This window comes from Streptomyces albidoflavus (assembly GCF_000719955.1).
Classification (GTDB): Bacteria; Actinomycetota; Actinomycetes; order Streptomycetales; family Streptomycetaceae; genus Streptomyces; species Streptomyces albidoflavus.
This window is the reverse complement of record NZ_JOII01000026.1, coordinates 1-107,654: the sequence shown is the minus strand read 5'-3', so window position 1 is coordinate 107,654 and position 107,654 is coordinate 1. Positions and strand designations below refer to the sequence as shown.

At 74.2% G+C, this 107,654-nt stretch carries 86 protein-coding genes, 1 tRNA gene and 3 pseudogenes; 38 read left to right on the top strand and 52 right to left on the bottom strand.

Annotation, left to right across the window (positions count from 1 at the left end; translation table 11 throughout):
* Nucleotides 1–183 precede the first annotated feature (183 nt).
* Complete coding sequence (locus IF45_RS32550; RefSeq protein WP_256671090.1) at nt 184–315, top strand: hypothetical protein; 132 nt, start codon at nt 184–186, stop codon at nt 313–315.
* Nucleotides 316–408: 93 nt separating this feature from the next.
* On the opposite strand, the gene IF45_RS0123370 is transcribed toward IF45_RS32550, so the two are convergent.
* Both IF45_RS0123370 and IF45_RS0123365 read right to left on the bottom strand, forming a co-directional pair.
* Entirely contained in the window at nt 409–1,299 is an 891-nt protein-coding gene (locus IF45_RS0123370) for a spermidine synthase (RefSeq protein WP_003948211.1), read from the bottom strand.
* 57 nt (nt 1,300–1,356) lie between these two features.
* Entirely contained in the window at nt 1,357–1,758 is a 402-nt protein-coding gene (locus IF45_RS0123365; protein WP_015507849.1) for a hypothetical protein, read from the bottom strand.
* A 255-nt stretch (nt 1,759–2,013) separates the two neighbouring features.
* Here IF45_RS0123365 and IF45_RS0123360 point away from each other — a divergent pair, with 255 nt between their 5' ends.
* Complete coding sequence (locus tag IF45_RS0123360; protein ID WP_003948213.1) at nt 2,014–3,426, top strand: NsdA family TPR-like regulatory protein; 1,413 nt, start codon at nt 2,014–2,016, stop codon at nt 3,424–3,426.
* A 6-nt stretch (nt 3,427–3,432) separates the two neighbouring features.
* On the opposite strand, the gene IF45_RS0123355 is transcribed toward IF45_RS0123360, so the two are convergent.
* Entirely contained in the window at nt 3,433–4,029 is a 597-nt protein-coding gene (locus IF45_RS0123355; protein ID WP_003948214.1) for a histidine phosphatase family protein, read from the bottom strand.
* Nucleotides 4,030–4,164: 135 nt separating this feature from the next.
* Between IF45_RS0123355 and IF45_RS0123350 the strand changes: the two genes are divergently transcribed.
* Complete coding sequence (locus IF45_RS0123350) at nt 4,165–4,749, top strand: Uma2 family endonuclease (protein WP_030309363.1); 585 nt, start codon at nt 4,165–4,167, stop codon at nt 4,747–4,749.
* 31 nt (nt 4,750–4,780) lie between these two features.
* Here IF45_RS0123350 and IF45_RS0123345 read toward each other — a convergent pair whose 3' ends face one another.
* Complete coding sequence (locus IF45_RS0123345; protein ID WP_030309361.1) at nt 4,781–5,242, bottom strand: NUDIX domain-containing protein; 462 nt, start codon at nt 5,240–5,242, stop codon at nt 4,781–4,783.
* Between the two features lie 228 nt (nt 5,243–5,470).
* On the opposite strand from IF45_RS0123345, the gene IF45_RS0123340 reads away from it, so the two are divergent.
* A complete protein-coding gene (locus IF45_RS0123340) occupies nt 5,471–6,694 on the top strand; it encodes an ATP-grasp domain-containing protein (RefSeq protein WP_030309359.1) in 1,224 nt (407 codons plus the stop codon).
* Nucleotides 6,695–7,151: 457 nt separating this feature from the next.
* On the opposite strand, the gene IF45_RS0123335 is transcribed toward IF45_RS0123340, so the two are convergent.
* The 3 genes from IF45_RS0123335 to IF45_RS33155 all read right to left on the bottom strand — a co-directional run bounded on the left by IF45_RS0123335 (nt 7,152) and on the right by IF45_RS33155 (nt 10,490).
* A complete protein-coding gene (locus tag IF45_RS0123335) occupies nt 7,152–9,026 on the bottom strand; it encodes a selenocysteine-specific translation elongation factor (RefSeq protein WP_030309358.1) in 1,875 nt (624 codons plus the stop codon).
* On the bottom strand, nt 9,023–10,336 hold the full coding sequence (selA, locus tag IF45_RS0123330) for an L-seryl-tRNA(Sec) selenium transferase (protein ID WP_030309357.1): 1,314 nt from the start codon (nt 10,334–10,336) through the stop codon (nt 9,023–9,025). Before selA ends, IF45_RS0123335 begins: the two co-directional genes overlap by 4 nt.
* 61 nt (nt 10,337–10,397) lie before the next feature.
* A tRNA-Sec gene (locus tag IF45_RS33155) sits at nt 10,398–10,490 on the bottom strand.
* Nucleotides 10,491–10,556: 66 nt separating this feature from the next.
* Here IF45_RS33155 and selD point away from each other — a divergent pair.
* The 6 genes from selD to IF45_RS0123295 all read left to right on the top strand — a co-directional run bounded on the left by selD (nt 10,557) and on the right by IF45_RS0123295 (nt 15,411).
* A complete protein-coding gene (gene selD, locus IF45_RS0123325) occupies nt 10,557–11,606 on the top strand; it encodes a selenide, water dikinase SelD (RefSeq protein ID WP_003948220.1) in 1,050 nt (349 codons plus the stop codon).
* Nucleotides 11,607–11,783: 177 nt separating this feature from the next.
* The gene (locus tag IF45_RS0123320) at nt 11,784–12,488 is read left to right on the top strand and encodes a hypothetical protein (RefSeq protein WP_018895005.1); all 705 of its coding nucleotides are present in this window, start codon (nt 11,784–11,786) and stop codon (nt 12,486–12,488) included.
* A gap of 7 nt (nt 12,489–12,495) precedes the next feature.
* Nucleotides 12,496–13,197, top strand: coding sequence for a MauE/DoxX family redox-associated membrane protein (locus IF45_RS0123315; protein WP_030309355.1), 702 nt, complete (start codon nt 12,496–12,498; stop codon nt 13,195–13,197).
* On the top strand, nt 13,194–13,691 hold the full coding sequence (locus IF45_RS0123310) for a hypothetical protein (RefSeq protein ID WP_226660305.1): 498 nt from the start codon (nt 13,194–13,196) through the stop codon (nt 13,689–13,691). The genes IF45_RS0123315 and IF45_RS0123310 overlap by 4 nt, the downstream gene beginning before the upstream one ends.
* Nucleotides 13,691–14,647 (top strand): peptidoglycan-binding domain-containing protein, encoded by a 957-nt coding sequence (locus IF45_RS0123305; protein ID WP_030309353.1) that lies wholly within the window; start codon nt 13,691–13,693, stop codon nt 14,645–14,647. The genes IF45_RS0123310 and IF45_RS0123305 overlap by 1 nt, the downstream gene beginning before the upstream one ends.
* Nucleotides 14,648–15,021: 374 nt before the next feature.
* The gene (locus tag IF45_RS0123295) at nt 15,022–15,411 is read left to right on the top strand and encodes a hypothetical protein (protein ID WP_242534350.1); all 390 of its coding nucleotides are present in this window, start codon (nt 15,022–15,024) and stop codon (nt 15,409–15,411) included.
* A 761-nt stretch (nt 15,412–16,172) separates the two neighbouring features.
* On the opposite strand, the gene ychF is transcribed toward IF45_RS0123295, so the two are convergent.
* On the bottom strand, nt 16,173–17,261 hold the full coding sequence (ychF, locus tag IF45_RS0123290) for a redox-regulated ATPase YchF (protein ID WP_003948227.1): 1,089 nt from the start codon (nt 17,259–17,261) through the stop codon (nt 16,173–16,175).
* Nucleotides 17,262–17,696: 435 nt separating this feature from the next.
* On the opposite strand from ychF, the gene IF45_RS0123285 reads away from it, so the two are divergent.
* The gene (locus IF45_RS0123285; protein WP_030309349.1) at nt 17,697–18,185 is read left to right on the top strand and encodes a DUF6542 domain-containing protein; all 489 of its coding nucleotides are present in this window, start codon (nt 17,697–17,699) and stop codon (nt 18,183–18,185) included.
* A 19-nt stretch (nt 18,186–18,204) separates the two neighbouring features.
* On the opposite strand, the gene ppgK is transcribed toward IF45_RS0123285, so the two are convergent.
* Together ppgK and IF45_RS0123275 are read right to left on the bottom strand one after the other, a co-directional pair.
* On the bottom strand, nt 18,205–19,014 hold the full coding sequence (gene ppgK, locus IF45_RS0123280; RefSeq protein ID WP_010638212.1) for a polyphosphate--glucose phosphotransferase: 810 nt from the start codon (nt 19,012–19,014) through the stop codon (nt 18,205–18,207).
* 79 nt (nt 19,015–19,093) lie between these two features.
* Nucleotides 19,094–20,092 (bottom strand): 4-hydroxy-3-methylbut-2-enyl diphosphate reductase, encoded by a 999-nt coding sequence (locus IF45_RS0123275; protein WP_030309346.1) that lies wholly within the window; start codon nt 20,090–20,092, stop codon nt 19,094–19,096.
* Nucleotides 20,093–20,224: 132 nt separating this feature from the next.
* Here IF45_RS0123275 and IF45_RS0123270 point away from each other — a divergent pair, with 132 nt between their 5' ends.
* The 4 genes from IF45_RS0123270 to IF45_RS0123255 all read left to right on the top strand — a co-directional run bounded on the left by IF45_RS0123270 (nt 20,225) and on the right by IF45_RS0123255 (nt 24,061).
* Nucleotides 20,225–21,616: an APC family permease gene (locus IF45_RS0123270; protein ID WP_008414138.1), complete on the top strand. Its 1,392-nt coding sequence runs from the start codon at nt 20,225–20,227 to the stop codon at nt 21,614–21,616.
* A 69-nt stretch (nt 21,617–21,685) separates the two neighbouring features.
* The gene (xseA, locus tag IF45_RS0123265) at nt 21,686–22,921 is read left to right on the top strand and encodes an exodeoxyribonuclease VII large subunit (protein ID WP_018895009.1); all 1,236 of its coding nucleotides are present in this window, start codon (nt 21,686–21,688) and stop codon (nt 22,919–22,921) included.
* 115 nt (nt 22,922–23,036) lie between these two features.
* On the top strand, nt 23,037–23,285 hold the full coding sequence (locus tag IF45_RS0123260) for an exodeoxyribonuclease VII small subunit (protein ID WP_010638216.1): 249 nt from the start codon (nt 23,037–23,039) through the stop codon (nt 23,283–23,285).
* A gap of 185 nt (nt 23,286–23,470) precedes the next feature.
* Nucleotides 23,471–24,061 carry a malonic semialdehyde reductase gene (locus IF45_RS0123255; protein ID WP_003948235.1) on the top strand — a complete coding sequence of 197 codons (591 nt, stop codon included), beginning with the start codon at nt 23,471–23,473 and terminating at the stop codon, nt 24,059–24,061.
* Between the two features lie 96 nt (nt 24,062–24,157).
* On the opposite strand, the gene IF45_RS0123250 is transcribed toward IF45_RS0123255, so the two are convergent.
* Nucleotides 24,158–24,709, bottom strand: a complete 552-nt coding sequence (locus tag IF45_RS0123250) for a DUF4245 domain-containing protein (protein WP_030309343.1) — start codon at nt 24,707–24,709, stop codon at nt 24,158–24,160.
* Nucleotides 24,710–24,917: 208 nt separating this feature from the next.
* On the opposite strand from IF45_RS0123250, the gene glpX reads away from it, so the two are divergent.
* Nucleotides 24,918–25,949, top strand: coding sequence for a class II fructose-bisphosphatase (gene glpX, locus IF45_RS0123245; protein ID WP_010638224.1), 1,032 nt, complete (start codon nt 24,918–24,920; stop codon nt 25,947–25,949).
* A 104-nt stretch (nt 25,950–26,053) separates the two neighbouring features.
* Here glpX and IF45_RS0123240 read toward each other — a convergent pair whose 3' ends face one another.
* From IF45_RS0123240 to IF45_RS0123230, 3 genes are all read right to left on the bottom strand, one after another.
* Nucleotides 26,054–26,413: a WhiB family transcriptional regulator gene (locus IF45_RS0123240; RefSeq protein WP_003948238.1), complete on the bottom strand. Its 360-nt coding sequence runs from the start codon at nt 26,411–26,413 to the stop codon at nt 26,054–26,056.
* Between the two features lie 144 nt (nt 26,414–26,557).
* On the bottom strand, nt 26,558–27,229 hold the full coding sequence (locus IF45_RS0123235) for a DUF1707 SHOCT-like domain-containing protein (protein WP_003948239.1): 672 nt from the start codon (nt 27,227–27,229) through the stop codon (nt 26,558–26,560).
* Nucleotides 27,230–27,322: 93 nt separating this feature from the next.
* Nucleotides 27,323–29,245 (bottom strand): serine/threonine-protein kinase, encoded by a 1,923-nt coding sequence (locus IF45_RS0123230; protein WP_030309341.1) that lies wholly within the window; start codon nt 29,243–29,245, stop codon nt 27,323–27,325.
* A 188-nt stretch (nt 29,246–29,433) separates the two neighbouring features.
* Here IF45_RS0123230 and IF45_RS0123225 point away from each other — a divergent pair, with 188 nt between their 5' ends.
* The 3 genes from IF45_RS0123225 to IF45_RS0123215 all read left to right on the top strand — a co-directional run bounded on the left by IF45_RS0123225 (nt 29,434) and on the right by IF45_RS0123215 (nt 35,072).
* Entirely contained in the window at nt 29,434–30,393 is a 960-nt protein-coding gene (locus IF45_RS0123225) for a helix-turn-helix domain-containing protein (protein WP_030309339.1), read from the top strand.
* A gap of 241 nt (nt 30,394–30,634) precedes the next feature.
* Nucleotides 30,635–33,274 (top strand): S8 family serine peptidase, encoded by a 2,640-nt coding sequence (locus tag IF45_RS0123220; RefSeq protein ID WP_030309337.1) that lies wholly within the window; start codon nt 30,635–30,637, stop codon nt 33,272–33,274.
* A gap of 130 nt (nt 33,275–33,404) precedes the next feature.
* Nucleotides 33,405–35,072, top strand: a complete 1,668-nt coding sequence (locus IF45_RS0123215; protein ID WP_008414126.1) for a fumarate hydratase — start codon at nt 33,405–33,407, stop codon at nt 35,070–35,072.
* 94 nt (nt 35,073–35,166) lie between these two features.
* On the opposite strand, the gene IF45_RS0123210 is transcribed toward IF45_RS0123215, so the two are convergent.
* Nucleotides 35,167–36,705 carry a ricin-type beta-trefoil lectin domain protein gene (locus IF45_RS0123210; RefSeq protein ID WP_008414124.1) on the bottom strand — a complete coding sequence of 513 codons (1,539 nt, stop codon included), beginning with the start codon at nt 36,703–36,705 and terminating at the stop codon, nt 35,167–35,169.
* Between the two features lie 233 nt (nt 36,706–36,938).
* Here IF45_RS0123210 and IF45_RS0123205 point away from each other — a divergent pair, with 233 nt between their 5' ends.
* The 5 genes and pseudogenes from IF45_RS0123205 (at nt 36,939) to IF45_RS0123185 (ending at nt 44,020) form a co-directional block, all read left to right on the top strand.
* Nucleotides 36,939–38,357 (top strand): class II fumarate hydratase, encoded by a 1,419-nt coding sequence (locus tag IF45_RS0123205; protein ID WP_008414122.1) that lies wholly within the window; start codon nt 36,939–36,941, stop codon nt 38,355–38,357.
* Nucleotides 38,358–38,603: 246 nt separating this feature from the next.
* Nucleotides 38,604–39,293 (top strand): cytidylyl-2-hydroxypropylphosphonate hydrolase, encoded by a 690-nt coding sequence (fomD, locus tag IF45_RS0123200; protein ID WP_003948245.1) that lies wholly within the window; start codon nt 38,604–38,606, stop codon nt 39,291–39,293.
* A gap of 196 nt (nt 39,294–39,489) precedes the next feature.
* Complete coding sequence (locus IF45_RS0123195) at nt 39,490–40,188, top strand: class I SAM-dependent DNA methyltransferase (protein WP_003948246.1); 699 nt, start codon at nt 39,490–39,492, stop codon at nt 40,186–40,188.
* Between the two features lie 35 nt (nt 40,189–40,223).
* Nucleotides 40,224–42,374: pseudogene (locus IF45_RS31560) on the top strand (SpoIIE family protein phosphatase).
* A gap of 182 nt (nt 42,375–42,556) precedes the next feature.
* On the top strand, nt 42,557–44,020 hold the full coding sequence (locus IF45_RS0123185) for a catalase (RefSeq protein WP_008409198.1): 1,464 nt from the start codon (nt 42,557–42,559) through the stop codon (nt 44,018–44,020).
* 76 nt (nt 44,021–44,096) lie between these two features.
* On the opposite strand, the gene IF45_RS0123180 is transcribed toward IF45_RS0123185, so the two are convergent.
* Nucleotides 44,097–46,301, bottom strand: a complete 2,205-nt coding sequence (locus tag IF45_RS0123180) for a transglycosylase domain-containing protein (protein WP_008409197.1) — start codon at nt 46,299–46,301, stop codon at nt 44,097–44,099.
* 328 nt (nt 46,302–46,629) lie between these two features.
* Here IF45_RS0123180 and IF45_RS0123175 point away from each other — a divergent pair, with 328 nt between their 5' ends.
* From IF45_RS0123175 to IF45_RS0123155, 5 genes are all read left to right on the top strand, one after another.
* Nucleotides 46,630–47,622: an SPFH domain-containing protein gene (locus tag IF45_RS0123175; RefSeq protein WP_008409196.1), complete on the top strand. Its 993-nt coding sequence runs from the start codon at nt 46,630–46,632 to the stop codon at nt 47,620–47,622.
* Complete coding sequence (locus IF45_RS0123170) at nt 47,619–47,882, top strand: type II toxin-antitoxin system antitoxin (protein ID WP_008409195.1); 264 nt, start codon at nt 47,619–47,621, stop codon at nt 47,880–47,882. Before IF45_RS0123175 ends, IF45_RS0123170 begins: the two co-directional genes overlap by 4 nt.
* Nucleotides 47,883–48,005: 123 nt before the next feature.
* Complete coding sequence (locus IF45_RS0123165) at nt 48,006–48,530, top strand: PadR family transcriptional regulator (protein ID WP_003948252.1); 525 nt, start codon at nt 48,006–48,008, stop codon at nt 48,528–48,530.
* Nucleotides 48,527–49,249, top strand: coding sequence for an ABC transporter ATP-binding protein (locus tag IF45_RS0123160; RefSeq protein ID WP_051720724.1), 723 nt, complete (start codon nt 48,527–48,529; stop codon nt 49,247–49,249). Before IF45_RS0123165 ends, IF45_RS0123160 begins: the two co-directional genes overlap by 4 nt.
* Nucleotides 49,246–51,666, top strand: coding sequence for an FtsX-like permease family protein (locus IF45_RS0123155; protein WP_030309334.1), 2,421 nt, complete (start codon nt 49,246–49,248; stop codon nt 51,664–51,666). Before IF45_RS0123160 ends, IF45_RS0123155 begins: the two co-directional genes overlap by 4 nt.
* Before the next feature lie 99 nt (nt 51,667–51,765).
* Here the strand turns inward: IF45_RS0123155 and IF45_RS0123150 are convergent, their stop codons facing one another.
* Both IF45_RS0123150 and IF45_RS0123145 read right to left on the bottom strand, forming a co-directional pair.
* Nucleotides 51,766–52,302 (bottom strand): alkyl hydroperoxide reductase, encoded by a 537-nt coding sequence (locus IF45_RS0123150; protein WP_003948255.1) that lies wholly within the window; start codon nt 52,300–52,302, stop codon nt 51,766–51,768.
* A gap of 9 nt (nt 52,303–52,311) precedes the next feature.
* A complete protein-coding gene (locus tag IF45_RS0123145; RefSeq protein WP_003948256.1) occupies nt 52,312–52,866 on the bottom strand; it encodes a peroxiredoxin in 555 nt (184 codons plus the stop codon).
* Between the two features lie 417 nt (nt 52,867–53,283).
* Here IF45_RS0123145 and IF45_RS0123140 point away from each other — a divergent pair, with 417 nt between their 5' ends.
* Nucleotides 53,284–54,249 (top strand): LysR substrate-binding domain-containing protein, encoded by a 966-nt coding sequence (locus tag IF45_RS0123140; RefSeq protein ID WP_003948257.1) that lies wholly within the window; start codon nt 53,284–53,286, stop codon nt 54,247–54,249.
* Between the two features lie 21 nt (nt 54,250–54,270).
* Here IF45_RS0123140 and IF45_RS0123135 read toward each other — a convergent pair whose 3' ends face one another.
* From IF45_RS0123135 to IF45_RS0123120, 4 genes are all read right to left on the bottom strand, one after another.
* Nucleotides 54,271–55,791 (bottom strand): AI-2E family transporter, encoded by a 1,521-nt coding sequence (locus tag IF45_RS0123135; protein ID WP_015507837.1) that lies wholly within the window; start codon nt 55,789–55,791, stop codon nt 54,271–54,273.
* Nucleotides 55,792–55,962: 171 nt separating this feature from the next.
* Nucleotides 55,963–56,673, bottom strand: a complete 711-nt coding sequence (locus IF45_RS0123130; protein WP_010638255.1) for an aggregation-promoting factor C-terminal-like domain-containing protein — start codon at nt 56,671–56,673, stop codon at nt 55,963–55,965.
* Between the two features lie 491 nt (nt 56,674–57,164).
* Nucleotides 57,165–58,487: an RNA 5'-3' helicase PhoH2 gene (gene phoH2, locus IF45_RS0123125; protein ID WP_003948260.1), complete on the bottom strand. Its 1,323-nt coding sequence runs from the start codon at nt 58,485–58,487 to the stop codon at nt 57,165–57,167.
* Nucleotides 58,488–58,847: 360 nt separating this feature from the next.
* Nucleotides 58,848–59,609, bottom strand: coding sequence for an isoprenyl transferase (locus IF45_RS0123120; RefSeq protein WP_003948261.1), 762 nt, complete (start codon nt 59,607–59,609; stop codon nt 58,848–58,850).
* Nucleotides 59,610–59,975: 366 nt separating this feature from the next.
* On the opposite strand from IF45_RS0123120, the gene mgrA reads away from it, so the two are divergent.
* Entirely contained in the window at nt 59,976–61,013 is a 1,038-nt protein-coding gene (gene mgrA / locus IF45_RS0123115) for an L-glyceraldehyde 3-phosphate reductase (RefSeq protein ID WP_030309332.1), read from the top strand.
* Between the two features lie 593 nt (nt 61,014–61,606).
* Here the strand turns inward: mgrA and IF45_RS33420 are convergent.
* From IF45_RS33420 to IF45_RS0123075, 8 genes and pseudogenes are all read right to left on the bottom strand, one after another.
* Nucleotides 61,607–61,873 (bottom strand): hypothetical protein, encoded by a 267-nt coding sequence (locus tag IF45_RS33420; RefSeq protein WP_030309331.1) that lies wholly within the window; start codon nt 61,871–61,873, stop codon nt 61,607–61,609.
* A pseudogene (locus IF45_RS34030) lies at nt 61,845–62,366 on the bottom strand (DUF5936 domain-containing protein); the annotation flags it as partial. The pseudogene IF45_RS34030 and the gene IF45_RS33420, both read right to left, overlap by 29 nt.
* A gap of 2 nt (nt 62,367–62,368) precedes the next feature.
* Nucleotides 62,369–63,304, bottom strand: coding sequence for a type II secretion system F family protein (locus tag IF45_RS0123100; protein WP_030309330.1), 936 nt, complete (start codon nt 63,302–63,304; stop codon nt 62,369–62,371).
* Nucleotides 63,301–64,650, bottom strand: coding sequence for a TadA family conjugal transfer-associated ATPase (locus tag IF45_RS0123095; protein ID WP_030309329.1), 1,350 nt, complete (start codon nt 64,648–64,650; stop codon nt 63,301–63,303). The genes IF45_RS0123100 and IF45_RS0123095 overlap by 4 nt, the downstream gene beginning before the upstream one ends.
* 70 nt (nt 64,651–64,720) lie before the next feature.
* Complete coding sequence (locus IF45_RS0123090) at nt 64,721–65,101, bottom strand: TadE family protein (RefSeq protein WP_030309325.1); 381 nt, start codon at nt 65,099–65,101, stop codon at nt 64,721–64,723.
* The gene (locus IF45_RS0123085) at nt 65,098–66,684 is read right to left on the bottom strand and encodes a CpaE/TadZ family protein (RefSeq protein WP_008409171.1); all 1,587 of its coding nucleotides are present in this window, start codon (nt 66,682–66,684) and stop codon (nt 65,098–65,100) included. Before IF45_RS0123085 ends, IF45_RS0123090 begins: the two co-directional genes overlap by 4 nt.
* Nucleotides 66,685–66,694: 10 nt before the next feature.
* Nucleotides 66,695–67,402: a Flp pilus assembly protein CpaB gene (gene cpaB, locus IF45_RS0123080; protein WP_008409170.1), complete on the bottom strand. Its 708-nt coding sequence runs from the start codon at nt 67,400–67,402 to the stop codon at nt 66,695–66,697.
* Nucleotides 67,399–68,574 carry a hypothetical protein gene (locus tag IF45_RS0123075; RefSeq protein WP_030309323.1) on the bottom strand — a complete coding sequence of 392 codons (1,176 nt, stop codon included), beginning with the start codon at nt 68,572–68,574 and terminating at the stop codon, nt 67,399–67,401. The genes cpaB and IF45_RS0123075 overlap by 4 nt, the downstream gene beginning before the upstream one ends.
* Before the next feature lie 606 nt (nt 68,575–69,180).
* Between IF45_RS0123075 and IF45_RS0123070 the strand changes: the two genes are divergently transcribed.
* Nucleotides 69,181–70,245 (top strand): chitinase, encoded by a 1,065-nt coding sequence (locus IF45_RS0123070; RefSeq protein WP_008409472.1) that lies wholly within the window; start codon nt 69,181–69,183, stop codon nt 70,243–70,245.
* A 79-nt stretch (nt 70,246–70,324) separates the two neighbouring features.
* Here IF45_RS0123070 and IF45_RS0123065 read toward each other — a convergent pair whose 3' ends face one another.
* From IF45_RS0123065 to IF45_RS0123030, 8 genes are all read right to left on the bottom strand, one after another.
* Nucleotides 70,325–70,573, bottom strand: coding sequence for a hypothetical protein (locus IF45_RS0123065; protein WP_008409470.1), 249 nt, complete (start codon nt 70,571–70,573; stop codon nt 70,325–70,327).
* A 30-nt stretch (nt 70,574–70,603) separates the two neighbouring features.
* Nucleotides 70,604–71,404 (bottom strand): class I SAM-dependent methyltransferase, encoded by an 801-nt coding sequence (locus tag IF45_RS0123060; protein WP_015507826.1) that lies wholly within the window; start codon nt 71,402–71,404, stop codon nt 70,604–70,606.
* A gap of 217 nt (nt 71,405–71,621) precedes the next feature.
* A complete protein-coding gene (locus IF45_RS0123055) occupies nt 71,622–72,935 on the bottom strand; it encodes an Nramp family divalent metal transporter (protein WP_003948285.1) in 1,314 nt (437 codons plus the stop codon).
* A gap of 176 nt (nt 72,936–73,111) precedes the next feature.
* Entirely contained in the window at nt 73,112–74,674 is a 1,563-nt protein-coding gene (locus IF45_RS0123050) for an AAA family ATPase (protein WP_030309320.1), read from the bottom strand.
* Between the two features lie 45 nt (nt 74,675–74,719).
* Complete coding sequence (locus tag IF45_RS0123045) at nt 74,720–75,352, bottom strand: hypothetical protein (RefSeq protein ID WP_030309318.1); 633 nt, start codon at nt 75,350–75,352, stop codon at nt 74,720–74,722.
* A complete protein-coding gene (locus IF45_RS0123040; RefSeq protein WP_030309316.1) occupies nt 75,349–75,597 on the bottom strand; it encodes a hypothetical protein in 249 nt (82 codons plus the stop codon). The genes IF45_RS0123045 and IF45_RS0123040 overlap by 4 nt, the downstream gene beginning before the upstream one ends.
* The gene (locus IF45_RS0123035) at nt 75,594–77,411 is read right to left on the bottom strand and encodes a hypothetical protein (protein WP_030309314.1); all 1,818 of its coding nucleotides are present in this window, start codon (nt 77,409–77,411) and stop codon (nt 75,594–75,596) included. The genes IF45_RS0123040 and IF45_RS0123035 overlap by 4 nt, the downstream gene beginning before the upstream one ends.
* 48 nt (nt 77,412–77,459) lie before the next feature.
* Entirely contained in the window at nt 77,460–77,942 is a 483-nt protein-coding gene (locus IF45_RS0123030; protein ID WP_008414847.1) for a hypothetical protein, read from the bottom strand.
* A gap of 216 nt (nt 77,943–78,158) precedes the next feature.
* On the opposite strand from IF45_RS0123030, the gene IF45_RS0123025 reads away from it, so the two are divergent.
* On the top strand, nt 78,159–80,096 hold the full coding sequence (locus IF45_RS0123025) for a caspase family protein (RefSeq protein WP_030309311.1): 1,938 nt from the start codon (nt 78,159–78,161) through the stop codon (nt 80,094–80,096).
* Between the two features lie 12 nt (nt 80,097–80,108).
* On the opposite strand, the gene IF45_RS0123020 is transcribed toward IF45_RS0123025, so the two are convergent.
* From IF45_RS0123020 to IF45_RS0123000, 5 genes are all read right to left on the bottom strand, one after another.
* Nucleotides 80,109–84,293, bottom strand: a complete 4,185-nt coding sequence (locus IF45_RS0123020) for a CHAT domain-containing protein (RefSeq protein WP_030309309.1) — start codon at nt 84,291–84,293, stop codon at nt 80,109–80,111.
* Nucleotides 84,294–84,331: 38 nt separating this feature from the next.
* Entirely contained in the window at nt 84,332–84,985 is a 654-nt protein-coding gene (locus IF45_RS0123015) for an RES family NAD+ phosphorylase (protein ID WP_030309307.1), read from the bottom strand.
* Between the two features lie 3 nt (nt 84,986–84,988).
* A complete protein-coding gene (locus tag IF45_RS0123010; RefSeq protein ID WP_030309305.1) occupies nt 84,989–85,618 on the bottom strand; it encodes a hypothetical protein in 630 nt (209 codons plus the stop codon).
* Nucleotides 85,615–86,784 carry a macro domain-containing protein gene (locus IF45_RS0123005; protein ID WP_030309303.1) on the bottom strand — a complete coding sequence of 390 codons (1,170 nt, stop codon included), beginning with the start codon at nt 86,782–86,784 and terminating at the stop codon, nt 85,615–85,617. Before IF45_RS0123005 ends, IF45_RS0123010 begins: the two co-directional genes overlap by 4 nt.
* 365 nt (nt 86,785–87,149) lie before the next feature.
* Nucleotides 87,150–87,920, bottom strand: a complete 771-nt coding sequence (locus tag IF45_RS0123000; protein WP_030309300.1) for a helix-turn-helix domain-containing protein — start codon at nt 87,918–87,920, stop codon at nt 87,150–87,152.
* 157 nt (nt 87,921–88,077) lie between these two features.
* On the opposite strand from IF45_RS0123000, the pseudogene IF45_RS0122995 reads away from it, so the two are divergent.
* A pseudogene (locus tag IF45_RS0122995) lies at nt 88,078–89,552 on the top strand (MFS transporter).
* Nucleotides 89,553–89,581: 29 nt separating this feature from the next.
* Here IF45_RS0122995 and IF45_RS0122990 read toward each other — a convergent pair.
* The 5 genes from IF45_RS0122990 to IF45_RS0122970 all read right to left on the bottom strand — a co-directional run bounded on the left by IF45_RS0122990 (nt 89,582) and on the right by IF45_RS0122970 (nt 97,153).
* Nucleotides 89,582–93,748, bottom strand: a complete 4,167-nt coding sequence (locus IF45_RS0122990) for a CHAT domain-containing protein (protein ID WP_030309294.1) — start codon at nt 93,746–93,748, stop codon at nt 89,582–89,584.
* A 62-nt stretch (nt 93,749–93,810) separates the two neighbouring features.
* A complete protein-coding gene (locus IF45_RS0122985; RefSeq protein WP_030309292.1) occupies nt 93,811–94,569 on the bottom strand; it encodes a hypothetical protein in 759 nt (252 codons plus the stop codon).
* 195 nt (nt 94,570–94,764) lie between these two features.
* Entirely contained in the window at nt 94,765–95,190 is a 426-nt protein-coding gene (locus tag IF45_RS0122980; protein WP_030309290.1) for a RidA family protein, read from the bottom strand.
* Entirely contained in the window at nt 95,187–95,975 is a 789-nt protein-coding gene (locus IF45_RS0122975; protein ID WP_003948301.1) for an IclR family transcriptional regulator, read from the bottom strand. Before IF45_RS0122975 ends, IF45_RS0122980 begins: the two co-directional genes overlap by 4 nt.
* Nucleotides 95,972–97,153 (bottom strand): sugar kinase, encoded by a 1,182-nt coding sequence (locus IF45_RS0122970; RefSeq protein WP_030309288.1) that lies wholly within the window; start codon nt 97,151–97,153, stop codon nt 95,972–95,974. Before IF45_RS0122970 ends, IF45_RS0122975 begins: the two co-directional genes overlap by 4 nt.
* Before the next feature lie 128 nt (nt 97,154–97,281).
* On the opposite strand from IF45_RS0122970, the gene IF45_RS0122965 reads away from it, so the two are divergent.
* Together IF45_RS0122965 and IF45_RS0122960 are read left to right on the top strand one after the other, a co-directional pair.
* Nucleotides 97,282–98,652 (top strand): alanine racemase, encoded by a 1,371-nt coding sequence (locus IF45_RS0122965; RefSeq protein WP_008416524.1) that lies wholly within the window; start codon nt 97,282–97,284, stop codon nt 98,650–98,652.
* 33 nt (nt 98,653–98,685) lie between these two features.
* Nucleotides 98,686–100,335, top strand: a complete 1,650-nt coding sequence (locus tag IF45_RS0122960; protein WP_030309286.1) for an N-acyl-D-amino-acid deacylase family protein — start codon at nt 98,686–98,688, stop codon at nt 100,333–100,335.
* 30 nt (nt 100,336–100,365) lie between these two features.
* Here the strand turns inward: IF45_RS0122960 and IF45_RS0122955 are convergent, their stop codons facing one another.
* The 3 genes from IF45_RS0122955 to IF45_RS0122945 form a co-directional block, all read right to left on the bottom strand.
* Entirely contained in the window at nt 100,366–101,169 is an 804-nt protein-coding gene (locus IF45_RS0122955; RefSeq protein WP_015507814.1) for a dioxygenase family protein, read from the bottom strand.
* A 66-nt stretch (nt 101,170–101,235) separates the two neighbouring features.
* Complete coding sequence (locus IF45_RS0122950) at nt 101,236–102,597, bottom strand: carbohydrate-binding protein (protein ID WP_030309284.1); 1,362 nt, start codon at nt 102,595–102,597, stop codon at nt 101,236–101,238.
* Nucleotides 102,598–102,707: 110 nt separating this feature from the next.
* Nucleotides 102,708–103,340 (bottom strand): DJ-1/PfpI family protein, encoded by a 633-nt coding sequence (locus tag IF45_RS0122945; RefSeq protein ID WP_018468315.1) that lies wholly within the window; start codon nt 103,338–103,340, stop codon nt 102,708–102,710.
* A 354-nt stretch (nt 103,341–103,694) separates the two neighbouring features.
* Here IF45_RS0122945 and IF45_RS0122940 point away from each other — a divergent pair, with 354 nt between their 5' ends.
* On the top strand, nt 103,695–104,906 hold the full coding sequence (locus IF45_RS0122940) for a pyridoxal phosphate-dependent aminotransferase (protein WP_003948307.1): 1,212 nt from the start codon (nt 103,695–103,697) through the stop codon (nt 104,904–104,906).
* A 179-nt stretch (nt 104,907–105,085) separates the two neighbouring features.
* Nucleotides 105,086–105,499, top strand: coding sequence for an SCO4983 family protein (locus tag IF45_RS0122935; RefSeq protein ID WP_003948308.1), 414 nt, complete (start codon nt 105,086–105,088; stop codon nt 105,497–105,499).
* 227 nt (nt 105,500–105,726) lie between these two features.
* On the opposite strand, the gene IF45_RS0122930 is transcribed toward IF45_RS0122935, so the two are convergent.
* On the bottom strand, nt 105,727–107,547 hold the full coding sequence (locus tag IF45_RS0122930) for a phosphoenolpyruvate carboxykinase (GTP) (RefSeq protein ID WP_030309280.1): 1,821 nt from the start codon (nt 107,545–107,547) through the stop codon (nt 105,727–105,729).
* Nucleotides 107,548–107,654: the final 107 nt, after the last annotated feature.

Here is a 107,654-nt window from a genome sequence, read left to right as displayed (position 1 = left end):
TAAGGAGTCGTCGGCAGCGTCAGATGTGTATAAGAGACAGCCACACCCCCCTCCCCCGAACCCCCACCGGCCGACCCGGACACCGGAGTCAAGGGCTACACCGTCGCGGGCGGCCAGGTCGTCCTCGACATCGGCCCCGACTCCGCCGACTTCGTCTCCGCCACCCCCACCCCCGGCTGGACCATGCAGGTCTGGACCCGCGAGGAAAGCGGCGGCGCCTGGATCCGCGTCACCTTCACCCAGGGCGACCGCAGCTCCTCAGTCTTCTGCTCCTGGAACGGCTACCCACCACGGGTGGACATCGACGAACGGTGAGAAGCTGAAGCCCGGCCGGCGCTTGAGGCCAAAATCAAGCCCGGCCGGCGTTTGAGGCCACCCCACCCCAGCCCCGCCGGCACCTGAGGCCCCTCAGTCGAACGCCCCCGCCGGCGGCGCCGGCGAAGCCTTGGCAACGGCGTCGGAGACCGCCCCCGCACCGCCGGTGAAGTCCCGCAACCCGCCCCCGTGCTCCACCCGCCCAGGGTGCGGATCCCCCGCCACCCTCCGGGTGAACTCCCCCACGGGCAAGGGCTGCCCAGCCGCGACGAGCACCGCGTTCCCGAACCGCTTCCCCCGCCACACCACCGGATCGGCGGCAACCGCCACCTCGGGAAAGACAGCGGCAGCGGTCGCCACCTGCCCCCGCAGATACGCCAACGGCGGCCCGTCGGCGAGGTTCCCCGCGTACCACCCCCCGGGAGCCAGCACCCTGCGCACCTCCGCCAGGAACTCCACACTGGTCAGGTGGGCAGGAGTCCGCGCCCCACTGAAGACGTCGGCCACGACAAGATCGGCCCACCCGTCGGCAACCCGCCCGAGCCCTTCTCGGGCATCCCCTTCCCGCACCTTGACCCGCGCCTGCGGATCGAGGGGCAGCACCCTGCGCACGAGCCGCACCAGGGCCGCGTCCTTCTCCACCACCTGCTGTGTGGACCGCGGCCGCGTCACCCCCACGTACCGCGCCAGCGTCAGCGCGCCCCCGCCGAGGTGCAGCACCCGCAAGGGCTGCCCGGCGGGCGCGACCAGGTCGATGACGTGCCCGAGCCGCCGCTGATAGGGAAAGGCCAGGTGGGAGGGGTCGGCCAGGTCGACGTGCGACTGCGGCGCCCCGTCGATCATGAGCGACCAGCCCTCGGCCCGCTCGGGGTCGGGCCGCAGCTCGGCGGTACCCCCGTCGACGGCCTCGACCACGGCCTCCCGCCCGCCGCGCCGCCGCCCCTCACCGCGCTCGCGCCCCTTGCCCGCCCTGCCTCGTGCCATGCCCCCATTCTGCGGGGGCGGGCGGCGGGCGGCGCGGGCGGGCCCGGCCGGCCGGGGTCAGCGGCGGCGGTCGGCGGCGGCGATGAGCCGGGCCGCCTCGTCCAGCGCGGCCCGGAGCCGCGCCGGGTCGGTGACGGGCCCGCCGTCGCCGGGCGGCAGCAGCCAGCCGGTCCCGGCGACGGCGGGGGCTCCGCCGGGCCGGCGCCCGGCGGTCGTACAGGCGCTGCCCGGGACGTCCCAGCGGTCGGCGGTGCCGGGCGGCACCAGGAAGCCGAGGGTGTCGCAGCGGCCGACGAGCAGGACGGGGCCGACGGCCGGTTCGGCGCCCCGGCGGAGGATGTCCACGGCCTCCAGCCCCTGCCGGGCGGGGACGGTGACCAGGTCACAGGGGCGGCGGTCGGCGGCCTGGACACCCGCCGCGGGCGTCCAGGGGTCTCGGGTGTCCGTTCCGGCGTCCAACAAGGAAATCCCTCCTCGCGGAGAGCAGCCACTGCGCTTCCCTCCGCGAGAACCAACGCGACGGAGCGTCAACGGCTACGGCACCCGTTGGCCGCAAAGGATGGCACTTCATGGCAGATCGCGGGAGAGATATCCCTTTTGTAGTCAAACCCTGTGTGCCGGACCGGTTACAGAAGGTACGTTGCTGCTCCGTCGGAACACGGTCCGCAGCCGGCGGTCACCGTTCCGGCGTGATCCGCAGGAGAGGGGTCGGCCATGACGTCGTCACCGGTGGCTTCCTCCGCGCACCCCCCGAGGCCCAACACGGTCTTCAGGGAACTGCGCGGACAGCTCTCACCGGCCGAGTTCGCCGCCGCGGTCCGCAAGGCGGGCCGTGAGATCGGCGAGCACGTGAGCTGCGACGCCCGGTACGTGGGCCGGGTCGAGGCAGGGGAGATCCGCTGCCCCAACTACGCCTACGAGCGGGTGTTCCGGCACATGTTCCCCGGCCGGGACCTCACCGCGCTCGGCTTCACCCCGCGCCAGGCCGTACGGGGCAGAGCCGCCTCGCGCGGCACGCACCCTCCTTCGGACACCCCGTACGAGTACCCGATCCCCCCGGATCCTCCGGATTCACCCCCGGGTTCCGGGAGACAGATGCGCGAGGAGAGCGACGTGCAACGGCGCGCGTTCATGACCGGTTCGACCGCCACGGTGGCGGCGGCCTCCCTGGGTGCGCTCGGCACCCTCACCGGCGACGAAGGCACCATTCCGCACCAACGCGTCGGCGAGGCCGAGGCCGGCGCCGTCGAGCAGGCGGTACGGCTGATCCGTACGCTGGACGACCGGCACGGCGCCGACGGCCTCTACCGCAGGGCCGCCCGCCAGCTCCGTACCGCCTACGCCCTGCTCGACGCGGGCACCACCCGCCAGTCCACCGCCGACCGGCTGCACGCCGGCGCCGGAGAGCTGGCCATCTCGGTGGGCTGGCTGGCCCACGACTCCGGCCGCCAGCAGGAGGCCCGCTCGCACTACGCCGAGGCCCTCGCCACCGCCCGGATGTCCGGCGACGCGGCCCTGGAGGCCCACGCCTTCTGCAACACCGCCTTCCTCGCCCGCGACACCGGCCGCTACCGCGAGGCCGTCCGCGCCGCCCAGGCCGCCCAGCGCGCCGCCTCCAGACTGGGCTCGCCCCGCCTGCTGGCGCTGCTGGCGCTGCGCGAGGCGGGCGGCTGGGCCGGGCTCGGCGACCGCGGCGGGTGCGAGGGGGCGGTGGCGCGGGCCGGGGAGCTGTTCGGCCGGGGCGCGGGCGAGGCCGACCCGGAGTGGATGTCCTTCTTCGGCGAGGCCGAGCTGGAGATGCTCCAGGCGCAGTGCTGGGGGGCGCTCGGCGACCACGCCCGCGCCGCCGGCCACGCCCGGCGCGCCGCCTCACAGGCGGCGGTCCGCACCCCGCACCTGACGCGCAACATCGCCCTGTACACCTCCGAGCTGGCCTCCGGCCTGGCCCGCGCCGGCCGCCCGGACGAGGCCGCCGACGCCGGCACCCGCGTCCTGGCCCTCCTCGACGAGGTCCAGTCCAGCCGGGTCCAGTCCCGCCTGTCGGCCACCGCCGAACTGCTCGCCCCGCACCGCCGCCACCGCCCGGTCGGCGCCTTCCTCGACCGCCACGAGGCCCTGGCGGTGTGAGGGCCCCTAGCCCGCGAGGTGCCCGGTGTCGTTCCAGGACTCCAGCGCCGGCTCGCCGTACGACCAGCCGAGCACCGAGAGCGAGGCGGGCGCGAGGCGGATGCGGGCGCCGAAGGCGATGGGCAGGCCGAGCCAGCGGGCGCCGAGGGCGCGCAGGATGTGGCCGTGGGCGAAGAGCAGCACGTCCCGGTCGGCGGACCTGGCCCAGGCGACCACCTCGTCGGCCCGGTCCGACACCTCCTGCGTGCTCTCGCCGCCGGGCGCCCCGTCCCGCCAGACCAGCCACCCCGGCTGCCGGGCGTGGATCTCGTCGGGGGTCAGCCCCTCGTACTCCCCGTACCGCCACTCGACCAGCGCGTCCCAGGGCGTGGCCCGCTCCCCGAACCCGGCCAGCTCGGCCGTCTCCCGCGCCCGTACCAGCGGACTGGTCCGCACCTCGACCTGCGGCAGCCCCGCGAACGGCTCAGCCGCCAGCCGCCCCCCGAGCAGCCCCGCGTCCGCCCGCCCCTCGTCGAGCAGCGGGAGGTCGGTCAGCCCCGTGTGCCGCCCCGACCGCGACCAGGCGGTCTGTCCGTGCCGTGCCAACAGAATGCGCGGTGCCATGCGGGGCCTTTCGCCGTACGTGTCGTGCTTCACCTCTCATCATCACACCGACCCCACCCGCCCCACCTCTCGCGGGGGTGGGCGCGGCAGGGGAAGAACCTCACCACGCTCTCACCGTGGGGCTACGGTGACACCATGGCCGCACTGCCCGACTGGATGCGCCCGCCCCGCGCGGAAGGCTGGTTCGCGGAGGACCTGGACCGCCTCCCCGAGGCACCCCGCCACACCGAGCTGATCGACGGAGCGCTCGTCTTCATTCTGTCCCCCCAGCGATCATGGCACGGCCGGATCGTCACAGCGCTCACCGTCGGCCTCATGAACCAGGCCCCCGAAGGCGTGGAGATCGAACGCGAAATGACCATCCGCCTCGACTCCCGCAACCGCCCTGAACCGGACCTCCTGGTCACCTCACTCCCCTTCGACGCGGACCGCACCTGGTACGCACCCACCGACGTCAGCCTGGTGGTCGAAGTGGTCTCCCCCGAATCAGCCCACCGCGACCGCACCGTGAAACTGCGCAAGTACGCCGAAGCCGGCATCCCCCATTACTGGCGCGTGGAGGACGAGAAAGGCAGCCCCGTCGTCCACGTCTACGAACTCGACGCTCCCACGGGCACCTACGCACCGGTCACCATCGCGCGGGACTCCCTCGAACGCCCGGTCCCGTTCCCCGTCTCACTCGACCTGGCGAAACTCACGCCGCCCTTGACCCGCCCCTGAGGGGGCGACGCCGACCACGGCCCGCCCGGGTTCACCGACCCTCCCACCCCCTGAGCGACCCCCCCCCCCCGTCGCCCCCCAGATACTCCCCCAGCGCGGCGGCCGACCCCGGTACGAACTCCTCGGGCAGCTCACCGACGGGGACCCAGCACACCCGGTCGTGCTTCCCCGGCTCCCGGTTCTCCGGCTCGCCGCTCCACCGCTCGGCGGCGAAGACGACCGTGAGGTACCCGTCGGGCGCCTCGACTCCCCACGCGCCGTGCACCAGGTGCGCGACCCACAAGTCCTCCGTCCGTACCGTCACCCCGGTCTCCTCGTACAGCTCCCGGGCGGCCGCCTCGGTCACCGGCTCCCCGGGGTCGCACTTGCCGATGGGCAGGTCCCACAGCCCGTGCCCGTACTTGGCGCCCGCCCCACGCCGGAGCAGCACGACCCGCCCGGCCTGGCGGTCGTACACGATGACGGCGGCGGCGAGCAGGGTCATCGGGGGCATCGGCGGGTCCTCCTCCGTGGTCGGGCGCGTCGGCCCGCACCCCGGCCACACGACCCTACCGAGCCGCCAACGGGCTGATCGCCAACGGCGGTTGACCATGAACCACGCCACCAACTAGCCTCACGGCCATCGCACGGGAAGTAGCCAATCGCTACGAAAAAAGCGACACGCGGAGCCCGGACCGCCAGGACGCGCGGCCCCGGGACACCGCCCCAACGAGGAGGCCGCGTGAGCGCCCAGGACCAGGGTGAACTGCTGCTCGTCGGCGTCGGTTTCATGGGACGCCCGTACGCGGCGGCCGCCCGGCGGCTGGGCCTGCGGGTCCGCGCCGTCGAGACACAGCACTGGACCGGCGCCATCGCGCACCTGGTCGACTCCGTCGAGCCGAGCCTCGGCCAGTACGGCTCGCTGGACGAGCTGTGGGCCGAGACCGTGCACGCGGCCGTGGTGAAGAGCCGCCCGACCGGCATCTTCGGCTTCACCGAGTCGCACGTCCTGGGAGCCGCCCTGGCCCAGGACCACTTCGGCCTGCCCGGCCCGTCCCTCCAGGCGGCGGTGATCTCCCGGAACAAGGCCCTCCAGCGCGGCCGCTTCGCCGCCCACGGCATCGGCCAGCCCGCCTACCGCCTCACCGACGACCTGGCCTCCACCGCCGAGTGGGCGGCCACCCACTTCCCCGTCGTCGTCAAGCCGCTGTCCTCGGCCGGCAGCGTCGGCGTCGAGCTGGTGGCCGACGCCGACGCCTTCGAAGCCGCCGCCCACCGCCGGGCCGCCGAGGGCCCCCTCCTGGTCGAAAAGGCCCTGGACGGACCGGAGTACAGCTGGGAGGCCCTGGTCCGGGACGGCGAGGTCTGGTTCGCCAACCTCACCGCCAAGGAGACCACCGGCCCGCCCCACTTCGTCGAGGTCACCCACCGCACCGCCCCGCCCCTGCCGGACCGGGACGCCCGCCTCGTCGCCGAACTCGGCCGCTCCGTCCTCACCGCCATCGGCATGCGCACCGGCATCGTCCACCTGGAATTCCGCCTCACCGACACGGGCCCCGCAGTCATGGAGGTCGCGGTCCGCACCCCCGGCGACTTCCTCATGGAGCTGTGCTCCCTGACGTACGACATCGACTGGTTCGAACTGGTCGTCCGCCTGGCCACGGGCATGGACCTCCCCCCGGCCCCCGAGTCCCCCACCCGCTACGCCGCCAGCCACTTCGTCATCTCCGACCCGGGCAAGGTCATCTCGACCGACGGCCTCCCCGAAGTCCTGGCCCACCCCGCCGTCGTGGACGCCGCCTTCAAAATCACCCCGGGCGACACCGTCGCCCCCACCTCCTCCTCCCTCCAGCGCACCGGCCACGCAATCATCGCGGCGGACACACCGGAGGAGCGGGAGGAGGCGCTGAAGTTTGTCCGGGAGACGCTGAGGGTGCGGACCGAGGCGGGGGTGGGCGAGGGCTGAGCCCTCCCCTGCGACACCCAGCGGTTCTTCGGCGGCCGCAGCTCTTCGACGGCCGCAGCTCGCCGGTCCTCTGCCCGCGTCCGGCCTGGCCGGGTACGCGACGGCCACTGAGCGCCTCCTCCAGCACCAGGCCGGCGCCCTTGATCGGTGAGGTGAGCTGAAGCAAGGCAAGCGGTCCGCCTCCCCCGGGAAGTTCAAGACGTCTCGCCGGCGGCGCGGCGCGGATCTGGGGAGCGTCCGGGTTCGATCCGCGCGAGGTGCGCCGCGGCTCGGCCGGGCCCGTGGTGCGCCGAGGAGCGCCACGAGTAACGGCGTGACCGGCAACGCCGCTCCGGTGGAGCCCAGGAGGCCAAGTCGATCAAGCCGTACGGGACATCCCTTTCCGCCGGCATGGACGCGATGGATTCGCCCCTGCGGCAGGGATCATCCACGCACCGCCCAAGCGGCTGACGAGCCGTCAGGCCAGTGGTCGGCTTCCGGCCGGCCGGAGGGTGCGGCGGCCGTCGGAGTGGCGGCGGGTGACCCCGGCGGCGTCCAGCGCCTCCAGGAGCGGCACGGCGACCCGGCGGCTGGTATCCAGGGCGCGGGCGCACTCGCCGACCATGAACGGCTGCGGCAGGGTGCCGAGTCGGGCTTCGGCGCGGGCCAGGGCGCCGACGGCGAGGTGGTGCGGCCCGACGCGTTCGAGGTGCCTACGGCGTACCAGCAGGGCCAACGACTCCGCGGTCAGCCCGAGTGCGTCCAGCTCGCGGCGGGTGGGCGCGCGGAACGGGGCCGCGTGGAGCGCCTTGAGCAGCCGGTCGAGGGCGGCGGACACCGGGGCGGGCAGCGCCTCGGCGTCCGGGGCGCGGTAGATCCGGCCCTGCCGGGTCACCAGGCCGTCCCCGGTGAGCGCGGCCAGCGGCAGCGCCTCGGGGAGGCCGAGCCGCTGCCGGGCCCGGGGGTGCGGCAGTCCGGGGTCTGCCGGGTGGGCGGCGGCATACCGGTCGACCTCCGCGGTGAGCGCGGCCCGCAGCCAGGCGGCGTGCGCCGCGTCCACCACGAAGGGTCCGGCGGCCAGGTTCTCTGAGCGGGCCTCGGGCCGAGCCTCGGGGTCGGCCGTGGCGAAGCCCATCGCGGCAAGGTCGGCGCGGAGTTCGCAGCCGGTGGCGCGGAGCCGGGTGGCGGGGTCGGCGGGGTCGGTGACGGCGACGAGCTGCCGGGCCCGGGCGGCCGCGGCGCCCCGGCGGCTCAGCGCGGGCGGGGCGACGTCCAGCACGGTGGCGCCCACCAGCAGCCGCGAGCCCGGGTCGCGGACCAGCAACCGGTCACCGACGTGCAGGTCGAGCGGTGCGCGCAGGGTCAGGCGGGCGCTGTCGGCGCCGAGCGGGCGCAGCCGGGCGCCGGTGGCGGCGGTGCCGCAGTGCACCAGCGGCTCGGCGGGCAGCCGCGCGGCGGGACCCGCGGGCGGGGCACCGGCCGAGAGAGGATCGGCGACCGGGGACGGCGGGTCGAGGCGGACATCCACCGCGGTCGTGCGCCACCAGCGCCCGGAGGTGACCAGGGCGTGGCCTCGGCGGGCCTCGTCGGCGGCGATCCGGCGGAGGTTGACGGCGACCCGGGCGGGGCCGCTCACCCGCTCGACGTCGCGTCCCAGGCTCTGGAGTCCGCGGACGGCGACCGGGGTGCCGGCCGGGGCCAGCTCCAGGGTGTCGTCCACCGCGAGGGTGCCCGCCGTGAGGGTGCCGGTGACCACGGTCCCGGCCCCGGCGACGGTGAACGCCCGGTCGAGCCAGAGCCGGACGGGCGCTTCGGGGTCCGGCGCCGGGTGCGCGGCGGCCAGGGCGTCCAGCCGGTGGAGGAGGACGTCGAGCCCCGCGCCGGTACGGGCGCTGACGGCCACAGCCGGGGCGTCGGCCAGAGCCGTCCCGGCGGTGTGTTCCCGCGCCAGGGCGAGCGCGGCGGCCGGGTCCGCGAGGTCGGCGCGGGTGATCACCAGCAACCCGGACCGGATGCCGAACGCCTCGACGGCGGCGAGGTGTTCACCGGTCTGGGCGCGCCATCCCTCATCGGCGGAGACCACGAGCAGCACGGCGGGCGCGGTGGCCAGCCCGGCGAAGGTGGTGGCCAGGTAGCGGTGGTGCCCCGGCACGTCCACGAAGGCGAGGCGGCGACCGCCCGGGGTGGTGGTCCACACGAAGCCGAGGTCGAGGGTGAGGCCGCGGCGGCGCTCCTCGGCGAGCCGGTCGGGGTCGGTGCCGGTGAGCGCTCGCAGCAGCGTGGACTTGCCGTGGTCCACGTGGCCCGCGGTGGCGACGACGAACGCGCCGGAGTCCGGGCCGGGCGCGGTCACGTCCGCGCGGGCGGGGCAGGGCGCGCCACCGCGCGGACGGCGTCCAGCAGGGCACCGTCGTCCGCCTCGGGCACGGTGCGCAGGTCCAGCAGCAGCCGGTCCCCGTGCACCCGGCCGACGAGGGCGGGCCGGCCCGCGCGCAGCGGGAGGGCGAGGGCGGCGGGGAGGGCGACGACGGCGCTCGGGAGCACCGCCTCAGGGGCGCCCCCGCCGCCGACCCGGGCCTGGCCGGGCTGCGCCTGGGCGTCGACGCCCTCGCCGCGCAGGGTGGCGGCCAGCGCGTCGGCGCGGGCGGCGAGGCGGTCGGGGCAGGCCGTGAGGGCCTGCTCGACCGGGGTGGCGGGGCCGCGCAGGGTGGCTTCCAGCGCGGCGAGGGTGAGCTTGTCCACCCGCAGCGCCCGGGCCAGCGGGTGGCGGGCAAGCCGTTCGACCAGCTCGCGGTGGCCGAGCAGCAGCCCCGCCTGGGGCCCGCCGAGCAGCTTGTCGGCGCTGGCGGTGACCAGGTCGGCGCCGTCGGCCAGCGAGGTCGCGGCGTCGGGTTCGCCGGGCAGCGCGGGGTGCGGACGCAGCAGCCCGGAGCCGATGTCGTGGACCACGGGCACGCCCAGGGTGGCGAGTTGGGCCACGGGCACGGCGGAGACGAAGCCGGTGGTGGTGAAGTTGGAGGGGTGGATCTTGAGCACGCAGCCGGTCTCCGGGCCGAGGGCGTCCCGGTAGTCCGCGAGGTGGGTCCGGTTGGTGGTGCCGACCTCGCGCAGCCGGGCGCCGGTGCTGCGCAGCACGTCGGGGAGGCGGAAGCCGTCCCCGATCTCCACCATCTCGCCGCGGCTGAGGACGATGTCCCGGCCCTGGGCGAGTACGGTGGCGGCCAGCACGAGGGCGGCGGCGTTGTTGTTGGTGAGGTGGACCGCTCCGGCCTCGGGGACGGCCTCGGCCAGGGCGGCCAGTGCGCCCCGGCCGCGGCGGGCCCGGCCTCCGGCGGCCAGGTCGAACTCGACGTCGGTGGGCCCGGCGGCGGCGAGCAGCGCCTCGCGGGCCGCCGTGGACAGCGGTGCCCGGCCCAGGTTGGTGTGGATCACGACGCCGGTGGCGTTGAGGACCGGCACCAGCGTGGTGGCGGCCGGCGGCAGCGCTCCCGCCGCGGCGTCGGCGGCGGACTCCGGCGCCAACTCCCCTCGGCGCACCCGCTCCTGGGCCTCGGTGACCGCCCGGCGGACCAGGCCGGGGCCCAGCCGCCGTGCGGCGGCGGCCAGCCGGGGGTCGGCGAGCAGCGTGTCGGTGCGCGGCACGCGCCGTCTGGGGTCGGTCATCGCTGCCCTCCCCCGCCCGGACGCGGGGGATCCCCGCGGAGGCGTACGTGTGAAATCCCGGCGGAGGCGTATGGGAATCGAACCCACCCGGCCGGGGTCCCCGACCGCATCGGTGTTGAAGACCGTGGGGGCCACCAGGCACCCGCCCGCCTCCGCCGCTGAGTCTATATCCGCGCTCCGGGGCTGGACCATCCCCGTCCGGCTGACTAGGTTCCGGCGAATGACCGAACCACGCCTGACCCGTTACGCCTCCGGCGGGGGCTGCGCCTGCAAGATTCCGCCGGGGGAACTCGACGCCCTGGTCGCCGCGTTGGCACCGGCCCCCACCGCCCCTCCCGGCACGCGTCCCGAACCGCGTCCCGGCACTCCCCTGCCGGTGGACCCGCCCGGGGAGCTGCTGGTCGGGCTGGACGGCGGCGGGGACGACGCCGCCGTGGTCCGGCTGGACGCCGAACGCGCGCTGGTCACCACGGCCGACTTCTTCACCCCGGTGGTGGACGATCCCTACGACTGGGGGCGGATCGCGGCGGCCAACGCGCTCTCCGACGTGTACGCGATGGGCGGCACCCCGTGGGCGGCGGTCAACCTGCTGGCGTGGCCCCGGGAGACGCTGCCGATGGAGCTGGCGGCCGAGGTGCTGCGCGGCGGCCGGGACGTGGCGCACGCGGCGGGCTGCCAGGTCTCCGGCGGGCACAGCGTCACCGCCCCGGAGCCCACGTACGGCATGTCGGTGGTCGGCCTCGTGCACCCGGACCGGATGCTGCGGCTGGACGCAGCCGTGCCCGGCACCCCGCTGACCCTCACCAAGCCGCTGGGCACCGGGGTGCTCAACGCCCGGCACAAGGCGACCGGCACCGTCTTCCCCGAGGCGGTGGCGGTGATGACCACGCTCAACCGGGACGCCTCGCTGGCGGCGGTCGCGGCCGGGGTGCGGGCCGGTACCGATGTGACGGGGTTCGGCCTGCTGGGGCACGCGTACAAGCTGGCCCGTGCCTCGGGGGTGACGGTCGCGATCGAGGCGGCCGCGGTGCCGCTGCTCGCGGACGCGAGGACGGCGGTGGCCGACGGCTTCGTCAGCGGCGGCTCCCGCCGGAACCTGGAGTGGGTGGCGCCCCATGTGGAGTTCGGCGCCCTGCCGGAGGCCGGGCGGCTGCTGCTGGCCGACGCGCAGACCTCGGGCGGGCTGCTGTTGGCCGGGGAGATCCCCGGGCATCCGGTGATCGGCGAGGTGCTGCCGCGCGGTACGGCGCCGGTGGTGGTCCGCGGCTGAGGCGGGGCCGAGGGGCGGGGGTGAGCGCGGCCGAGGCTCAGGCGGGTGGCGGGCGGGCGATCAACCGCCTTCAGTGAAAGCGCAGTTGCTGTTCTTGACGGTACATCGACAATGCGAGAAGGTGTGCGCTCGCTCACCCCCGCCGCACGGGGACATCGCAGACCCGGGAGGAGCACCGTGGCGCAATCCGCAGCTGTCGAGCACCGCGCGCTGGACGGCGTCGCCTACCACCTCGCCGGACCGCTCGACCTCACCGAACCGGCCACCTCGGTCGTCGAGGTGGCCGTGGACGGGCGGCTCCACGAGTTCACCGCCGGGCCGCCGGGCCTGGCGGACGCGGTCGCGGACTCGCTCGGCATCAGCGAGTTCGACTCCGAACTCTCCTTCCGCGGCGGCACCTTGCGCACCGCGACCACCAGCGAGTACGACGGGCAGGCCCAGCAGGTGGAGAACCCCACCCTGGTGGTCTGGCAGGGGCGGCGGTTCAGCCTGGTCACCCGGATCTACCGGGCCCGGCTCGCCGACGTCCTGGCGCTGCTGCGCCCGCTGGGGATCGCCGAGCACCAGGACGGCATCGTCCTGGCCCCCGACACGGCGGTGGGCGCTCGCTGGGCGCGGCCCGCCACCGTGATCAAGGAGGTGCCCGGCCTCGGTCTGGTCGAGATGTCCCGGCGCACCCGGGAGCACACCGCCCAACTGCCGCCCTGGGAGGGCGCGTCGGTGCGCTCCGGGGAGCTGTTCCGCGACAGCCTCTCCGACGGCAACCCGTTCTTCGTGCTCTCGGGCCCCGAATTGTGGGCCACCATCGTGCCGTTGGCCGGGACGACGGCCGAGCGGGTGCCCGCGCTGGTCGGCGGGCTCGAAGTGCGGACCGCGGGGTGAGCCGCGGGTGAGCACCCCCCTGGGCCTCCTGGGCAGCGCCGCCACCGCGGTCGTCCTCCTCGTCCTGCTCGCGGGCTGCGCCGCGCACCTGACCCGGCCGGCCGCGCTCCCCGGCGCGCTGCGCGCCCACGCCGTCCTGCCGGGGCGCGCGGTGGGGCCGGCCGCCCGGGTGGTCACGGTGGCCGAATGCCTGCTCGTCGCAGCCGGGACGGCGGCCCTGCTCGGCCGCCACCGGTCTGGGCTGACCGCGGTGCTGGCCGCGGCCGCCGCGCTCTTCGCCTGTTACGCGCTCTACACCCGGCACGCCCTGGCCACCGGCCGCGGCGGCCCTTGCGGCTGCTCCCGCGCCGAGGTGCCGCTGAGCGGCTGGGTCACCGGCCGGGCCTGGACGTTCGCCGCGCTGGCCCTGCTGGGCCTCCTGGTGTCCGCCGGGCCTGGGACGCCGCCGGAGGGCGCCGCCGAGACGGCCGTCGTCGCCCTCGTCGCGCTGACCTTCGCCACGCTGCTGTGGATGCTCCCGGCCGCGATGACCCAACCGGGCGCGGGGACACGGTCGTTGCCGTCCGGAACGCCACAGCCCCCGGAAGGTGGGAGGCGGTCCACCCCGCCGGCGCGGGCCCTCCGGCGGGTGCACCTGCCCGATCCGGTGGTCCCGCCCCGCCCGGGCACCGCCCCCGTCGCAGGAGGTCGTCAACCGTGGACTTCGTGACCAGTGCCCTGCTCCTGTCCTGGGTCGCCATCGCGCTGCTCGCGCTGGTGGTCTCCGGGCTGGTGCGCCAGGTGCACCAGCTCTCCCGGGGCGGGGTGGCCCGCGTCCCCCGCCACCCGGGGGTGACGCCCGGTTCCCCCGCGCCGCACGCCGGTGAACTCCTCGACGAGGGCCAGGAGACGCTGCTGCTCTTCCTCAGCGCCGAGTGCCGCACCTGCGCCGAGGTGCTGGACGAGGCCGACCGGCTGCTCGCGGACGACGCCACCCCCGCTCCACGGGCGGTGTACGCAGGCGCCGCGCCCGCCACCTCGACCGCGGTGCCGGTGGTCGACCACCGCCCCGACCTCTTCACCGCCTACGACGCCATCGCCACCCCGTTCGCCGTACTCGTCGGCGCGAGCGGCCACGTACGGCGTTCGGAGCCGCTCGGCTCCCCCGCCGCGCTCCGTGAACTGCTCGCCGACTCCCGTCCCAGCCAGCCGAGGAGCGTGTGATGACCACCCTCGACGACATCCCCATGCTGCGCCGTCCCGACGGCGCCGACCGGCCCGCCCGCCGGGTGCGCCCGGACGGGAAGCGCAGGGGGAAGGGACTGAGCCTGCCGCGGTTCGCCATGTCCCGCCGGACCGCCCTCCAGACCGCGACAGCCGTCGGCTTCGCCTCGCTGGGCGTCTTCTCGGCGGCCCGCGAGGCGTACGCGGACGGGTACGACATCTGGACCGGCGAGTGTCCCTCGTACGCCTCCGAGCACGACTGCTCCCCCGGCTGCGGCCCCAGCATCGTCCACGCCGCCTCCTGCGAAACCAGCGGCGAGCACGAGGGCTTCCACAAGAACGACGGCGTCACCTGGACCCTGCGGCCCAACCAGTGTTACTCCGGCACCTACGACGGCTGGCTGTGGCGCTTCACCGGCGCGTGCGGCGCCTGTGCCTGCGGCATCGAGCGCCGCTGCCACGACGGTTACATCAACTCCGGTTCGGGCTGGGTGCGTTCGATCTGCCGCTGGACCACCGACTGCGGCTGCGAGGGCACCGTCACCTGGCCCACCGTGCGCTCCGGCGCCCGGGGCCCCGACGTCCACGCGGCCCAGCACCTGGTCTCCCACCACGGCTTCGCCACCGACCCGGACGGGATCTTCGGACCGGCCACCCAGACGGCCGTCCAGGAGTTCCAGACCTCCGTGGGCCTGGAGGCGACCGGGGTCGTGAACGCGCAGACCTGGCCCCGGCTCGTCGTCACGGTCCGCAGCGGCGACAGCGGCGACCGGGGGGAGCCGGTGCGCGCGGCGCAGCGGCAGTTCGTCAAGCACGGCCACCCGATCACCGTGGACGGTGTCTTCGGGCCGCGTACCGACGAGGCGGCCCGCGCGGTCCAGCGCGCGGCCAAGCTCACCGTGGACGGCGTCGTCGGGCAGCAGACCTGGCGGGCGCTGCTCGGCGGGGCGGGGTGAGCGGTCTCCCGCCGGGAGCTGCCCGCTCCCCGTGGCGCGGCCGGCTGACGGACCCGGCGGTGCCGGTGCTCGCGCTGGTCTGCGGCACGGTCGCGGCCGCCTGGTACGCGCCCGTACTCACCTGGGCAATCATCGGCGGGCTCGCCGGTTACTCGCTCTCCGGCTCCGTTTGAACGCGTAACAGCGCGCACGCGCTTGCCTCGCCAGGTTGGCGGGCCATCCATCAACAGACCACCGTACTCGGGGTCTTCACGGCGGGACTGCTGCTCGGCGGCCTCCTGTCGGCCACCGCGCTGTGGCTTCTCTCGGGGCTCCTCACCCCGGTGCCCGAGGGCTGGCGACCAGCTGTCGCGATCACGGCCGCCCTGCTGGGGGTGGCGCGAGACGCGGGTCTGGTCACGCTGCGGCTGCCGCAGAACGCCCGGCAGGTGCCGCAGGACGTGCTCCAGCGCGACCTGGTGCGCGGCGCGCTCCAGTTCGGCTTCGAGCTGGGCACGGGGGTGCGCACCTACGTGTCGGCGAGCCTGCCCTACGTCGCCGCGCTCGCCGTCCTGCTGGCGAACGACGTGGGCACCGCGCTGCTGACCGGCCTCGGCTTCGCGCTGGGCCGCGCCGTCACGCCCGCGCTGCGGTACGCCTCCCGGGCGGGCGAGGATTGGGACGACCGCCTCCAGGACCGGCTGCCGCTGCTGGCGGTCGGGGGCGGCGCGGTGCTGGCGGCAGCACTCGTCGTACTCACGCTGCACGGCTTCCCGGCCTCCTGACGGAACCGGTCGGCGGAAGCGGCGAACCTGACCGGCCGTGAGAGCGGTGGACCGGTGGGCCGGGTCCGCCACGGAGACAGTGAGGTCAGGGGCGGTCCGCCGACGGGGAGCGCCGTGGCCGGGCGGGGCCGTTCTCTGAACCGTTCCGGACCGGGCTGACGGCGGCCAGGTGCCGGGCGTCCGGCGCCGGACCGGTACGGGCTCACGGTGACCTCCGACGGCGCCCACCCCCGGCTCGACCGCCGGAAGGCCCCGCCCACCCCCTGCCCGCCTGACGCCACGCGCGGCGGACGAGCCCGGTTGGCGGCCCCTCGGGACGGGGACCGGTGACGGGAGCGGAACTCCGGGCACCCGGAGGCCGGCCCGGTAGCCTCCTGGTGCGGTGCTCGATCGTGTCCACGCCGGCGGTCGCCGAGGCGGCGGTAGCGTCGCGCCGTGACCATGAGCGGCCACGAGCACGCCCGCCTCACCTGGCCCCGGAGGCCCCTCGCTTGATCCAGCGGGGGAACGGGCCACACGGGGGAAGCGCACGGCTTCGCGGCCGATCACCGCGCCCACGACCTGGCGAGGCAGACGGCCGTTCCGAGGCAAGCGCCGATCGCCCGCTTGCGCTGAGGCCGGCCCTTTCCAGGAAGGGACAGGAGTATGCCGCGCCCTCCACCGATCCAGCACGGTGAAAACGAAGGGGCCCGCCCCCGAAAGGCCGGACCTCTCCTGGCTTGCATGTTCACAGAATCACCAACGTGGTGCTGTGTCACCCGCTACACGTTGAAGCGGAACTCCACCACATCCCCGTCCCGCATCACATACTCCTTGCCCTCCATGCGGGCCTTCCCCGCGGAGCGGGCCTCCGCGACCGAGCCCGTTTCCACCAGGTCTTCGAAGGAGATGACCTCGGCCTTGATGAAGCCCTTCTGGAAGTCGGTGTGGATGACTCCGGCGGCTTCGGGGGCCGTGGCGTTCTTCTTGATGGTCCAGGCCCGGGTCTCCTTGGGGCCTGCCGTGAGGTAGGTCTGGAGGCCGAGGGTGTTGAAGCCGACGTGGGCCAGGGTGGCGAGGCCGGGTTCTTCCTGGCCCACGGACTGGAGGAGTTCGAGGGCCTCGTCGTCGTCGAGTTCGGCGAGGTCGGCTTCGAGCTTGGCGTTGAGGAAGATCGCCTCGGCGGGGGCGACCAGGGCGCGCTGCTCGGCCTTGAAGGCGTCGTCGGTCAGCTCGTCCTCGTCGACGTTGAAGACGTAGAGGAAGGGCTTGGTGGTGAGGAGGTGGAGGTCGTGGAGGGGCTCGGCCTTCTCGGTGCCCTGGACGATGCCGGCGGCGAAGAGGGTCTGGCCGGTCTCCAGGATCTCCTTGGCCTCCTCGATGGCCTTGACCTTCGGCTGGACGTCCTTCTTGATCCGGGACTCCTTCGCCAGGCGCGGGAGGACCTTCTCGATGGTCTGGAGGTCGGCGAGGATCAGCTCGGTGTTGATCGTCTCGATGTCGCTCTTGGGCGAGATCTTGCCGTCGACGTGGACGACGTTCTCGTCCTTGAAGGCGCGGATGACCTGGCAGATGGCGTCGGACTCGCGGATGTTCGCGAGGAACTTGTTGCCCAGGCCCTCGCCCTCGCTGGCGCCGCGCACGATGCCGGCGATGTCGACGAAGTCGACGGTGGCCGGGAGGATCTTGGCCGAGCCGAAGATCTCGGCGAGCTTGGCCAGGCGGGGGTCGGGGACTCCGACGACGCCGACGTTGGGCTCGATGGTGGCGAACGGGTAGTTGGCCGCCAGCACGTCGTTCTTGGTCAGGGCGTTGAACAGGGTCGACTTGCCGACATTCGGCAGGCCGACGATTCCGATCGTGAGCGACACGGTGGCGACTTCCCAGGGTGTGTGTGGAGTGGCGTGGTGCGGGGTGGCGTACGGCGTCCGGCGCCGGACCGGTGACCCAGTCTACGGCGGGCCGCCCGTGACCGGTCCGCCACCGGGGTGGCGGCCGGACGGGCGAAGGTGTACGCCGCAGGGGGTGACCTGTGCCCGCCAGGTGCGGGCAAGCTCGGCCGAAACGCGTGTTCCTGGTGGGGGCCGGGGCGGGGGGCCACCTACCTTGTCCCGGTGGAGCAACCCAGCACGTCCGCCCAGCAAGCCCGCCGCCCCGCGCCCCTGCCCGCGCAGGGCTCCCCGGCCGACGCCCGCCCGCCCGCGGCTCCGGGCCCCCGCCGGGGGCAGGACGCGGCGCGGGCCGTACGGCTACGTCCCGGCCGGCCCGGCCGGCCCGCCGCGCGCCCCCGGGGCGTGGTGCGGCGGATGCCCCGGCCCCGGCTGACGGGGCTCGGGGCGGGGCTGCTGTCGACGGCGGCCATGGTGGTGGCCGGAGCGGTGGCGTGGCTGCTGCCCGCCGGGGCCCAGACGGTGGCCTTCGGGGTGCTGTTCCTGCCGGTCTGCGCGCTGACCGGGCTGTGGGTGCGGCCGGCCGACCTCGCGATGGGGCCGGTGGTGGTCCCGCTGGCGTACGCGATCGGGGTGCTGCCGGTGGCCGAGGGCGGCGGCGCGGGGTTCACCGGGCAGGTGATGGGGCTGGTGACGACGCTGGCGCTGAACGCGGGATGGCTCTACGGCGGGACGCTGGTCGCCGGGGTGATCGTGACCGTGCGGAAGGTGCGGCTCATGTCGGCGGCGCGGCGCAAGGCCCGTTCCGCTCCGCGGCGGCCCGCCGCGGAGCAGGCCGCGCCCCGTACGGACCACGAGGCCGGGCCCTCCGGCCGGCGGGCGCCGCGCAGCCGCGTGGCGCCGTAGACCGGCGGGCCGGGCGCGGTCAGGCCAGTCCCTCCGGTTCCGCCCAGCCCTCCGTGGCCTCCTCGACGACCAGGACCGGGGCCGCGCCCGCCGCTGAGGCGGCCATGGCGGCGCCGACGATGCCGGCGTTGTTGCGCAGCTCGGCGGGGATCATCTCGGCGCGGACGCCCTCGATGAGCGGCAGGAACTTGTGGGCCTTGCGGCTGATGCCGCCGCCGATGATGAAGAGCTCCGGCGAGAAGAGCATCTCGACGTGGGCCAGGTACTTCTGGACGCGGCGGGCCCAGTGCTCCCAGCTGAGGTCGTGGTCCTCCTTGGCCTTGGTGGAGGCGCGCTTCTCGGCGTCGTGGCCGTGCAGCTCCAGGTGGCCCAGCTCGGTGTTGGGGACGAGGTGGCCGTCGGTGAAGAGGGCGCTGCCGATGCCGGTGCCGAAGGTGAGCATGATGACGGTTCCGGTACGGCCCCGTCCGGCGCCCCCGTGCATTTCGGCCACGCCCGCGGCGTCGGCGTCGTTGAGGACGGTGACCGGGAGGCCGTCGAGGCGTTCGGAGAGGAGGGCGGCGGCGTCGACGCCGATCCACTCCTTGTCGACGTTGGCGGCGGTGCGGATGGTCGTGCCGCCGGTGACGACGCCGGGGAAGGTGACGCCGACCGGCCCCGTCCAGCCGAAGTGCCGGACGACCTCGCGGACGCCGTCGGCGACGCCGTCCGGGGTGGCCGGCTGAGGGGTGAGCACTTTGTGCCGTTCCTGGGCCAGGTCCCCGCGTTCCAGGTCCACTGGGGCGCCCTTGATGCCGGAACCGCCGATGTCCACGCCGAAGATCTGCATACCGTCCACGGTACGGCGAAACACGCTCCGTCACCGGGTGTCGGTCCACCCGGTGCGGGCGTGCGGGGTGGTGCGGGGCTTACTCGGCGGAGCCGAGCGCCGCGGCCTCGGCGCGCAGGTCCCGGCGGAGTTCCTTGGGCAGCGAGAAGGTGATGGACTCCTCGGCCGCCTTGACCAGCTCGACGTCCTCGAAGCCCCGGGTGCTGAGCCATTCGAGTACGCCCTCGACCAGGACGTCGGGGACCGAGGCGCCGGAGGTGACGCCGACCGTGCTGACCCCCTCCAGCCACGCCTCGTCGATCTCCTCGGCGAAGTCGACCAGGTGGGCGTCGCGGGCGCCGGCGCCGAGGGCGACCTCGACCAGGCGCACGGAGTTGGAGGAGTTCTTGGAGCCGACGACGATGACGAGGTCGGCCTGGCCGCCCATCTGCTTGACGGCGATCTGGCGGTTCTGCGTGGCGTAGCAGATGTCGTCGCTCGGCGGGGAGATGAGCTGGGGGAACTTCTCCTTGAGCCGGTCGACGGTCTCCATCGTCTCGTCGACGGAGAGGGTGGTCTGGGAGAGCCAGACGACCTTGGAGTCGTCGCGGACCTCGACGTTCTCGACGTCCTCGGGGCCGTCCACCAGGGTGATGTGGTCGGGGGCCTCGCCGGAGGTGCCGATGACCTCCTCGTGGCCCTCGTGGCCGATGAGGAGGATGTCGTAGTCGTCCTGGGCGAAGCGGACGGCTTCCTTGTGGACCTTGGTGACCAGCGGGCAGGTCGCGTCGATGGTGGCGAGCCCCCGCTCGGCGGCCTCGGCGTGGACGGTCGGTGCGACGCCGTGCGCGGAGAACATGACGATCGAGCCCTCGGGGACCTCGGCGGTCTCCTCGACGAAGATCGCGCCCTTCCGCTCCAGGGTCTGGACGACGTACTTGTTGTGCACGATCTCGTGCCGGACGTAGATCGGGGAGCCGTACTGCTCCAGGGCCTTCTCGACGGCGATCACGGCACGGTCCACGCCCGCGCAGTACCCCCGGGGAGCGGCGAGCAGGACACGCTTGGCGGTGGGCGACGGGCTGGGCGTAGCAGTCATGGACCCATCGTAAGGCCGTGTCGGACGGCCCGGCGGACGCCCCGTCTGGTGAGACTGGTGCGGGTGGAGGAGGGGGTTCCGGCCCGCGTGCCCGAGGCGCGCGGGAGAGCGAGGCGAAAGGCGTGCGGCCCGATGACGAGTGCGGACGGAAGCGGACCGGGTACGGCGGGCGCGTCGGCCGGGACAGAACGGGACGGGCTGCGGCGGACGCTGGGCTTCCGCGACCTGGTGGTGTACGGCCTGCTCTTCATCGCGCCGATGGCCCCGGTCGGCGTGTACGGGGCGCTGGACGCCCGCTCGCACGGCGCGGTGGCGCTCGTCTACCTCTGCGCCACGGTCGCCATGGCGTTCACCGCGTACAGCTACGCCCAGATGGTGCAGGTCGTGCCGCGGGCCGGGTCGGTCTTCGCCTACGCGCGGGCCGGGCTCGGCAAGGGGACGGGGTTCATCGCCGGGTGGATGGCGATGCTCGACTACCTGCTGATCCCGGCGGTGGCGTACCTCTTCTCCGGCATCGCGATGAACGCGCTGGTGCCCTCGGTCCCCTCGTGGGTCTGGACGGCGCTGGCGGTGGTCGTGACGACGCTGCTGAACCTGTGGGGCGTACGGGCGGCGGCCCGGGTCGGCTTCGCGGTGCTGGCGATGGAGATCGCGGTGCTGCTGGTCTTCGTGGTGGCGGCCGTGGTGGTGCTGGTCCAGGACGGCGCGGCCCGGGACTGGCTGTCGCCGCTGACCGGCGACGGGACGCAGGGCGCCTTCTCGCTGGGCGCGGTGCTCGGGGCGGTCTCGGTGGCCGTCCTGTCGTACCTCGGGTTCGACGCGATCGCCTCGTTCGCCGAGGAGGTCACCGGGGGTTCGCGGCGGGTGGCGCGGGCGGTGCTGTTCTGCCTGGTGCTGGCGGGGACGCTCTTCGTGGTGCAGACGTACCTGGTGGCGCTGCTGGAGCCGGCGAGCTCGGCGGAGCTGGCGGACCAGCCGGAGAAGCAGGGCTCGGCCTTCTACGACGCGGTGGACGCCTCGGTGGGGACCTGGCTGCACGACCTGGTGGCGGTGAGCAAGGCGATCGGCGCGGCCTTCGCGGCGCTGGCGGGGCAGGCGGCGGCGGGGCGGCTGCTCTTCGCGATGGCCAGGGAGCGGCGGCTGCCGAAGGTGCTGTCACGGACGGACTCCGGGGTGCCGCGGGTGGCGCTGCTGAGCGCGGCGGTGGTGACGATGGTGGCGGCGGTCTGGGCGGCCGACCAGGCGGAGGGGCTCGACCACCTGGTCTCGGTGGTGGACATCGGCGCGCTGACCGCCTTCACCCTGCTGCACGCCTCGGTCGTCGGCTGGTTCGTGGTCAAGCGGGGCGGCGAGGGCGGCCGGGTGAGCTGGTGGCGGCACCTGCTGCTGCCGGTGGTGGGCGCGGCCGTGACGATCGCGGTGATCGTGGAGGCGTCGGGTGCGGCGCAGGTGGTGGGCCTGGTGTGGCTGGCGGTGGGGCTGGTGGTGCTCTTCGTGCAGCGCGGACGCGGGATCGAGGGGTAGGCGGCCCCTGAGCGGGGCCGTCACCGGTTCCCGGCCGGGGTGTCGGCGGCGGCCGTTACGCTCGGGCGCATGGGTGTAGATACGTCTGCGGACGCGCCGCTGCCCGTCGGAGCCGTCTCCCGGCTGATCGGGGGGTGGATCGACCGGCTGGGCGCGGTCTGGGTCGAGGGACAGATCACGCAGCTCTCGCGGCGGCCGGGGGCGGGCGTGGTCTTCCTGACGCTCCGCGACCCGGCGCACGACATCTCGGTGGGCGTGACCTGCTACCGCAAGGTCTTCGACGCCGTGGCGGACGTCGTCACCGAGGGCGCCCGCGTCGTCGTCCACGCCAAGCCCGAGTGGTACGCGCCCCGGGGGCAGCTGTCGCTGCGGGCCGCCGAGATCCGCCCGGTCGGCGTGGGCGAGCTGCTGGTCCGGCTGGAGCAGCGGCGCAAGGCGCTGGCGGCGGAGGGGCTGTTCGCGCTGGAGCGCAAGCGGCCGCTGCCGTTCCTGCCGCAGCTGATCGGCCTGGTCTGCGGCCGCGCCTCGGCCGCCGAGCGGGACGTCCTGGAGAACGCCCGGCACCGCTGGCCGGCCGTCCGTTTCGAGGTGCGCAACGTCGCGGTGCAGGGCGTGCACGCGGTCGCCCAGGTGACCGAGGCGGTCCGCGAGCTGGACGCGCACCCGGAGGTCGACGTCATCGTGGTGGCGCGCGGCGGCGGCAGCGTGGAGGACCTGCTGCCCTTCTCCGACGAGGAGCTGATCCGCACCGTCTCGGCCGCCCGCACCCCGGTGGTCTCCGCGATCGGCCACGAGCCGGACACCCCGCTGCTGGACCTGGTGGCAGACCTGCGCGCCTCCACGCCCACGGACGCCGCCAAGAAGGTCGTCCCGGACGTCGGCGAGGAGCACGAGCGGGTCCGCCAGCTCCGCGACCGGGCCCGCCGCGCCGCGCACGGCCTGGTCGACCGCGAGGAGCGGGGCCTCGCCCACGCCCTGGCCCGCCCCTCGATACAGCACCCGCACCGCATGGTCGAGGAGCGCGAGGAGCGGGTCTCGGCCCTGCTGGACCGCTCCCGGCGGACCCTGGGCCACCTCCTGGACCGCGCCGACTCCGAGCTGTCCCACACCCGCGCCCGGGTGGTGGCGCTCTCCCCGGCGGCGACGCTCCAGCGGGGGTACGCGGTCCTGCAGACGGCCGAGGGCGCCGTGGTGCGGGCGCCGGAGGACGTGGCGTACGGGGCGGAGCTGCGGGCCCGGGTCGCCGAGGGCGAGCTGGTGGTGCGCCGGGTCGATGAAGACGGGGCGGAGGCCGCCGGAGGCTGAGGCGGGCGGGGCGGGCGGAGGCGCCCCCCCGCGAGGAGAGGGCAGGCGGCGGCGAGGCCGCCGGGACGAGACGACGGGCCGGCCGAGCGGCGGGCGAAGGAGAAGGACGCAGACGATGACCACGACACCCACCCCCGGCGAGGCCGCGCTCGGCTACGAGCAGGCGCGCGACGAGCTGATCGAGGTGGTCCGCAAGCTGGAGGCGGGCGGCACCACGCTGGAGGAGTCGCTGGCGCTCTGGGAGCGCGGCGAGGAGCTGGCGAAGGTGTGCCGCCGCTGGCTGGACGGCGCCCGCGCCCGCCTGGACGCGGCTCTGGCCGAGGAGGAGCAGGAGACGGGGGACACCGGGGGCGCCGGGGAGTAAGGCCACCGGCCTTGATCACCAAGAGCGGGTAAAGGGCGTCCCCATTACGCGCAAACGAAGGGGCGGGCAAGGACGGCGTCAGGTGAGTCGCCTCACACACGCCCCCATTTTTGTTGAACCTTAAACGTCTTCGTCGTACGGTCGGTCACGCACGCCACCGCACCACACGAAGAGGTTCCCCCCGCATGTCTCTCGTTCTTGACCCCGCCGCCCAGGACCTGCTGTTCCGCGAGGCCCGCACCGCGAACACCTTCACCGACGAGCCGGTGACCGACGAGCAGGTCCAGGCCATCTACGACCTGGTCAAGTACGGCCCGACCGCGTTCAACCAGAGCCCGCTGCGCGTGACCCTGGTCCGCTCGGCCGAGGCCCGCGAGCGCCTGCTGCCGCACATGGCCGAGGGCAACCGCCCCAAGACCGCCACCGCGCCGCTGGTCGCCATCCTCTCCACGGACCACGAGTTCCACGAGGAGCTGCCCCGGCTCATGCCGCACGCCCCGGGCATCGCCGAGACCTTCTTCTCCGAGCGCCCGGTCCGCGAGGCCGCCGGCTCCGTGAACGCCGCCCTCCAGGCCGGTTACTTCATCGTCGGCGTCCGCGCCGCCGGCCTGGCCGCGGGCCCGATGACCGGCTTCGACTTCGCCGGCGTCCAGAAGGAGTTCCTCGACGCCGACCACACCCCGCTGATGATCGTCAACATCGGCAAGCCCGGCGAGGACGCCTGGTTCCCGCGCTCCCCGCGCCTGGAGTACGAGGACGTCGTCACGACCGTCTGATCCGACGGCCGGCTCGCGCACGACGAAGGCTCCGCCCCCCAGCCTCGGGGAGCGGAGCCTTTCGCGTGCCGTGCGCGCGTACGGGCGCGGGCGGCCTCAGGAAGCCTGGTCCGCCTGGCCCTGTTCCTCGCCCTCCGGCGCAGCCGTCTCCAGGGCCGCCGCGACCTTGCTGAGCTGGCCGATCGAGGCGCTGCCGGTGACGACCGTGGTGGCGTCGCCGTCCTGGCGGACCAGGGCGTCGTACCGCTCGCCCTCGTACCGCTTCCAGGGCTCGCCGTTGATGGTCTGAGTGATCTTGGTGGCCTCCGCGCTCTGCGTGGCCTCCTTGATGAAGCGCTCCGGCTGGTCGACCGACTGCTCCACCCCGACGTACTTGCCGTCCGGCGTGTAGAAGCCGAGGTGCCAGCGCTCGTTCTCGGCGCCCTTGTAGCGCACGGTGGTCGCGCGCCAGTCGTCCGGCAGCCCGACCGGGGCCGCGACCGGGTACGAGGCCGCGCGGCGGGCGGTGCTCAGCTCCACGTCGTAGCTGATCGCCTCCGGCGGCTTCTCGGTGTCGTCGTGCGGGATGAAGACGTAGATCCCCGCGACCACGATGCCGATGGCGGCCATCGAGAGGATCATGTCCTTGACCGTCTGCTTGCCTTTCATACCTGCCACGGGACCATCGTCGCAGGTGCCCCGGACCACCCCTCCCCCACCCCGACCAACCCGCCCTGAGCAGCGGTTTCCGGACTTGCCCGGTAGGAAAACCGGACGATCTGCTCATCCGTGCCCCGGTCTGCTCATATTGTCGGCCTACCGATAGAGTCGCTTCCATACCCTCATCCGGCCGTCGTCGTACAGAAAGGTGCGCCCGATGACCGAGCACCATCTGCCCGCCCCCCTCGAGGTCTCTCCGGAGGCCCCCGACCGCAACCTCGCGCTGGAACTCGTGCGGGTCACCGAGGCCGCCGCCATGGCCGCCGGCCGCTGGGTCGGCCGCGGTGAGAAGAACGGCGCCGACGGCGCGGCCGTGAAGGCCATGCGCACCCTCGTCTCCACCGTCTCGATGAACGGCGTCGTCGTCATCGGCGAGGGCGAGAAGGACGAAGCCCCGATGCTCTTCAACGGGGAGCGGATCGGCGACGGGACCGGCGCCGAGTGCGACATCGCGGTCGACCCGATCGACGGCACCTCGCTCACCGCCAAGGGCCAGCCGAACGCCGTCGCGGTGCTGGCCGCCGCCGACCGCGGCACGATGTTCGACCCGTCGGCCGTCTTCTACATGGACAAGCTGGTCACCGGTCCGGCCGCCGCCGACTACGTGGACATCAACGCGCCCGTCTCGGTCAACATCCGCCGGGTCGCCAAGGCCAAGGGCGCGACGCCCGAGGACGTCACCGTGGTCATCCTGGACCGGCCGCGCCACGAGGGCATCATGCGGGAGATCCGGCAGACGGGCGCCCGGATCAAGCTCATCTCCGACGGCGACGTGGCGGGCTCGATCATGGCGGTGCGCGAGGGCAGCGGCGTCGACATGCTGCTCGGCATCGGCGGCACCCCCGAGGGCATCATCTCGGCCTGCGCCATCAAGTGCCTCGGCGGCACCATCCAGGGCAAGCTCTGGCCCAAGGACGACGAGGAGCGCGCCCGCGCCCTGGAGGCTGGGCACGACCTGGACCGGGTCCTGGCCACCGACGACCTGGTCAGCGGCGAGAACGTCTTCTTCGTCGCCACCGGCATCACCGACGGCGAGCTGCTGCCGGGCGTGCGCTACAGCGCCGGCTCCGCCACCACCTCCTCGCTGGTGATGCGCTCCAAGTCGGGCACGATCCGCCGGATCGACTCCACCCACCGCCTGTCCAAGCTGCGCGCCTACAGCGCCGTGGACTTCGACCGGGCCAAGTAGCAGCAGGGCAGCACCACCCGCGGGGCGCCGTGTGCGGCGGCACCCGCGCGAGCACGACGAAGGGGCGCCCCCCGCCGGAGGGGCGCCCCTTCGCTCTGCGGGCCTCAGCCCGCGGCGGCTATCGGGCCGGAGGTGAGGTCGAGGTCGCGGCGCCTGCGACGGGCCAGGACCACGCGGCGCTCGGCGGCGGTGAGGCCGCCCCAGACGCCGTAGGGCTCGGGCTGGAGCAGGGCGTGCTCCCGGCACTGGATCATGACGGGACACTGGGCACAGACCCGCTTGGCGGCCTCCTCGCGGGCGAGGCGGGCCGCGGTGGGCTCCTTGGACGGGGCGAAGAAGAGGCCCGCTTCATCCCTGCGGCAGACGGCATCCGAATGCCATGGGGTGTCCTGGTCGCGCTCTCGCGCGGGCACCCGCTGGGGCGGCACGGTGGCGACCAGGGACTGATGCGGCGGATGCTGCACGGTCTACTCCTGACGACGGCTTCGCGAGCGAGCGGCGATGCCCCAAGCAATACCCGCTGTGCGCGGGCCTATGCACTGCGTTGGCGTGCACCGCCGTCAGGACGTGTCCGCCCGGTCATCGGACACGGTGACCGGGCACCGGCCTCAACTGCCCAGATGCTTACGCATCTTGTGGTGCAGATCGCGCAGGATCGAGCCGCGCTTCGGCTTGGCCTCGACGTTCCCGAGGACGGCCACGCCGGTGATCTGGACGACCGGGGCACCGGGCTCGGGGGACTCCAGGTGGTCGATCTCCCAGTTGCCGAGGATGCCGCTGCCGGAGCCGCGCAGGGTGACGTTCTCGGGGACCGTCACCTCGACGTTCCCGAAGACGGAGAACGCCTTGATCACGACGTGCTGGTACTCGAACAGGGCCTCGCTGAGGTCGATCTCGACGTTCCCGAAGACCGCGTACGCGTGGGTGCGGCGGCCGGGGCGCCAGCGGCCCTTGCGGACGGCGCTGGAGAAGACCGCGACCAGGTTCTCGTCCGGCTCGGCCGGGACCGTGCCCGGGCCGGGCGCGGGGGCCTGGGCGGGCCGGGCGCCCGGCAAGTCCCGGACGAGGGGCTCCAGTTCACCGAGGGTGCGGGCCGCGTAGACCCCGTCGATGCGCTCGGAGTGCTCCTCGGCGGTCAGGCGGCCCTCGGCGAGGGCGTCGCGCAGGAGGTCGGCGATGCGGTCGCGGTCGGCGTCCGAGGCACGCAGCTCGGCCTCCGCCGTGGGCCGGGCCGGCTGGGCCGCTTCGGATGAGCTCTGGGGCTGCTTCTGGAGGTCCACCCCACCAGGGTACCCAGACGCGATAGATCGCGACCAGGGATGGCGTCGAAACGATTCGGCCGAACTCGGTCCCGTACGCGGGCGGACCGGCCGTCACGCGCCGCACTTGGGCGGATCGGGGGCGTCCCAGGGCGGCAGGTTCAGGACGGCCAGGTGGTCCTTGTACATGCGGTCCCACTCACCGCTGGTGATGATCTGCCGCAGCGCCGTACACACCTTGCCCTTCAGCGGCTGGTCCTCGGGCCGCATGGCCACGCCGTACTCCTCCGTCCCCGCACCGCTGTCCAGCAGCCTCACCTGGCCCCGCTTCTCGTAGGCGAGTCCGGCGAGGAGGACGTCGTCGGAGGCGACCGCGTACACGTCGGCCGTTTCGTCCAGCAGCTTGTCCACACACGTTTCGTAACTGGCGGGCTGGGGCGCGTACGCCTTGTACCCGCCCTCCTTGAGGTGGCGCTCGTAGGTCGAGTGGGCCGCCGTGCACACCCGGACGTCCTTCTGCTTGATGTCGGCGGCACTGCGAAGGTCGTACTGCGTGGACTTCTCGCGGACGAGGAACGTCCGCCCCGCTCGGAAGTAGGGCCCTACGAAGTCGACTTCCTTCTCGCGTTCATCGGTGATGCTGTACGAAGCCACAATCAGATGTGCCCGCTTGTTGTCCAGCATGGTGGACCGGTTCTCGGTGTTCACCGGGACGAACAGCACGTCGCCCTTCTCGTAGCCCAGGGCTTTGGCGATGGCGAGGGCCATGGAGATGTCGAAGCCCTGGTATTCCCCGTCCTTCTCCTCACTGAGCTGGGGCTGATCCTTCTTGACGCCGACACGCAGGACCTCGTTGGCGCTCCGCCACTTCTCCCACCGCTTCTCCGCGGCGGTCGCGGCCGGTTCACTCCCGCTGCCGGACGACCCCGACGGCTCGCCGTCCCGCGAGAAGTACCAGCCTCCCCCGGCCAGCACGGCCGCCAGCACCACGGCCAGCCCCGTCTTCCAGCCCCGGCGGCCGCCGCCCTGCTTCTCCTCCCGCGCGACCGAAGGCTCCTCCGGCGCCGCCACCGGGACCGGCGCGGCGGGCTCGGGGTCCGGCGTGAAGTCGGGGGCCGCGGCCTGGGTGGGCTGTTCGGGCAGGGGGGCTGCCGGGAGGTCCGGGTCGCGCAGGACTTCGCGCAGCATCGCCTCGGCCGTGCCGGCGTCGAGGCGGCGGTCCTTGTCGGGGTCGAGGAGGCCCTGGATGACCGGGGCGAGCGGGCCCGAGTAGCGGTAGGGCGGCTCGGGGGTGCTGCGGATGTTCTCCTGGATCTCCCAGACCTCGTGGCCGCGGAAGGGCAGGCGCCCCTCGGCCATCTCGTACAGGGTGACCCCCAGCGCCCACAGGTCGGAGGCGGACTTGGGGCCCGGGGAGGCGGGGGCGAAGAGTTCGGGGGCCATGTAGGGGGGCGTGCCGATGGGGACGCCGAGCTTGGTCAGCTTGTTCGCGCCGGCGATGGAGGCGATGCCGAAGTCCACCAGGATCGCCCGGCCCCCGTCGCGGACGAGGACGTTGCCCGGCTTCACGTCGCGGTGCACGACCCCTGCCCGGTGCACCGCCTGGAGGCCGTGGAGGATCTGGAGGCCGATGTCGGCGGCGCGGGGCACACCCAGGACCCGTTCGTGGCGCAGCAGGTCGGCCAGCGACCGGCCTTCGAGCAGCTTCATCACGATCCAGACCTGGTCGTCGGTCTCGACCTGGTCGTGGACGGTCACCACGTTCTGGTGCTCGACCTTGGCCAGGGCCTTGGCCTCGCGCCGGGCCCGGTCCCTCGCCGCCTGCTGCGTGTCGGCGGACCTCCCGGTGTGGCCGAGCAGCCCTTTCATGGCGACGAAGCGGTCCAGCCTCCGGTCGTACGCCCTCCTGACCTCGCCCATTCCGCCGCTGCCGATCGTCTCTCGCAGCTCGAAGCGGTCCTGGATCACGGTGTAGGGGGCGAGCGGCTCGGACGCGGCCCCGTCACCGGCCTGGCCGGCCCCGTCTTCGTCGCGCATCCCACTCCCCCTGTCACTCCGTGGTCCAGGCCAGATTAGACGCTCTGTCATGTTCCGGAGGAGTAACCGGAGGTGAGTTCCGGTGGCGTGGGCGGGCGGCTCTTGCGCCGGGTGATCCCCGGCGGAAGGGTGAGTCCGCCCGGGGTGTCTCCGGGTACCGGGTGACCTGGGGCGGAAGGGGCGGGGCGTTGCTGGAGGGGATCGGGCTCGACGCGGGCCAGGAGCGGATCTATCTGGCGCTGTTGGCGGCGCCGGCCCGGGACGCCGCGGAGCTGGCCGCCCGCACCGGCCTGCCCGAGGAGCGGGTGGCGGCGGCGCTGGGCGCCCTGCTGGCCTCGGGGCTCGCCGAGGACGGCCCGGCCGGGCCGGGGGCGGTGCGCGCGGCACCGCCGGAGGTCTCGCTGGGGCTGCGGGTCCTGGAGCGGATGGACGAACTGCGCCGGACCCGGCTGGCGGTGGAGCGCCTGGCGCGCGAGTTCGGCGACGGGGCGGGGGCCGGGGAGTCGGTGGAGGTGGTGGAGGGGGCGCGGCAGGTCGCCGAGCGGTACGCGCGGCTCCAGCGGGAGGCCCGCGAGGAGATCCTCTGCCTGACCGGCGGCCCGGCGGTGGCGGTTCCGGCCGAGGCCAACGCGGGCCAGCGGGACGCCCTGGACGCGGGCGTGCGGTACCGGGTGGTCTACGAGCGGGCGCGGCTGGAGCCGGGCAGTTCGGACTCGCCGCTGCTGCTGGAGGAGTGGGCGGCGCTGGGCGAGGAGATGCGGGTGACGGTGGAGGTCCCCTTCAAGCTGGTCCTCTCCGACCGGCGGCGCGGCCTGCTGCTGCCCAGGGAGCAGCACACCCCCGTGCCCCGGGCGGTGCTGCGCGAGGGCCTGGTCCTGGAGGCGATGGTGTGGCTCTTCCACAAGGTGTGGGAGTCGGCCCTGCCGGTCCCGGCGGCGCTCCAGGTGGTGGCGGACGGCCCGCTCTCCTCGGACGACCAGCATCTGCTCTCCCTGTTGCTGGCGGGTTACACGGACCGGGCGGTCGCCTCCCAGCTCGGGCTGAGCATGCGGACCGTGCAGCGGCGGGTGCACCGGCTGCTGGCGCTGGCGGGGGCGCAGACACGACTCCAACTGGGGTGGCGTGCGGCGCAGTTGCACTGGCTGTGAGAGGAGCCGGGGCGGTCCGGCCGGGTCGCGGGGGCGGGGGTGCGCCCGGCGCGAGGAGGGGCCTCCGGTCGTACACGAACGCCCTTGCCGTGAGCGGATGTTGTCGCGGTCGCCGCCGCTGTCGCTTTTACGACAAGGCATCGAACCGCCAGGTGAGGACGGTTATTCGGGGGCTCGCTCCGTGGCACGGTGGCGCTGTTCGAGGTCCCCCGGACGTCATCGAAGTCGTGTAAGGACACTCATGCCGTTTCTCAGACCCACCGTCGCGGCGATAGCCACCGCCGCGCTGGCCGCGGGCACGCTCTCCGTCTCCGCCCTCCCCGCCGCGGCGGCCCCCGCCCCGCAGCCCGTCGCCGCCGCCGACAAGCTGGGCGCGCACGACCGGGCACTGATCAAGCAGTACCAGCAGCAGAGCCGGGCCCGTTCCGCGCAGCCGGACGCGCTGCGCGCCACCCCGGACTTCGTCACCCTGATCGTCGCGGTCCAGGAGGGCCGGACGGCGGCGGTGGCGGAGGAGATCGCGGCGCTCGGCGCCGAGGTGACCCGGACCGACGCCGAGGTCGGCTACGTCAAGGTGAACGCCCCCTTCGCCACGGTCGACGCGCTCCTCGCGCTGGACGGCGTGGTCGCGGTCGACGCCGACGAACTGCTCCAGCTGGAGGACGTCCGCCCCGACGGCGAGCTGACCGGCAAGGGGCACGGAGGCAAGGGCGGCTCCGGCGCCAGGAAGCTGCCGGCCGGCCCGTCCGCGAAGACCCCGGACGCCAACCCGTACATGCCGACCGGCGAGACCGGGTCGGCCGACTTCAAGAAGCGGCACAAGACGTACGACGGCCGCGGCGTGACCATCGGCATCATGGACAGCGGTGTCGACCCGACCCACCCGGCGCTGGCGAAGACCACCACGGGTGAGCGCAAGCTGGTCGACACGGTGACGGGCACCGACCCGAACAACTTCATCGACATGCTCTTCGACAACACCTGGCAACTCGTCTCCCGCCAGGTGAGCGGCCCGAAGTACACCGACCCGGACACCGGGAACGTCTGGACGCTGCCCGAGGAGGAGGGGCTGCGGTTCAGCGCCAAGACCAACACCCTGCCCAACGGCTTCACCGGCAAGATCGGCGTGCTGCACCACGACGGGGACGACGCGGTCCGGGTGGACACCGACGGCGACCTCGACTTCACCGACGAGGAGCTGATGCGCCCGTACGCGGAGAAGCACCAGGTCGGCTTCCTCGGCAAGGACGACCCGGCGACCGGGATCAACGAGAGCGTCCCCTTCACCGTGCAGGTCAAGCGGGACATGCTCTCCTCCTCGGTGATCGGCGTCGCGCTCAACTACATCGACGTGGCGCACGGCACCCACGTCGCGGGCATCACCGCCGCCCACGGCATGTTCGGCGGGAAGATGGACGGCCAGGCGCCCGGCGCGAAGCTGGTCTCCATGCGCGCCTGCCACTCGCTGGGCTGCTCCAGCGCCGCGCTGACCGACGGCATGATCGACCTCGCCCACGACCACGGCGTCGACGTCATCAACATGTCGATCGGGTCGTCGCCCGAGTTCAACGACGGGCAGAGCGCCCGCGCGCTGGTCTACAACCGGCTCGTCGAGGAGTCCGGCGTCCAGCTCTTCATCTCCGGCGGCAACTCCGGCGCCGGCGCCAACACCATCGGCGACCCGACCGCCGCCGACCAGGTGGTCAGCGTCGGCGCCTCGGTCTCGGCCGACACCTACTGGGCCAACTACGGCTCCGAGGTCAAGGCGAAGCGGGACATCTTCCCGTTCTCCTCGCGCGGCCCCCGCGAGGACGGCGGCTTCAAGCCCGACATCACCGCGCCCGGCTCGGCCGTCGCCCCGACCCCGAGCTGGATCGCGCCCACCTCGGTCGCCGAGACCGGCTACACCCTGCCCGCCGGCTACTCGATGATGAACGGGACCTCGATGGCCTCCCCGCAGGCCACCGGCGCCGCCGCCCTGCTCCTCTCCGCCGCCGGGCAGAAGCGCCTCGCCCCCTCCCCGGCCGAGCTGCGCGCCGCGATCTACTCCTCGGCCGCGCCGATCCGCGGGGTCACCGCCATCGCCCAGGGCCGCGGCCAGTTCGACGTGGCCGGCGCCTGGAAGCACCTGGAGAAGCGGAACGGCACCGGCGACGCCGTGACCGTCTCCGCCCCCGTCTGCACCCCGCTCTCCGGCCAGCTGGTCACCCCGCACACCGGCAGCGGCGTCTTCAACTCCTGCGCGCCCACCACGGGCGGCCAGAAGCCCGGCGAGTCCCGAACCTACGAGGTGACGCTGACCCGCACCTCCGGCAAGGCCGGCAGCGCCCCGTACAAGCTGGACCTGACCGGTGACACCGGCTCCTTCTCCGTGCCGCGCACCGTGAAGCTGGCCAAGGGGGTGCCGACCACGGTCAAGGTCACGGCGAAGCCGCGTACCGCCGGTGTCCACAGCGCCGTGCTGACGATCGACAACCCCGCCACCAAGGCCGTCGACCAGCACGCCATGCTCGCCGTCGAGGCCGGGGCCGACCTGACCGACGGCTGGAAGGTGACGGGCGTCTCCGAGCGGAACGGCACCACCCACTACACCGTGGTCGTCCCCGAGGGCACCAAGAGCCTCGACGTGAAGCTCTCCGGCGCCCCCGAGGGCAGCCAGATCCGCTGGTGGGCCTTCGGCCCGACCGGCATGTCGGCGGAGAAGGTGGCCGCGGGCACCCTCTCCTGCTACAGCAGCTACTACGACGGCTACGGCTGCGCCCCCGAGGGCCGCTCCTACGCCGACCCGAAGCCGGGCGTCTGGGAGCTGGTCGTGGAGTCCCGGCGGACCACGCCGGTCTTCTCCGCGCCCTTCACTCTGGAGGCCGCGGTCACCCGCTGACCCCGCCCGTCGAAGGCCCCGGTGCCAAGTGAGCCTTACCTCACAGGACCGGGGTCTTCGGCGCGTCTTACGCTGGTGGACGCTGCCCGAGGGAGGACAGCCAGCGACCCTTGAGTGAGGAATGGGCGAAATGCCGGAGTTTGCGTACACCGATCTGCTGCCGACCGGAGAGGACACCACGCCCTACCGCCTGGTCACCTCCGAGGGCGTCTCGACCTTCGAGGCCGACGGGCGCACCTTCCTCAAGGTCGAGCCGGAAGCGCTGCGCAAGCTCGCCGCCGAGGCGATCAAGGACATCCAGCACTACCTGCGCCCGGCCCACCTCGCCCAGCTCCGCAAGATCATCGACGACCCCGAGGCGTCCTCCAACGACAAGTTCGTCGCGCTGGACCTGCTGAAGAACGCCAACATCGCCGCCGCCGGCGTGCTCCCCATGTGCCAGGACACCGGCACCGCGATCGTCATGGGCAAACGCGGCCAGAACGTCCTCACCGAGGGCGGCGACGAGGCGGCCCTCTCGCGCGGCATCTACGACGCGTACACCCAGCTCAACCTGCGCTACTCCCAGATGGCCCCGCTGACCATGTGGGACGAGAAGAACACCGGCTCGAACCTGCCCGCGCAGATCGAGCTGTACGCGACCGACGGCGGCGCCTACAAGTTCCTCTTCATGGCCAAGGGCGGCGGCTCGGCCAACAAGTCCTTCCTGTACCAGGAGACCAAGGCCGTCCTCAACGAGTCCTCCATGATGAAGTTCCTGGAGGAGAAGATCCGCTCGCTCGGCACGGCCGCCTGCCCGCCGTACCACCTGGCGATCGTGGTCGGCGGCACCTCGGCCGAGTACGCGCTGAAGACCGCCAAGTACGCCTCCGCGCACTACCTCGACGAGCTGCCCGCCGAGGGCTCCGCGCTCGGCAACGGCTTCCGGGACAAGGAGCTGGAGGAGAAGGTCTTCGAGCTGACCCAGAAGATCGGCATCGGCGCGCAGTTCGGCGGCAAGTACTTCTGCCACGACGTCCGCGTCGTCCGCCTCCCCCGCCACGGCGCCTCCTGCCCGGTCGCCATCGCCGTCTCCTGCTCGGCCGACCGCCAGGCCGTCGCCAAGATCACCGCCGAGGGCGTCTTCCTGGAGCAGCTGGAGACCGACCCGGCGCGCTTCCTCCCCGAGACCACCGACGAGCACCTCGACGAGTCCGGCGACGTGGTCGAGATCGACCTCAACCGCCCGATGGACGAGATCCTCGCCGAGCTGACCAAGTACCCGGTCAAGACCCGCCTCTCGCTGACCGGCCCGCTGGTCGTCGCCCGCGACATCGCCCACGCCAAGATCAAGGAGCGGCTCGACGCCGGCGAGGGCATGCCGCAGTACCTCAAGGACCACCCGGTCTACTACGCCGGCCCCGCCAAGACCCCCGAGGGCTACGCCTCCGGCTCCTTCGGCCCGACCACGGCCGGCCGCATGGACTCCTACGTCGAGCAGTTCCAGGCCGCCGGCGGCTCCAAGGTGATGCTGGCCAAGGGCAACCGCTCCCGCCAGGTCACCGAGGCCTGCGGCGCCCACGGCGGCTTCTACCTCGGCTCCATCGGCGGCCCCGCCGCCCGCCTCGCCCAGGACTGCATCAAGAAGGTCGAGGTCCTGGAGTACGAGGAGCTGGGCATGGAGGCCGTCTGGCGCATCGAGGTCGAGGACTTCCCCGCCTTCGTCGTCGTCGACGACAAGGGCAACGACTTCTTCACCGAGCCCGCCCCGGCGCCGACGTTCACGTCGATCCCGGTGCGGGGGCCGGGGCTGGCGTAGCCACCCCTCGCGCGGACGTGTGGCCCCGTCCCGCCGGACTTCCGGCGGGACGGGGCCACACGCTTCCGTACGGGGATTCAGTACGGACCGGGCGTCACGCCAGACTCTGCGCGGCCGAGCCGTCGCAGGTCTGGAGGCGGGCCGGGGTGTTCTTGGCGGTCAGGGTGACGCAGAGGTTCTGGGCGGCGGTGGGGCGCAGGGTGGTGCCGGTGCGGGTGAACTTCTGGTTGGGCTGGCCGGCGCAGTCGTAGAGGACGAGGGCGCGGCCGGCGCGGTAGTCGGCGCCGGGGACGTCGAGGCAGCGGTCGTGGGTGGTCTCGATGTGGACGGTGCCGGTGTCGGGGCTCTGCCACCAGCCCTGGTTGCGGGTGCCGGTGCAGTCCCAGCCGATCAGGGCGGTGTCGTTGAGGGTGTCGCCGCCCTTGGCGTCGAGGCAGACGCCGGTGCCGGCGCGCAGCGGCTTGAAGGCGTCGTCCCAGGCTCCGGCGCGCAGGACCGGCTGGCCGGTGGAGCCGGGGTCGGCGCAGCTCGCCTCCCGCAGGCCGGTGCCGTGCAGGGCGCTGAGGCAGGCGGCGAAGGCGGCGTGGCCGCGGCCGTTGGGGTGGAAGGACTGGCGGACGGAGTTGGCGTCCGGCGGGAAGGGGTTGGAGAGGTCGACGGTCAGGCCGCGGACCCAGGTGTTGTCGGTGCAGACCTCGTGTCCCTGGAAGAGGCGGGAGCCGTCGAGGTAGGTGGCGCCGGCCTGGCGGGCGGCGGTGCGCAGCCCCTTCTGGAAGGCGGGCACGGCGGTGTCGCGGCCCCAGCGGGCGTCCGCGTCGTAGCCCACGCAGCCGCCGGGGAGCTTGCCGGGGAACTTGGGGTTGTCGCGGAAGTCGGGGGTGATGGGGCTGGAGTAGCTCATCAGGACGAGTTCGTAGGAGCCGTCCGCGTAACCGGCGTCGCCCATGACCTTCTTGAGGTCGCCGAGGGTGGCGGTGACCTTGGGGATCAGGCCGTCGACGCGGCCCTGCCAGCCGGGGTCGTACTTGGGGTTGCAGGCGCCCTGGAGGAGCAGGTAGCGGGTGACGCAGTCGGTCATGACGGGGCCGAACTGGAGGTCGTCGTTGGCTCCGGCGACCACCAGGACCTGCTTGATCCTGGTGTTGCGGGCCTTGATCGCGAGGCTGTCGCTCTGGACCAGTTCGTCGGCGTACTGGCGGCTGCCGCCGATGCGGATGTTGGCGGAGTTGGCGCCGGAGCAGGAGACGTTGTAGGTGACGTCGGCGGGGATGCTGGTGCGGTGGACGGCGGCGTCCTTGGAGCGGTGGCACCAGTTGGTGGGGCCGTCGGTGCCCGGTTCGTAGTTGCCGACGCCCTCGCCGGAGATCTGGCTGTCGCCGAGCGAGATGAGGGAGCTCTTGCGCTGGTCCAGGGGGCGCTCGGCCGGGTCGCCGTAGAGGGCGGTGGCCTCGGCGGCGCGGATCGTCTCCAGTTCGGCGGGGAGCGGGGTCGCGGCCGCCGGGGCGGGGGCCGCCGAGGCGGTGGCCGGGGTGAGCAGGGCGGCGAGGACGGCCGCGGACGCGGCGAGCGCGGCGGCCGCGCGGCGGGGTCTGCGGGGTGCGTACGGCTCTCGGGCGGTGCTGGTGCGCTTCATGGCGTCTCCAGGGGGCACGTGTGGCCCATGAGGGTGTCCGTACGGGGCATCCCCACGGGTTCGGTGACGTTGCGGGTACCGGGTGCTACCGAGGGTTTTTACTGGTCGGTAGACGTCAGGGGAATACGTCGAACCAGACAATCGCTCAACTTTTTCGGCGGGCCCCGCGCGCCGGAGGTCCTTTCCCGCCCCCGGCGCCTCCCCTCGCCCGCCGGTTTCGGAGGTAGGACGACATGACGAGTGACGCTTCCCGCGTGGACGCGGCGGCCGGTGGCTTCCGGGTCGAGCACGACTCCATGGGCGAGGTACGCGTCCCGGCCGGCGCCAAGTGGCGGGCCCAGACGCAGCGGGCGGTGGAGAACTTCCCCGTCTCCGGGCAGCGGCTGGAGCGGGCCCACATCGAGGCGCTGGCCCGGATCAAGGGGGCGGCGGCCACGGTCAACGCCCGGCTCGGTGTGCTGGACGAGGAGATCGCGGGGGCCGTCGCCTCGGCCGCCGAGGAGGTGGCGGCGGGCCGGTGGGACGCCGAGTTCCCGGTCGACGTCTTCCAGACCGGCTCGGGCACCTCGTCGAACATGAACATGAACGAGGTGCTGGCGACGCTGGCCACCGAGCGCCTGGGCCGCCCGGTCCACCCCAACGACCACGTCAACGCCTCCCAGTCGTCCAACGACGTCTTCCCCTCCTCGATCCACATCGCGGCCACCGCCGCCGTCACCCGCGACCTGATCCCGGCCCTGGAGCACCTCGCGGCGGCGCTGCGGCGCAAGGCCGAGGAGTTCGCGGACGTGGTGAAGTCCGGCCGCACCCACCTGATGGACGCCACCCCGGTCACCCTCGGCCAGGAGTTCGGCGGCTACGCGGCCCAGGTGTCGTACGGCGTGGAGCGGCTGCGTGCCTCGCTGCCCCGGCTGGCCGAACTGCCGCTGGGCGGGACGGCGGTGGGTACCGGGATCAACACGCCCGAGGGGTTCTCGCCCGCCGTGATCGCCGAGGTGGCGCGGGCCACGGGGCTCGAACTGACCGAGGCCCGCGACCACTTCGAGGCGCAGGGTGCCCGGGACGGGGTGGTGGAGACCAGCGGGCAGCTGCGGACGATCGCGGTCGGGCTGACCAAGATCGCCAACGATCTGCGGTGGATGGCCTCGGGCCCGCGCACCGGTCTGGCCGAGATCCAGCTCCCCGACCTCCAGCCGGGCTCCTCGATCATGCCGGGCAAGGTCAACCCGGTGATCCCGGAGGCCGTCCTGATGGTGGCGGCCCAGGTGACCGGCAACGACGCGACGGTGGCGACGGCCGGGGCGGCGGGCAACTTCGAGCTGAACGTGATGCTCCCGGTCATCGCCAAGAACGTGCTGGAGTCGGTGCGGCTGCTCGCCAACGTCTCCCGGCTGCTGGCCGACCGCACGGTGGACGGCATCACCGCGAACGTGGAGCGGGCCCGCGAGTACGCCGAGTCCTCGCCCTCGGTGGTCACCCCGCTCAACAAGTACCTCGGCTACGAGGAGGCGGCGAAGGTCGCCAAGCGGTCGCTGGCCGAGCGGCGCACCATCCGCGAGGTGGTCCTCGACGGGGGGTACGTGGAGCGCGGCGACCTGACGCTGGAACAGCTCGACGAGGCCCTCGACGTCCTGCGGATGACCCGGCCCTGACCTGCGGCGGGGCGGCCACCGGGCCCTGCCGCCCCGCCCGTACCGCCCCCTCGCCCGCCCCGCACCGCCAAGGGGGTGCCTGACAAATCCCGCACGGCGCCCACGGCGCCCGGCACGCACTCTCGCCGCACCGGACGAAGGCCCAAGTAGCTCCGCTACGAGGACCTTCGTCCGGCACGCCGAGAGCACGCACCGAACACCGCGGACACCGCACAGGATTTGTCAGACACCCCCTAATATCTGGCCATGGCACAGACGGAGAGTGCGGCAGGCGGTGCGGCGGCGCGGGGCGGGCGGTGGGCACCCGGCACGCCGATCCTGTGGCGTTACCGGGAGAACGCCGGGGAGCGGTTCCACATCTGCCGCCCGGTCACGGTGGTCCGCGACACCGCCGACCTGCTCGCGGTGTGGATGGCGCCGGGCACCGAGGTGGTCCGCCCGGTCCTCGCCGACGGCACCCCGCTCCACCGCGAGCCGCTGACCACGCGCTACACCAAGCCCCGCGCCGTCCGCCGCGACCGCTGGTTCGGCACCGGGGTGCTGAAACTGGCCCGCCCCGGCGAGCCGTGGTCGGTCTGGCTCTTCTGGGAGCCGGGCTGGCGGTTCAAGAACTGGTACGTCAACCTGGAGCAGCCGCTGGCGAGATGGTCGGGCGGTGTCGACTCCCAGGACCACTTCCTGGACATCGCGGTCGCCCCCGACCGCAGCTGGCGCTGGCTCGACGAGGACGAGTTCGCCGAGGCCCAGGCGGCCGGCCTGATGACCCCCGGCCAGGCCGCCGCCGTACGCGAGGCGGGCGCCCGGGCCGTCGAGCGGATCGCCGCCTGGGGAGCCCCGTTCGGCGACGGCTGGCCCGACTGGCGGCCCGATCCGGGGTGGCCGATTCCGGCACTTCCGGGCGATTGGGACCGCGCAGGGGTGTCAGTGGGGCCGTGAGACCCTTGCTAGAGGCCCGTACTCCAAACGTAGGATCGTCGTCCGCAAGGACACAGCAGCCGCCGGGCCGGTTCCGGAGGGCCGCACCGCACGACACGGCGACGGCCCGGCCACTTCGGCCGGGCCCTCGGCCGTCGCACGATCGGAACGCAGCAGCGCACGTCAGGCAGACAGGCATCGAGGGGCGGGACACGACGTGAACGAGGGTCCAGGGCAGCGGGAGAACGGCGCGGCGGGCGGTTACGCCCCGGGGCTGGTCGTGGACCGCACCGGGCAGGCCGAGGCGTTCGACGCGATAGGCAAGCGGTACGACGAGGCGTTCCCGCACAAGGAGGGCCAGATCGCCGCCGTGCAGCGCCTGCTCGCCGAACTCCCCGCCCAGGCCCGCGTCCTGGACGTCGGCTGCGGCACCGGCCTGCCGACCTGCGGCCAGCTCGCCGACGCCGGCCACCGGGTGACCGGGGTCGACCTCTCCGCGGGCATGCTGGAGCTGGCCCGGACCCACGTCCCCGGCGCCGAGTTCCTCCACCGCGACCTGGCCTCGCTGCGCGTCGAAGGGCCCGGCGGGCTCGGCCGGTTCGACGGTGTGACCTGTTTCTTCACCCTGCTGATGCTGCCGCGCGAGGAGATCCCGCACGCCCTGCGGCTGCTCCGCTCGCTGCTGGTGCCCGGCGGCCACCTCGCCCTGTCGATGGTCGAGGCCGACCTGGACGACGCGGGCATCCCCTTCCTCGGCCACACCCTGCGGGTCTCCGGCTACCTCCGGGAGGAGCTGCGCCGGGTGGTGAGCGAGGCGGGCTTCGAGATCACCGGCGAGGACGACTACGCCTACGCGCCGGCCAGCACCGACGCCCCACCCGAGTACCAGCTCTTCCTGAACTGCCGGCGCGACTGACACGGCGCAGCCCCGGACGGACGGATTCGACACGCGTGACGGAGCACCCCACCTCCCACGAGGGCCGGCAGCCGCGAGCTGCCGGCCCGACCGCCCCCGCCGAACGGCGCGGGGCGCGGCTGCGTACCCCCGATCCGGCCGAGGCGCCGGAGAGCCCGGAGCAGGCCGGTCCACCGGAGCGGGGGCGTGCCAAGGACGCCTCCGTGCCGCCGCCGGCCAAGGGACGGCGCCGCCGTAAAGGCGGCTCCCGGCGGGCCGCGGCCTTACCCGCACAGGACTCCCCCGCCCCGGCCAAGGGCTCCGGCGGACGCCGCCGCTCCGGCCGCTCGGGCCGGAGCGAGCCCGACGCACCGGTCGAGCACGGCGCGACGCCGGCGCAGGCCGGCCCCGGCGCGGCCCGCGGCTCCCGCGAGGAGCCGCCCGGACGCGGCACCGGCCTCGGCGACGGCGGGCAGGTGCCGGGCCAGCTGCCGGGCACGGCCCGGCGCGACGGCGACCGGCTGCGGTTCGTCGGCGCGGCCACCCGGCGCATCGCCCGCGGCATCGACCCGGACGAGATCGTGATGGGGCTGTGCCGGGCGACGGTCCCGACCTTCTCCGACGCGATCCTCGTCTACCTCAGCGATCCGCTGCTGGTCGGCGACGAGCGGCCGACCGGGCCGCTGGTGCTCCGGCTGCGCCGCACCGACCGGCTGCGTCATCTCGGGGAGGGCGAGGGCGAGGGCGACCAGTCGCTCGCCGCGCAGATCCCGCTCTCGCCGGAGGCGCTGCTCTCGCCCGAGCTGTGCGAGGTGCGTCCGGGCGGCGCCCTCGCCGAGGTGCTGCGCGGGGTGCGCCCGGTCTTCTCCTAGGCGCCCGGCGCCCAGGACGCCCTGGCCGAACTGCTGGGCGAGGGGCGGACGGTGCCCGGCGGGATGCGTACCGTGCTCGCGCCGCTGCGCGGCCGCCGCCGGGTGATCGGCGCGGCCGTCTTCCTGCGCAGCCCGGACCGGCCCGCCTTCGAGCAGGACGACCTGCTGGTGGCGGCCCAGCTGGCGACGCACAGCGCGCTCGGCATCGACAAGGCGGTGCTGTACGGCCGCGAGGCGTACATCGCCGACGAGTTGCAGCGCACCATGCTCCCCGAGACCCTGCCGAAGGCGACCGGCGTCCGGCTGGCCAGCCGCTACCTGCCGGCCGCCGAGACGGCCCGGGTCGGCGGCGACTGGTACGACGCGATCCCGCTGCCGGGTTCGCGGGTGGCGCTGGTGGTCGGCGACGTGATGGGCCACTCGATGACCTCGGCCGCGATCATGGGGCAGCTGCGGACCACCGCGCAGACCCTGGCCGGGCTCGACCTGCCGCCGCAGGAGGTGCTGCACCACCTCGACGAGCAGGCGCAGCGGCTGGGCTCGGACCGGATGGCGACCTGTGTCTACGCGGTCTACGACCCGGTGTCGCACCGCATCACGGTGGCCAACGCCGGGCATCCGCCGCCGGTCCTGCTCCACCTGGGCGGCCGCGCGGAGGTGCTGCGGGTGCCGCCGGGGGCGCCGATCGGCGTCGGCGGGGTCGACTTCGAGGCGGTGGAGCTGGACGCGCCGGCCGGGGCGACGCTGCTGCTGTACACCGACGGCCTGGTGGAGTCGCGGCTGCGGGACGTGTGGACCGGCATCGAGCAGCTGCGGGAGCGGCTGGCGGCGACGGCCCGGCTGACCGGCCCCGACCATCCGCCGCCGCTGGAGGCGCTCTGCGACGACGTGCTGGACATGCTGGGTCCGGGTGACCGGGACGACGACATCGCGCTGCTCGCGGCCCGCTTCGACGGGATCGCGCCGAGCGACGTGGCGTACTGGTTCCTGGACCCCGACCCGGCGGCGCCCGGCCGGGCCCGGCGCCTGGCCCGGGCGGCGCTGGCGCGGTGGGGTCTGGAGGAGCTGACGGACTCGGTGGAGCTGCTGGTCAGCGAGGTGGTGACCAACGCGGTCCGGTACGCCTCGCGTCCGGTGACGCTGCGGCTGCTGCGCACCGACGTGCTGCGGGTCGAGGTCGGCGACGACGTGCCCCAGCTCCCGAGGCTGCGGCAGGCCCGCGCCACCGACGAGGGCGGGCGCGGCCTGTACCTGGTCAACAGGGTGGCCCGGCGCTGGGACGCGACCCGGCTGAGCAACGGCAAGGTCGTCTGGTTCGAGCTGCCGATGCCCTGACCCGCGGCCGGGGCATGACCGGGTCGCGGGCGGGCAGGCGGGTGGGCGTACCGGACGGCCCACCCGCGTTGCCGACACCGTGTCGGCGGTCTTGACTGCCGGGTGGAGTGGTGCGGCGGTGTCCTCCTGGTGTGCGGGCACCGCCCGCGCCCGTGAGAGCCCCGCACCGATGGGAGGACCCTGTGTCCGACGCACCGCAGCAGGCCCCGTACACCACCAACAACTCCGGCATCCCGGTGGAGAGCGACGAGCACTCGCTGACCGTGGGCCGGGACGGGCCGATCCTGCTCCAGGACCACTACCTCATCGAGAAGATGGCCCAGTTCAACCGCGAGCGGGTCCCCGAGCGGGTCGTGCACGCGAAGGGGTCGGGGGCGTACGGCTTCTTCGAGGTGACCAACGACGTCAGCCAGTTCACCAAGGCGGACCTGTTCCAGCCGGGGAAGCGCACGCCCATGCTGGCCCGGTTCTCGACGGTGGCCGGGGAGCAGGGGTCGCCGGACACCTGGCGCGACCCGCGCGGCTTCGCGCTGAAGTTCTACACCGAGCTGGGCAACTACGACATGGTCGGCAACAACACGCCGGTCTTCTTCGTCCGCGACCCGATGAAGTTCCAGGACTTCATCCGCTCGCAGAAGCGGCGCCCGGACAACGCCCTGCGCGACCACAACATGCAGTGGGACTTCTGGACGCTCTCGCCGGAGTCGGCGCACATGGTGACGTGGCTGATGGGCGACCGGGGCATCCCGCGCACCTACCGCCACATGGACGGCTTCAGCTCGCACACCTACATGTGGGTCAACGAGGGCGGCGAGCGGTTCTGGGTGAAGTACCGCTTCAAGACCGACCAGGGCATCGAGTTCTACACCCAGGAGGAGGCGGACCGGGTGGCCGGCGAGGACGCCGACATCCACCGCCGCGACCTGTTCGACGCGATCCGGCGCGGTGACCACCCGACCTGGACGATGTACGTGCAGATCATGCCGTTCGAGGACGCGGCGGACTACCGCTTCAACCCCTTCGACCTGACCAAGGTGTGGCCGTACGGCGACTACCCGCTGATCGAGGTCGGCCGGATGACGCTGGACGAGAACCCCGAGGACTGGTTCATCCACATCGAGCAGGCCTCGTTCGAGCCGTCCAACCTGGTGCCGGGCATCGGCCCGTCCCCGGACAAGATGCTGCTGGGCCGGCTCTTCTCGTACCCGGACACCCACCGGTACCGGATCGGCCCCAACTACACCCAGCTCCCGCCGAACCGCCCCCGCTCCCCGATCGCCTCGTACGCCAAGGACGGCCCGATGCGGTACGAGCCGGCGCGGGTGAACGCGGTGTACGCGCCGAACTCCTACGGCGGCCCGGACGCGGACACGGCCCGGTTCGGCGAGCCGGCCGGGTGGTACTCGGCCGGGGAGATGGTCCACGAGGCGTACACCCTGCGGCGGGACGACAGCGACTGGGGCCAGGCCGGGACGATGGTCCGGGAGGTGCTGGACGACGCGGCCCGCGAGCGGCTCGCCTCGAACATCGCGGGCCACCTGCTGGACGGCGTGACCCGCCCCGTGCTGGAGCGGGCGCTGGCCTACTGGCGCAACGTCGACCAGAACCTCGGCGACACCGTGGCCCACAAGGTCGAGGCGGGCTGAGTCCGCGGAGACGAAGGAGCCCGGCCCCCTTTCCCGTACGGGAGGAAGGGGGCCGGGCTCCTTCGTGTACCGCCTGCTACTCCTCCTCGCCCGGCGCGCCGGGCTCGATGGTGGGCAGCTCCGGGCCGGGCGGGGACTCCTCCGGCGGCTCGGGGATCGACGGGCCGCCGGTGGGCTCGTCCGAGGGCTCCGGGTCGGTCGGCTCCTCGCTGGTCGGCTCGTCGCTGGGCTCCGCCGGGGTGCTCGGCTCGACGGGGGTGGACTCCTCGGGCTCCGGCGGGGTGCTGGGGTCGGGCTCCGGCGGCGGGGCGACGCCCGCGCCCATGTCGGTGTCGAGGTCGAAGGAGGCCGGGGTGCCCATCACGTCGAAGGTGTAGTCGGCCCAGATCTGCGCGGGGAAACCGCCGCCGTTGACCCGGCCGCCGCCGGCCGCGCCGTAGAGCGAGACCTGCTGGCCCTTCTTCTCCATGTCCTCGCCGAAGAGGCCGACGGAGGTGACGAGCTTGGGGGTGAAGCCGGTGAACCAGGCGGACTTGTTGTCGTCCGAGGTGCCGGTCTTGCCGGCCACGTCCTGGGCGGGGTTGCGGACCGCGGCGCCGGTGCCGTCGTCGACCACGCCGGTGAGGACGGAGGTGACCGAGTCGGCGGTGGAGCGCTTGATCACCTGCTCGCCGACGGCCTTGGGCAGGTCGACGGTGCGGTCGCGGTTCTCGGCGCTCTTGAGGACGGCGGGGGTGACCAGCTTGCCGTGGTTGGCGAAGGTGGCGTAGACCCCGGCCATCTCCAGGGGGCTGGCGCCCATCGAGCCGAGCGTCTGGGCGGGGACCGCCTCCAGGCCCTCGACGTCCATGCCGAGGTCGCCGGCGGTCTTCATCACCTTGTCCATGCCGACGTCCACGCCCATCTGCGCGAAGACGGAGTTGATGGACTTGTTCATCGCCTTCTGGACGGTGACCGGGCCGTAGTCGACGTCGTCCTCGTTGGGCGGCGCGTACGGGGTGGGCGAGCCCTCCAGGGGCCGTTCGCTGGTGCCGTCGTAGATGGTGCCGGCGGTGACGGGCCGGCCGTCCTGGGTGGTGGCCTTGTTCTCCAGGGCGGAGGCGAGGATCAGCGGCTTGAAGGTGGAGGCCACCTGGTAGTCGCGGCGGGTGGCGTTGGAGAGCTGGTGCTCGATGTAGTCGCGGCCGCCGTAGAGGGCGAGGACCTTGCCGTTGCGCGGGTCGACGGAGGCGGCGCCGGTCTGGACGCGGGCGTCGACCTTGCGGGCCTTCGGGTCGAGCTTGTCGTTGAGGGAGCTGTCGACGGAGCGCTCCAGCTCGCGCTGCTTCTTCTTGTCGATGTTGAGCGTCATGGTCCAGCCGCCGGCCTCGACGGAGGTCTGGGCCTCCTCGGCGCTGGCGCCCTCGGCCATCAGCTGCTTGCGCAGGGCGTTGTTGGCGGCGTTGACCAGGTAGCCCTTCTGGCCCGCGAGGCCGGGGGCGGGCTTCGGCTCGTCGGGCACCGGGAACTTCTGCTCGGCGGCGGTCGCCTTGTCGAGCCAGCCCTGGTCGACCATGTTGTTCAGGACGTACCGCCAGCGCTCCTTGACGAGCTGCTTGCCCCGGTCCGAGGCGACGGCCCAGTCGTACTGGCTGGGGGCCTGGAGGAGGGCGGCGAGGTAGGCGCCCTGGGAGACGGTGAGGTCGTCGGCGTCGACGCCGTAGTACGACTGGGCGGCGGCCTGGATGCCGTGGGCGCCGCGGCCGTAGTAGCTGGTGTTGATGTAGCCGGCGAGGATGTCGTCCTTGCTCATCCGCTGGTCGACCTTGAGGGCGATGACCAGTTCCTTCACCTTGCGGCTGACCGTCTGGTCGGAGGTGAGGTAGTAGTTCTTCACGTACTGCTGGGTGATGGTGGAGCCGCCCTGCTTGCCCTTGCCGGAGACGGTGTTGATCAGTCCCCGCGCGGTGCCCTTCAGGTCGATGCCGCCGTCGGTGTAGAACGTCTTGTTCTCGGCTGCCACGAACGTGCGCTGCACGTCCTTGGGTATCCGGTCCAGTCCGACGATCTCGCGGTTGACGGACCCGGTGTGCGTGATCTGCGAGCCGTCGGCGTACTTGTAGACGTTGCTCTGGCGCGTGGCGTCGGCGTTGCCCTCGGGGACGTCGACGACGAGGTAGAGGCCGACGAAGCCCAGCATGCCGAGCAGGCAGACGGTGAAGAAGGCGCCGAGGAGTTTCTTGAGCGTGAAGAAGCGGCCTATGCCGCCCCGTCCCGCTCGTCCTTCGTCCGATCGGCTCATGGTGAGTCGCTCCGCTTCTTTCCGCTCCGAGAACCCCGGGGTGTACGGGGCCTGATCCCGCCCGGCTGGACCGGACATCCGCGTTCGGCGGGTACCCGTGCCCTGCGGTCACACCCGTCCGGTCAGCTTTGAAAGCTAACACCGCGCCCGAGGACAAACGGTTGCCGATCCATCCTTTTCCGGACGTGAGAATGAGCACCCGCAGCCAAGGGAACCGACTCACGAACGGGTCTCCGGGTTGCTGTCACCGGCCATTTCCGGCCAAAGAGGGGCCTGGGGAAGGGGGCTGGCGCGCACCCCACTCCTCCGTTAAAGTGATAGCAGTTTGATGGACCAGCGAGAGCAGAACGACCACAGAAACGGGGACACCGTGACCACCTCCTCCTCCCACACCCCAGCCGACGACTCCACCCCGGACCTGCCGGCCATGCCGCAGCCGTCCGTCCGCGAGTTCAAGGCGCACAGCATCGGCGGGGCGATGGCCCTGCTGCTCGGCCTCCTCGGCCTGGTCGCGGGCGCGGCGCTGGTCGCCCTGGGTGCGGCGGCCGAGGCCAACGGCGCCAAGGCGGCGCTGATCATCGTCGGCATCCTGGTGGGCATCGGCGCCTTCCTCGCGATGTGCGGGCTGAACATGGTGGCGCCGGGCGAGGCCCGCGTCGTCCAGCTCTTCGGCCGGTACCGCGGCACCATCCGCACCGACGGCCTGCGCTGGGTCAACCCGCTGACCACCCGCGAGAAGATCTCCACCCGGGTGCGCAACCACGAGACGGCCGTCCTCAAGGTCAACGACGCCTACGGCAACCCGATCGAGCTGGCCGCCGTCGTCGTCTGGAAGGTCGAGGACACCGCCCGCGCCGTCTTCGAGGTGGACGACTTCCTGGAGTTCGTCTCCACCCAGACCGAGGCCGCCGTCCGCCACATCGCCATCGAGTACCCCTACGACGCCCACGACGAGGGCGGCCTCTCCCTGCGCGGCAACGCCGAGGAGATCACCGAGAAGCTCGCCGTGGAGCTGCACGCCCGGGTCGAGGCGGCCGGCGTCAAGATCGTCGAGTCCCGCTTCACCCACCTCGCCTACGCCCCGGAGATCGCCTCGGCGATGCTCCAGCGCCAGCAGGCCGGTGCCGTCGTCGCCGCCCGCCGCCTGATCGTCGAGGGCGCGGTGGGCATGGTCGAGCAGGCGCTCTCCCGCATCCAGGAGGACGACATCGTGGAGCTCGACTCCGACCGCAAGGCCGCCATGGTCAGCAATCTGATGGTGGTCCTCTGCGGCGACCGGTCCGCCCAGCCGGTCGTCAACACGGGCACGCTCTACCAGTGACCGGGGCGACGGAGGACGGAGCGGCCGAACGGCCGCGGCGGACCCGGCAGCAGCGCAAGCAGGTCCTGCTGCGGCTCGACCCGCTCGTCCATGACGCCCTGGCCCGCTGGGCCGCCGACGAGCTGCGCAGCACCAACGCGCAGATCGAGTTCCTCCTCCGCCGCGCCCTCTCGGAGGCGGGCCGCCTCCCCGGGGCCACCGGGCCGCTGCCACGCCGGGGCCGCCCGCCCCGGAGCGAGGAGCCCGGGGCGGGAAGCTGACCGCCGCCACGCACACACCGCCCGAGCCGGGTGGGCCGGATCTCCGGCCCGCCCGGCTCGGGCCGTTTCCGGCCTCCACCCCGCTATTCACCGCAGGTATACACCCCATGTACAGTGCTCGCCATGTCCATCGGTCACACCCTGCTCGGCCTGCTGGAGTCCGGCCCCCGCCACGGCTACGACCTCAAGCGCGCCTTCGACGACAAGTTCGGCCACGACCGGCCCCTGCACTACGGCCAGGTCTACGCCACCATGTCCCGCCTGCTGAAGAACGGCCTCGTGGAGGTCGACGGCGTGGAGGCGGGCGCCGGCCCCGAACGGAAGCGGTACGCCATCACGGAGGCGGGCATCACCGATGTCGCCACCTGGCTCGCCACCCCGGAGAAGCCGGAGCCCTACCTCCAGTCGACCCTGTACACCAAGGTCGTCCTCGCCCTGCTCACCGGCCGCGACGCCGGTGACCTGCTCGACACCCAGCGCGCCGAACACCTGCGCCTGATGCGCGCGCTGACCGCCCGCAAGCGCCAGGGCGACCTCGCCGACCAACTCATCTGCGACCACGCCCTCTTCCACCTGGAGGCGGACCTGCGCTGGCTGGAGCTGACCGCGGCCCGCCTCGGCGCGCTCGGAAAGGCGGTCGGCGCGTGAGTGCCCCCTTCCCCGAGGCCCCCGCGACCGCCCCCGCCCCGGCCGGGTCGCTGCTCGCCGCGAGCGGACTGCACAAGACGTACGGGCAGACCACCGCGCTGGACGGCGCCGACTTCTCCATCCACGCGGGCGAGGTGGTCGCGGTGATGGGGCCCTCCGGCTCCGGCAAGTCCACGCTGCTGCACTGCCTCGCCGGGATCGTCCGCCCGGACAGCGGCTCCCTCACCTACCAGGGCGCCGAGATCGCCGGCCTGCCCGACCAGCGCCTGTCGGCCCTGCGCCGTACCGAGTTCGGCTTCGTCTTCCAGTTCGGCCAGCTCGTCCCCGAGCTGACCTGCGTGGAGAACGTGGCGCTGCCGCTCAGGCTCAACGGGGTGCGGCGCAAGGCCGCCGAGGCCGCCGCCGCCTCCTGGCTGGAGCGGCTGGAGGTGGACGACGTCCGCGACCACCGGCCCGGCGAGGTCTCCGGCGGCCAGGGCCAGCGGGTCGCGGTGGCCCGCGCGCTGGTCACCGCCCCGCGCGTGCTCTTCGCCGACGAGCCGACCGGCGCCCTCGACTCCCTCAACGGCGAGCGGGTCATGGAACTGCTCACCGAGGCCGCCCGGGCGGCCGGCACCGCCGTCGTCCTGGTCACCCACGAGAACCGGGTGGCCGCCTACTCCGACCGCGAGATCGTCGTCCGCGACGGCCGGTGCCGGGACATGGAGCGGTACGCGTGACGACCACCGCTCCGCAGGCGGCCCCCGCGCCGCCGCTCCCCTCCACCCCGCGCGGCTCCGGCCGCAGCACCTGGCTCCAGGACCTGCTGACCGGCCTGCGGTTCGCCTTCGGCGGCGGCCGCGAGGGCTGGTCGCGCACCCTGCTGACCGCCGCGGGGGTCGGCGCCGCCGTCGCCGTGCTGCTCGGTGCCGCCAGCACCCCGCACCTGCTCGCCGAACGCGCAGCCCGCGGCGACGCCCGTACCGCCTCCGCGACGCTCGACCCGGAGAGCCCCGCGCGCTCCGACTCCACGGTGCTCTACTCCACCGCGGAGTCCGACTACCGCTCCGAGACGATCTGGGGCACGTACCTCAAGGCCGAGGGGAAGGCCCCGGCGCTCCCGCCGGGCCTGCCCGGACTCCCCGCCGACGGCGAGATGTACGCCTCGCCCGCCCTGCGCGACCTGCTGGGCACCGAGGAGGGCGCCCTGCTCCGCGAGCGCCTGCCCCAGAAGATCGTCGGCACCATCGGCGACGCGGGGCTGGTCAACCCGGGCGAACTCCTCTTCTACGCCGGCCACGACGCGCTCGCCCCGGGGAAGGCCGCCCGCACCGACGGGTTCGGCCTGGCCTCCGAGGGGGACGACCTGGCCCCCGCGCTGATCATCCTGATCACGCTGATGTGCGTGGTGCTGCTCACCCCCGTCGCGGTCTTCATCGCCACCGCCGTCCGCTTCGGCGGCGAGCGGCGCGACCGGCGGCTCGCCGCGCTGCGCCTGGTCGGCGCCGACCGGCCCACCGTCCGCCGGATCGCGGCCGGCGAGGCACTCGGCGGCGCGCTGCTGGGCCTCGCCGTGGGCGCCGCCCTCTTCCTGGCGCTGCGGCCGCCGGCCCAGTACGTCGAGGTGTGGGACGTCGGCGTCTTCGCGGGCGACCTGGTGCCGGACCCGCTGCTCGGCCTGGTGGTCGTCCTCGGGGTGCCGCTGGCGGCGGTGCTGGTCACGCTCGTCTCGCTCAAGTCGGTGGCGATCGAACCGCTCGGCGTGGTCCGCCACACCAAGCCGCGCCGCCGCCGCCTGTGGTGGCGCCTGCTGCTGCCGGTGCTCGGCGTCGCCCTGCTGCTCCCGTTCAGCGGGGACGTCAACTTCTACACCGTCATGTACAGCGAGTACGTGATCGGCGCCGGCAGCGCGCTGGTGCTGATCGGCCTGATCGCGCTGCTCCCCTGGGCGGTCGAGGCGGTCGTCCGCCGGCTGCGCGGCGGCCCCGTCCCCTGGCAGCTCGCCACCCGCCGGCTCCAGCTGGAGAGCGGCTCCGTCTCGCGGGCGGTCGGCGGGATCACGGTGGCCGTGGCGGGGGCCATCGCCATCCAGATGCTCCTCGGTTCGATGCACGAGGACTTCATCAAGCTCACCGGCCAGGACCCGGCCCGCGCCGAGGTCGGCGTCGCCACCAACCACGCCGACGGCGCGCTGGCCCAGCGGATGATCGCCGACTTCCGCGCCACCGAGGGCGTCCGGAAGGTCATCGGCACGGTCAACGTCTACGCGACCCGGCCGGGCGCGTACGAGGGCGACATCCGCCCCACCACCGAGCTGCACATCGCCGACTGCGCCACCCTGCGCGAGCTGGCCCGGATCGACCGGTGCGCGGACGGGGACACCTTCGTCGCGCACAGCCCGGACGAGGAGATGAACGCCTGGGTCGACCAGTCGGCCCGCCCCGGCAAGCCGGTCAACCTCGGCGACAACCCGGAGGACGCCGAGACCCGCGGCCACCGGCCGGCCGGCGAGATCCTCTGGACCCTCCCCGCCGACAGCCCCGTGGTCCGCACCCGGAAGGACCCGGGCGGCAACCACCGGGACGGCATCTACGCCACCCCGGGCGCCATCGGCAAGGAGCTGGAGCGCGCCCCGGCGATGACCACCGCCATGATCAAGCTGGACCCGTCGGTCCCGGACGGCGTGGAACACGTGCGCAACACCGCCGCCGCCATCGACCCGACGATGCGGGTCACCAACTTCGTCGCCGTCACCCGGGACCGCAACTACGCCAGCGCCCAGACCGCCCTGATGGTCGGCGCCTCGGTGCTGCTGGTGCTGATCGCGGCCTCGCTGCTGGTCTCCACCATCGAGCAGCTGCGGGAGCGCCGCCGGGTGCTGGCCGCCCTGGCCGCCTTCGGCACCCCGCGCCGGACGCTGGCCCTCTCCACGCTGTGGCAGACGGCCGTCCCGGTCGTCCTCGGCATCGGGGTCGCGGTACTGGGCGGGCTCGGCCTCGGCAAGGTGATGACCGGGGTGATCGACAAGCCCGTCCAGTCCTGGTGGGTCTTCTGGCCGTACGCGCTGACCGGCGCCGGGGTGATCGTGCTGATCACCCTCGCCTCCCTGCCGCCGCTGCTGCGGATGACCCGGCCGGAGGGCCTGCGCACCGAGTGACCCGCGCGGCCGGGTACGGACGACGCAGGGGAGCCCCCACCGGAATCGGTGGGGGCTCCCCTGCGTACAGCTGCCTGATCCGGGGTCACCGGGAGCGCGTCACGCGCCCGCCAGGACCGCCTCGGAGTCGAGGGTCGCGCCGACGGCCTGCAGGACGGCGGCGATCTTCACGGCCTCCTGGATCGTCTCGCGGTCGACACCGGCCTTGCGGAGCACCTGCTCGTGCGAGTCGAGGCACTGGCCGCAGCCGTTGATGGCGGAGACCGCGAGCGACCAGAGCTCGAAGTCGACCTTCTCCACGCCCGGGTTGCCGATGACGTTCATCCGCAGACCGGCGCGGAGCGTCCCGTACTCGGGGTCCGACAGCAGGTGCCGGGTCCGGTAGAAGACGTTGTTCATCGCCATGATGGCGGCGGCGGACTTGGCGGCCTGGTACGCCTCGGGCGACAGGTTCTCCTTGGCCTCCGGCTCCAGCTCGCTGAGCACCTTCGGCGAGCGCGAGGCGATCGCGCAGGCCAGCACGGTGCCCCACAGCTGCTGCTGCGGGAGCGGGCTGTTGCCGATGACGGAGCCCAGGTTGAGCTTCAGGTCCTTGGCGAAGTCCGGTATGGCGGACTTGAGTGCGTCGAGAGCCATGGGATTACCTCACTCGCCCGAGAGGAGCGCGACCGGGTCCAGGGTCTCGTCGCCCTGGGTCCAGTTGCACGGGCAGAGCTCGTCCGTCTGGAGGGCGTCGAGGACCCGGAGGACCTCCTTCGGGTTACGGCCGACGGAGCCCGCGGTCACCATGGTGAACTGGATCTCGTTGTTCTGGTCGACGATGAAGACGGCGCGCTGGGCGAAGCCGTCCTCGCCCTCGATGCCGAGGTCACGCATGAGCTCGTGCTTCGAGTCGGCCAGCATCGGGAAGGGCAGGTCGGTCAGGTCCGGGTGGTCCTTGCGCCAGGCGTGGTGCACGAACTCCGAGTCACCCGAGAAGCCGAGGACCTGCGCGTCACGGTCGGCGAACTCCTCGTTCAGCTTGCCGAACGCGGCGATCTCGGTCGGGCAGACGAAGGTGAAGTCCTTCGGCCACGCGAAGACGATCTTCCACTTGCCCTCGTAGGTCTTGTGGTTGATCTGCTCGAACTCCTTGCCCTTCTCCAGCGAGACGCAGGCCGTGAGGTCGAACTCGGGGAACTTGTCACCGACAGTGAGCACTGTGGTCCTCCGTTTGGTACTGAGGGGTTGGACTGTGGCCCAGCGTGCCACACGGGAGATCATGCAGAGAAATCGATCAGTTCCGTTCCACCGATAGGGCGAACGAATCAGTTGCCCGCAGGTCACCAGCGGTTTTCCCGCATGTTGCCGGAGCCGGGAGAAACGGCCGCGAGCGACGCGCCGTCGGCTCCCGACGGCGGAACACGGTCGGCAACCGATCGGAACGCATCATTCCATGCCCTGAGTGCCACCCGGAACGGTCACCCTCCGCATCGAAAAGGGCCGAGCGGACCCCTGCGACGTGGCAGGCGTCACCGGCGCCCCGCCCACCCGCGCCCGTAGGCTGGAGCACCGGCGGGCGGCATCGCCGACGCCACCCTCGTCACACCGCAGCACCGGCCGGAGACCCTGAGCCCCATGCACCACAGCACCGCCCCGGCCCGCCCCGGCCGCGCCGCCAAGGGACCCACCCTCGCCCAGCTCCGGGCCTTCGCCGCCGTCGCCGAGCACCTGCACTTCCGGGACGCGGCCGCCGCCCTCGGGATGAGCCAGCCCGCGCTCTCCGGCGCCGTCTCCACCCTGGAGGAGATCCTCGGCGTCACCCTGCTGGAGCGCACCACCCGCCGGGTCCTCCTCTCCCCCGCCGGAGAACGCCTCGCCCCGCGCGCCAAGGCCGTCCTCACCGAGGTCGGCTCGCTGCTGGAGGAGGCCGAGGCGGTCCGCGCCCCCTTCACCGGCACCGTCCGCCTCGGCGTCATCCCCACCGTCGCGCCCTACCTGCTGCCGACCGTCCTGCGCCTGGTCCGCACCGCCTACCCGAAGCTGGAACTCCAGGTCCACGAGGAGCAGACCGCCTCCCTGGTCGAGGGCCTGCTCGCCGGGCGCCTGGACCTGCTGCTGCTCGCCACCCCGCTCGGCGTCCCCGGCCTGACCGAACTCCCGCTCTTCGACGAGGACTTCGTCCTGCTCACCCCGCTCGACCACCCGCTCGGCGGGCGCGAGGGCGTCCCCCGCGAGGCGCTGCGCGAGGTCGACCTGCTCCTCCTCGACGAGGGGCACTGCCTGCGCGACCAGGCCCTGGATGTCTGCCGCGACGCCGGCCGCACCGACCGCCCGGTCACCACCAGCGCGGCCGGCCTCGCCACCCTGGTCCAGCTGGTGGCGGGCGGACTGGGCGTCACCCTGCTCCCCCGCACCGCCCTCAAGGTCGAGGCGGGCCGCAGCTCCCAGCTGCTCACCGGCACCTTCACCGACCCGGCCCCGAGCCGCCGGGTCGGCCTGGTCCTGCGCTCGGGCGCGGCCCGCACCCACGAGTACGAGGAACTGGCCGCCGCCCTGCGCGAGGCGCTGCGCCCGCTGCCGGTCCGGCTCCGGGAGAGCTGAGCCCCCGCGGGGCGCACCGCCTCACTTCTCGGCCGGCGGCGGGTCCTCCCCCGGCCCGGCCGCGGGCTGCCCGGCACCCTGGTCCGCCTTCGCCTCGTCGCCGGAGGGGGCGGGGGCGGGGGCTTCCGGCGCGGGGGCGCGGTCCGGGCCGTCGCCGCCGACCGGGGCGACGGCGAGCGCGGAGGCGCCGTGCGGGCCCGGCGCGGTCCGCAGGGCCGTCTCGCGGCTGTAGGCGCGCAGATAGCCGACGACGGTGTTGATGACGGCGACCAGCGGCACGGCGACCACGGCGCCGCCGATCCCGCCGACCAGCCCGCCCGCCGCGACCGAGAGCACCACCGCGAGCGGGTGGACCCGCACCGCGCGGCCGAGGATGAACGGCTGGAGGATGTGGCCCTCGATCTGCTGCACGGCGAGCACCACGATCAGCACCATCAGCGCGGTGAAGACGCCCTGCGTCACCAGCGCGACCACCACCGCCAGCGCGCCGGAGACGACGGCGCCGACCAGCGGGATGAAGGCGAAGAGGAAGATGAAGACGGCCAGCGGCACCGCCATCGGCACGTCGAGGAACCAGAGGCCGAGGCCGATGAAGATCGCGTCGATGAGCGCCACCATCACCGTGCCGCGCACGTACGCGGTGAGGGTCCGCCAGGCGCGCGGCCCGGCCCCGGCGATGCCCGGCCGCGCCTGCGCGGGGACCAGGTTGAGGGTCCAGCGCCAGATGCGCTTGCCGTCGTAGAGGAGGAAGAGGGTGGAGAACATCGCCAGCACCATGCCGGTGAGGACCTCGACCAGGACGGTGACGCCTTCGAGGCCGGCCGAGGTCAGCTCCTCGGTGTTGGTGCCGACGGCGTCGCGCAAGGTCTTGGCGATGTCGTTGATCTGATCCTCGGTCACGTGGAACGGGCTGTTCAGCAGCCAGCCGCGCAACTCGTCGATGCCGTCCTGGACCTGGCTGGCGAGGGTGTCGATGTTCTCCATCACCTGCCAGACCACGAACCAGCCGACCAGCCCCATGATGACGAAGCCGAGCACGGCGGTGACGGCGGTCGCCGCCCCTCTGGGCATCCCCATCCGCCGCAGCGCCGTGACGGTCGGCTGGAGCAGGGCGGTCACCAGCAGCGCCGCGATGAAGGCGAAGACGACCAGCTGGACCGAGACGATGACCTTCATCAGGACCCAGAGGGTCCCGGCGAGCACCAGCAGCCGCCAGCCCGCCTCGGCGGCGACCCGCATGCCCCACGGCACGGCGGCCACCGGGTCGGGGCGCGCGGAGACGGCGGGCGCGTAGGCGGGCGGCGCCGGCACGTGGACGGCCTCGCTCTCCGCCTCCGGCGGGGCCTTGACGAGCGGGACGGCGCCCGGCACCGGGGGCACCGCCGGCCTGGGCGGGTGGGAGGGACGTTCCGGCACCCGGTGGGCGCTGTGGGCGGCCGCGTCCTCGGACGCCTCGGCGCGCGCCCGGCGTTCGTCGAGCGCCTCACCGATCCGTGTCAGCTCGGCGCCCGCGCGCTCCAGCCACCCTGGCAGTCGTGACATGTTCTTCCCGTCCCCGTTCCTCGTCCCCGTTCCGCGTCGGGAGCGGATACCCCCAGCCGCCCCGACAACGCGGAGTCGACCGTACATGGCAGCGGCCCCTCACCGTAGGGACGGTGAGGGGCCGGGCAAGGTTGACGGGAGCGGGGCCTCGTGAGGCGTCCGCAGCCGGGCCTAGTACCAGTTGTTGGCCTGCCAGAAGCTCCAGGCGCCGCACGGCGAACCGTAGCGCTGGTCCATGTAGTTCAGGCCCCACTTGATCTGGGTGGCCGGGTTGGTCTGCCAGTCGGCTCCGGCCGAGGCCATCTTGGAGCCGGGCAGTGCCTGGACGAGACCGTAGGCGCCGGAGGACGGGTTGCTGGCCCGGTAGTTCCACGTGGACTCGTGGTTCACGATGTTGCTGAAGCACTGGAACTGGTCCGCCGGGACCATCTGCCGCGCCATGGCCTGCACCTGGGCGACCGTGTACGAGGACTGGGTGGCGAAGCTGGTGGCGTCGCGGGTCTCGGAGCGGCTGGCCTTCTCCTCGGCCTCCTTGCGCTCCTTGGCCTCACGCTCGGCCTGCTCCGCGGCCTTCTCGGCGGCGGCCTTCTTCTCCGTGGCCGCCTCGGCGGCCGCCTTGCGGGCCGCTTCCTCCACGGCCTTCTTGGTCACGGCATCCGCGGCGATCGACTGCGCGTCGGCCTGCTGGGCCAGCGACGCGGTCTGCACCTGGGCCTGCTGGCCCGCCGGGATGTCCGCGAGGAGAGTCGCCTCGCCTGCGGCTGCCTCGAAGTCGTTCGCGGGCTGCTGGGCACCGCCGGAGGCAACGCCCACGACAGCACCGACAGTGGTGACCGCCGTGGCCGATGCCACAGCGAATCCCCGGACCGAGATCCGGCTCACACGGTTTCCTTCCAGCGTCGTCCGCATGGGTGACCTCGCGGACGCAATCGTGCCCTTGGCGCTGGCTTCCGCTCGAACGTGGTCACGGGAAGCACGGACCCGACAGGGCTGCCTCGCGCAAGCGAGGAGCGCCCCGTTCTGCTCGGGTGGCATACGGCGTCTCTATGGAGTTCTCGACCTACTTGGTACTGCTAGGGGTACCGCGTTGCCGTATGCGGGGCCTGACAGGAGCAAGACTCTGCCGGACGCCCCCGCCGCAAGGCAATTCTCTCCCGCGTGTTTAAGCTCACACGTTGTTTGCCCCACGGGGTTTCTGGAAACGTGCGCGCAGCAAAGCGCCGTCGGGCTAGGCTGCTTGGCCTTCCCCGACGGCGCTTTGTACCACCGGTCATACTTTTCGGACGTACCGATCAAATGGCCTACGACTGCGCCACCCGAACGCCCAACTCGCCCCGGTTCAGGCGGCTTAGGTCACCCGGTCGGCCCCGCCGTCACAGCTGGCCGTCCTCCAGCAGCTCGGTCACCAGGGCGGCGATCCGGGAGCGCTCGGAGCGGGTCAGCGTCACATGGGCGAAGAGCGGGTGCCCCTTCAGCTTCTCCACCACGGCCACCACGCCGTCGTACCGCCCGACCCGCAGGTTGTCGCGCTGGGCGACGTCGTGGGTGAGGACGACCCGGGAGTCGGCCCCGATCCGGGACAGGACGGTCAGCAGGACGTTCCGCTCCAGGGACTGGGCCTCGTCGACGATGACGAAGGCGTCGTGCAGGGAGCGGCCGCGGATGTGGGTGAGCGGCAGCACCTCCAGCATGCCGCGGGCCACGACCTCCTCGATGACCTCGCGGGTGGTGACGGCCGAGAGGGTGTCGAAGACCGCCTGCGCCCAGGGGCCCATCTTCTCGGCCTCGCTGCCCGGCAGGAAGCCGAGCTCCTGCCCGCCGACGGCGTACAGCGGCCGGAAGACCATCACCTTCTTGTGCTGGCCGCGCTCCAGCACCGCCTCCAGTCCGGCGCAGAGCGCCAGCGCCGATTTGCCGGTGCCGGCCCGGCCGCCCATCGAGATGATGCCGATCTCCGGATCGAGGAGCAGGTCCAGCGCGATCCGCTGCTCGGCGCTGCGGCCGTGGATGCCGAACGCCTCCCGGTCGCCCCGGACCAGGCGTACCTCGCCGGTCTCGGTGACCCGCCCGAGCGCCTTGCCGCGCTCGGACTGGATGGTGAGCCCGGTGTGCACCGGCAGCTCGGCGGCCTCCGGGACGAGCAGGGTGTCCTGCTCGAAGAGGAGGTCGACCTGTTCGCCGGAGAGGGTCAGCTCGGCCATCCCGGTCCAGCCGGAGTCGGTGATGGCCAGCTCCGCCCGGTACTCCTCGGCGAGCAGACCGACCGACGACGCCTTGATGCGCAGTGGCAGGTCCTTGGAGACGACGGTGACGTCGAATCCCTCGGCCTGGAGGTTCCGGGCGACGGCGAGGATGCGTGAGTCGTTGTCCCCCAGGCGGTATCCGGCGGGCAGGACTCCCGGGTCGGAGTGGTTCAGCTCGACACGGAGGCTGCCGCCGAGGTCCCCGAGCGGGATGGGGGCGTCGAGCCGGCCGTAACGGACCCGGAAGTCGTCCAGCAGGCGCAGGGCCTGGCGGGCGAAGTACCCGAGTTCCGGGTGGTGCCTCTTGGCCTCCAGTTCCGTGACCACGACGATCGGGAGCACCACTTCGTGCTCGTCGAAACGGATCATGGCGTTCGGATCGGCCAGCAGCACGCTGGTGTCGAGAACGTAGGTGCGCCTGTCGGGCATGCGGCGCTTTGAGCTGGTCACCACGGAAGGACGTACCCCCTCGGATGAGGTCGGGGTGCGACGGGGTCGCGGGGGCCTCCCCGGGGACGGAGGTGTCCCGGGGAGGAGGACGGGCCGGGCTCGGCCCCTGCGCGGGCCGGGCTCCGGCCCTCCGCTCCGTCCGTGCCGAGGGCTCGGTCGAGGTGGTGCAAAGGGCCTCCCGGGCGGGCGGCCGGGCCGCCCGCTGAGCTCCGACGCCCGCCCCTGCACTGCCCGGGCGCCGGCCTGGCAGTGATATTCCCTCCTTGCCGCCGCGCCATGCGTGGTGGTGTCACGCACAAGGATGAACTCCCGGTGCCGGAGGGAGATCCGGGACCGGGAGTCCGAGTGGCGCGGAGGGGGGCGTCAGCCGCCGAAGCGGCGGTTGCGGTACGCGTAGTCGCGCAGCGCCCGCAGGAAGTCGACCTTGCGGAAGGCGGGCCAGAAGACCTCGCAGAAGTAGTACTCCGAATGGGCGCTCTGCCAGAGCATGAAGCCGGAGAGGCGCTGCTCGCCGCTGGTGCGGATGACGAGGTCCGGGTCGGGCTGCCCGCGGGTGTAGAGGTGCTCCGAGATGGAGTCGATGGAGACGGTCTCGGCCAGCTCCTCGAAGGAGGTGCCGCGCTCGGCGTGGTCGAGGAGGAGCGAGCGGACCGCGTCGGCGATCTCCTGGCGGCCGCCGTAGCCGACGGCGACGTTGACCAGTATCCCCTGGTTGGCGGCGGTGGCCTCCTCCGCCTCCTTGAGGACGGTGCGGGTCCGGTCGGGGAGCATGTCCAGGGTGCCGACGTGGTGGACGCGCCAGCGGCCGTCGGCGGCGAGGCCGCGTACCGAGTCCTCGATGATGCCGAGGAGCGGGGTCAGCTCGGACTCGGGCCGGTCGAAGTTGTCGGTGGAGAGCATCCACAGGGTGACGACGCGCACCTTGGTCTCGGCGCACCAGCCCAGGAACTCGGTGATCTTGTCGGCGCCCGCCCGGTGGCCCTGCGCCGTGGTGCCGCCGGACGCCTTGGCCCAGCGCCGGTTGCCGTCGAGGATGACCCCGATGTGTCCGGGGACCTGGTCGTGATCGAGGCGGCCTTCCACCCGGCGTGCGTAGAGTTTGTACACCAGGTCGCGCAGATTCACGTCTGTTCAGCCCCTCCTGGGATCGACCGGTCACCGAAGCCGCCACACTATCGCTGTGCCGTCCGGGTCCGTCGTCGGGTTGGTCGCCGCTCCTGCCCGCGGAAGCGGGCTGCTCGTCCCGGCGGACACGGCTCCGCCCACTGACGATGGGGGGGACGTTCCGGAGAGGTGGCGCGGGCCTGCTTCTCGCTCCGCGCGGTGCGTGGCCGCGTCGGGATGCGCCGGGTTCGCCGTGGAGACGATAGCACCGCGCCCCGGGGGTGCGGTGGGGCCGCGGGCCCGGCCGACGGGCCCCAACTGGCCCTTCCGGACAAGCGGAAGGAACTCCTTCGGAAGAACCGGCGCCCCTGGCGTACTTTCGTGACCATGACCGACACGTCTGCGTACACCGCCGCGGCCGACCGCTACGACTCCATGGAGTACCGGCGCACGGGCCACAGCGGCCTCAAGCTCCCGGCGATCTCCCTGGGGCTGTGGCACAACTTCGGCGACGACCGCTCCCTCGACTCCCAGCGCGCGATCCTGCGCCGCGCCTTCGACCTGGGCATCACCCACTTCGACCTGGCCAACAACTACGGCCCGCCGCCCGGCTCGGCGGAGCTGAACTTCGGCAAGCTCCTGGCGCAGGACTTCGCCCCGTACCGCGACGAGCTGGTCCTCTCCACCAAGGCCGGCTACCTGATGCGCCCGGGCCCGTACGGCGAGTGGGGTTCGCGCAAGTACCTGCTCTCCTCGCTCGACGCCTCGCTGAAGCGGATGGGCACCGACTACGTCGACATCTTCTACTCGCACCGCTTCGACCCGGAGACTCCCCTGGAGGAGACGATGGGCGCGCTGGCCAGCGCGGTGCAGCAGGGCAAGGCGCTCTACGTCGGCGTCTCCTCCTACAACAGCGAGCAGACCGCCGAGGCCGCCCGCATCCTGCGCGAGATGGGGGTGCGCCCGCTGATCCACCAGCCCTCGTACTCCATGATCAACCGCTGGACCGAGGACGACGGCCTGCTGGACACGCTGGAGGCGGCCGGCATGGGCTGCATCTCCTTCGTGCCGCTGGCGCAGGGGCTGCTGACGGACAAGTACCTGAAGGGCATCCCGGAGGGCTCGCGCGCCACCCAGGGCAAGTCGCTCGACCCGAACCTCCTCTCGGACGAGGTCACCCGCCGGCTCAACGGCCTCAACGACATCGCCGCCCAACGCGGCCAGTCGCTGGCGCAGCTGGCGCTGAGCTGGGTGCTGCGGGACCCGCGGATGACGTCGGCGCTGATCGGCGCCTCCAGCCCGCGCCAGGTGGAGCAGAACGTGGCCGCGCTCTCGGGCCCGCCGCTCACCGACGAGGAGCTGCGGGAGATCGACTCCTTCGCCGTCTCGACACCGGGCACCAACATCTGGGCCGACCGGAGCTGAGCACAGCGGAAAGGGCGCCCCTCCACCGAGTCCTTCGGGGAGGGGCGCCCTTCGCGGTACGGGCGGTGCACGCCGTACCCAAGAAAGCGGGCCGGTCCGTGGGGGGGGTTACGGACCGGCCCGAGGGGGGGTTTCCACCATAACCCTTCGTAAGTGATGCTGCGTGCATTCCGGCAGAAAAATTACGCTCCGGAGTTGCCCAGCGACACACCGGGGAGCCCCGCCCGGAGCGGCATGACCCCTCCCACCGGCGGATTTCCCGGCCCGTGGGGCACGTGGGGCACGAGTGCGGGGTGGGACGCGCTCCACCCGCACGGGTTACGTCGGCTGCGGTCCTCGACTTGACGTATCCGGACCGGAGCGGAGGCCGGGCGGGCATGTCGCGCGGCCCCCTCCACCGCACGACACCCCGGGCCCCGTGATCCGCGCCGCGGCCAGACTCCGGTACAGGACACGGAGCCACAGCCTTTGCTGACGCGAATTCGTTGGTCTGAACCTACGCGAGAACCCAACAACCCCACGAGCCCCGTTCGATAACAATGCGGAATCGGTGGCTCCACGCCCTTCCTCTCTCCGCACTCCGCGCTCGCCGCTCACGTGCCCCGCTCCCCTCTCTTCGCGCTGTCCGGGTGCACTCGGGGAATGCGGCGCAGCACCATGGGCGCCATCAGAACTCCGAGGGGAGGCAGGACGTACAGCACGTGGTCGGAATTGAGAGCGAGCAGGCCGTTGAAGACGGCTCCGGACAGCAGGACCGTCAGTGGGCCCAGGAACCGGAAGAAGACGGTGGCGACCCCGGGAGCGAAGGCACCGGCGATCATCGCGAAGCAGAACAGCAGCGGCGGCATCAGCGACAGCATCGGGGAGGGTGCGGTCGATGACCTCGCGCCGGTCGCGGACCGCCTGCCAGATCAGGGCGTCGGCGGCGGTGAGGCCGAAGGCGAAGGTCAGCAGGGCGAAGAGGGTGGAGTCGTTGGTGAGGAAGACCAGGCCGAGGACGAGGCCGAAGACGCCGTAGACGAAGCGGCGGGCGGCGTACCGGTCGAGGGTGAGGCCACCGGGGTTGCCGGCCATGTCGATGCGGCGGCGTTTGGCGTCGACGCGGCGCGGGCCCATCAGCCGGAGGACGAGCGGGGCGAAGCGGATGCCGAGCCGGTCGACGGCGGACTCGGCGGTGGAGACGCGGGCGGCGCCGGACTCCAGGGCGACGGCGAGGTCGTCGGGGAGTTTCGCCTCGCCGCGCAGCAGGCGCAGGGCGGCGAGGGCGGCGGCCACCGCGGCGGCGGCGAGCAGGGCGAGGCCGAGCGCCAGCAGCGGGGACTGGAGCGTGGGGCCGGCGGCGAGGGTGGGCACGGTCAGACCTCGATCTTTCCGAGGCGGCGGATGACGAGGAAGCCGACCGCGTACAGGCCGAGTGCGATCAGGATGAGGATCTGGCCGAGGGCGGAGCCGGTGACGCGGGCGAGGGCGCCCTCGTTCTGCGAGTTGATGAGCAGCAGCGAGCCGAGGCCGAGGGCGGGCACGGTGAGCGCGGTGGCGTGCACCTCGGAGAGCATGGTGCGGACCTCGCGGCGGGTCTCCTTGCGCTCCTCCAGGGTGGCGGTGAGGTTGCGCAGCGAGGAGACGACGGTGCCGCCGGCCTGGTTGGAGAGGACCAGGGTGGTGACGAGGACGACCAGCTCGCGGGAGGGGAGCCGTTCGGCGAGTTCGCCGAGGGCGGCGTCGACCGACCTTCCCAGCGCCAACTGGTCCGCTACGCGGGACAGTTCCTCGCCCGCCGGAGCCTCCAGCTCTTCGGCGGCCATGGCGAGGGCGGTGCGCAGGGCGAGGCCGGCGGCGGTGGCGTTGGCGAGGAGCCGGGCCACGTCGGGGAGCTGGTTGATGAACGCCTCGATGCGCTTCTGGCGCTGCCAGTTGAGGAAGACGACGGCGCCCCAGGCGGCGGCCAGGGCGGCGATCGGCCCGAAGAAGGGGGCGAGGGCCGCCGTGGCGATCAGCCACAGGGCGGCGGTGGCGGCGAGGGCGTAGACGGTGAACTCGCCGACGGTGACGTCGAGTCCGGTGGCGGAGAGGCGCAGCGAGAGGTCCCGGCCGAGGCGGGTGCGGCGGACCCGGCGGTCGATGCCGGTGAAGCGGCGGCCGCGTCCGGCGGGGGGCGCGGAGGTGGCCGAGAGCCGGTCGACCAGGGCCTGGCGCTGGGCGCGCCCGGAGGCGTACACGTGGACGCCGGCCACGGCGAGCAGCAGGCAGAGCAGGGCGGCGCCGAGGGCGAGGCGGGTGGGGTCGGTCATGCCAGCGCCTCTCGGACGTGGGCGGGGTCGGCGGTGTCGGTGACGCCGAAGGCGGGGGGTACGCCCTCTCCGGCGAGGTGGAGGCGGTCGGCGACGGGGCGGGGCAGCGGGAGGTGTTCGAACCAGCCCGGGGCGGCGCGGTCCGGGCCCGGGGGGCCGGGGTGGTGGCGGGAGACGGTGGCGATGCGGAAGGGCTCACGGCCGTGCGAGACGAGGACGGCGATCTCGGCGAGGCGGCGGGAGCCGTCGGCGGCGCGGCTGAGCTGGACGACGACGTCGACGGCGGAGTTGATCTGGTCGCGGAGCGCCTCGAAGGGGATCTGCACCTCGGCCATGGAGCCGAGCGTCTGGAGCCGCATCAGGGCGTCCTCGGCGCTGTTGGCGTGGACGGTGGCGAGCGAGCCGTCGTGGCCGGTGGACATGGCCTGGAGCATGTCGAGGGTCTCGCCGCCGCGGACCTCGCCGACGATGATGCGGTCGGGGCGCATCCGCAGGGAGTTGCGGACGAGGTCGCGGATGGTGATGTGGCCCTTGCCCTCGACGTTGGCGGGGCGGGATTCGAGGCGTACCACGTGGGCCTGCTGGAGCTGGAGTTCGGCGGAGTCCTCGATGGTGATGATGCGCTCGTGGCCGGGGATGAGGCCGGAGAGGGCGTTGAGCAGGGTGGTCTTCCCGCTGCCGGTGCCGCCGGAGACGATGACGTTGAGGCGGGCCCGGACGAAGGCGGCGAGCAGCATCAGCAGGTGTTCGTCGAGGGAGCCGAGCTGGATCAGCTCGGGGAGGGTGTAGGCGCGCGGGAAGCGGCGGATGGTGAGGGTGGCGCCGGTCAGGGAGAGCGGCGGGATGATGACGTTGACGCGTTCGCCGGAGGGGAGCCGGGCGTCGACCATGGGATGGGACTCGTCGACGCGGCGGTTGACGGTGGAGACGATGCGTTCGATGGTCTGCATCAGCTGCTCGTGCGAGGCGAACCGCATCGGCAACTGCTCGACGCGGCCCGCCCGTTCGACGAAGATCGCGTCGGGTCCGTTGACCATGATCTCGGTGATGGACGGGTCTTCGAGGAGTGGTTCGAGGACGCCGAGGCCGAGTGCCTCGTCGACGACGCGGCGGATGAGCTGGGTGCGTTCGGCGCCGGAGAGGACCGGTCCCTCGCGGCTGATGATGTGGCCGAGGACGCGCTCCAGCCGGGCCCGCCGGTCGGCGGTGGCCAGCGAGGACATCTCGGCGAGGTCGATCTCCTCCAGCAGCTTGGCCCGGAAGACCGCGACCAGGTGCCCGTCCTCCCGCCCGGGCCGGGCGCTCCCCTGCTCCTCGGGGCCGGTGATACGTGACCTGAGGCTCATACGGTGTCGCCTCCTCGGGCGGGGGCCGGGCGGCCTGATGCGGCCGGGGTACGGGCAGGGGCGGGCGGGGTCATCGGTCGTCGTCGGGCATGGTGGCCGAGCGGGTCACGGTCCAGCCGTCGCCGACGAACGGCAGCAGGGTCGGCACCTTGACGGCGGCGGTGGCCTTGGTGGTCCCGTCCCCGCCGCCCCAGCTGAAGCTGACGTCCATCCCGGCGCCGACCGCCGCCTGGCCGGCCGCCGCCCCGGCCCCGGTGTCCTCCTGCGAGGCGACCCGGGCGGCGGCACGGGCGGCGGAGCCGGCCTGGTTGGCGGCGTAGCCGACGAGGCCGAGCTGGATGGCGGCGAGGCCGATCAGGAGGAGGACGGGGAGGAAGCCGGCGAATTCGAGGATGGCGGCGCCTCGGTCGTCGGGCCTCCTCGGCGACCGCTGCCGGGTCCGCCCCCTCACCGCTCCCCCTCGAACGCCGCCCCCGCCCGCCCCGTCACCTTCCACCCGGGATTCACCCCAGGGAAGAACAGCGGCACGTCCGCCTTGACCGTGGCCTGCCAGACGGAGCCCGCGTCGGTGCAGGTGACGGCGGCGCCGGACCAGGCGGAGGGGAGGTGGCGGGTGGCGGCGGTGCGGCAGGCGGCGGGGCCGGAGTCGCCGGCGGCGTGGGCGGCGGTGGCGGCGCGGGCGCCTTCGTCGGCGGCGTTTCCGGCGAGGGTGTAGGAGTAGCCGTAGAGGGCGCACTGCCAGAGCAGGGCGAGGACGACGAGGACGAGCGGGAAGATCCCCGCGAACTCCAGGGTGACGGCGCCCCGGTCGCCGTGGGCGCCGCGGCGCTTGCGGCCGGTGGGGCGGTCGGGTTCGCGGGGGCCGAGGCCGAGTTCGCCGGCGAGGCCCCAGAGGGCCTGTTTGACGGTCGACTTGGCGTCGAGGTCCTGGACGCGTCCGGCGTCCAGGGCCGACTGGAGTTCGCGGTAGTGGGCGGGGACGGTGGTGCGGGCGACGCGGGTGCCGGTGATGCGGGCGACCAGGGCGGGGTTGATCTCGGTGCCCTTGCCGTACCGGTTGACGACGGTGGTGGTCTCCTCGGCCTTGCGGATCTGGAGGCGTTCCCAGAGGCGGATCTGGCGTTTGGCGGCGCGGACGGCGACCACGTCGGGGGTGAGGACGAGGAGGGCCTCGTCGGCGAGTTCGACGGCGGCGGCGTTGGCGGCGGCCATCTGGGTGCCGCAGTCGACGATCACCACGTCGTAGCGGCCGCGCAGGACGGTGACGACCTGGCGGGCGGTGCGGTCGGTGACGTCCTCGCCGCGTTCGCCCTCGGCGGGGGCGGGGATGACGGCGAGGCCGCTCTCGTGGGTGAAGACCACGTCGGCGAGGACGCGCGGGGTGACGTCGCGGATGGCGGCGAGGTCGGCGACCGAGCGGCGGAACTGCACGTCGAGGTAGGAGGCGGTGTCGCCGGACTGGAGGTCGAGGTCGAGGAGGGCGGTGGAGCGGCCCGACGCCTGGGCGGCCAGGGCCAGCTGGACGGCGGTGAGGGTGGTGCCGACGCCGCCCTTGGCGCCGGAGACGGTGACGACGCGGCCGCCGCCCCCGGCGGCGAGGAGTTCGCGGCCGCTGCCGGTGGCGAGGTGGCGGCGCATGTCGAGGGACCAGACGGCGGCGGCCTGGACGCGCTCGGCGAGCGCCTCGTAGCTCATCGGGAGGGCGACGATGCCGCGCGCCCCGGCGTCCATGGCGGCGGTGATGACGGCGGTGCCGGTGTCGGTGGTGAGCAGGACGACGCCGACCGAGGGGAAGCGCCGGGTGACCTCGCGGACCAGGTCGAGCGCGGGGGCCGGGCCCATCCGCTCGTGGACGAGGACGACCTCGGGCAGCTCGTCGAGGGACTCGGCGGCGAGCGCGGCGAGGGTGTCCAGCAGCGCCGTCGAGTCGGGCAGGGCCTGCGCCGGTTCGGCGTCGGGCAGCTGGGCGAGGAGGGTGGCGAGGACGCGGGCGGCGTCCTGGTCACCGGCGGCGGGGAGAATGCGCAGCGTCATCGGCCGCCTCTCACTTGTCCTCGTCGAGGGTGTACGTACGGTCGCCGCGGCGCAGGCCCTCGTCGCTGCCGGGCCCGACCAGGGCGAGGCGGACGTGGGCGGCGAACGACTCGGCGTAGGCGACGCGCTGGGCGTCGGCGGCGGAGAGGGCGAAGGTGATGGGGACGGCGTCGACGGGCTGGCGGCGCCGGTCGTCCTGGTCGGGTTCGAGGGCGGTGAGTTTGCCGACGTCGATGACGCGGGCGTTCTCCACGATGATCCGCGACTGGTCCTTCTCGCCGTCGTTCTCGGCCTTGAAGGTGGCGTAGATGTTGACGTCCGAGCCCGGGGTGATCTTGCCGGCGACGCCGGTGGCCGCGTCGATCATGATGGCGATCTCCTGCTCGCCGGGGCGGACCTCGGGGCGGGCGACGATCATGTCGGTCTGGAGCAGGGAGCCCTGGCGCAGGGTGGTGACGGCGATCTTGCCGCGTATCTGGCGCAGGTCGGTGACGGCGTTCTCGGAGCGCCACCGCTCGGGCATCGACACCTTCTCGAACTGGTCGGCGCTCAGCTCCTTGTAGGGGGCGACGTCGGTCTTCAGCCGGTAGGCGGGGACCTCCGGGCCGACCTTGGCGTTGACGTCCCGGACGACCGAGAGCACTCCGGCGAAGGCTCCGACGGCGCAGAGCACCGAGAGGAGCAGCAGCAGAACACCTCGACGCTGGCGTGCGTTCATGGGCGGGGATTCCTTGATCGGGGCGGCGGCGGGGGCTGGTGGGGGTCCTCGTACGGGCGGTGCGGGCCCCAGTCGGCGGGGGCCTCGCGCTGGGCGGGGCGCAGGGCGTGGACGCCGGTGGCGGGGCCGCCGGTGGGTCCGGCCGGGGTCTGGGGTGTCCCGGGCGGGGCGGCGCCGGTGTCCAGGGCCGGGGCGAGGCGGGGGTCGCGGGCGGCGGGCAGGGCCCGGCCGGCGGCTGCCGGGGCGGTCCTGGCGAGGGCGGGCGCGGGTTCGCGGCCGCGCAGGCGGCCCGGGGCCGGGCGGGTGGCGGGCAGGGCGCGGCGCCCGCGTTCGCCGGGCGGCGGGAGGGGGGCGGCGCAGAAGGCGCAGCGGTCGCCGATGAGTTCGAGGCCGCACCAGTGGCACTCCTCGCGGCGGACGGAGGAGACGAGCTGGTAGAGGACGGAGATGTCGGGGATGGCGGCGGCGAACTCGGTGAGCTTGGAGGTGCCCCACCAGTCGGCGGAGGCGGCCGGGAGCTTGGTGGGGGTGACCTCGCGGACGTGCCAGGCGCGGGCGAGGGCGCCGGTGACGCGTTCGGCGGGCAGGCCGCCCTCGGCGACGACCAGGCGGGTGGGGAAGCCGGGGGCCTTCAGTCCGGGGTCCTGGTCACCGGAGAGCCGGACCAGCTGGGGTTCGGGGCGGGCGAGGACGGCGAACTGGCTGCCGGGGAGCCAGGACTTGGCGTGCGCCTTGAGGCCGACGGGGACCTGGTCGAGGCGGGCGACGGAGCCGAGGACCGCGCCGGCGTGCAGGTAGTGGGCGAGGAGGCGGGCGGCGCTGGCGAGGACGCCCGGGGAGAAGTCGCAGATGGAGAGCTGGCGCAGTTGCAGCGCGAGCAGGGCGGTGCCGAGCGGGGGCAGGTCGACGCCGACCAGGGCGAGCCGGTCGGTCTCCAGGGCGGCGCGGGCGGCGTGCAGCCGGTGGACGAGGGCCGGCGGGGCGGCGGCGGGGTGGACGACGAGGACGTGGCCGTGCTGCTCGACGAGGGTGTGGATCTCGGCGAGGGTGCGGTCGAGGCTGCCGCCGCGCTCGCCCGGTTCGGCGGACTGGAGGATGGCGGCGGGCGGGGTGTGCCGGTCGGGTGAGGGCAGCACCAGTTCAGGACTGGTGACCGCGACGGCGGTCGGCATCCAGGACACCCCCGATCCCCTCGGCGGCCGGCCCGGCCGCCCGCGTGCTTGCCCGGCGGTCGCCCGCCGTCCGTCCGCCCTCGTCGGCGGGGCGGTCCGGCTGTCCGGCCGCGCGGGCCCGACGCCCCTCATCATCGCCACAAAACTGTCCCGACACACCGGTGTTGGGGCGTCTCCTTCGGTATCTTCCGCTCCGGTCAAGGGTGTTCGTCCGCCGTTGGTGGCGCGTTCCCGGCGTTCACCCCGCCACACGTGCGTCCGTACCGCTTCTTTCCCCGGCGCCACCACCGGGTTCGTCCGGATCAGACGGGATCACGCCGCCGGGTCTCCGCCGGCGCTGATCCGCCAACTTGGCCGGAATCGTATGCACAATCGCCGAAGTTGACCGGTTGGCAGGGAGCGGCGGCCGGTCGCGGCCGCTCCGGGCGGACGGCCGTACGGACTCCTCGGCCGACCCCTGCGGGAACCCTTGACAACCCCATTGGTCTGGACCAGTTTGGTGCCCATCGCGGTGGCCACCGTGCGCCAACTCCCCGCCCCCTCCCGGGTGGCGGGCCCCGTCGGCGCGTCCCCCCACGTCCGTGACTCCCCCCACCGGAGGCAGCAGTGGCACGCACCTACCCCCTCCCGCACCCCGGCCGGCGCCCCTCCACGCCCGGCCTCCACCGCAGGGGCCGGCTGACCGCCGCCCTCACCGCGGCCGTCCTCGGCGCCTCCGGGCTCGCCCTCACCGGCCCCGCGACCGCCGCCGAGGCGGCCCCCGCCGCCCAGGCCGCCCCGGCCGCCGTACCGGCCCACGCGGTGACCGGTTACTGGCAGAACTTCAACAACGGCGCGACCGTGCAGACCCTCGCCGACGTGCCGGACGCCTACGACATCATCGCCGTCTCCTTCGCCGACGCCACGGCCAACGCGGGCGAGATCACCTTCACCCTCGACTCGGCCGGGCTCGGCGGCTACACCGACGAGCAGTTCCGCGCCGACCTCGCCGCCAAGCAGGCCGACGGCAAGTCGGTGATCATCTCGGTCGGCGGCGAGAAGGGCGCGGTCGCCGTCAACGACAGCGCCTCCGCCCAGCGCTTCGCCGACAGCACCTACGCGCTGATGGAGGAGTACGGCTTCGACGGCGTCGACATCGACCTGGAGAACGGCCTCAACTCCACCTACATGACCGAGGCCCTCACCAAGCTCCACGAGAAGGCCGGGGACGGGCTGGTCCTCACCATGGCGCCGCAGACCATCGACATGCAGTCGCCCGAGAACGAGTACTTCAAGACGGCGCTGGCCACGAAAGACTTCCTGACCGTCGTCAACATGCAGTACTACAACAGCGGTTCGATGCTCGGCTGCGACGGCCAGGTCTACGCGCAGGGCACCGTCGACTTCCTCACCGCGCTCGCCTGCATCCAGCTGGAGAACGGTCTCGACGCCTCCCAGGTCGGCATCGGCGTCCCCGCCTCCCCGAAGGCGGCCGGCGGCGGCTACGTCGAGCCCTCCGTGGTCAACGACGCGCTGGACTGCCTGACCCGGGGCACCGGTTGTGGCTCGTTCAAGCCGGAGAAGACCTACCCGGCGCTGCGTGGCGCCATGACCTGGTCGACCAACTGGGACGCCGACACCGGCAACGCCTGGTCGAACGTGGTCGGCCCGCACGTCGACGACCTGCCGTAACCCCGGAGCCGGGCACCCGCCCGCTCCCCCGCACCCCGCAGCGCCGCCGCTCCCCCGGCGGCGCTGCGGTGCGTCCGGGTCAGCCGGTCCAGGTGCGGAACCGGGGGCGCGCGGGCCCGCACGCGCCGTCCGACACCGCCTGCTCGTAGGCCTCCTGGTGGGCCACGTACCTCTCGGCCGGCGGAGCGTCGCCGGGCGCGTACCCCCCGGAGAGGACGAGGCAGTCCGGGTGGACCGGCTCGACGGCGTACCAGCCGAGACAGACCAGGGCCAGCCCGCACAGGACCGTGAGCTGGCGGCGCGTGGGGTGGAGCGGGGTACCGGGCACCCGCGCAGGGTACAGAGGGGCGCCCGCCGGTCAGGCCGAGGGCCTGCGGAAGAGGCCGTTCCACAGGAAGGGCACGCCGAAGTACGGGGAGTCCTCCGGCTCCTGGTCCATCCGGCGCAGCTCCACCTCCTCCAGCCCGGAGAAGATCCACCGCAGCTGCCCGGCGGTGTAGCCGAGGCCGCCGCGCAGCCGCTCGGGGTGGCGGTACAGCTCGGCGTCGGGGGCGGAGGTGCCGGAGCCCTCCTCCCCGGCGGCGAAGCAGGTGAGGACGAGGTGGCCGCCGGGGGCGAGCAGGCGGCCGAGGAGGGCGAGGTAGCTGACCCGGCGGTGCGGCGGCAGGTGGTGGAAGCACCCCGAGTCGTGGATCAGGTCGTACGGGCCGGTGAGGCCGGCCGCGTCGGGGGCGAAGGCGTCGCCCAGGTGGAAGCGGATCGCGGCGCCGGCCGCGCGGGCGCGTTCGCGGGCCCAGCCGAGGGCGGCCGGTGACAGGTCGACGGCGTCGACCCGGTACCCCTGGGCGGCCAGGAGCAGGGCGTTGCGGCCGGGCCCGCAGCCCAGGTCGAGGGCGTGGCCGCCGGGCGGGAGCGGGCCCGCCGCGAGGTGGCGGGCGAGGTTGGCGTCGGGCTTGGCCGCGAAGAAGGGGACGGGCCGCTCGCGGTCGGCGTAGAAGCCGTCCCAGTGCGCGCCGGCCGCGGTCGTCCAGCGGTCGACGCCGTCCGTGAACAGCCCGTCCAGCAACCGCAGCACGTCCTCGGCCGTCCGCACCTCGCGCCCTCCCGGCCCGGCCCGGTCCGTGCCGTACGCGCTCTCCGTCGCACCGGTGTCTCCCATCGGGGTCCCCTCTCCTCGCGGTACCGGGAAGGTAGCCCGGGTACCGGTGAATGCCCAGGTCAGAGGGTGTTCGGTGGGGGCGCGTGCGGCCTCTGGACGGCCCGCCCCGGCCGTCACGGCGGCGGGGTCGCGGCCCGGTGCGTACACCCGGCCGCGACCCCGCTCAGGGCCGTCCCGAGGCCCTCCAGGGGCAGCTCCGGGACGGTTTTTCAGGCTCTCAGAAGAGTTCGCGGATCTGCTGGACGCACAGGACCACGAAGAGGAGCCCGGCGGCGGCCAGCATGATGTTGCTGAGCCAGCCGTTGCGCCATTCGCCGGGCGTCCGGCCGGAGTTGAGCAGGGCGATCAGGGTGAAGGCGAGGAAGGGCATGAAGAAGGCGCCGAGCACGCCGTAGACCAGGACCAGGCCGAACGGCTGGTCGAGGAAGAGCAGCGCCATCGGCGGGAAGGTCAGCCACAGCAGGTACGCGCGGAACGGTACGGACTTCTCCCGCTCGCCCGTGGCGACCTCGGCGGCGCCGCCCGCCTCGGCGGTCTCGACGCGGACGGCCTCCTTGCGCAGCCGCTCGACGAAGTCGGCGAACATCAGGCTGACGCCGTGCCAGACGCCGATCAGGGAGGAGAAGGAGGTGGCGAAGAAGCCGACCAGGAAGAGGGTGGCGGTCGCGGAGCCGAACCGCTGCTCCAGGACGTCACCGAGGTCGACGAGGCCCTTGTCGCCGGAGGTCAGCACGATGTTGGTGGAGTGCAGCAGCTCGGCGCCGATGATCAGCATGGCGACGACGAAGATGCCGGTGGTGACGTAGGCGACCCGGTTGTCCAGGCGCATCACCTTCATCCAGGCCGGGGTGGTCCAGCCCTTGGCGTTCACCCAGTAGCCGTAGGCCGCCATGGTGATGGTGCCGCCGACGCCGCCGACGATGCCCAGGGTGTAGAGGAGCGAGCCGTCCGGGAGGGCCGGGACCAGGCCCGCGAAGGTCTTCGGCAGGCTCGGGCCGACGCGGACGGCGACGTAGACGACCACGACGAACATCACGCCGATCATCACGGTCATGGCCTTCTCGAAGACCGCGTACCGGTTGAACCAGACGAAGACCAGCCCGAGGATGCCGGTGATCGCGGCCCACACCTTCAGGCCGGGGCCGTCGGGGAAGAGCGCCACGATCGGCAGGGCCGAGGAGGACATCGCGGTGGCGCCGTAGACGAAGCCCCAGACCACGATGTAGACGGCGAAGTACCAGGTGGTCCACCGGCCCAGGCTGCGCCAGCCCTCGAAGATGGTGCGGCCGGTGGCCAGGTGCCAGCGGCCGGTCGCCTCGGCCAGCGAGATCTTCACCAGGCAGCCGATGACCGCCGCCCACAGCAGCGTGTAGCCGAACTTGCTGCCCGCGATGAGGGTGGCCACCAGGTCGCCCGCGCCGACACCGGTGGCGGCGACCACGATGCCCGGGCCGATGTACTTCCAGCTCGATTTGCGCGGGCCCGGGTCCGCCGCCTGTGGCGCCGTCGCCGCGCCGTCCGTCTCGGTCATCTGCCTGCTCCCCGCTGTCGTGTCCGCACCCGGGGGCGCGGTCGGCGTTCGGTACGCGGAGATCAAGAAACCGTAAAGCCGGGCCCCTCACAAGGGGTGGCGGCACAAGTGGTCCCACCCGACCTGGAATGACAGATTCCACATCGGGTCGAACCCTTTACGGCGATACGCGCGGCTCAGTCGTCGGCGAAGACGATCCGGCGGCGGGCCGGCCGGCGGCCCTCGCCGGTACCGCCGCCCCGCCCGGCGGGCAGGGCGCGTTCGCGGCCCCAGGCACGGATCTCCTCGATCTGCTCGGGGTTGGTCCGGCTGAGCGGCACCGTGTTGGCGAAGGTGTCGCCGACCAGGCCGGGCGGGAGCCGGTCGAGCCCGCCCTGGAGGTGGGCCTCCTCGCCGACCTCGTGCAGGGCCGCCTCGATGTCCGACCCGGCGAAGCCCTCGGAGAGGTCCGCCAGCTGGTCCAGCTCGCGCGGCTCGGCGGCCCGCCCCAGGTAGCGGCGGTGGTAGAGCTGGATGATCTCGCGCCGGTCCTCGGCGTCCGGCAGGTCGACGAAGAAGAGTTCGTTGAACCGGCCCTTGCGCAGCAGTTCCGGCGGCAGGCTGCGGATGTCGTTGGCGGTGGCCACCACGAACGCCCGCGAGGAGGACTCCTGGAGCCAGTAGAGGAACTGGCCGATGATCCGCTGCTGCACGCCGTTGATGTCGTCCTTGCCCGCGAGCCCCTTCTCGATCTCGTCGATCCACAGGACGCAGGGCGCCACCCGGTCGGCCATCGCCAGCGCCTCGCGGAACCGCCCCTCCGACTCGCCGAGGTACTTGCCCTGGATGCTCGCCATGTCCAGCCGGTACAGGGGCAGCCGCCACTCGCTGGCGATCGCCTTGGCCGACAGGGACTTGCCGCACCCCGGCACGCCGACGAGCATGACGCCGCGCGGCGGCCGCAGCCCGGTCCCCCGCAGGTCCTCGTGGAGCAGCTGCTCCTTGCGGCGCAGCCACTTGCGCAGGCTGGTGAGGCCGCCGACGCTGTACTCGCCCTCCCCCAGCGGCACCTTCTCCAGCCCGGTGAGGTCGCTGAAGATGCGGTCCTTGGCGCGGGCCAGCCCCAGCACGTCGTCGGGTTCGATGGCGCCCTTGGCGGCCACGGTCGCCATCAGGTTGACGCACTCGCCCTCGGTGGTGCCGCTCAGGAACTCGGCGGCCCGCCGGGCGTCCTGCTCGGTCCAGGCGATCGGGATGACGTCCCGGTGGTCGGTGAGGAAGCCGGAGATGATCCCGTACCGCTCCTCCTCGTCGGGGAGGTCCAGCTGGAGGGTCATGCCGAGCCGCTGGAGGCCGCTCCAGACCGGGGTGTCGGTGACCAGGACGACGCTGCCCATGTTCTCGTCGGCGAGCCGCGCCAGCTCCGCGAAGTGCCGGGTGTACGCCGAGTCGTCCTCCAGTTCCTCCGGCTCCACGAAGACCACGGTGGCGTTGGTGCGCCCGGCGAACTGCGAGGCGGCGTAGTCCATCGCGCCGGTCAGCGAGCGGTCCTCCAGGACGGCCGCGTTGGTGCGCAGGTCGCGCAGGCCGGTGGCGCGGGTGTAGAGGGTGAACGGCAGGGAGCCGCGCCGGGGGGAGGAGGCGATCTCCCGCAGCAGGCGCAGGGCGCGCTGCTGCTCCATGGTGCGCAGCGCGATCAGCGGGACCCGCGCGGAGACGAAGCTCTCCAGGTGGCCGAGGCTTTCCCGGTAGTTGGGCATCGAGGCGAACCTTCGTGTGACGGGAGGGGCGGAGGGGGGCCGGGCTCAGCCGGGGATGATCCGGCGGCGCGGCGGGCCGTCGGGCGGGGGCGCGCCCCACGGGTCGGGCGGCGGGGCGGGCGGGGCCGGCTCGGCGGACCCGCGGCGCAGCAGGCCGCGCCGGGGGCGTCCGGGCGCGGGGGCGCGCTCCTCGGCGAGGACCGCGGTGAGGGCGTTGTCGCGGAGCTCGCGGCGCATCAGCTCGACGGCGGTGGACGGGACTCCGGAGGCGGCCAGGGAGTCGAGGTTCTCCTCCAGGGCCTGCTGGGTCCGGGTGATCGACTCGTCGACGAGAGCGCCCAGTTCGTCCCGGACGTGCTCGGGCAGGCCGGGGTGGGCGGTGAAGCGGCGCAGATTGCGCAGGCCGGTGCGGGAGTGGGCGAGGGTGCGGCCGAAGGCGCCCGGGCCGGCGCCCGCGCGGTCGGCGGCGGCGGCCGTCAGCGCCGTGGACCAGTGGCCGAACCGGGCCGCCACCGCCTCCTGGAGGTGGACGGCGAGGCGGTGCCAGGTGTCCTCCGCCCAGTCCTCGGGCCGCAGCGCGGGAAGGGCCGCCGGGTCCGGGTCGCCGCCCGCGCCCCACTCCCGCAGGTGGGCGACCCAGGCGCCGTAGGCACCGCCGTCGCCCCAGAAGCCGGTCACGGGCGCGGTCCGCCCCGCCGGACGAGGGGCTCGCCGGGCGGCAGGGGCGCCCAGTCGGGCAGCGAGTCGACGGTCTGCCGGCGCCGGGCGGTGGTGCGTTCCCCGGCGGGCCGGGAGGCGGTACCGGCCCAGGGCAGCGGGGCGCCGGAGGCGGCGGGGGTGGACCAGGGGGCGGCGGGCGGTGCGGCAGGCGGGGTGACCGGCGGGCGCTGGGCGGGCAGTTCGGGGACGGGAGGGGTGGTCACCGGTGGGAGTCCTTTCCGAGTCCGGCCGGGGCGGGAGCGGCCGGGGCGGCGGGCGCGGGGCGGTCCACGACCCGGCCTTCGAAGGGGGAGCCGCCGGGCGCGGCGGCCGACAGGGAGGTGATGAAGGCCCGGCAGTCGGCGTCGACGGCGTCGGCGGCGCGGTAGCTCTCGTACCAGTCGGTGAGTTCGGCCCCGGCGGCGCGCAGTTGCTGGAGGCTGTCGCGTTTGGCCTGGTGCAGGGCCTGCCGGGCGGAGCGGTGGAGGGCCTGGGCCTTGGTGTGCTGCTGCTGGAGGAGCAGGCCGCGGACGAGGGCGAGCAGGCCCGCGGCGACGAGGGCGACCGGCCAGCTGATCTGCCCGACGACGAGCAGGACGGCGAGGACCGAGGCGCCGAGGATCAGCAGGTGGCGCCGGAGCGGGTAGGCGAGCGAGTCGAGGAAGGACTTGGCGTGCTGCTCCCAGTGGGCGTCGAGGGAGTGCTCCATGGCGGGCAGGCCGTCGCTGAACGAGCCGGTCCAGGGCGGGAGGTGGAACATGGTCCCGGCCACCGAGTGGGTGGAGTCGAACCGGGCCTCGACGGCCGGCGGCAGGGCGGCCCGGTAGTCGCGGGTGAAGCCGCCCTGTGCCTCGTCGAGCCACTCCCGGCAGGCGGCGACGGCGAGGCGCCGGGTGGCGGGCGAGGTGCCGATGGTCTCCGGGGCGAGCGCGGAGGCGGACTGCACGGTCAGGTAGTCGAGGGTCTGCTCGAAGGCGGCGGCCCGCGCGTCGTAGGCGCGGCGGGCGGCGTCCATGTCCCCGTCGTGGGCGACGACGGCGTGCTGGAGCTCCAGGTCGCGGCGGAGCGGCAGTTCGTCGGTGTCGTAGGCGCCGACGAGCTGGTCGAGGATGTCGTCGACGGCGTCCTCCAGCCGGGTGGAGGGGCCGGGCTCGCGCTCCGTCACCGCGCGGTAGCGGTCCAGGAGGGCCTGCTGGGCGCGGGCCTTGCCGAGGATCGCGTCGAGCTGCGGCCACTGCGGGGAGAGCTGGGCGAGCCGGGGGTGGTCGGCGCGGGCGGTGGGGGCGGCCAGGGAGTCGATCTCGGCGCGCCACAGGGCGACCTGCCGGTCGCGGGCGGCCGTGTCGTCGAGGAGGGTGCGCTGCCACTGGTCGAGGGTGGTGGCGAGCAGCTCGCGCCCGGCCGGGCCGAAGGCGCCCTGGGCGAGTGCTTCGAGGATGACGGCGAACTCCCGGCCGAGCGCCGCCGGGTCCTGGACGAGCAGGTAGTGGCGCAGCCAGCGGTGCGCGGCCTCCTGGCGGCCCTGCCGGCGCAGCACCAGGGTGAACAGGAGCGAGGTGTGGGCCGGGGAGCGGCGGAACGCCTCGTCGACGGCGCGGGAGCAGAGCGTGGGGTCGTCGGCGGCCCAGGAGGCGAGGGCGACGAGGGCGGGGGCGAGCCAGTAGCGGGGGGTCTGGATCATCAGCTCCTCGCTGACCCCGCGCACGGTCTCCTCGGTGACGAGCCCGGTGTCGAACGCCTGGAGCATGCCGACGGCGGTCCTGCGGACCGTCTTGTGGTGGCCGAACTCGTGGTCCAGGTCGTCCTTGATGACGCCGATCCTGGTCTCCGCCCGCTGGACGACGGAGGCGCGCCCGGCCTGCTGCACGTAGGCGAGGAAGTCGGCGCGGAGCTGCTGGAGTTCGGTCTGTGCCTGCTGCTGGCGGGTGTCGACGCCGGCGACCTGGCCGGAGACCTGGCGCACCTGTTCCCCGAGGTGGGAGACGAGGTTGCCGACCTCCTGGAGTTTGCGGTGCAGGAGGGGGTCCACCTGGTTCATGCGGATGCTCCGATTCGTGAGGCCGCGCGCTGACGGGCGCGCGGTGGTTCAGGGCCGTACGACGGTGCCGTCGGGGCGCACCGGGACGGTCAGGCCGTCGCTGAACACCTCGACGTAGAGGTAGCCGTCGGAGCGGGCCAGCATGCGGGCGCGGTCGAAGGGTTCGGGCATCGCCGTGTGCGGGGCGAAGTGCCGGACGATGACGCCGCTGAGGTTGAGGATGTGGTCGACGTAGGGCGGGCCGAGCAGGCAGCGGGCGACGAGGCCGAGGGGGACGGCGCCGAACTCCTCGGCGTACGCCCCGGCGACGCTCTCGGCGAAGCGCCGCGCGGCCTCCTCGTCGACGGCCTGGTCGAGCCGGGCCACGGTGCCGAGGAGGGCGGCGGACCGGTTCCGGAAGAGGCCGGCGCCGACGGCGAGGGGCCTCCCGGTGGCGGGACCGACGACCCGGCCGGGGGTGCCCTGGACCCGGCCCGGCGCGCGGGCGGGCCCGGGCGCGACGATGCGCCGGGAACGTTCGGTGTGTGCCATGCGGGCCCCCGGGTCCGTGCTGCGAAGAGCGCCCGGGGGTCGGCCGGGCGACAGGAGTCGTAGCGTAATGACGCTCTGTCAAGTACGCACCCGCTTAGGCAACTTCGGAGGCCGGCACGGCGCCGCGACCAGAACTCCACCGGGTGGCGACCGAGCGGCGACCGGTCGGGCCGGGCACGTCACCCGGGGGGGCGGGCCGGTGCCACAATCCCGGTCATGGGAGAGACGTACGCACTGCTCGTCGGCATCGACGCCTACCCGGAGCCCCTGCGGAGCCTGCGCGGCTGCCTGGCCGATGTCGCCGCCGTCGGCGCGATGGTGCGGGCCAGGACCGGCGGCGCCGCGCACCTCACCGAACTGGCCGACGAGAAGGCGACCGTCGACGCGGTCGCCGGCGGACTGCGCCTGCTCGCCGAGCGGGCGGGGCCCGGGGACACGGTGTTCTTCTGGTACTCGGGGCACGGCACCACCTTCGACGCCGAGGGCCCGGCCCTGCTGACCGAACCCTCCGGCCGCAGCCAGGCCCTGGCCTGCCACGACGGGCCGCTCCTGGACCGGCAGCTCGGGACGCTGCTGGACGCCGTCGCCGCCACCGGCGCCCACGTCGCCGCCTGCCTCGACTGCTGCCACTCGGCGGGCGCCACCCGCGAGGGCACGGCCACGGTCCGCTGGACACCGCCCGCGCCGCACTGGCGGGTCCGTACACCGGGCCCCGGCGTACGGGACGCGGCGCCGCTCCCCGAAGGGCGGCGCCGGCACGTGCTGCTGGCCGCCTGCCAGAACCACCAGACGGCCAAGGAGATCGCCCTCGGAACCGGCCACCGGGGCGCCTTCAGCGTCTCGCTGCTCGACGCGGTGGCGGCGGCGCCGGCCTGGAGCACCTACCGGGAGCTGCTGGCGGCGGCCGGGGCGCGGGTCGAGCGGACGGTGCACGACCAGCATCCGGCGCTCTACCCGGCGGAGTTGGACGGCCCGGCCGACACGGCCTTCCTGGGCGAGGCCCCGCGCCGCGGCGCCACCGCGCCCTTCCTGCTCCGCCGGGCCGAGGCGGGCTGGGAGGTCGACTGCGGGGCGGGCCACGGGCTCCCTCAGGGCAGCGGGGCGGCGGTGGCCGGCACCGAGTTCACGACGCTTCCCCGGCCCGGCGCGGCCCCGCTCCCGGGGCTCCGGCTGACCGCCCGCGCCGTCCAGCCGGCCCGCACCCTGGTCGAACCGGCCGGCTGGGTGCCCGACCCCGCGACCGTCCACCCGGTGGCGCTCTCCGCGCTCGCCCTCCCCGCCGCCACGCTCTCCCTCGAAGGCAGCGGGCCGGGCCGGGAGGCGCTGGAACAGGCGGTGCTCCGGTCGGGGCCGGGCGGCGGCCCGACTCCGCTGCTGCGGCTCACCCCCGAGACGGCCCCGCCCGCCGGGCCCGGCCCGCACGTCCGCGCCGTCCTCGACGGCACTTGGGTGCGGCTGCTGCGCCGGGACGGCAGCCCGTTCCTCGGCGCGCCGCTGCCGCTGACGAGCCCGCGCGAGGCGTCGGCGGTGGTGGCCGGGCTGGTGGGGATGGCCCGCTGGCACGGCATCCGCGACCTGGCCGCTCCCCCCTCGCCCTACGACGCGGCCGTCCGGCTGGAGATCGCCCTCTGGGACGAGCCGGACCGGCTCCTGCGCCCGGACCGCACCGGCACGCTGGTCGTGCCGTACACCTGGGGCCCGGAGGGTCCCCGGCCGCCGGTGCTCTCGGTGCGGCTGCGGCACACCGGGGCGGTCCACGCGCCGCTGTGGTGCGCGCTGCTCGACCTCAACGACCGCTACGGCTGCTCCCCGGCCCTCTTCCCCGGCGACCACGTCCACCCCGGCCGCACCGGGCACGCCCTGGGCGGGCAGGCCGTCGTCTTCTCCCTGCCCCCGGGCCGTACGCACCGCTCCGGCGCCTCGGCGACCGACTGGCTGACCCTGCTGGTCGCGCCCCGCGAGCTGAACACCGCGCCGTTCCACCTCACCCCCTGGGAGCCCGGCGGCCGGGCCACCCGCGACCTGCCCGGTCCGCCCGCGGGACCCGCCGACGACGGCGTGCTGCGCCTCGACCCCGCCCACCGCGACCTCGGCGGCGCCGCGCTCGGCGGCTGGAGCTCGCGGACGCTCCGGCTCCACACGTACGTGCCCTGAGCGGGCCGGGGTTCAGCGCCCCAGGTGGGCGAAGGCGGCCCAACCGGTGAGGTCGTCCGGGTCGATCCGGGCGGCCCGCGCGGCCAGGGCGGGCGGCAGCTCGCCGAGGCCCGCCCGGCCGGGGTCGACCAGGACGAGCTGGGCACGGCGCAGCGCGGCGACGGACGGGTCGCCCTCCCGCAGGTGGCGGTGGGTCAGGTACATGAGCACGGAGGTGGCGTCGTCCGGGACCTGCCACAGCGAGCCGAGCACCGTGTGCGCCCCGGCGACGAGGAAGGCGGTGGCGAGGCTGTACGCCTCGTTGTGGCCCCGGCCCGAGACGTGGCTGCGGCAGGCGGCGAGGACCACCAGGCCCAGCCGGGCCCCGGCCGCCTCGGCCGCCTCGGTCAGCTCCTCGGCGGTCAGCCGCCCGCCGGCCAGTTCCAGCCCGGCGCTGTGCCGTTCGGTGGGCGTGACGGTGGCGTGGCAGGCCAGGTGCAGCACCCCCGCGCCGGGCGGCGCCCCGGCCCCGGCGGTCGAGCGGAGCCAGGCCAGCACCTCGGCGGGGGTGCCCGGCCCGTCGGGGGGCGGGGCGGTGCGCCGCCCCAGGTAGCGGCCGTCCGGGTGGAAGGCGCGGTGGACGGCGACGGCCTCCTCGCCCGCGCCCGGCAGGTCGCCGGTGGGGTCGCCGACGACCAGGGCGGGCCCGGTCCCGGTGGCGGGCGCGCGGGCGGCGCTCTCGCAGTAGAGCCGGGCGGAGGCGGCGTAGCTGAACTCGGCCTCCTGGAGGGCGTATCGGCGCCGTCCCTTCCCCGTCCACGCGGCGTGCCAGGGGACGACGCCGAGGGCGCCCATGGGGACGAGGACGAGCCGGGGCGGCCGTCCGGCGGGGGCCAGTTCGGCGAGGAGCGGGCCGACGGCGGTAGGCCAGGCCCAGGCGGCCAGGTCGTCCAGGGTGCGGCGGGGTGCGGGCCCGGGCGGGGGTGTGGCGGCAGGGGCGGGGCCGAGGTCGCGGGCGGCGTGCTGCTGGGCGTCGAGGTGGGCCCGTAGCGGCGGGGCGTCCTCGTTCAGGCGCGGCAGGCGCAGGGTGTGCAGCTCCCCCTTGCGGGTGAGGACGAGGGCGTGGCCGCCCCGCCCCTGGCCGCCCGCCACCAGGTAGACCAGCGCGTCGTGCCCGGCGCGGCGCAGCGCCTCGGCCACGTCGTCGGGCGAGGGCGGTTCGAGGAGCCGGTCCCCGCTGCCGCCGTGGGCCGCGAGGGCGTCGAGCACCCGGCGGCGCAGCGCCGAGGGCACGGACGGGGTCTCCTGCCCGGGTGTGGGGCGCACGGCCGCCTCCCAGTCCGCCACGAGGCCGAGGAGGGCGGGGTCGGGTGCGCCGGGCCCGGCGGTGGCGGCGGCGCGGAGCCGGGCCGGGACGGACCAGGTGGTGACGGCGGCGTGCAGGGCCAGGCCCCGGCAGGCGTCGAGGGCCTTGAACGCCTGCTCGGGGGCGTCGTCGGCGAGGCACCAGCCCGCCACCTCCAGCGCGGCGTCGGTGGTGTCCCGGGCGGCGAGGGTGGTGTGCGCGGTGCCGGACTGGACGAGGGCCCGCCAGGCGTGGCCGCGCAGGGCGGAGAGGCCGGCGCGGCGGGAGAGGGCCAGGTCGTCGGCGGTGGCGGTCCAGGTGCGCAGGGTCCGGCCGTAGGAGAGCGCGGCGTCGGCGTGCAGGCGGTGTTCGGGGCCCTTCGCGCCGGCCAGCACCTCGCCGAGCAGGTCGAGGGCGGCGCGCTGGGCGGTGCGGCGCGCGGGGAGCGGGGTGCCGGTCCGGACGGCGCGCAGGAGGTGGACGGCGGCGAGCCCGAAGGCGTGCTGGAGCCGGTCGTCGCTGCTCTCCTCCACCAGCTCGTACGCCTCCTGGAACAGGGCCTCGACCTCCTCCAGCGGGCCGGCCCCGTCGTCCCGCGCGAGCACGGCGAGGCGGCCGCTCGCGTGCGAGGCGAGGGCCGCCGCCCGTTCGGCGCGCGAGAGCCGGGCCACGGCCTCGCGGACCTCCGCGACGTCCGGCGCCGGGGCGGTGCCGTGCGCGTCGTCGGCGGGGAGTCCGAGGGAGGCGGCGAGGGAGTCGCGCTGGGCGCGGGCCAGGGCGAGCTGGGAGGCCAGCTCGGCGTGGGCGTCGTGGCCGGGCGGGAGCCCGTCGAAGGTCTCCTGGAGGTGGCCGAGGCAGTCGTCGACGGCGGGCAGGTCGCGGTGGCGCAGCGCGAGCGGCAGCCGGACGAGGGCGGTCACCTGGGCGTCCATCAGCTCGCCGAGCACCTCGCCGAGGCCGTGGCCGGGGCGGAGTTCCTCCCAGCCGCGCAGGGCCTCCTCCAGGTCGTCGGTGGTGCGGCTGGCCCCGGCGCGCCGGGCGGTGGCGAGGACCTCCATGACGCCGAGCAGCTTCCCGGTGCCGGGGTCGGCGGCGGCACGGGCCCGCGCCATCCGTTCGAGGATGGCGTCGAGGCCGGGGGCGCCCTGCTCGGAGTGGAGGGCGTTCATGGCCAGCAGCGCCTCCAGCTGGGTGCGCAGCCCCGGGTCGGGCGCGGTGCCGTCGGGCCCGGCGGAGGCCGCCTCGGCGAGCCGGTCGCGCTGCTCCTGGCTGAGGTGGGCGTGGTGCGGGTCGGTGAGGCTGAGCGTCCCCATGAGGACAGCGGCCTGCCGGGACCGTTCGGGGCCCTCGGGCAGCCGCCCCCACTCCTCGACGCGTTCCCCGAGGTCACCGGTGAGCTGCGCGATGTCCGGCAGGCTGCCGGGGTACGGGCCGTCCTGGAGCGTGTCGGAGAAGTCCATCCCGAGCCGGCCCTCCCGGGTGCGGGCCACGATGTCGCCCAGCTCCGCCTGCCAGTCCACCCCGGCGAAGGGGACCAGGTCGGGGTGGTCCGCGGACCACCCGTGGCCGAGGAGCAGTTCGCGGGCGAAGCCGCCGAGCTTGTCGGCGAGCGGGCCCAGCTCGGCGACCTCCTCGCCCCACCGCCCCGACGAGGCCGCGTCGGCGCGCATCCGGCGGGCGGCGAGGAGGATGTCCGTGAGCCGTTCGGGGCGGGGGTCGCGCAGGTAGCGGCTCTGCTGGGTGATGGCCAGCAGGTAGCAGGGGTGGGCGGCGGGCCGGTCCAGGTCCCACCGCCGCAGCGCGTGGCGGAGCAGCCCGCAGGCCCGGTCGAGCCCCGCCTGGTCGGCGCGTTCCTGGGCGCGGTGGTGGAGGAGCCGGCCGAGCAGCTCGGCGGTGGCCGCGCCGAACTCCCCCGCCCTCGGGTCGTCCAGCAGCCCGGTGATCTCCTCCTCGACGGTCCCGGCGAGGCCCCTGTCGCCGACGCCGAGGACCAGTTCGGCGCCGGTCCGGGCGGCCTCGACGCGGGCGGGCCACTGCCACCCCTCCTCCTCGGGGAGGCCCCGGGCCTCGTCGAGGGCGGCGGTCACCTCGGTGCGGGAGCGGCGCAGGGCGTCCGGGTCGCCGTGGAAGTGGGCGAGGACGCGCGGGAAGAGGGCGGAGGCGTAGGCCAGGCGGCGGTTGCGGGGGTGGTCCGGTTGGAGGGACCGGGCGGCGCGGTAGTGGGCCAGGCCCTCCTCGGCGGTCTCCCGGTCGCCGGTCCGCTCGACCCGCAGCAGGGCGACATGGCCGAGCATGTCGCCCAGCTCCGCCTGCTGCTCGTCGCCTTCGAACCCGGGGCGGCCGCGCAGCAGTTCCAGCGCGTCCCGGACCTCGTCGAGCAGGAGCAGGGCGTCCTCCGCGTCGCCCGGCGGCCCGTAACGCTCCAGGAAGCGGTAGCCGCCGTGGCCGAGGACGAAGACGGCCACGGGGATCAGCTCCACGTCGGCCGGGTCGTCGGGGTCGAGCCCGTCCAGCCCGTCGTGGGCGAGGGCCAGGCTGTGGGCGAGAGCGTCCCGGTCGCCCTCACCGTCGGCATGGACCTGGTTCCCGGCGAAGGCGGCGAGGACCCGGTGGCGCGGGAGCGCGTCGACCTCCGCCCCGCCCGGCGAGGCGGCCTCGGTGCCGGGCGGCGGGAAGAGGTGCCGGTACGCCTCCTGGCAGAGCCGGGCCGCCGAGGTGTCCTGCGAGGCGACGTACAGCAGGTACGCGATCCGTCCCGCGTCGGCCCACCGGGCGGGCGCCTGACCGGCCCCGCCCGCACGCGCCTGGGCCACGACCTCCTCGTACGCCGCGTACAGCTCGGCCGGGGACGGAATCTCCAGGGCATCGTTCATGGCCACCTCCGAAGGGCGCGGGCGGGAGCGGGAGCGGGTCAGCGAGGGGCGGACCGCACGTGCAGCCCCTCCAGCCAGGCGTCCAGCCACGCCCCGCCCTCGGCCGTGTCCAGCCGCAGGGAATCGCCCTCCACCGCCAACAGCCCCTCAGGGCAACGGTCGTGGAAGAGGACGACGCACTCCTCGGCCGGGTCACGCTTGGACGGCCAGAGCAGCCCCTGCGCCCACGGCCCGGAGTGCCGCCTGATCCAGTGCGCCCAGTCCCGCGTGTACGGGTAGTCGGGCGCCTCCGCGTGGACCAGCCAGGTGTCCTGGTGCACGGCCCCCAGCTCCTTGGCCGAGGTCAGCGGTACGAGCGAGAGGTCGGCGGTGGTACGCAGCCGGGAGACGGCCCGGTCGCGCAGCGCGGTGCGGGGCAGCAGCCGGGGCCCGCCCGCCGGGTCGAAGGCGAGCGGACGCAGCAGGGTCTCGCCGAGGGCGCCGAGCGGCCCGAGCCCCGCGTACAGGAAGCCGTACTTCTCGCAGCCGGTGCTGTCGAAGCGGCCACCCCCGTAGAGGCAGTGGGCGGGCACGGGGTTGAAGGCGTCCGGGGCGAACTCCGTGCTGTGCACCCGGTGCAGGAGCGTCCCGGCGGGCAGTACGAGGCCGCTCAGCGGGGCGGCGGGCGCGGGCGGAGGCTGGTAACGGGGCACGCGTCAGTACACCTCTGTCAACAGGCGGGCCAGATCCGGCAGTTGGGCCTCGGCTGGCGTTCCCAGGAGCCCGGCGGGAGGTGCGCCGAGCCAGGCGTGGGGCGAGAGCCACCAGTCGGCCGCGCCCCACGGGTCGGCCCCCGCGTCGAGGAGACGGTTGACGGTGAGGACGACCGGCCGGACCGCCCCGTCGGGCGCGAGCTGGAACCGGGGCACCCGGCGTCCGTCCTCGGCCGGCAGCAGAATCAACCCGCTCTCCCCGCCCGCCATTTCACTCGCCGGAACCGAGGGTGCGGCCAGCAGCCGTTCCCGTACGGCGGTCAGGACGGGCCCGGCCATGGGGCTGCCGTCGAGCAGCAGTACGGCCAGGTCGTCCGCGGTGAACCCGGCAACCGTGCCGGAGTCGGCCACCGGGAGGGCCACGGAACGGCCGCCCGCGCCGAACTCCCCGGGCAGCCCGGTGGCGAGGAGCGCCGCCGCCCGTTCGGTGGCGGCCCGGTGTGCGGCGGGGCCGGGCGCCCGGCGGCGGCGGGCCAGTTCCTCGCCGAGCGCGGTACGGTCGGCCGGGGTGAGCCCGGCGCCGATCCGCGCCCAGGCGGCGGCGGCCGCCGCGAGGACCGCGTCCGGGTTCACCGGGAGGCTCCCGGACGCGGGAGGGCCGTCGGGGGCGGGGAGACATGGCCGGTCAGCATGCGTTCGACCAGGTCGGCGTTGTCGTGGTCGCGGACGACCAGGTGCACCGCCCAGCGGGGGTCGCGCGCCGTCTCGGCCTCGACGGCGGCCCACAGAGCGCGCAGGCTCTCCCCCGGCGCGAGGCCGCCCCGCCCGGCACCGAGCAGCGGCAGAGCCACGGAGCGCAGCGGCGGCCGGTGGCGCGGGCGCTCCTCGGCGAGGCGCGCGAAGACCTGGGTGACGGCCCGGGTCACGTCGTCGGGGTGGACGTCGTAGTCGTTGGTCCCCCGTCTCGGTACCGCGACCGCGGCGTGCAGCAGCAGCCGCACCCCCTGGTCGGCGAGGGCGCCCGTGCCGGTGACGGCGACCGTGCCCGGGCGGGCGGCGCGGCCGTCGAGTCCCCGGTCGGCGGTCCACCGGACCAGCTCGTCGTGGACCGGGTCGGCCAGCACGTCCCCCGACGGGCTGAGCCGGGCCGCCGCCTGACGGAGCATCGCCGCCACCGAGGACTTGTACGCGGCGGGCAGGACGAAATGCGTGTTCACCGGGGAGACGACGGCGTCCACGTCCCGCAGCAGACTCACGCAGTGCACGTGCAGCACCACCGCGCGGTGCCGGCCCGCCACCCGGACCCGCAGCGTGCGGTGGCTCGGCGGTACGTCCGTCCGGGCGCCGGTGCGCCGGACGCCGGGGCGCCGCTCGCCGGGCCGGGCGGCGGGCACCGGTAAGGGGGAGCCGGGCGGCTCCTGGGCCGCCCGCAGCACCCCGTCGACGACCTCCCCGAAGATCACCACTTCGTGATGCTTGCGGAACCGCTCCACGCTGACGCCGTACTCCTGGGCGGCGCGGCTCCGCCGGTCGGCCGGGGCCCAGTCACGGGTGCCCGGGGTCAGCCCGAAGGTGTACTCGGCGGCGCTCTGGAGGCTGCCGCCTCCGAGTGCCGAGACCGCCTCGCGGAGCAGCGCCTCGACCGGGTGGCGGCCGCGTGCGGGCGGGCCGCCGCGGGCTTCGGCCAGGGCGGCGAGGGCGGGCAGGCTCAGCTCTCTGAGCCGGAGCAGTCCGGCGCGCCGTACCACCCGCACCTCCTCCATGAGCGTCGCGTGGTCCGCCTGGTCGGTGCGTGACATGGCGGAAGAATGGCACCAGCGCCCAGTCGCTCACAAGCCTGGCTGTGAGCTCTCTGCTTGGTCCCGTTGGGCGTTGGGCTTCTTTCATTCCAGCAGCCTTGCTGGGCGGGGGGTGGGCGCTTCCTGGGTGGCGGCGGGGCTTTCGGGGGCTCGGGCCCGCTGGGATGGCCTCAGGCGCCGGCCGGGCTGTTGGGTGCCGGGCTCCGTCTCGACCGTGCCGGGGGGTCAGTCGCTTCAAGGCGGCCGTGTGTGCAGTTTGCTGCGGGGGCACCCCGACACGACCCCACCCCACGGTCTCGTACGCGGCCGACCGCCGGAGGAGGGAAGAGGCCGTCGCTCCTTGCTCGCTTCTTCGCGGTGGTTGCCTAGGGTGGGGTGTCGCCCTTGAGGTAGCGGCCCGGGGAGGTGCCGACGGTGCGGCGGAAGGCGGCGAGGAAGGCGCTGGGGGTTGCGTAGCCGACGGTGTGCGCGACGCGGGAGACGGGTTGGCCCTCGGCGAGGAGGGGGAGGGCGGCGCGCAGGCGGGCGTGGGTGCGCCAGCGGTCGAAGGTCAAGCCGGTGTCGTGGACGAACAGCCGGGTCAGGGTGCGTCGGCTCACCCCGACGGCGCGTGCGTGCGACTCAAGGCTGCGGGAGTCGGCGGGGTCGGCGAGAAGGGCGTCCGCCACGGCGCGTACGCGGTCGTCGGCGGGAGTCGGTACGTCGATGGGCGTGGCGGGCAAGGGGCGCAGCAGGTCCAGGACGACCGCCTCGGCGCGTAGTCGCGCGTCGTCGGGGAGGTTCTCGTCGCCGAGGTGGACCATCAGGTGGGCCAGCAGCCCGTCGACGCCGACCGGCGTGGGTTCGGGCCAGTTGCGCGCGCATCTGTGGGGTGCGAAGTAGAGGCTGCACAGCACCGCGTCGCGGGTCGCGCCGGTCCGGTGGACCACTCCTGCGGGCAGCCAGAGCGCCCGTGTGCGGGGCAGGACCCAGTAGGCATCGCCGACGGAGACGCCGAGCACCCCGCGCCGCGCCCAGGCCAGCTGGTGCTGCGGGTGGCTGTGCGGGACGAACCACTGCCCGGACTCCAGCCTGAAGTTCCCGACGACGATGGCGCCCACTCCGGCCGGGACGTCCCCCACGACGGCATCGGTCATGGCTCCAGCGTATGTCCCCCATGCGACATGACGTGGCCCTGTAGCGCATCGCGGCCGGCGCGGGCCGTGCATAGCGTCGTTTCATGCCGATCAGTCATCCGCGCCACGGGCGCTGCCGCAGTGTGAACGGGCCACTCGGACGGACGGGGAGCGCGCGGTGAAGACGGTGCCGACCACGAGCACGTACCACCCCGCCGGGCGCCGCGGGCCGGCCCTGGTGGTGCTGTGCTTCGTGCAGTTCATGCTCGTCCTGGACGACAACGTGGTGAGTGTCGCGCTCCCCAGCATCCGCGACGACCTCGGCTTCGGCACCGCGGGGCTCGCCTGGGTCGTCAACGCCTACTTCCTCGCCTTCGGCGGGCTGTTGCTGCTGTTCGGCCGCATGGCCGACCTGCTGGGCCGCAGACGCGTCTTCCTGACCGGCGTGGCGCTGTTCGGTGCGGCGAGCCTCGTCTGCGGGCTCGCGCAGGAGCCCTGGCAGCTGGTGGCCGGGCGTTTCGTGCAGGGCGCGGGAGCGGCCATGGCCAGCCCGGCCGCGCTGGCGCTGATCACCCTTCTGTTCCCCGGTACCGAGGAGCGCGCCAGGGCGTTCGGCGTCTGGGGCGGCGTCGCGGGTCTCGGCGGCACGGCGGGCCTGGTGATCTCCGGCGCTCTGACCGGCCTCGCCTCCTGGCGCTGGATCTTCCTGATCAACCTGCCCGTGGCCCTCGCGGCCGTGGTGCTGCTCCCCCGCCTGGCCCCCGAGAGCCGGGCCGGACACGCGGTACGCCTCGACGTGCCCGGCGCGGTACTGGGCACCGGCGCCCTGGTGTCCCTGGTCTACGGACTGCTCCGGACCGGGGAGTCGGGCTGGTCGGACCCGGCCGCCTTCGGGCCCCTGGGCCTCGCCGTGCTGCTGGCCGTCGTCTTCGTCGCGGTCGAGGTACGCACCGCTGAGCCGCTCGTGCCCCTGTCGTTCCTGGCCTTCCGGTTCCGCGCCGTGGCCAACGGGGCGACCCTGCTGTTCTCCGCCGCCATGTACGCGATGGCCTTCCTGCTGATGGTGCACCTGCAGACCGTGCTGGGCTACGGACCGCTCACGGTCGGCCTCGCCTACCTGCCCTACGGCGCCGGCATCCTGACGGGCATGTGGCTATCCGCCCGTGCGGTGACCAGGCTGGGCGTGCGCCCGGCCCTCGTCCTGTCGTTCCTGATCAGCGCGGCCGGACTGCTGCTGCTGTCCGGTGTGGCGGCGGACGACGCCTACGTCCGGGGCGTGTTGCCCGGCATGCTCGTCACGAGCCTCGGCTGCGGACTGGGTCTGCCCGCGCTGACCGTCGCCGCGCTCACGGGCACCACCGAGGAGAACGCCGGGCTCGGCTCGGCCGTCCTCAGCTCCGTGCAACAGGTCGGCGGCGCCGTGGGGGTGGCGGTGCTGGTCGCTCTGGCCGCGCGCCACAGCGAGGTCGTGGCCGCGCACGCCGGCCTCCGGAGCGCCGTGACGCAGGGCTTCTCACTCGCGCTCACCGTCGCCGCCGCCCTGCTCGCCCTCGGCGCCGTCCTCCTGGCCGCCTTGCCCGGGAGGAGTCACCGACGGGAAGAGGCGCCCGCCGACACCGCAGAACGTCCGGCCGACACGGGAACCGTACGTAGTCACCGCTTCGGCCGGGCCCTGCGGCGGGTCAGTGCCCGAGGTGGGTGAAGGCGGCCCAGTTGCGGGGGTCGCGGCGGTCCACGCGCCGGGCGCGGGCGGCCAGTTCGGGCGGGAGGCCGGGCGGGAGTGCGGGGACGGCGCCGATCATCCAGAGCTGGGCCTGGCGCAGGGCGCGGGCCGGGGGCATGTGGTCCACGCGCAGGTGGTGGTGGATGAGGTACATGAGGACGGAGGTGGCCTCGTCGGGCACCGGCCAGAGCGAGCCGACGACGGAGCGGGCCCCGGCGACGAGGAAGGCGGTGGCGAGGCTGAACGCCTCGTCGTGCCCGCGCCCGGAGACATGGCTGCGGCAGGCCGCGAGGAGGACGAGCCCGAGCCGCCCGGGCACGGCGGCCACGGCGTCGGTGAGTTCCTCGGCGGAGAGCGACCCGCCGCGCAGGAGCAGTTGGGCGGTGCGGTTCCGGTCGGCCCTGACGGTGGCGTGGCAGGCCAGATGGAGCACGCCACCGGCGTCTCCCCCGGGATCACGCAGCCAGGCCAGGAGTTCGGCCGGGGTACCGGTCCCGTCGGGCTCCCCCAGCGCGGACCGGCCGAGGTAGCGGGCACGGGGGTAGAAGGCCCGCCGTACGGCGTCCGCCTCCTGACCGGCGTACGGCAGGTCCCCCGTGGGGTCGCCGACGACGAGCCCGCCGCCGGTGTCCGGCCCGGCGGGGCGCCCGGCCGTCTCGCAGAGCAGGCGCGCCGAGGCGGTGTACGAGAACTCGGCCCGCTCCACCGCGTACCGGCGCCCGCCGGTCTCCTCGCGCCAGGCGGCGTGCCAGGGCACCAGCCCGAGCCGCCCGGCCGGGACGAGGACGAGCCGGGGGACGCGCCCGGCCGGGGCGAAGGCGTCGAGCAGCGGCCCCATTCCCGCGTACCAGGCCCAGTGGCAGAGCCGGTCGAGGAGAGTGCGGGTGTCGGGCCGGGCGGGTCCGGCGGGTCCGAGGTCGCGGGTGTCGGTGGGGGCGCCGGTGGCGTCGGCGTAGGCGCGCAGGACCTCGGCGTCGGCGTCGAGCCGGGGCAGGGGGACGAGGTGGGTCTCGCCTCGGCCGGTGACGACCAGGGCGTGGCCGACGGAGCCGGGTCCGGCGGGGACGAGGTGGACCAGGGCGTCGCGGCCGAGCGCGCGCAGGGCCCGGCCGGTCTCCTCGCGGTTCGGCGGGTCGAGGAGGTGGGCGCCGGGGAGGTCCGCCGCGCCCAGCGCGTCGAAGACCTTGTGGCGCAGGGCGCTGGGGACGCCGGTGCGCCGGTCGGGTTCGGCGTGCGGGCCCGCGGCGGCGGGGCGGGCGGAGGCGGCGGCCGCCTCCCAGGCGTCGGCGAGCGGCGCGTGACCGGCGGCGCGGAGGCGGTCGGGTACGGCGCCGGTGCTGGTGGCGGCGTGCAGGAGCAGGCCGCGTCCGGCGTCCAGGGCGACGGCGGCGTCGTCGAGGGCGCCGTCGGCCAGCGCCCACCAGGCCACGTCCCGGGCGGCCTCGGCGGCGTCCCGGACGACGTCGGCCGCGTCGGTGGTGCCGGTCTGGAGCAGCGCGGCCCAGGCGTGGCCGCGCAGCGCGTCGAGCCCGGCCTCACGGGCGCGTGCCCGGTCGGCGGGGCGGGCGCCGGGGCCTTCGCGCAGGAGGCGGGCGAGGGACATGCCGAGGGAGGGGTGGAGGCGGTGCTGGGGTCCGCCGGCGGCGCGCAGGGCGTCGCTGAGCAGGTCGACGCCGCGCCGGTGGTGGCGGCGGCGTTCGGCGGGGTCGGTGGTCTGGAAGCCGAGGACGGCGTGGGCGTGGGCGAGGGCACCGGCGAAGCGGAGGGCGCGGTCGCCGCCGGGGGCGGAGAGGCGGTGGGCCTCGGCGAGGGCGGCGCGGGCCTCCTCGGCGCGGGCCGGGTCGTCCATGACGGCGGGGTCGAACAGCGCCGTCATGCCGACGGCGCCGAGGGCGGCGGCTCGTTCGGAGACCGACACGTGGACGGTGGGGTCGTGCGGGGTGGCCGGGGCGGACCGTTCGCCGCCGGCCACGGCGGCGCGCATCGCCCGTGCGGACTCCAGCAGTTGGAGCGCCTCCGGGCGGCTGGCGTGGTCCTCGGGGAGAGTGGCGACGAGCGCGGTGAGTTGGTCCAGGTGGCGGTCGGCGGCGGCCTGGTCGCCGTGGAGGCGGAGGTCCTCCTGCACGGCTTCGGCGAGCCGCTGGATCTCGCCGAGGGTCCGGATCCAGGGCTGCATGCCGGGGCCTTCCCGGACGTCCTGCCAGAGGGCGCGGGCGGCCGCGACATCGTCCCTGCTGCCCCGGACCCGGCCCCGGTGGCCCTGGATCTGGAGGCGCAGGTGGTCCAGCTCGGTACGTTCCCGCTCGCCCGCCTCGCCGCGGGCGGTCAACTCGTCCAGGGCGCGGGAGGCCGCGTCCACGTGGTCCATGGCGGCGTCGAGGTCCTGTCCGGCACCGTCCAGGTCGAGCGAGTACAGGGCGAAGGCGAGGACGCCGTGGGCGCGGCGGCGCCAGCGCGGGTCGTCGGGCGACGCGTCCGTCTCGGCCTGGACGCAGGCGGAGAACTCCCGGACGAGTTCCGGGGTGACCCGGGTGCCGGCCGGGTCGACCATGGGGCGCAGGGCGAGGTGGCCCAGGGCGACCTCGGCGCGTCGGCGGCCCGGGGGCAGGGCCCGCCAGCGGGCCAGTTCGCTCTCCATGAGCCGGTCGCCGGGGCCGGTGTCGCTCAGTGTCCGGCTCACGCCGGGAACGAGGTCGGTGAGGGCGGTCGGCGTGCTGAACGGCAGGCTGCCCTCGGTGATCGCGTCACCGAGGCGTCCCAGGATGCCGCCTTCCCCGGACTCCGGGAGAGCGGCGTGATCGGGGTTTTCCGGATCGAACTCCCCCTGAGCGCTGAGCACTTCGCGGCAGAAGGCTCCGGCGACGGCTGCGAACGCCAGGGCACCGGCGTACTCGGGGCCCGCCGCGCCGTCCGCCTCGGCGGCGAGGAGGTGGCGTACGCCGAGGGCCACGTCGTGCAGCCGGGCGGGGGCCTGGTCGCCCTGGTACAGGAAGAACTGGTGGCCGGTGATGAGGGCGGCCGGGGTGAGGGAGGGCCCGTCGCGTTCGGGCTGCCAGCGGCGCAGCGCCCGCCGGAGCACGGCGACGCCCTCGTCCACGGCCGCCGGGTCGGAGCGGCGGCCCCCGGTCTCGGCGAGCACCTGGCCGAAGATGCCGAGCTGGAGCCCGGTGTGGGTCCCGTCCGGGGCTCCGTCGAGGGAGGCCCGGACGTAGGGTTCGGCCGCCTCGGCCTGGGCGGGGTCCTGGGCGACGCCCCAGAGCCTGACGTGCAGTTGGGCCGCGTAGGTGGCCGCGTCGCGGGCCCAGGGCTCGGGCGGGGTGCCGCCCTGGGCCGAGCGGGCGAGGTGCTCCTCGCGGAAGCGGCTCATCTCCTCGGCGGCGGCGCGTAGTTCGCCGGGGTCGGGCGTGGTGCGCAGCAGCGCCCACAGCGCGCGGATCTCGGCGCCGAGGTACGCCGTCCAGTGCCGGTCGGCGGCCTCCCAGCCGGTGTCGAGGGCGGCGCGGTAGTGGGTGAGGGCGCGGTCCCGGGTCTCCTCGGTGGTGTGCAGGGTCAGCCTCAGGCGGTGCAGCCGGCCCTGCCCCAGGTGCCAGCGGTAGCGGTCCCCGGGGTCCTCGGCGAGCAGGGGTCCCACCTCCTCGGCCGTCCGGAGGGCCTCGGCGGTCAGGTCGTCGGGCGAGGCGGCCGGGTCGATCGCGGCGGGAGTCTCCTCCAGCAGGAGGCAGAGGGCGTGCCAGCGCAGCACCCGGCAGGCGCGCAGGAGGCGGCGCGTCTCCTCGTCCTCGGCCGAGTCGGCCCCGGCTGCCTCCAGGGCCGCCCGTCCGGTGTCCAGCAGGTGCCAGGCGGGCGGGAGTTGCGCCACCTCCCCGGCCGCCTCGAAGGCGGCGTACCGCACGACTCCGGCCATCGCGCGCAGGGCGGGGGTGGGCGGGCCGTCGCTCCCGGCGACCGGGGTCCCGTCCTCGTGGAAGCCGTCGCCGAGGGCGCGGAAGGCGTCCCGGGCGGCGTCGAGCCGCTCGGCCGCGCCGCCGCTCAGCACCCAGTCGGCGTACGCGGCCTCGGCGGCGGCCCGCGCCCCCGTCTGCGCGGAGGCGGGGCCCGGTGGCTGCGGGCCGGGTTCGGGCGGCATGGTCGGCTCCCGTCGTGCGGGCAGGTGAAGGCGCCCATGGTCCCCCAACGGGGCGCCGGTGCCTATGCGTTGCTCCGGCTCGCCCTGATCCCGCCCGGTCCGCGCCCCCGGCCGCGACCGCTTCGCCGGGCTCCGTAACCGGCCGCGGCCCCGGCCGCCACGTGGACGGCGCCGGCCGTGCCCCAGGTCAGGCAGGCGTCGCGGACCGGCGGGCTCTCGAAGCGGCTGGGGACCAGGCGCAGCGGGTCGGCGAGGACCCGTACCCGGTCGCCGGTGCCGTGGGACCCGCAGCCGGTGGTGGTGGGCGCCAGGGCGCGCCCCTGAAGGTCGGCGAGGTCGCAGCGGGGTCCGGTGCGGGCGTGCAGGTCGCGGGTGACGACGGCGGAGACCCATTCGCCGCGGGTCAGCAGCAGGGCGTCCTGGAAGGCGGCGGAGGCGAAGCCGATGATCCAGAGCCCGGCGAGGAAGTGCGGCAGGACGTACCGCCAGGGGCGGGCGGTGGCCACCAGGACGGCGAAGAGGGCCAGTCCGAGGGCGATCCCGGTGATGCCGCCGGCCTCCCCGGCCACGCCGCCGAGGAGCAGCACGACCAGCAGGGCGGTGGCGCCGGCGGCGGTCGCGCCGGCCCGGGAGGGGCGGCGCTCCGGGGTCCGGCGCGGGCGGGCGGCGGCCGGGAGCGGGCGGGCCGGGACGGCGGGCCGGCGTGCCCCGCCGGTACACCCGCCGCCGTCGTCGCCGGGGTCGGGTCCCGCGTCGTCCGTGCGGGGGACGGCCCCGGCGGCGCGGCTGCCGCTCTCCGTACAGGTGGTCCTGTCGCCCATCGTCGTCCGGCCTCCCCTGCGTCCGTCCGGCCCGCCGGACGCCATCTCCCCCACGGGCGGGGCGGACAGCCCTCCCGTCACCCGCCCGGCGGGCGTACGGCGTTCACGCGTGCGCCCCCGCGCACATCCCCGGGCAGGCCGACGCCCCCGCGCGCCGGGGCGGGCGGGGGCGTCGGAGGGGCCGTGCGGGCGAGGTCAGCCCAGGACGGCGAGGGCGTCGATCTCGATGAGGAGGCCCTTGGGGAGGCCGACGTAGACGGTGGTGCGGGCGACCGGCGGGGCCTGGAGGTTCTGCTCCGCGAAGTACTGGTTGTAGATCTCGTTCATCTCGGCGAAGTGGTCGGTGTCGGTGAGGTAGACGCGCATCATCATGACGTCGTCCCAGCTCGCGCCGCCCTCCTCCAGGATCGCCTTGACGTTGGCGAAGGTCTGGAGGGTCTGCTCGCGCAGGGTCGGCCCGGCCGGGGTCGGCGCCTGGCCCTCGACGGCGGGCAGGAAACCGACCTGGCCGGCGACCTGGAGGATGTTGCCCTTGCGCACGCCGTGCGAGAACTTGGCCGGCGGCGTGGTGTGGGTGGCCGGGGTGAGGGCGGTCTTGGTGAGGGGCGTGGCGTCGCTCATGGTGTCTTTCCGTTTCCTTGGTGCGGGGTTGCCTGGTCGGCGGGGGCGCTGCCCGAGTACTCGCGGCTGATCGCGTCGGCGGTGCGGCGGACCACCGGGAGCAGGGCGAGGAGTTCCTCGGCGGTGACGACGACGTTGGGGGCGGAGACCGACATGGCGGCCACCACCCGTCCGTCGGGGCCCCGGACGGGCGCGGCCACGCAGTTGATCGACTCCTCGTGGCCGCCGAGGTCGGTGGCCCAGCCCTGTTCGCGCACGCGCGCCAGTTCCTTGAGGAAGGCGGCGGCGTTGGGGGTCGAACGGGGCGTGTACTGGGGGTAGTCGAGGCGTTCGGCGAGGGTGCGGCGCTCGGCCTCGGGGAGGTCGGCGAGGATCAGTTTGGCGACGGCGGCGACCGTGATCGCGACGGGTTTGCCGATGCGGGAGTACATCCGGACCGGGTAGCGGCTCTCCACCTTGTCGATGTAGAGGACCTCGTGCTCCTCGTGGACGGCGAGGTGCACGGTGTGGCCGCAGCAGTCGTTGAGAGTGACCAGGTGCGGGTGGGCGATCTCGCGGATGTCGAGGTTCTCCACCGCCTCCTGGGCCAGGGCGAAGAGGCGGGCGCCGAGCCGGTAGCGCTGGTCGGCCTGGCGGTGGACGAGGCCGTGTTCGTGCAGGGTGCGCAGCAGCCGGAGCGCGGTGGACTTGTGGACGCCGAGCCGGTCGGCGACCTTGCCGAGGTCGGCGGGACCCTCGGCGAGCAGCGGCAGGATGCTGAGCGCGCGGTCGACGGTCTGGCTCATGGGACGCGTACCTCCTCGGCGGCCCCCGCCCGGGTCCAGCCGGGGCCAAGGCGCAGTCTCCCCCACGCCGCCTCGTCGAGCGCGGCCAGGCTGTCGGCGTGGGCGCGGGCGGGCGAGGCGGTGAGGTCGCCGGGGACAGTGAGGGCGGCGGCGGCCATCAGGTGGCCGTGGCGGAGCCGGTCGCGGGCGGACAGGCCGCGCAGCAGGGCGGAGAGGAAGCCGGCGGCGAAGGCGTCGCCGGCGCCGACGGGCGCGACCACGTCGACGGTGGGCGCGGGTTCCTCGGTCGCCGTCCGCCCGTCGTAGGCGAGGGCGCCCCGGCTGCCGCGTTTGACGACGAGGTGGCGCGGGCCCGGCAGGGCGGCGCGGATCGCCTCGGGGGTGTGCAGGTCCCAGACCTCGGCGGCCTCGTCCTCCCCGACCAGGACCAGGTCGGCGCGGCCGGCCAGTTCGGCGAGGACGGCGGGCCCGTCGGTGCGCCCCTGCCAGAGCCGGGGCCGGTGGTTGACGTCGAAGGAGACGAGGGGGCGGCCGGGGCGGGGGGCGGTGAGGTCGCGGAGGAGGGCGAGGCAGCCGTCGGAGAGGGCGGCGGTGATCCCGGTGAGGTGGAGGACGCGGGTGGCGGCGAGGCCGGCGTACGGGACGGTGTCCGGGCTCATCGCGGAGGCGGCCGAGCCGTGCCGGTAGTAGGCCACCTCGTGGCGGGCGGCGCCCCGGTCGTCGGCGGTGCGGAAGTAGAGGCCGGTGGGGCGGTCGGGGTCGCGGGTGACGGCGGTGGTGTCGGTGCCGTAGGCGGCGACGGCGGCGAGCAGGTGGTCGCCGAAGCCGTCGGCGCCGACCCGGCTGACCCAGCGGGCGCGGTGTCCGGCGGCGGCCAGCGCGCAGGCGACGTTGGACTCGGCGCCGCCGATGGCGCGGGTGAAGGAGGGCACCTCGGCGAGGGGTCCCGGCCGGTCCGGCAGGAAGGTGATCATGGATTCGCCGAGGCAGACGACGTCCCAGTCGGTGGTGGGGCGCGGTGCGGGCGCTCCCGCTGCTGTCACGGCGTACTCCTCGTGGTGGGCGGCCCCGGCGCGCGGTCGCGGCGGGTCGGTCGGCTCCCGGCACACCGCTGTCCGGGTGGCGGCCGGGTGACGCCGGACGGGGTGCGGTGCGGCCGGGGTGGGTTCGCGCACCATTGACCCGGCATCGTCGGGGATGTTAGACAGCTCGGAGCGTTCTACGCAACGAGCGTTGCACAGTACGCAACACAGTGCCACCAGCTCCGGTCCGCCCCGCCCGCTCCGTCACCCTCCGGGAGGCCCCCTTGTCGTCCGCCGCCGAGCAGCCCGCGTCCCCGCACGGCTCCGTGCCCGCCCGCGCCGCCGGACATGCCTTCGCCGACCCGGAGGGGGCCCGCACCGTCGCCGAGCGCGCCGCCCGGCTCGGCGAGGAGCGGGTCGGACCGCGCTTCAAGGGGCTGCCGCCGGACGCCGACGGCCTGACCGTGGGCGCGCTGGCGGCCGAGCGCCGCTCGCTGTTCACCGGCGGCTTCACCACACCGGTCCTCACCCTCGACGCGGCCTCCCTCACCCACAACCTGGCCCTGCTGGAGAGCTACACCGACCGCCACGGCCTCGCCTTCGCCCCGCACGGCAAGACCTCGATGGCCCCCGAACTCTTCGCCCGCCAGCTCGCCCACGGCGCCTGGGGCATCACCGTCGCCGTCCCCCACCAGGTGCGCGTGGCCCGCGAGTTCGGCGTGCGCCGGATCTTCCTCGCCAACGAACTGGTCGACGCCGCCGCCCTCACCGCGCTCACCGCCGACCTCGACGCCGACCCGGAGTTCCAGCTCCTCGTCTACGTCGACTCGGTGCGCGGCGTCGAGCTGATGGACCGGGCCCGTACCGAGGCGGGGGCGCTGCGCCCGCTGGACGTGGTGGTGGAGCTGGCGGCGGGCGAGGGCGCCCGGACCGGTGTCCGCGACGAGGCGGGCTGCCGCGCGGTCGCCGACGCGGTCGAGGCCAGCGACACGCTGCGCCTGGCGGGCGTCGCCGGGTACGAGGGCGAGGTGCCGGAGGCCGACCCGGAGCGGGTCCGCGCCTGGCTGCGCCGGCTGACCGCGCTGGCCGCCGCCTTCGACGCCGAGGGCCGGTTCGCCGGGCTCGACCAGATCGTGGTGAGCGCGGGCGGCAGCGCCTGGTTCGACGCGGTCGCCGACGTCTTCGCCGAACTCCCGCCGCTGACCCTGCCGGTGCTCAAACTGCTCCGCTCCGGCGCGTACGTCTCCCACGACGACGGGCACTACCAGCACGTCACGCCGTTCAACCGGGTCCCCGAGGAGGGCACGCTGCGCCCCGCCTTCCGGCTCTGGGCCCAGGTCGTATCCCGGCCCAGCCCGGACCAGGCGTTCGTCAACGCGGGCAAGCGCGACGCCGCCTACGACCTGCACCTGCCCGAGGCCCAGGTGGTCCGCGACGCCCGCACCGGCGTCCTGCGCCCCGCCGAGGGCATCACCCTCACCGGCCTCTCCGACCAGCACGGCTGGCTCAGGACCGAGGCGGGCGCGGAGCTGGAGGTCGGGGACTGGATCGGCCTCGGCCTCTCCCACCCCTGCACCTCCTTCGACAAGTGGCAGCTCATCCCGGTCACCGAGGCCGACGGGACCGTCACCGAGCTGGTCCGCACCTTCTTCTGACCCACCCCGCACCACCGAGAGGCCCCACCCCTCATGGATCTCGTCCTCAGGGACGCCCGCGTCGTCGACGGCACCGGCGGCCCCTCCTGCCGGGCCGACGTCGCCGTCTCCGGCGGCCGGATCGCCGCCGTCCACCGTGCAGGGGCGGACGGCCCGCGCCCGGACGCCCGCCGGGTCCTCGACGCCTCCGGCCTCGCGCTGGCCCCCGGCTTCATCGACATGCACGCCCACAGCGACCTGGCCCTCCTGCGCGACCCGGACCACAGCGCCAAGGCCGCGCAGGGCGTCACCCTCGAAGTCCTCGGCCAGGACGGCCTGTCGTACGCGCCGGTGGACGACCGCACCCTCGCCGAGGTCCGCACCCAGATCACCGGCTGGAACGGCGGCGGCCCCGGCGACGACCGCGTCGCCTTCGACTGGCGCACCGTCGGCGGCTACCTCGACCGCCTCGACTCCGCCTTCGCGGGCGCCGGATACGACGGCGAGGGCATCGCCGTCAACGCCGCCTACCTCGTCCCGCAGGGCACCGTCCGCATGCACGCGATGGGCTGGGAGGACCGCGCCCCCACCCCGGCCGAACTCGACCACATGCGCCGCCTGGTCGCCGAGGGCCTGGCCCAGGGCGCCGTCGGCCTCTCCTCCGGCCTCACCTACACCCCGGGCATGTACGCCTCCGACGCCGAACTCACCGAGCTGTGCCGGGTGGTGGCCTCGTACGGCGGCTACTACTGCCCGCACCACCGCAGTTACGGGGCGGGCGCCCTGGAGGCGTACGAGGAGATGGTGGCGCTCGGCCGCGAGGCGGGGTGCGCGCTGCACCTGGCGCACGCCACCATGAACTTCGGGGTCAACGAGGGACGGGCGGGCGATCTGCTCGCCCTGCTCGACGGGGCGCTGGCGGCCGGTGCCGACATCAGCCTGGACAGCTACCCGTACACGCCGGGCGCCACCACCCTCGTCGCCATGCTGCCCTCCTGGGCGGCGGAGGGCGGCCCGGAGGCGCTGCTCGCCCGGCTCGCCGACCCCGCGACGGCCGCCCGGATACGCGCGGACCTGGAGGTGACCGGCTCCGACGGCTGTCACGGCGTCCCCATCGACTGGGAGACCATCGAGATCTCCGGGACGGCCAACCCTGGACTCGCGCCCTACGCCGGCCGGACCGTCGCCGCCTCGGCCGCCGTGCGCGGCGAGGAGCCGTGGACCACCGCCGTGCGGCTGCTCACCGAGGACCGGCTCGGCACCTCGATCCTCCAGCACGTCGGCCACGAGGAGAACGTCCGCGCCATCATGCGCCACCGCGTCCACACCGGCGGCTCGGACGGCATCCTCCAGGGCGCCAAGCCCCACCCGCGCGCCTACGGCACCTTCCCGCACTACCTCGGCCACTACGTCCGCGAACTGGGCCTGCTCTCCCTGGAGGAGTGCGTGGCCCACCTCACCTCCCGCCCCGCCGCCCGGCTCCGCCTCCCCGACCGGGGCCTGGTCCGCGAGGGGTACCGCGCCGACCTGGTCCTCTTCGACCCGGACACGGTCGCCTCCGGCGCCACCTTCGATGCCCCGCGCACCCTGCCGACGGGCATCCCGTACGTCCTGGTCGACGGCCGCCTCACCGTCGAGGACGGCCGCCGCACCCAGGTCCTGGCGGGCCGTTCGGTCCGCCGCACGCCCTACCGGGGGCGCTGAGGCGGGGCGGGCGGGCCCCGGGCCGGCCGGTCAGCCGCGCTGCCAGAGCGCGGGGGCGCGCGGCGGCTCCCAGCCCGCCGTCGCCCGGTGCGACTGGAGGCACCGGTAGGCGGCCCCGTCGTAGGAGACCCGGTCCCCGGTCGTGTACTCCCGTCCGGCGGCCCAAGTGGTGGCGCCGGGCCCCTGCCCCACGGCGAGGACGACGTCGAAGGTGGCCTCGCGGCCGCCGCCCGCGTCGCGGACGTTCATCAGGAGCGCCGGGTCGAAGAGGGCGTCGGTGGCGTTGCGGGGCTCGCCCGGGAAGTAGAGCTGCGTGGTGAGGACCTGCCCGCCGGGCGGCTGGACCTTGACGTGCAGGTGGCGGGTGCGCCCCGGGTAGAGGCCGGGCACGATCGTGGTCAGCCGGAACTCCCCGGACGCGGTGGTGAACTGGTGCCCCCGGAACCGGAATCCGGTGTTGTCGTACGCGCCCGCGTCGTCGGCCTGCCAGAAGTCGAGGAGGACGTCGGCGAGCGGCCGGCACCCCCGGTCGAAGACGTACCCGCCGACCGTCAGCGGGGTCCCCGGCGTCCCCGGTCCGGCAAGGCCGGTCCGCAGCGGGCTGTTCGGTTTGAAGTACGGGCCCTCCATCTGCTCCGGCGTCGGATCGTCGCCGTCGTCGCAGGCCGGGGTGGGGTCGAGCGGGCCCGCGGTGCCGGTGGTGTCGCGGGCCAGGGCGACGCCGCCGCCGGTCAGCAGCGGCAGGGCGCCGGCGCCGAGGGCGGCCCGCAGCAGGTTCTTGCGGCTGACGCCGCGCGGCTCGGGGGTCTCGGGGCGTTCGGGTACGGCGGACATGGGGGTCTCCTCCGTGAGTGGGGGGGGACGGTGCGGGCCCCGGGGCGCCCGGGGCCCGCACCGGGCTCAGACGCGCTGCCAGAGCGAGGGGGTGTTCGGCGGCTGCCAGCCGGCCTGCGCGGTGTGCGCCTGGAGGCAGCGGTAGGTGGTGCCGCCGTAGGTGACGGTCGCCCCGACCGCGTACGCGGTGCCGGCCGCCCAGGTGCCGCCGGGCTCGGTCGGCGGGTCGGTCGGGCCGGGGCCGCCGCCGTCGTTGCCGGTGACCAGGGTCAGGCCGTAGGCGGAGAGCGCCGGCGCGAGCGGCTGGAAGTAGGTGGTGCCGCCCTGCGAGCAGTTGCCGGAGCCGCCCGAGGTCATCCCCTGCGCCTGGTTGCCGGAGATGAACGAGCCGCCGGAGTCGCCCGGTTCGGCGCAGACGCTGGTGCGGGTCACCCCGGAGACGGTGCCCTGCGGGTAGGTGACGGAGGTGTTGAGCTGCTGCACGGTGCCGCACCGCCAGCCGGTGGTGGAGCCGGAGCGGCAGATCGAGGCCCCCACCAGCGCCTGCGTCGAGCCGGCCACGGTCACGTCGGCGTTGCCGTAGCCGTTGACCAGGTTGCGCGGCGTCCAGTTGGCGTTGGTGGCGACCCAGGCGTAGTCGCGCCCGGGGAAGGTGGAGCCCTGGAAGGTGCCCTGCGCCTGCTGGTTGACGCCGGTCGTGGTGGTCCCGACGGTGCCGCAGTGCCCGGCGGTGACGAACCCGGCCTGGCTCGCGCCCCGCTTCACCGGGAACCCGACGGAGCAACGCCCCGAGCCGTTCATGTAGTACGCGTCCCCGCCCCGCAGGTCGGCGTAGGTACGGGGCTCCTCGCTCGCCCGCACCACCTTGACCAGGGCGCGGTCGACCCCGGCGGCGGCCGCGAACCGGTCGGCGGCGGCGCGGTCGGCGGCCTGGAGGACCACGCGGCTCGCGGTGGTGTCGACGTACCAGAGGGGGACGCCCTCGGGGGCGCGCCGGCCGGCGGCGGCGTCCAGCCCCGCCTTGGCGGCCTCCAACTCCGCCAGCCCGTGGTCGGCGCGTTCGGCCCTGGCCCCGGCGGCGGTGATGGTCCGGCGTTCGGCCGGGTCGGTGGTGGCCACGATCAGGGTGGCCCCGTCGCCGGTGACCCGCGCCCCGGCGAAGCTGGCGCCGAGCCGCTGTTTCAGCGTGGCGGCGATGTCGGCGGCGGCGGCCTCCCCGGCGATCCGCTGCCGTGCCTCGGCCGGGGTGAGGCCGAGGTCGCGCTCCATGGCGCGGAGCAGGGCGGCGTCCGGGGCGGAGGCCGGGGTGGCGCGAGGTTCGGGGGCGGCGGTCGCGGAGCCGGTCAGTCCGGCGAGGGTGAGGGCGCCGACGGCGACGACACCGGTACAGGCGGCCGCCACACGTCTGCGGAGAGGGATGTGCCGCACGGCAATCTCCTTGCTCTCAGGTGGAATTGGCGCCAACGTAGCGGCGCCTCCACCCCGGCCAGGAGATCTCATCCACCCCGTTCCACGGCGTTATGGCCCCCGGCTCCGCCTCACCCGTCGACGACCCCCAGCAGCGCCTTCGCCTCCGCCGGCGCCTTGGCGAGCGACCCCGCGTCGTACGGCGGCCGGGGGTCGTACTCCAGGCCCAGCTGGTACGCCTGCGCGTGGACGGGGGAGGTCAGCTCGGCGGCCAGGGTGAGCGCGAGGTCGATCCCGGCGGAGACCCCGGCGCCGATGATCAGCCGGTCGCCGGGATGGGTGACGACGCGCTCGGGGGTGTAGGTCGCGCCGTACGACTCCAGTTCGCGCACCGCGCTCCAGTGGGTGGTGGCGGCCTTGCCGGTCAGCAGCCCGGCTGCGCCGAGGAGGAGGGCGCCGGTGCAGACGGAGGCGGTCCAGCGGGTGGTGGCGTGGACGGCGGTGATCCACTCCAGCAGGGCGGGGTCGTCCACGTCCCGGCGGGCGCCGGGGCCGCCGGGGACGAGCAGGACGTCGGCCGCCCGCACCTCGGCGCGGGCGTGGGTGGCGACGAGGCTGAGCCCGCCCACACCGTCGGGCACGGCCTGTCCGGCGCGCTCCCCGGCGAGGACGATCTCCGCCCCGGGCAGCATGCGGAGGATCTCGTAGGGGCCGACGAGGTCGAGGGCGGTGAAGCCGTCGAAGAGGGGGAAGACGAGGCGCACGCGGGCTCCGGTACGGGTCGGCGGGTGCCCGGGCGGGGCGCCGGGCCGCCTCATTCTCAGCCGGGGCGGGGGCCGGGCGGACCCCCGATGCGGCGAAGGTCACGTTCCCGTTTCCCGGGCCCGTACGGGCGCCCTCCGGGTCCGTGCACCCGCCATCGGATCGCAAGCGGAAGCGCGCCCCGGACTGAGGGAACGATGGCACGTTGCCCGTCCCGGCAGGGAATGGGTCGGCGCGGGCGTTTCGCGGCCTGTGCCACCCCCACCCCGCGAAAGCGGCGAACCGGGATCTTCCCGGCGTATCACGTGGCCCACATCATGGAGCGGACCGGGAAACGCGGTCGTAAGCTCACGGACATGCAGGTGATCCAGTCCACGAAGCTCGCCAACGTCTGTTACGAGATCCGGGGTCCGGTGCTGGAGGAGGCGATGCGGCTGGAGGCAGCCGGTCACCGCATCCTCAAGCTCAACACGGGCAACCCGGCGGCGTTCGGTTTCGAGTGCCCGCCCGAGATCCTGGAGGACATCCTCCGCAACGTCGGCTCCGCCCACGGGTACGGCGACGCGAAGGGGCTGCTCGCGGCGCGCCGCGCGGTGATGATGCACTACCAGACGCTGGGCGTGGAGACCGACGTCGAGCACGTCTTCATGGGCAACGGCGTCTCCGAGCTGATCACCATGGCGATGCAGGGCCTCCTCGACGACGGCGACGAGGTCCTCGTCCCGGCCCCCGACTACCCGCTGTGGACCGCCTCGGTCTCACTGGCGGGCGGTACGGCGGTGCACTACCGGTGCGACGAGGAGTCGGACTGGATGCCGGACCTGGCCGACATCGAGCGGAAGATCACCGACCGCACCAAGGCCCTGGTCATCATCAACCCGAACAACCCGACCGGCGCCGTCTACAGCGACGAGATGCTGCGCTCGCTCACCGACATCGCCCGCCGCCACAACCTGCTGGTCTGCTCCGACGAGATCTACGACAAGATCCTCTACGACGGCGCCACCCACACCCCGACCGCCGCCTTCGCCCCGGACCTGCTGACGCTGACCTTCAACGGCATGTCCAAGGCGTACCGCGTGGCCGGTTACCGCTCGGGCTGGCTGGCCATCTCGGGCCCGAAGGCGCACGCCCAGTCGTACATCGAGGGCCTGAACATCCTCGCCAACATGCGGCTCTGCGCCAACATGCCGGCCCAGCACGGCGTGGTCGCGGCGCTCACCGGGCGGCAGACCATCCAGGACCTGGTGCTGCCCGGCGGCCGCCTTCTGGAGCAGCGCGACGCCGCGTACGACCTGCTGACCCAGATCCCCGGCGTCACCTGCGTGAAGCCGAAGGGCGCGCTCTACCTCTTCCCGCGCCTGGACCCGAAGGTCTTCAAGATCAAGGACGACCGGCAGATGATCCTCGACCTGCTGCGCCAGGAGCGGATCATGTGCGTACAGGGGACGGGGTTCAACTGGCCGGAACCCGACCACTTCCGCATCGTGACCCTGCCGGCGGCGGAGGACCTCAAGGAGGCCGTGACCCGCATCGGGCACTTCCTCGACGGGTACAGCCAGCCCTGACCGGCACCGCGCACCGGCGCGGCCCCACCGGCACACGACGACAAGGAGCCCCCTTCGGGCTCCTTGTCCCGTTTTCGGCCACGGAGCGTACCGGGTCCGGTACCGTTCCGGACTGGCGACAACTTTAGACTGATTCCAAGGTAGGATGGTGCTCAAGCAAGAAGCTGGAGGCCGTCCCCATGTACGAACCGATCCGCACCACGTCGGCGCACACCCTCCCGGACGTCGCCGACTTCCCGCACCGCAGCCGCGAGGAGGAGCTGGACATCCAGCTCGCGGGGCACCTGTCGGCCCTGCTCGCCGTCACCGACGAACTGCGCGGCCTGCGCCCCGACCCGGCGCTGGACGACGCGGCCGAGCAGCTGTCCAGGGCCGTCGCCCGGCTGCGCCAGGGTGCCCCGCCGGTCAGGTCCGCCGTGGCCGCCGCCATCCACGAGCCGCGGCTCGCCGCCCTCCACCAGCGCGCCCACGCCCTCGCGGGCCGCGCCCTGGTCGTCGCCGCCTCGCGCGCCGACACGGCGGCGGCCATCCTGGCGGCCCGCCGGATGGAGGCCCACGAGGCCGGCCGCCGGGAGTACGCGACCGCCGCCTGACCGGGCCCGGAGCCCGGTACGGAGAACAGGCACGGAAAAGGGCCGGCCCCCGCACGCCGTTGTGCGGGGGCCGGCCTTTCCGCGTACCTGGGCTGGACCCCCGGGTACGCGGTCGGTGCGTGCGACGCGGACGCCTCGGGTGCTCGTACACCTCCGGCCTCCGCGTGGTACGCGGGACGCCTGCCGCGTGGGCGCTCGTGACACGCCACGCGGCCGGCGAGCTCGGGTCAGCCCAGGCGCTCGACCAGGGCCTGGTGCTCGTCCCACAGTTCCTTGGGCGTGTGGTCGCCGAAGGTGTTGAAGTGGTCCGGGACCAAGGCGGCCTCCTCGCGCCAGGCGCCCTTGTCGACGGTGAGCAGGAAGTCGAGGTCGGCGTCGGAGAGCTCCAGGCCCTCGGTGTCCAGCGACTCCTTGGTGGGCAGCACGCCGATCGGGGTCTCGACGCCCTCGGCGGTGCCGTCCAGGCGCTCCACGATCCACTTCAGGACGCGGCTGTTCTCACCGAAGCCGGGCCAGACGAACTTGCCCGCGTCGTTCTTGCGGAACCAGTTGACGTAGTAGATCTTCGGCAGCTTGGCCTGGTCCTTGTCGGCGCCGACCTTGACCCAGTGGGCCATGTAGTCGCCCATGTTGTAGCCGCAGAAGGGCAGCATCGCGAAGGGGTCGCGGCGCAGCTCGCCGACCTTGCCCTCGGCGGCGGCGGTCTTCTCGGAGGCGACGTTGGCGCCCAGGAAGACGCCGTGGTTCCAGCTGAGCGACTCGGTGACCAGCGGCACGGCGGTGGCGCGGCGGCCGCCGAAGAGGATGGCCGAGATCGGCACGCCCTTCGGGTCCTCCCACTCCGGCGCGATGATCGGGCACTGGCCGGCCGGGACGGTGAAGCGGGCGTTGGGGTGGGCGGCGGGCGTGGCGGACTCGGGGGTCCAGTCGTTGCCCTTCCAGTCGGTGAGGTGGGCCGGCGGCTCCTCGGTCATCCCCTCCCACCAGACGTCGCCGTCGTCGGTGAGCGCGACGTTGGTGAAGACGGAGTTGCCCCACATGGTCTTCATGGCGTTGGCGTTGGTGTGCTCGCCGGTGCCGGGCGCGACGCCGAAGAAACCGGCCTCCGGGTTGATCGCGTAGAGGCGGCCGTCCTCGCCGAAGCGCATCCAGGCGATGTCGTCGCCGATGGTCTCCACCGTCCAGCCGGAGATGGTCGGCTCCAGCATGGCGAGGTTGGTCTTGCCGCAGGCCGACGGGAAGGCGGCGGCGACGTACTTGGCCTCGCCGCGCGGCGGGGTCAGCTTGAGGATCAGCATGTGCTCGGCGAGCCAGCCCTCGTCACGGGCCATCACGGAGGCGATCCGCAGGGCGTAGCACTTCTTGCCGAGCAGGGCGTTGCCGCCGTAGCCCGAGCCGTACGACCAGATCTCGCGGTCCTCGGGGAAGTGCGAGATGTACTTGGTGGTGTTGCAGGGCCACGGGACGTCCTGCTCGCCCTCGGCGAGCGGCGCGCCGAGCGTGTGGACGGCCTTGACGAAGAAGCCGTCGGAGCCCAGCTCGTCGAGGACCTGCTGCCCCATGCGGGTCATGGTGCGCATGGCCACGGCCACGTAGGCGGAGTCGGTGATCTCGACCCCGATCGCGGAGAGCGGCGAGCCGACGGGGCCCATGCAGAAGGGCACCACGTACATCGTGCGGCCCCGCATCGAGCCGCGGAAGATGCCCTGCTCACCGGCGAAGATCGCCCGCATCTCGGCGGGGTCCTTCCAGTGGTTGGTCGGGCCCGCGTCCTCCTCCTTGGCGGAGCAGATGAAGGTGCGGTCCTCGACGCGGGCGACGTCCGAGGGGTCGGAGGCGGCGTAGTAGGAGTTGGGGCGCTTGATCGGGTCCAGTTTCGTGAAGGTGCCCTTGGCCACGAGCTCCTCGGCGAGACGCTCGTACTCGGCCTCCGAACCGTCGCACCAGACCACCTGGTCCGGCTGCGTCAGTTCGGCGATCTCGTCCACCCAGGCGACAAGTTCCTGGTGGTTGGTGGGGGCAGGGGGAGCCGCGATGTCGCGCGCCACGATCGCTCCTAACTGATCATTTCAGAATGAGGTTCGCAGGCGGCGGAGGCATATGAGGCTGCAGGCCAGTTCGAGCAGGCCCTGGTGGAGATCGGCGCGTCGCTCGT

Coding starts and splice junctions, on each gene's coding strand:
- IF45_RS32550 (WP_256671090.1), top strand. CDS start 184: ATGCAGGTCTGGACCCGCGAGGAAAGCGGCGGCGCCTGGATCCGCGTC.
- IF45_RS0123370 (WP_003948211.1), bottom strand. CDS start 1,299: ATGGCACGAGGCAGGGCGGGCAAGGGGCGCGAGCGCGGTGAGGGGCGG.
- IF45_RS0123360 (WP_003948213.1), top strand. CDS start 2,014: ATGACGTCGTCACCGGTGGCTTCCTCCGCGCACCCCCCGAGGCCCAAC.
- IF45_RS0123355 (WP_003948214.1), bottom strand. CDS start 4,029: ATGGCACCGCGCATTCTGTTGGCACGGCACGGACAGACCGCCTGGTCG.
- IF45_RS0123350 (WP_030309363.1), top strand. CDS start 4,165: ATGGCCGCACTGCCCGACTGGATGCGCCCGCCCCGCGCGGAAGGCTGG.
- IF45_RS0123345 (WP_030309361.1), bottom strand. CDS start 5,242: ATGCCCCCGATGACCCTGCTCGCCGCCGCCGTCATCGTGTACGACCGC.
- selA (WP_030309357.1), bottom strand. CDS start 10,336: ATGACCGACCCCAGACGGCGCGTGCCGCGCACCGACACGCTGCTCGCC.
- selD (WP_003948220.1), top strand. CDS start 10,557: ATGACCGAACCACGCCTGACCCGTTACGCCTCCGGCGGGGGCTGCGCC.
- IF45_RS0123305 (WP_030309353.1), top strand. CDS start 13,691: ATGACCACCCTCGACGACATCCCCATGCTGCGCCGTCCCGACGGCGCC.
- IF45_RS0123285 (WP_030309349.1), top strand. CDS start 17,697: ATGCCCCGGCCCCGGCTGACGGGGCTCGGGGCGGGGCTGCTGTCGACG.
- ppgK (WP_010638212.1), bottom strand. CDS start 19,014: ATGCAGATCTTCGGCGTGGACATCGGCGGTTCCGGCATCAAGGGCGCC.
- IF45_RS0123275 (WP_030309346.1), bottom strand. CDS start 20,092: ATGACTGCTACGCCCAGCCCGTCGCCCACCGCCAAGCGTGTCCTGCTC.
- IF45_RS0123270 (WP_008414138.1), top strand. CDS start 20,225: ATGACGAGTGCGGACGGAAGCGGACCGGGTACGGCGGGCGCGTCGGCC.
- xseA (WP_018895009.1), top strand. CDS start 21,686: ATGGGTGTAGATACGTCTGCGGACGCGCCGCTGCCCGTCGGAGCCGTC.
- IF45_RS0123260 (WP_010638216.1), top strand. CDS start 23,037: ATGACCACGACACCCACCCCCGGCGAGGCCGCGCTCGGCTACGAGCAG.
- IF45_RS0123255 (WP_003948235.1), top strand. CDS start 23,471: ATGTCTCTCGTTCTTGACCCCGCCGCCCAGGACCTGCTGTTCCGCGAG.
- IF45_RS0123250 (WP_030309343.1), bottom strand. CDS start 24,709: ATGAAAGGCAAGCAGACGGTCAAGGACATGATCCTCTCGATGGCCGCC.
- glpX (WP_010638224.1), top strand. CDS start 24,918: ATGACCGAGCACCATCTGCCCGCCCCCCTCGAGGTCTCTCCGGAGGCC.
- IF45_RS0123230 (WP_030309341.1), bottom strand. CDS start 29,245: ATGCGCGACGAAGACGGGGCCGGCCAGGCCGGTGACGGGGCCGCGTCC.
- IF45_RS0123220 (WP_030309337.1), top strand. CDS start 30,635: ATGCCGTTTCTCAGACCCACCGTCGCGGCGATAGCCACCGCCGCGCTG.
- IF45_RS0123215 (WP_008414126.1), top strand. CDS start 33,405: ATGCCGGAGTTTGCGTACACCGATCTGCTGCCGACCGGAGAGGACACC.
- IF45_RS0123210 (WP_008414124.1), bottom strand. CDS start 36,705: ATGAAGCGCACCAGCACCGCCCGAGAGCCGTACGCACCCCGCAGACCC.
- IF45_RS0123205 (WP_008414122.1), top strand. CDS start 36,939: ATGACGAGTGACGCTTCCCGCGTGGACGCGGCGGCCGGTGGCTTCCGG.
- fomD (WP_003948245.1), top strand. CDS start 38,604: ATGGCACAGACGGAGAGTGCGGCAGGCGGTGCGGCGGCGCGGGGCGGG.
- IF45_RS0123180 (WP_008409197.1), bottom strand. CDS start 46,301: ATGAGCCGATCGGACGAAGGACGAGCGGGACGGGGCGGCATAGGCCGC.
- IF45_RS0123175 (WP_008409196.1), top strand. CDS start 46,630: ATGGACCAGCGAGAGCAGAACGACCACAGAAACGGGGACACCGTGACC.
- IF45_RS0123165 (WP_003948252.1), top strand. CDS start 48,006: ATGTCCATCGGTCACACCCTGCTCGGCCTGCTGGAGTCCGGCCCCCGC.
- IF45_RS0123150 (WP_003948255.1), bottom strand. CDS start 52,302: ATGGCTCTCGACGCACTCAAGTCCGCCATACCGGACTTCGCCAAGGAC.
- IF45_RS0123140 (WP_003948257.1), top strand. CDS start 53,284: ATGCACCACAGCACCGCCCCGGCCCGCCCCGGCCGCGCCGCCAAGGGA.
- IF45_RS0123135 (WP_015507837.1), bottom strand. CDS start 55,791: ATGTCACGACTGCCAGGGTGGCTGGAGCGCGCGGGCGCCGAGCTGACA.
- mgrA (WP_030309332.1), top strand. CDS start 59,976: ATGACCGACACGTCTGCGTACACCGCCGCGGCCGACCGCTACGACTCC.
- IF45_RS33420 (WP_030309331.1), bottom strand. CDS start 61,873: ATGCTGTCGCTGATGCCGCCGCTGCTGTTCTGCTTCGCGATGATCGCC.
- IF45_RS0123100 (WP_030309330.1), bottom strand. CDS start 63,304: ATGACCGACCCCACCCGCCTCGCCCTCGGCGCCGCCCTGCTCTGCCTG.
- IF45_RS0123095 (WP_030309329.1), bottom strand. CDS start 64,650: ATGAGCCTCAGGTCACGTATCACCGGCCCCGAGGAGCAGGGGAGCGCC.
- IF45_RS0123085 (WP_008409171.1), bottom strand. CDS start 66,684: ATGACGCTGCGCATTCTCCCCGCCGCCGGTGACCAGGACGCCGCCCGC.
- cpaB (WP_008409170.1), bottom strand. CDS start 67,402: ATGAACGCACGCCAGCGTCGAGGTGTTCTGCTGCTGCTCCTCTCGGTG.
- IF45_RS0123075 (WP_030309323.1), bottom strand. CDS start 68,574: ATGCCGACCGCCGTCGCGGTCACCAGTCCTGAACTGGTGCTGCCCTCA.
- IF45_RS0123060 (WP_015507826.1), bottom strand. CDS start 71,404: ATGGGAGACACCGGTGCGACGGAGAGCGCGTACGGCACGGACCGGGCC.
- IF45_RS0123055 (WP_003948285.1), bottom strand. CDS start 72,935: ATGACCGAGACGGACGGCGCGGCGACGGCGCCACAGGCGGCGGACCCG.
- IF45_RS0123050 (WP_030309320.1), bottom strand. CDS start 74,674: ATGCCCAACTACCGGGAAAGCCTCGGCCACCTGGAGAGCTTCGTCTCC.
- IF45_RS0123035 (WP_030309314.1), bottom strand. CDS start 77,411: ATGAACCAGGTGGACCCCCTCCTGCACCGCAAACTCCAGGAGGTCGGC.
- IF45_RS0123030 (WP_008414847.1), bottom strand. CDS start 77,942: ATGGCACACACCGAACGTTCCCGGCGCATCGTCGCGCCCGGGCCCGCC.
- IF45_RS0123025 (WP_030309311.1), top strand. CDS start 78,159: ATGGGAGAGACGTACGCACTGCTCGTCGGCATCGACGCCTACCCGGAG.
- IF45_RS0123020 (WP_030309309.1), bottom strand. CDS start 84,293: ATGAACGATGCCCTGGAGATTCCGTCCCCGGCCGAGCTGTACGCGGCG.
- IF45_RS0123005 (WP_030309303.1), bottom strand. CDS start 86,784: ATGTCACGCACCGACCAGGCGGACCACGCGACGCTCATGGAGGAGGTG.
- IF45_RS0123000 (WP_030309300.1), bottom strand. CDS start 87,920: ATGACCGATGCCGTCGTGGGGGACGTCCCGGCCGGAGTGGGCGCCATC.
- IF45_RS0122990 (WP_030309294.1), bottom strand. CDS start 93,748: ATGCCGCCCGAACCCGGCCCGCAGCCACCGGGCCCCGCCTCCGCGCAG.
- IF45_RS0122985 (WP_030309292.1), bottom strand. CDS start 94,569: ATGGGCGACAGGACCACCTGTACGGAGAGCGGCAGCCGCGCCGCCGGG.
- IF45_RS0122980 (WP_030309290.1), bottom strand. CDS start 95,190: ATGAGCGACGCCACGCCCCTCACCAAGACCGCCCTCACCCCGGCCACC.
- IF45_RS0122975 (WP_003948301.1), bottom strand. CDS start 95,975: ATGAGCCAGACCGTCGACCGCGCGCTCAGCATCCTGCCGCTGCTCGCC.
- IF45_RS0122970 (WP_030309288.1), bottom strand. CDS start 97,153: ATGGTGCGCGAACCCACCCCGGCCGCACCGCACCCCGTCCGGCGTCAC.
- IF45_RS0122960 (WP_030309286.1), top strand. CDS start 98,686: ATGGATCTCGTCCTCAGGGACGCCCGCGTCGTCGACGGCACCGGCGGC.
- IF45_RS0122955 (WP_015507814.1), bottom strand. CDS start 101,169: ATGTCCGCCGTACCCGAACGCCCCGAGACCCCCGAGCCGCGCGGCGTC.
- IF45_RS0122940 (WP_003948307.1), top strand. CDS start 103,695: ATGCAGGTGATCCAGTCCACGAAGCTCGCCAACGTCTGTTACGAGATC.
- IF45_RS0122935 (WP_003948308.1), top strand. CDS start 105,086: ATGTACGAACCGATCCGCACCACGTCGGCGCACACCCTCCCGGACGTC.